Raw genomic sequence first — 115,343 nt, forward strand, 5'->3', positions numbered from 1 at the left:
ATCCGGGCTATGGACTGATTACTTATACCAGAGAAGAATTCATCAAGTTATGGATCGGTGAAAATGCCAATGAAAAAACAGAAGAAGGCATTGTTCTTATTTTAGAAACAACTCCTGCTTTTTTTCAGACAGAATTTGATGATCAGGAAAGTAAAGCCAGTTTTTCTTTTCTTTCAAAATATGTATTAAAGTATAAATCGCTGGTTATCCAGCTCGCAGTAGGTCTTTTGGCAGGAAGTTTACTTTCTCTGATTTTCCCTTTCCTTACCCAGAGTATTGTCGATGTTGGTATTCAGAATCAGGATCTTAATTTCATTTATCTTGTTCTTTTAGCACAGGTGATGCTTTTTATGGGAAGAATGGGAATTGAAATGATTCGAAGCTGGATTTTGCTTCATCTTTCAGCAAGGATTAATATTTCTATTATTTCCGATTTCTTTATCAAACTCATGAAGCTTCCGATCAGTTTCTTCGATACAAGAATGACGGGAGATATCATGCAGAGAATTAATGACCATCACAGAATCGAGCAGCTTCTCACAAGTTCTTCGCTGAACACTCTGTTTTCATTAGTCAATCTTATTATTTTCAGTATTGTACTGTTATTTTATGATTATAGGCTGTTTATCGTTTATCTTATCGGAGCAGCGGCTTACATCGGATGGATCAGTTTTTTCCTGAGCAAAAGAAAAGAACTCGATTACAAAAGATTTTCACAGGTTTCTCAGGAACAGAGTAAAGTGATTGAGCTGATCAACGGGATGCAGGAAATTAAAATGCATAATGCCGAGAAACAGAAAAGATGGGACTGGGAATTTCTTCAGGTTAAATTATTCAAGCTGAGAATAAAGTCTTTGTCTTTAGAACAATGGCAGTCCGTAGGAGGAAACTTCATTAATCAGATGAAAGATATTTTTGTGAGTTTCCTTTCTGCAAAATTAGTGCTTGACGGAAATCTTACCTTAGGTATGATGCTTTCTGTTCAGTATATCATCGGGCAGTTAAACAGTCCATTGCTTCAGCTGATCGATTTCATTAAACAATTTCAGGATGCTAAAATTTCTTTGGAAAGATTGGGTGAAATTCATGATAAGGATGATGAGGAGAATAAGGAAGAGCAATATTCCCACGAAATTCCGGAGAAAGACATTCTGGTGGAAAATGTTTCATTCAGATACACAGGTTCAGATGTTCCCGTGTTTGAAAATCTTACACTCAGCATTCCCTTTCAGAAAACGACGGCCATTGTTGGAGCCAGCGGAAGTGGAAAAACAACGCTTTTAAAACTTTTAATGAAATTCTACGAACCTTCTCAGGGAGAAATTCGATTGGGGAATACAAAACTTAACAATATTTCTCCGAGATTCTGGAGAGACCATTGCGGAGTGGTGATGCAGGAAGGCTATGTTTTTAATGATACTATTGCCAATAATATTGCTGTTGGGGAAGATTATGTAGATAAGCAAAAATTGAGGAGATCCGTAGAAATTGCCAACATTAAAGAATTCATAGAAGAGTTACCTTTAAGCTACAACACAAAAATCGGAAATGAAGGTTTGGGAGTAAGTGGCGGACAAAAGCAGAGACTTTTCATTGCAAGAGCGGTTTATAAATCTCCTGATTATATTTTATTCGATGAAGCAACTTCGGCTTTGGATGCAAACAATGAAAAAGTAATCATGGAAAATCTCGAACAGTTCTTCAAAGGAAAAACAGCTGTTGTTATCGCCCATAGACTTTCCACCGTAAAACATGCCGATAAAATCATTGTTTTAGATAAAGGAAAAGTGGTGGAAGAAGGAAACCATGCAGAATTGGTTGCTCTGAGAGGAGAATATTACCGATTAGTGAAGAATCAGTTAGAACTTGGAAATTAAATTTTAGGTATACAGCGAAATCCGAAAAGCTTACAGAGTAGGAGTAAATAACAAAAATCAATTTATTTTATGAAAAACATGAAGAAGTTAACAAGAGAGCATCTTAAAAATGTAAAAGGAGCTGGTGGTCCCACATATCCGGACGACTCTATTTATTATTGCCACTGTGGCGGAACCGGATGGTATATTGTAGAGGAAAAATCATGTATGGATATTAACGGGAATTATTATCCGCCGATTTGCCAATAATTCAATTTAAATCACATTCAAAATTACTATGAAAAATCTAAAAAAATTAACACGTAAAGATCTAAAAAATCTGAAAGGAAGCGGAGGTGGATTTTCGGGTGAAGGTTTAGGCGGTAGAGATTGTGGAGATTATTTCCCACAAGATCCTCCGATGCCGGGAGAGCCTTATAACTGCGGATGCAATTATCTTGCGTGGTGCGAAAAAATGTCTGCCTGTGTACACATGAACTTTTATAGTGCAGAAAATTGTCATCTTTAATACAAATTAAAACAAATTTTATTATGAAAAATCTGAAAAAATTAACAAGAAAAGATTTAAAAGATCTAAAAGGTGGAGGATTAAATGATTGCGGAGCATATTTCCCGCCAGAACCACCACTTCCGGGAGAACCGTATGATTGTGGCTGCAACCTTATGTGGTGCGCAAAAAGAAGTGCATGTATTCATCAGAATATGTACTCTCCGCAAATCTGCGAATAATTTGAAAATTTTAGATTTCAACTTAAATCTAATGTATAACAATAGCAATCTTCTTAACGGAAGATTGCTTATATTAAAGTATGGAAAAAGACATTTTAGATAATATTGAGCTTCGTTCTGAAAGTGTTCAGGATATTCTTACCCAGCCTCCTCATTGGATGATCCGATGGGGAAATACCATTATATTTTTAATATTGGTACTGATACTAATCATGAGTTATATTATAAAATATCCGGAATTCATTCCTGCGCCAATTATTGTGACTTCACAAAATCCACCTGAAAAATTAGAAGCCAGAACCAATTCTAAAATCGAAAAAATATTCATCAAAGATCATCAGGAAGTTAAAAAAGATCAGGTATTGATGGTCATGCAGTCTTCTGCAAACTACAAAGATGTTCTTGCATTAAAAAAAATAATCGATTCTTTATCTCCGGATCAACTATCATCGTTTCCACTAACCGAAACCTCCCATTTCAAACTGGGAGAACTTCAGGGAGATTATAATGGTTTTGCAAAAGCATTTCAGGATGAAGCCTTATTTACAAGATTGCAGCCATATGCGCCGGAAAATCTAGCCGCCAATCAAAGCCTATCCGAATACAGGGTAAGAATTGCTACTACCAAACAGCAAAAAAATCTTGAGCAGGCTAAATATGAGCTAACCAAAAAAAACTACATCCGTTCTCAGGAATTATTCAACCAGGGAGTTATCTCTTCCATGGAACTTGAAAATGAAAAAATAAAATACATACAGGCGCAACAGAATTTAGAAAACATCAATATTTCTCTTTCACAGATGGAAGAAGGAATTTCTAATTTAAATAAAACAAAAAGCGGAACTGCCATTAATACAGAGAAAGACAAGATCACCTACTCTACCCAGACTTTACAGTTGTTTGAACAGTTGAGAAAATCCCTGAAACAATGGGAACAAAACTATCTTCTTATTTCGAATACAGACGGTATTGCAAGTTTTCAGCAGTTTTTCGGCGAAAACCAGTTTATTAAAGCCGGAGATGCCGTTCTCTCCATTCTTCCTAAAAACAGGGAAAGATTAGTCGGCAGAATGTCTGTTCCGGCTACCAACTCAGGTAAGATTGCTTCGGGTGAAAAGGTTTTAATTAAGCTCGATAATTACCGTTATCAGGAATATGGAATCGTGGAAGGAAAAGTGCAGAATATCTCTCTTTCTCCCGATAAAGAAGGAAATTATTATGTAGATGTACTTCTCCCGAAAGGATTAAAGACCAGTTATAACAAAAATTTAGTTTTTGATAAAGAGTTAAAAGGAAATGCCGAGATTGTCACTCAGGATTTGAGGTTAATCGAACGCTTTTTCTATCAAATGAGAAAATTGCTAGGATATCAAAGCTAATACAGAATATAGAAACCGAAACGTAGTTGTTTCGGTTTATTTTTGCAGTCAGTTATATACAACTGGCTTTTTTTTATAGATAAAAAAGTTCGACAATCATAAAATAAAAAGGTTTCAGAAATATCATGAAACCTTTTATTCATCTGTAGCGAAGACGGGAATTGAACCCGTGACCTCAGGGTTATGAATCCTGCGCTCTAACCAACTGAGCTACCTCGCCGTTTTGGTGGTGCAAATATACAAAAATATTCACTACCTCCAAATTTATTTTAACTTAAAATATTCCAAAACATCACCAACATGCTCTGGTTTACTGATTATCTTATTGTTAGCATCTAAAATAAAATATGTCGGAGTTGCATGAACATTATATGTATCTACATAACTGCTGTTCCATCCTTTCAATTCGGAGTCATTTATCCATGGAAATGCTGCAATCTTTTTAGAATAAGAATCTTTATCTACATCCAGAGACAAACCTACAACCTGAACGTTTTTAGTCTTTAAATCGTTATATTTAGCCAATAATTGAGGAAGTTCACTCTCACAGTGAGAACATGTGGAAGACCAGAAAATAACGACCTTTTTATCAGCCTTTACATCCTGTAAAGATTTAGCGGTAGTATTTACGGGTGAATTGAACTTATAATTAGGGAAAACTGCTCCCATCTCAACATTTGCGTTAGATTTCAAAGTTGAAGCCAGTCTGTCTGTTATGGTGCATTTAAGATTTTTAGCCAGATTGAGATATTTATCCTTGAAATCCTGCATATCATACACATCAAAAATATCAATTAACTCAGAAAGCACGGTCTGCCCGCGAGGAGTTTCTACTTTTAATCTGTCTAAAAGTTTATCTACAGATGCAGTAACATTGGTATTTCCACCTGAATTCAGATAACTTACTAAAACCGGTCTAAGTAATGAGGAAGTTTCCAGCATATCATTAGACTTATCTAAAAAATTAATGATTTCGTCCTGAGCAACTTTTTTAGATGCATCATTAGACAAAAATTTGCTGTAATTTGTATTATAGTAATAAATGAATGGATGCTGTGTCTGATCTATTCCCGAAGAATTTCCCGAAAGTCTGTTTATTTCAGTCTTTAATGCCTTTCCAAACTCTGTATTGTCTTTATAATATTCTTTGATCTGAGCTAAAGCAGGCAGAATAAGTTCCTTTTTTTGTGAACCTTCCTGAAGTTTACTCATAAGATCATTCGCTTCATCAAGATAAACAATATCTTTTATTTTATTAGCCTGCGTTTCAAGCTTAACACTTACATTTTTATTTTCTGAAATGAAATTGAAAGTATTATTGGAGTTGGGAAAATAAACTTTCATCATTCCCATATAATTTTTGGGATATTTAAAAGTCCATACATTATTTTTACTTTGTTCTTTGGTTACAATAATATCCTTAGAACCATTTAAAGTATATAAAATTGCGTCTTGATCTTTAAAATCGGCAGGAGCCTGAATGGAGACAGTAAACTGAGCCTGTAATGAAAATGCAGCTGCTAAAGCTGATATTGTAAAAATTTTTTTCATAACGTAAAAATAAAAAAACTCTCTGAGTAATCAGAGAGTTTAATATTATTTTAATAAAATTTTATGCTTTCTTAGCTGTATATCTTCTAGTAAAAAATGCTATAAATAAAACAGCAATAATTCCTAATGCATACACATACATGTCTATTGGCGAAGCAGTAGCACCCGGTCCTACTGTACCACTACCTCCTGTTGGATTAGGAGGCTGCGCCATGACAAACATTGCAGCAAACAGAAAAAAGATAGACACTAGTTTATTAATAGTTTTCATATTCAATTATTTTAAGATTTTCGTGTTAACAATATCTCCTTTATCCGAAACAATTTTAACCACGTAAGAATTTTTGATTTGCTGATCTAATTCAATCACAAAATCTCTGGTTGTTTCCACCGCCTTTTTAGAGATTACTAATTTACCACTCATATCATAAACTTCGATATCTGCTTTTTTCCAGTTTGGATCGAATCTAACAATGTAGTTCGTGATTGCAGGATTGTAAATAACAACAGTTCTGGATGGAGATTTCGTTTCGGTTGTTGCTAAAACTACATTTGGTTCTCCATAGTAAAGGTCATACTCTGCGTTTGTAGCGCTAGTAACGCCTCCTTGTATTGCTTGTTGTAAAGTACCATTAGCAGCTTTATAGTAGAAACCAATTCCGGTAGATAAGGCATGAGTTCCATCAGCTACTAGCTGTGCATTTTCTCTAATTTCAAACTTATAAGACTTAATCGTATTAAGGTCGTAATTTACTAACTTAATATTCTTGCCTTTGAAATTAAATTCGTTTGCCTCGTTTATATAAAGCCAGTACTGACCTGTATAGTTATTATCATATCCTCCGTTAACATCTTCTTCAAATGTTCCTAAAATAGCACCGGAAGACAAAGTAACCTGAGTTAATGCATTGGTAGAATGCCCAGTTGTACCGTTAGGATAAACCACGTAGTAAGTACGTGCTACCTCATTTCCATTTGCATCAAGACCAATCACACCTAATTGTTTTACTGTTCCGCTGCTGTTCTTGTTGGCTGCAACGCTATAGTTTGTACTTGCAGCTCTCGAATAGTAATTAAACCTTCTAAGATTAGCAAAATTGAAAGTATCTGCGCTAGTATTGTCCAATAGCTTAATTACAAATGTTCCCATAGGTCTTACCACAGTGTAATCTACATCACCTGTAGGAACTCCTGATGGATATGTAATAAATTTATATGAACTGGAACCTGTACCACCTGAACCACCTGTAGAACTCGCAGTCTGTACTCCCGACACTTCTAGTCTTACCCCCTGAATTTTTGTAAGATTTATTCCGTCTCCCACTGTAGCACCTTCGTTAACTGCAATTTGAGACAAATCTATATTAGTAAGGAACGGATTGGAAAACTGATAAATATTTCTTCCGTAGTTACCCTGCCAAGCAGTACCACCGCTCCCAATATGGAAACCATCCTGAAGATATGTATAATATTTTTCGTTATACATATTCGTAGCACTTCCTCCGGTACCAAAATTAATACCGTTACCCGCGTTTTGTAAAGTAACCGTAGTTCCAATATCCGTTAAAGGTCTACCTTTAAGTGTTCTTGTCGTATTGCTTACATCCAATCCCAATCCGCCAAGCATATAATATGCTGTTCCCGGATTCGCAACACCAAGTTTTGTAGTTATATCTACATTCATTGAAACTACTGTTGGATTGCTGTATGCAAGAATCTCGTTTTTAGAATATCGAGCATTGGTAAATGTTTTACCTAATTCTGCGCTAAGAGTAGAAGCAGTTTTGTCATAAAACGGTAAACCGATCTGTTGATAAGTTCCATGATTTACGGCTCTATATTCCTGATCCACAATACCCGTAATATTGGTTTGAGGAATACCGGAAATAAAAAGCTGTCCGTAAGTATAGGCCGGTGTAGCAGAAGAACTGTTCGTATTATAAGTTGCATAAGCGGTAGGCTCATTAAGCTTATTAACAAAATTACCGCCACCATTTGCCTCAGTTTTATTTACATTTGAAGCATCAATAGTTTTAAAAGAATCAGTAGATGTCCCGTCAACCATAAAGTTACCGTGATTTTCTACAATTCCAGATCCCTTCATCTGTAGGCCACCGCCACTGTAAACAAGTGTACCTTTACTTACATACGTAGTAGCAGCATCATCTACGTGTACTAGAACATTCTGCGCCTGAACAGAATTAATAGCTGCTAATAAACCAATAGCAAATAAACTTTTTCTCATTGTATATAAATATTTGTGTGTTAATACAATATCTCAAATGCAAAGTTATGTTTTTTTTACTAAAAAACAAAAATATTTTATGTATTAACAAAAATATTATCTTCCGTTAATATTATTTCTTTTTCTTCCCCTATAGAAAACATATAATCCTCAAGCACTTTTTCCGTAGTTCCTCTCAGCCCTCTTGCTCCTAAACCTTTTTCAATAGTTTCTTCAACAATTTTTTCAATGGCTCCGTCTGTAAATTTCAGATCTGTTCCGTCCATTTTAAAAAGCTCAATAAACTGGTTCACAATAGAATTTTTAGGTTCTTTCATAATTCTTACCATGGTTTCTTTCGTAAGTTTATCCAGGTAAGTAATGATCGGGAATCTTCCCAAAAGCTCAGGAATTAATCCGAAAGACCGAAGGTCAATGGCATTAATATTCGTTAATATATACTCGTCTTCATCCGTTTTATTGATTTTTTCTGAACTGAAACCAATTGCCTGTTTGTTCATTCTTCTTTCGATGATCTCTTTGATCCCGTCGAAGGCTCCACCCGCGATAAACAAAATATTCTGTGTATTTACCTGAATATATTTCTGATCGGGATGTTTTCTTCCTCCCTGTGGCGGAACATTTACGATACTTCCTTCCAGTAATTTAAGTAATCCCTGTTGAACTCCTTCTCCGGAAACGTCTCTTGTAATACTCGGATTATCAGATTTTCTGGCGATTTTATCAATTTCATCAATAAAAACAATTCCTTTTTCCGCTTTTTCCACATCATAATCGGCAACCATTAAAAGCCTTGAAAGGATACTTTCCACATCTTCGCCTACATAACCGGCTTCCGTTAAAATCGTAGCATCCACGATACAGAAAGGAACATTCAGTTCTCTGGCAATAGTTTTTGCCAGTAATGTTTTTCCGGTTCCAGTTTCACCAATCATGATGATGTTCGATTTTTCCAGCTCTACTTCTCTGTTTTCGTCCTGAGCGTGAAGTAATCTTTTGTAGTGATTGTACACGGCAATCGACAATTGCTTTTTTGCCTGATCCTGCCCGATTACGTACTGATCGAGAAATTCTTTAATCTCTTTCGGTTTCTTAAGTTCGTTTATATTTTCTGCCGGAGCATATCCTGATTTTGAACTGCTGTCCTTCACGATTGCATGAGCCTGCTCGATACAATTCTCGCAAATAAAGCCGTTTTGACCTGAAATCAGCATCTGCACTTCATTTCTCTTTCTTCCGCAGAAAGAACATTGGTTTGAATTCATTTTTTAGATCTAAATATATAAGGTATAGATTAAAGAAACTCGTAAAAATCTGCTTTACGAGTTCCTTTATTTTTAAGAATTAATTATTGAGTTCTGAATTTCGGTATATTCTTCACCCGTAAGTTTTAATCGCTCATTTTTAAAATTCATATCTTCCACAGTATTGAGCGGGATAAGATGAATATGTGCATGAGGAACTTCTAATCCTACAACAGCCACCCCAACTCTCACACAAGGTATTGCTTTTTTAATTTTTTTGGCAACTTCCTGAGAAAAACCCCAAAGGTTTTTGTATTCTTCGCTGTCCAGATCAAAAATTAAATCAACTTCTTTCTTGGGAACAACCAATGTGTGTCCTTTTACTAAAGGCATTGCATCCAGAAACGCAATAAAGTTTTCATCTTCGGCAATTTTATAAGAGGGAATATCGCCATTGATGATTTTTGTGAATATTGTGCTCATTTTAATTTAAAAATGTTAAAGATTAGAAAATTAAACAACAGTTATTTACAGGGTAATATCCAATACTTCAAAAGAAAGTTTGTTTCCGTTTGGTAACGTGATATCTGCGGTTTCTCCTACCGCTTTTCCAAGCAGTCCTTTTGCAATCGGCGTGTTTACTGAGATCTTTCCGGATTTCAGGTCGCTTTCGTTATCCGGAACCAAAGTAAATACCTGCTCCTGATTGGTTGCATTATTTTTAAGTCTTACCGTTGTAAGAATTGAAACTTTTGAAGTATCCAGCTGACTTTCGTCTATGATTTTTGAAGTGGAGATCACATCTTTCAGCTTAGAAATCCTCATTTCAAGCATTCCCTGAGCTTCTTTTGCCGCATCATATTCTGCATTTTCCGACAAATCTCCTTTGTCTCTTGCTTCTGCGATCTGCTGAGTAATTTTTGGTCTCTCTACAGTTTCCAACTGTTCCAGCTCAGCTTTCATTTTCTCTAATCCCTCCTTTGTAACATAGCTTGCCATAATTTTCAAAATTTAGTTTTAGTATAAAAAAATAATCCGACATTTGCCGGACAATGTTTTCGTGTAATAATCGTTTAATTTTTACAAATATATAAAAATTTAAATTGAAATGAAAAAAACTTTTTCAATATTATCTATCATCACATTATTGATTTTCAGTAATTTATCTATACATTCCTGCGGAAGCCGTGAAGACACCGTAAGTTGCTTTCCAAGTAATCCGATCAATGTTACACTAAATCTGAACCTTCCTGCTTACTACGCACTGAATCAGGTTGGTGGCTGGGTTTACATCAATGAGCAGCAATCCGGAACGAAGGGGCTAATCGTAGTAAGAGCATCCGACAATTCTTTTAAAGCCTACGACAGAAACGCGCCTCACATCTGTCCCGACAGCAATACCACTCTGGAAGTTCAGGACAACATCAGAATTGTCTGCCCTAAAGACAATGCCCAATGGATATTGTTAACCGGACAACCCACTGCGGTAGCCAATGTACAGCCGAAAACGTATCTTTACAATTATGATCCTTCAGGGAAAATTTTAAATATTTATTATTAAAAATGAAAGTTGTCATACAAAGAGTTTCAGAATCCAGCGTAAAAGTGGATGGAAAAGTGGTCGGGGAAATAGGACACGGTTTAATGCTTCTGGTAGGAATTGATGAAAATGATGAAAAAAGCGATGCAGACTGGCTTGTACAGAAAATTTTAAACCTCAGAATTTTCGGGGATGAAGAAGGGAAACTCAATCTTTCTGTTCAGGATATTCAGGGAGAGATATTATGCATCAGTCAGTTTACCCTTATTGCCGATTACAAAAAAGGAAACCGTCCTTCTTTCATTAAAGCCGCAAAACCGGATAAAGCGATTCCCTTATTTGATTATTTTAAAGAAGAAATTTCAAAATCCGGACTGAAAACCGAAAGCGGAATCTTCGGAGCAGACATGAAAGTTTCGTTAATTAATGACGGACCGGTAACTATTGTGATGGATTCCGTTACAAAAGCTTAAATTCGCAGAAAATATATTTACAATCAACAATGAAAAAAACGTTATTTACCTTAGTTCTTTTAACAGGAGTAAATTTTGCATTCGCTCAGAAATCTTATACAGACGAGCAGAAAGCGTCTTATTACATCGGTCTTGATATTGCTGAAAACATGAAGAAGCAGGGCTTTCCGGCAGATCCTGAATTATTGACACAAGGTTTTAAAGATGCTTTCGGAGATAAGCCAAGTTTATTCCCGAAAGAAGAAATGGGAGCCTTTTTGCAGGGCTTTATGCAGAAGCAGAACGAAAAAAAGCAGGCTGAAGCAAAAGTAAAAGCAGATGAAAACAAAAAGAAAGGAGCCGAGTTTTTAGCTAAAAATAAACTGAACAAAAACATTAAAACCACGGCAAGCGGTTTACAGTATGAAGTTCTTAAAGAGGGGGATGGTAAAGCAAAGCCTACAGCTTCAAGCACAGCTAATGTAAAATACACCGGGAAATTAATGGACGGAACGGTTTTCGATTCTACAGATAAAAACGGAGGACAGCCTATTGAATTAAATATTTCCAGCGTTATCAAAGGATGGACAGAAGGAATTCAACTGATGTCGAAAGGTGCAAAATACAGATTTTATATTCCGTCTGATCTTGCATACGGAGACAACGGAGCGGGCGGCGTAATTGCTCCGGGAGCAACCCTTATTTTTGATGTTGAACTGATAGATTTTAAATAATCTTTTCTATAAAAAAAAGCAAAAACGTCTTTCAGAAATCTGAAAGACGTTTTTTAAAATAAACTTTTATAAAAAAACTAATTCGCAGGAACGCTGCTGAAATTTAGTGCAATTCTAAGGTTCATGTCCGAACTTGTCTGGTTCTTCAGTTCATAAACCGTTCTTACGGTAACCCCCGTACTTTTTACCACCTCATCCAAAAATCCTGAGGTTGCAAGATCAAGATTTAAACTTGAAGCATCTGTAGAAATATTGGTTCTTGAAGCAACCAGTCTTTCTCCTGTTCCGCTCGATGAAATGTATACTTTTATCGATTTAAAAGCATTCAGGCTTCCTCCTGCCGGAGAAACTACGGAAACTTTGGCATCCGATATTCTTACGTCTTTAATCTTCGCATTGTTATTCCCTCCAAACCACGTCTGAACATTAGACGCAGTAGAAGTAGAAGAAACTTCTTTATCGGCGGGAACTCCTGTGGAAACTAACACATTGGCTGTATAAGGAAATGTATTCTGAACCAACGACTGCACCGTTTCACAACTTACAAGAGCTACTGAAGCTACTGCCGCCGTCAAAAATATATTTTTCATAATGATAAATTTTAAAGTTTTGCTTGCATAAACTGTACCAAAATGATGAAAATTATTCTACGCTTACGGTAAAACTGCCTTTTGTATTACCGGAAGCCATATTGCTTTTCCCGATGATCAGCCAGATTTCACCTTTATCTTTTACATCATAGGTAATTTCTCTTCCGAAAGGTCCGTCGAAATCTCCATTGGGAAGTTTAATCTGATTGAATCTGATATTGAAATCCTTTTCATTTGTTGAAATTTTAGCCTGTATTTTGGATTTATTGAAATTGATGATTTTCAGAATAAATTCCTGTCCGTCTTTCGTAAATTCTTCTCCTAAAGTAATCGGAAACTGCTCTGCATCTACAGTTCTGGTAATTTTACCATCTTTTACCGTTCTCATCACTCCTGTTTTAAGAACTTCTTTGGTTTTCGGTGCATTGTTGATTACAGAATCCTTCATCTTTACGGCTGCGGAATCCATTTTCGGAGCAGTATCGGGTTGCTCGCTCATGATTACTGAATCTTTATCCTGAGTTTCAACATAAGCAGATTCTTTTTTACACGAAACTATGAGTAACGGGATCAATACTAAGAACTTTTTCATAACAATTATTTTTTGAATACGATCTAAAACCGTCTTGATTTTTAAAGTTTATGGAGATGCCAAAATTGTTCCATTGACTGAGATTTTTCAATAAACAATAACCCTTTTTAATTTTTTATAACAATAACTTCCCTGTTAAGATTATTTACAGACTTCATCATAAAGTACATAAAATTGAGCATTACTCCCATCAAAACAGTTACTCCCCATGTTTTTGTATAGTCCATCGGATAATTCTTACAGCAATATCATTGAAAAGCCCAAAAGGATTGCTGAGAATATCCCAACTGTTCCACCGTAAAAATCTTCCCAGATAAACACCAAAACTCGCTATGAATAAAAACGAAAACGTAAGGAAGTTGATGATTCTTGGTTTAAAATAATCTGACAATAGTTTTTCAATGTCAAGCAAACTAACGAATCCACAAAATAATCCTGTCCATGCATACGAAAGAATGACCACCAAATCATACCAGATCGGAATTGCATTTCTACTTTTCAGATGAAAAAGGTCAGTAAGAATATATGGTGAATTGGGAAAAAATACAATCCAAACAGCGATTGCTACAGCAAGTGATAATTTACTTCTGATTTTAAAAATTACTAAAAAACTGCTGATAAAAAAAGGAATCCAGGCAAGAAACAAATTCCAGTTAAGAAATAAAAACACTTTCGTTTCACTGATGTAATATCTGGAAATTGAAAGACTGAAACAAAAAAGTGTCATTAATACCAACAATAAAGTGATTTCAAATCTTTTGCTATTTTTTAATTTTCTGATCATTTTTAAATTGATTATAGTTAAGTTTTTATTGACAATAAAAACCTCACAGGTTTTTGAAACCTGTGAGGTTTGACCGAAGATCTTCTTACTTTAAATTCTGATAATAAAGAACCTGAGAAAGAAATTTTTCATTTTTCTGGAATTTCACTCTTTCTAAATTCAGAATTTCGGATTTTAAGGCATTATCCTGATGTTCTTCGGCATAATTCAGCAATTGCTTCTCACTGAAATTAATTTGAGTTTTATGGTAGTTTAAAGCAAAATCTTTCCGTTTCATATTTTCAAAAGTGATGATGCCGCCCCAATTGATGTAGCTGCAAACAAGGATGACTCCGTAAATATACCATGCCATCGTATTGAAAAGGAAAACGTTTCTCCTCTGCTTTTGAATTTTAATAAAAGTGGTGACCAAGCCAATTAAAGCCAATATCAAAAATGCATAAACACCCAGTCTTTTGTAGGTAAAACCATAATTGATGATGTATTCTGAGTTTTTCACCATGGCAGAAATAACGAGAACAGCATTCAGAAAAATCCAGACTTTGGCTAATATTTTCATTAGTCCGGCTTTCGGATCAAAATTGAAATTCGATTTAAAGTAAAACATAATCACCAGAATCGACATGATGATTGAAAGAATGACTGCATTTACTCTTTCATGCGTTTCTTCGGAAAGTTTAACAGGACTTTTTATCGACTCATAGAACTGTTCATAATTATAGGTAATGATAAAAAAGACAAGCAGAACATTCAGCGCCAGTAAAGAAATTAGACCGCTCATTCTTTCAGCATCGAGATCAAGAAAAGAATAGGTGGCTTTCTGAATTTTATCTTTCTCCCCGAAATTGTTATCCAGCAATCGGTTGCTTTTGTAAATAAACCGTTCAACGGCGAAATTCCAGTAATTGAATGCGATAAAAAAGCCTAAAAAGATCATTGCCAACAATTGCCAGAAATTAATATCCAGCTCTACATTCGTGAATAAATTGGCAAAATGATCGCTTCCCGCGGAATAAATTCCGAAGAAAACGGAGATCAGAATTAAAGGAATTATTACAAAAGCCAGTGTTTTCTGCCACAAACCGGAAACGTTTCTTTTGGGAAGCCATGCATCGAAATTCAGGATTCTGAAAAACTCTGTAAAACAGTTTGTCACAAAAACCGGAACCAGCAAAAGGATTTTCATTCTTCGGTTTCGGGATCGGTATCCTAACAATAATAATGAAGTGATAACCGCCAGAAAGGACGGAAAATCTCCGTACCACGCAAACGCAGCACTCGAAATAATGCTCGTTACGAAAAGAAAAATAAACGTTTTGGTCCGGTTTCGTTCAGGCGTTCTGAAGAAAGTAAGCACGGCATAAATAATTCCGATAATTCCGAGATTGAGACCTACATTCTGATCATAAAATACAATGACAAAAAGCAGGGTCGTAAGAAATATATAGTGATGTGTTTTCATAGGTTAGTTTAAATGTTGGTGAAAATAAAAAAGTAAAAGGCGGCAATCGGAATATTCAACAAAATCAGCAAAGCTGAGTTTCCGTGAGATTTTTTATCTGAAACATCTGTTAAAAAAGTCAGCAATTCGGAGCAGAAAACAATCATGTTGATAACAACGGCAATAACGACATAATAAAATCCGAGCCAGACAAAAAACCAAGATTCGGAGATCCAGAATGCCAATAAGATGATGGTTCCAAGCAGCCACGAAATCAGAAACAGACCTTTTCCGACGGGACTAAATTTTACCCTTTCCATAATTAATATAAAACAGCGGTATTCTTCTGTTGAATGAAATCTTTCAGATGCTCAAAATTCTGCCAGAGCAAAGCTTCAAAATCCCACTGGTAAAACGGACGCATATTTTGTCCTTTTTTGTAGGCTTTGATGTAGAGTCTGTAATATTCCGGTAAAATGATGCTGCCCAAAACAATCGCTGCCAAAAGATGGGCGTTGAGTTTCCCGTTTCCTAACAGGAGAAACTGCATGGCGATTTCGTCCTCGAAATTGGTTCCACATCCTGTAATAAGATGATGAACATCGTGATTTTCCATTTTGGGAATCATCGTGAAACCATGTTTTTTATAAAATTCTCCCAGTTTTCTGCCCAGAGAATCTTCCTGAAATTCCAGCAGTTGTTTTTCGGTAAACTGCCACTGCCTTTTCTTTTTCTTGAAATAGGTTCTGTACAGTTTCTGGGTTTTATTATAGACGAACAGAAGAAATTTAACACGTATTTTTTTCATAGTTTATGAGTTTAAAAAATTAATTGAAACAAGCTGAACTCCAATAATGATATAAATTATTGCTACGGGAATATTAATCAGCATAATTCCTGAAGATTTAAGACAGGCATTGAGTTTACTCTTATGAACAATTCCGTAGATTAATAGAGTAACAAGAACAATCATATTAACTACAAATCCATATTCCAAAACCAAAATTCCACCTTCAACAAGTAAATCATTTTTAGTGAGAGCATACCCGAACAAAGAGATGCTTCCTAAAATAAATGAAAGCCAAAACAGAGTTTTCCCAATATTTATAATTGTTTTTTCATTCATAGTTTATAATTTTAATCGCTTTTAGTATAGACATGATTCATATCTGCGTTCAGAATAATTTTTGGCTTTTCAAAAAGTTTATTCGAAAAATAAGTATTACCTAATGCTGGTTCTCCATCACTTATATAATGCAATATAATTCTGGAAACAAGCCCGTTACTAACCTCAAACCGACCTTTCCCATAAAATCCGCTTTCAAAATGTCCGTCACGGAATAAGATCAAAGTATCCGGTTCATGAGGAGCTTCAACACAGCAAATCGGATTTTCGTAATTTGTATTGACGTATTTACCATACAGTGCCTTTTCTCTTAAAGGAAAATCTATGGTAAAAATTATGATCACCAATATTCCCAATGCAAAAATTTTAAGTCCCAGTTTCATCATTTATCCTTGTCTTAAAGTAAAAACCGTAATTTCCGGACGCACCATAAAGCGAACCTGAAAAGAATGTCCCAACGCACGGTTGATGTAAAGCCTTCTTCCATCTTCAAGATCAATTTCTCCGGAAATATATTTTCTGTTTTTCACGGGAAGCAGAGGCGTAATGACTCCGGGAATTCTGCACTGTCCTCCATGCGTATGTCCGCTCAGAATCCAACCCTGATAACCATTCCAGATATCTTTATCACAAGCATCAGGATTATGACAGAGAATAATATTTGCCTTGGAAGGATCATAATCTTTCATCACTTTATGCGGTGCAAAATTGGGTGACCATAAATCTTCAAAACCGATAAAATTGAGTCCGCTGCTTTCCTGTTGCGCATTATTCAGCATTGTGATTCCGAAGCCTTCCAGAATATTGCAGATATTGTCGGACGACTGAAGATCCTGCCAGTCTTTTCCGTAATCGTGATTTCCCAGAATTCCGAATGTTGCCAGATTTCCCAACACAGCGTGTTGCATCACTTTTTTAAGGTCTTCTGTTTCTTTAGCTCCTCCCCGATTAACAAAATCTCCTGTGTACACTACAAAATCAGGATTGTACTTTTTAGCTTTCTGAAAAGAATCGATAATGAAATTCCAGTCGAAGCGGGTTCCAACGTGGAGATCAGAAATCTGCATCAGGATTTTTCCTTCAAGATTTGGGGATAAATTTTTAACCGGAAGTTTCCGTTCTACAAACTCAAGCCAAAACGGTTCAATCTGCCATGAATAGAAAAGAGGAAATGCTCCTATTACAGAAAGCTGAAAGATCTTTTTTAAAAATGTTTTCCTGTTCATTTATGTTTTAGTTTTTTTACAACATTAGCTTCCCGCGAAAGGAGTTCCGAAAAGTCCGACTGCCAGCTCGATCCACACCAAAGCCAGAACTAATAAAATCACAAAGCAGATCAGCAGTTTATAAGGTAAAGCTTTTTTCGATCGGATGACCAGATTGATAAAGAATGCGGTTCCGAAAAGCAGTCCGCCCGCAACAGCAAAATCAGCAGGTGACCAATTCCAGCCTTCTGCAAAAAGATTGGCAAAAAATGCCGTAAGCATCAATAATGTAGGAACTGCGAAAATGATGGTTGTTTTTTGTTTTTCTAAAGTCATAATTTTTGTTTTAAATTATTAAAAGTACTTTGTATTTCAAAGTTTAAAAATAAAAAAATTAATCTCTATTTTCCGAGTAATTTTTCCAAAGCATTAAGATGTTCCGTAAAGGCTTCTCTTCCATTTTGGGTTACCCGATACGATGTTTTGGGTTTCTTGCCCACAAATTCTTTCTTCACTTCTATATATGCAGCTTTTTCCAGCGCATTGCTGTGACTGGCAAGATTTCCGTCCGTAATTTCCAGCAGGCTTTTCATTTCTGAGAAATCAACCCAGTCATTTACCATGAGAACAGACATAATGCCCAATCTTACACGGCTTTCGAATTCTTTATTGAGTTGATTTATATTTATCATTTTAATTTTATCCTTTCTATTCTGAAATAATCATACACTGTTGCATCAACGCCGATTGTTTCCTTTGTTTTTACATTTTCAACGGTTACAAAATCATGATCTTTAAAAAAACCGGAATTGAAATGTCTGTTGATATTTTCATTCACTAAATAAATTTCTCCGACGTTATGATGAACTTTCCATTCGTTTTCCAACCCGCTTTGCTTCAATTTGAATTGAATAACAGAAGCTAAAAATGCCGAATAACCGATACAGTTTGCTTTTTTGGTTTCTACTAATTTATCTGTTTCATGATCACATTTATAAAATGAAAAACTAAGGGTAGAAGCAGTTTCCTTCAAAGAATTCTGAATGAGATCTTCTACAGACGTATTGTTTTCCGTTTCCTTTAACCGATTTTTAAGTTTTTCGTTAGTAATATCTAAAACCTTTCTTTCTTTAATTGTATCATAAGAGAAAAATATCCGGAATAAATAAGTTCTGCAGATAACCATTGCAAAAATAATGATTAAAAATATCCCCCACTTTTTCACAATTCTATTTGTATTTCTTATGCATTATCAATCCATAAACAATATGCAACGCACCAAATCCTATTGTCCAGAAAACCAGTCCCCATCCTAAAAAGAATAAGGAAATTAGCCCTAAAACAATCTGACAATAGCCTAAATATTTTATATCCGTTAAGGTGTATCGTTCTGCACTTACCAGAGCCAGTCCGTAGAACAGCAATGTTGCCGGAGCAATAAACACAAAAAGATGATGATAAAGAAGTGCCAGACAAAAGAAACCTCCCGTTATCAAAGGAACTGCAAAGGTAACCAAAAGTCTTTTAGTTGTCGCATCCCAGATCTTCAAACCTTTCTTTCTGCTTTTATTGGCTGTAAAAATATAACCACTGAGCAATGCCACACCTAGAATAACAACCCCAATGATGACAAGTTCTTTTACCAATGATGGTCTGAAAATATTTCTTTCCCCGTCAAAATAATCAATCCCCTCTCTCTGAAAAACAAAATAAACATATACCGCTCCGATAATTGCTGCTAAACCGGCAACAACTCCGGACAATCCGCTCAAAGAAATAAATCTGGAAGAACGCTCCATCATGGAGCGAATATGTGATAGGTCTTCGTGATAGTTTTTTGATTCCATAAAAAGAACTTTGAATTACAAAGTTAATATTTATTTTGAATCTGCAAAATATTTTTTTGAAAAAAGAATGTATAAAAAAGCCGCTGATTTCTCAACGGCTTTATGATTATTATTTTGCTCTTAATCTCTCTTTAATGGCTCCGATGTTTTTCTTAGCCGAGTCTTCCAGTATTAAACTGGCACTCATGTGAATTCTTGCAGGCATTAATTCATTGAAATGATCCGTTCCTTCCCATGAAACCTTTTTAATTAAAGCTAATGCATCGCTGCTTCTTGAAGCCAGAGTCTGAAGGAATTTTTCCAGCTTGGCATCCATTTCTTCAATGGTTTCTGATACCGAATGATAGATATTGTGCTGTTCTGCCCATTCTGCCGATCTGAAATCTGCATCAATTGCCATTGCCGAAAACTGAGACTTTCCGATTTTTCTTTCCACATACGGTCCGATCACGAATGGTCCGATTCCGAGATTAATTTCCGTTAAGGCTAATGCAGAGTCTTTGGTTGCAAAACAGTAGTCTGCTCCACACGCAATTCCAACTCCACCACCTGTAGTTTTTCCCTGAACTCTCACAACAACTATTTTTCCGCAGTTTCTCATTGCATTCAGAACTTTGGCAAAACCTCCGAAAAATTTTGTGGATTTTTCGAGTTCCTCAATTTCCAGAAGTTCATCGAAACTTGCTCCCGCACAGAAAGCTTTTTCACCTTCACTTTTTACAAGAATGGCTTTTACTTCTTCTTTCGCACCTTCATCCAGAATGGTCTGTGCTAATTTTTCAAGAATGGCTCCCGGAAGCGAGTTGCTTTTCGGAGTTCCGAATGTAATTTCGGCAATGTTGTTTTTTAGTTCTGATACTACAAATTCGTTCATTTTTAGTTTTAATTGGATTTACACAAAAATACTAAATAGAACGCGTTCTGAGAGAATAAACTTTAATAAATAAAACACCTAAATCCTGACATTATTTTCTTTCACACAAAAGAAACATGAAAAATACCGAAATTACAATATAAAAACCAATAAACAAATATCAAGATTAATAATTCAAACATAACCAATTTACACAACTATATATTTGTTAAATAAGACAAATAATTATTATATTTACAACAAATCCGTAAAAATACGTAATCTGCAATTTGGTATTTTCTACTCTATGGCAAATATTTCTATTGTTGTTACTTTGACATGTCAATAAGACATAAGTTTTTAAAGATTTTCTGGCGGTATCCGAAAAGCCATAAACAGAGTAGGAATTTTAAAAAAACTGAAAATTTATATTATCATGGATGACGAATTAATGGGCGTAATCAAGACGTTCGCAGGAAATTTTCCGCCGGTAGGTTATATGTTCTGCAACGGAGCTCTTCTAAGCATTTCGCAGTACTCTGCTCTTTTCTCGATCTTAGGAACCACTTACGGTGGTGATGGTGTCAGAACTTTTGCTCTACCCAATCTAAACGGACGTGTTCCAATTAGTGCAGGACAATCTACAACAGGGCAGTATTATGAATTGGGAGAAGCAAGCGGCACTCCTACAAATACACTTCTTGCCTCTAATCTACCAAGCTTCGCAAGTCAGTTAAAAGTATCTTCGGCTAATGCGACAACAGCTGTACCAACGTCTACAACATCTCTTGCAGTAAGCGGGACACAGGCAGGAAGAGACTTTTTGGCCGTTCCGAGCTTTATAAATGCAGCTCCGGATACTATGCTATACCCTCAGTCTGTTTTTTTTATCGGTCAGAATTTACCGGTTAACAATATGTCTCCGTATTTAGGAGTCAACTACATTATATGTGTGGAGGGAATTTATCCTTCAAGACCTTAATTTAACACTAGTACTAATAATATAAATACAATAATCATGGACGAAGAATTAATTGGAACCATCAAGCTTTTTGCAGGAAATTTTGCACCAAGAGGATATATGCTATGCAACGGTGCAATACTAAATATCAGCCAAAATCAGGCACTTTTCTCTATCTTGGGATCAGTTTATGGCGGAGATGGAAAAACAACATTCGCTTTGCCTAACCTCAACGGGCGTATGCCAGTTGGCGCAGGAACTTCAAACACAGGTAAAAGTGTTGTATTAGGAGAAGCTTCAGGTACTGTTACCAACACTCTGCTAAGCTCAAATCTTCCATCAATAGTAAGCCAGCTAAGAGTTTCAAAATCTAACGCAACAACTTCAACGCCATCATCATCGGCATCAATTGCTGTATCAGGAACTCAGGCAGGAAGAGATTTCACGGCTGTTCCGAGCTTTATAAATGCAGCACCGGATACGCCTATCAATTCAGCTTCAGTAACCTTTGCAGGTCAGAACCTGCCTGTTAACAATATGCCACCTTACCTTGGTCTTAATTATATTATCTGCGTAAATGGTATATATCCATCAAGACAATAATTAATAACCTAAAAATTTAAAATCATGAAAAGTACTATACTTTTTACCTTATCTGTTCTTTTTATTTCAGTCTTTTCTTTCGGACAGACCAGTACAGAACAGTTTGAGACGGAATCCAACGGAAGCGCAAGTTTTACTGATAACGGAGTAATTTTCAATATTCTGTCGCATGTTAACACATATGACATTCAGGCTTCTTATCCCGGTACAGGATGGAGCGGTACCGCAATTGACAATAACTATATCGACAACTCCGGAGCAGGTAACCAATCTTCCGGGACGTCTTTTAGTATCAAAACAACATCCAACCTATTTAAAGTAAACAGATTCTGGGTTTATTTAGGAGCAGCAAATACTTCACAGTCTGTAACGGGGACATTAACTATTACAGGTAAATTATCCGGAGTTACAAAATTTACTCAGACAAAAACTACAGGTTTTGTTAATTCTATTGCTGTTACAAACGGATATACTTTAATTGATATGACCAACCTGAACGGACAGAACTACAGCAATATTATAATCGACCAGCTGCAGATTACTGCGGGAGGAGGTTATCAATATATAGGGCTGGATTCTTTCACATGGGTAAAAGATACAGGAATTGTATTGTCTGCCAATGACGTAAAAGCTTCGAAAAAAGATTCAGGATTTTACCCTAACCCGACTAACGGTCCGCTAACGATCAAAACTAATGAAAATACTAAGTTTGAGGTGTACAGTCAGGCAGGGCAACTGGTAAAAACAATTGAAACTCAAAAAGGAGTAAATGAAACAGACATTTCAGAACTGCCAAAAGGTGTTTACACCGTAAAGTCTTCTAAAGAATCTTACAAAATTATTAAAAAGTAATACAGGCTATTATTAAAGTGAAACTAATAACCATGAGATTCAATAAAAGCATCTAATTGTACCTTGAAAGATTTTAAAGCATAATATTGTGATGATGTCCCCTGAGCAATCGGGGGATTATCATATTTTCCCTCGTTCCGGCGATATTGAATAATATCATCGTCCCGAAAACTCTTTGAGAAATTCAAAGAGTTTTATTTTTTTAGAGCAAGAATATACTTGTCAATGTATAATTGTTTGTCTTTGGATTTGTACTGCTGTATATATCTGGGATGTTCCAAAACCGTCATCTTACCAAATAAATTAGCTTCCCGATTTAATTTTAAAATGAAATCTGCATTCTTCTTACCTAAAACAAAGACTTCCGAAGTGTCGAGATTTAGAGATATATGTTTTCTTAAGGAATCAATCATAAATTCTTTTACGTCCCTGAAAAGCTCTTTATCGTCATAATAATTAGCATTGATCCAGCTGCCTTTCGATTTTCTGACGATCGCTAAAGGAAACGGTGAGTTTATATAAAAATCCTTATAAAATTCTTCTGCTCCGCCATACTGCTCAATCATATCATACATAAAAACCGAAGAAATTTCATGAGTATAAGCAGATTTCATCTTAATTCCGCAAACGATTTCCAGACGTTTGGTATCGGTAAATGGAACTCCTGTAACGCCTGCTCCGTGACGACTGGGGTTAATTCCTATCAGAAATTTTCTTTTGTTGGAATCATTGTAATATTTCTGATAAAACTTTTCCATGACAATCATGGTTTCAGGATTGTCTAAATAAGGATTAAGCACCTGAAAATCTTCGGGAAGTATTCCGGAATATTTTAAGTTTCGGTTAAATTCTACTACTTCCTCAGCAAAATTTTTCGTCATATTTGGTTTTTAAAAAAAATTATATGGCTGATCTTTTTAATCTACATCATCTTCGTCTCCATCTTCGCTTAAGGCTAATTCAATATCAATAAACTGGATGTATAATCCGCAAATACTGTCATTATTATCATAAGCAAAATATACCGGATAAGTACCGTCTCCAAAACCACTTGCAAACATAGGAATATGATAATTGGTATTCGGAACTTTCCAGTTGATCCAGTCTCCGGCATCTCTTTGATTTTCCGGATGGTATTTATAGCTTTGCTCGAAAAGTGCAGCGAAATAATCATCGTAAAAATTGTCGACATTAGTTTCATCCACAAATTTATCCACAAAAGGAAGCACTTCTTTATCCGTAATACAGCCTAAACCTGCATCCACACCAAAACCGAAATAATCATCTTCAGTAACGCCTTCCAATTCTTCAATTCCAACCAAGGCTTCCCTGTAAACAATTGGTTTTTCTTTCGTAAATTCTACTTTAACAACAGCATATCTATCACCCCAGTCTTCTGATTTTACCACAGCAATGGTTACAGGAAAATCACCTTTCGGAGCCTGAATAAAATAGGGCGATTGATTTCCGTTCAGATCAACAAGCGGATCTCTCACCACTATCTTACCGGAAGGAAGAGAAACATTTCCGATTTCCATCGTTTCCAATGGCTGCCCTGCAATTTCATCAGACGTAAAATAGGTTTCCAAATCCGTCGGACATATGAGAACATCTTTTACTTCTTCATATTTCCGTAGCCAGTTTTCGTTCATTTCTTTTGTTTTATGATATAATTAAGCCTGAAAATAAGGAATAAAAACAAGCGTATCAAATATCATTAAGTTTTTAACATAAGATTATAAAAATCCCTTTCAATATAGACTGAAAGGGAGTATTGAATTATTTAACTGAATCAGACTCATCAAAATGATACATGAAATATTGATTTTGTATCATTAAGAATCTGCACATATAACACATGCTCTTGGAGTAGTCGGCCAGATTCCGGGAATGCAGCAGCTTCCTTTAGGACAAGAAGTGGGCGTACAAGACCAATTAGGACCAGAACCTTCTATAGATCTTAACTGTGGTCTTGACAATTTTTTCAAATTTTTCATAATAATTTAGTTTTAATGGTTATTTCCTACTCTATATGCTTTTCGGATTTCGCATTCTAAAGTTAGCAATAAAATTATTTAAAAACAATTTAATCAAATAGTTATATAATTAAAAAGCAGCAATTCATTAAAGAATGCTGCTTTTTATAATCTTCTGAATTTAAATCAATCCAAACTGCTCAAAATGATGCGTAAAATGTTTCTTATGCATCAGTTCCCACATTTCCTTATTCAGTTTTCCGAATACGAAATTCATGTGTTCTGCCTGTGGATTTTCTTTGTAATAAATCACAAATCTTTTTAAATTATCAATGAAAGACTGTTTTGCTGCTTCAAAATTTTTATGTCTTAACTCTAATAGTTTTTCATCATCCGCTAAAAACGGCGCAGGGAAATCTTTCGGCATTTTTCTGTGGTTATACAGAGAATCCTGCCATTTTTCCAACTGTTCTTCAGGAGTGAAGCATTTATCAGCTTCCGGTTCGCCAAGACTTACCAAAACCCCGTGCTCCAGATGTTCAATCATTTGCTGAGGAGACATTTTACCCCAGCTTGGCTGAGTAGATTCTGTTAATCCATTCAGTATTTTCTGAATATTTTTTAAGTTTAAATCGATAAAAGGAGACTGTTTTGCCACTAATGTTAAAATAGTTGCCACACAAACGATCTCATCTCTCTGATTTACGACTTCAACTAACCATTTTACAACTCCGGAAGGAATATTTCTTCCTTTTACCCCTCTGTTGATTTTTTCTTTCGCCGTTAAATACACCGTAATCGTATCTCCTGCATAAACAGGTTTAAAGAATGAACAGTTTTCCAGTCCGTAATTTGCGATAACCGGCCCTTTTTTCCCTGAAACAAACAATCCTGCCGCTGCGGAAAGGATAAAATAGCCGTGAGCAACCGTTTTATCGAAAATAGTTCCTGTTAAACTTGTAGCATCCGTGTGTGCGTAGAAATGATCCCATGAAACATTAGAGAAATTTACGATATCTGCATCGGTAACCGTTCTTCCTGCCGTTTCCAGAGAATCTCCCACTTCAACTTCTTCAAAATATTTCTGGAAAGGATGTTTATCCGAATATTTTTTCTCAGCACCCTGCTGATAAATTTTAGTAATGGCAGTTAAGACATCCGGAGAACCCTGAATTGCCGTTTTCTGAAGGAAGAAATGAAGACCGTTTAATCCGCCCATTTCTTCACCGCCTCCTGCTCTTCCGGGACCGCCATGCATCAAAGTCGGAAGCGGAGAACCGTGACCTGTGCTTTCTTTCGCACTGTCTCTGTTCAGTACAAAAATTCTTCCGTGCTGCGAAGCCATTTTCCAGGATGTTTCGGCAACGAAATTATTATCATGGGAAACAATAGAACCTACCAAACTTCCTTTTCCTCTTTTTGCCAACGCCGCCGCTTCTTCAGCATCTTTGTAAGGCATTAATGTAGAAACCGGACCGAAAGCTTCGACATCGTGAGAGATATTTTTTTCAAATGGTTTATCATTTAAGAACAATTTCGGACTCATGAAAGCTCCGTTTTCGTAATCGGCATCTACCAATTCGTGCTTTCCGTCGTAAATTAACTCGGTTTCAGCTTTAAGCAAATCAACTTTTCTTAAAACCTCATCATACTGTTGTTTTCCAACCAAAGATCCCATTCTGGTTTCTCTACTCAACGGATTTCCGATTTTTGTCTGATCTAAAGCTTTAGATAAAGCATTCTGAACGTCACCAATTAAGTTTTCGGGAACAATAATTCTACGGATTGCTGTACATTTTTGTCCGGCTTTCGTCGTCATTTCGTTACGTACTTCTTTGATGAATAAATCAAACTCCGGAGTTCCCGGTTTTGCATCCAATCCAAGAATTGAACAGTTCAGAGAATCTGCTTCCATATTGAAACGAACGGCATTTCCTGCAACAGATGGTAAAGATTTTAATTTTCTTCCTGTATTGGCAGAGCCTGTGAACAAAACAGAATCTCCATCCTGCACATAATCCAGAATATTTCCCGGTTCACCGCATACTAATTGAACCGCCCCTTCAGGAAGAATTCCGCTTTCAATCATATCCTGAAAAACAGCGTTCGTTAAATAAGAACCGAAAGGAGAAGGTTTTACGATCGAAGGAACACCTGCTAACAATGATGTGGATAATTTTTCCAGCATTCCCCAAACCGGAAAGTTGTAAGCATTAATTTGTACTGAAACTCCTTCACTCGGCGTTAATATGTGGGTTCCCAAAAAAGTTCCGTTTGCCGAAATTTTCTGAGTATCTCCATCTACCCAAAACGGTGTATTCGGAAGCATTCTTTTTGCCAATCCTGAATACGTGAAGAATGTACCAAAACCTCCTTCAATATCTACCCAGGAATCAACGTGAGTAGCTCCTGTTTTATACGATAGTTCGTAATATTTTTTCTTTCTTTCAAGGAGATAAAGTGCTACTTTTTTCAACATTTCTCCACGATCGTAGAACGTCATGGATGAAAGGTTTTTATACCCTACTGTTCTTCCGTAATCCAAAGCCTGCTCAAAATTCAGACCTTCCGTGTCGGAAATGGCAACCTGTTCTCCATTAACAGCATTATATAAAGGAATTCCATTTCCGTTTCCTTCGATCCATTCGCCGTAGATATAGTTTTTTAACTTTTCCATATAGTTTTTAATTTAACAATGTATCAATCTTTGTTACACTGACACATTTTTATATTGTTACATTTTTAATTTTTCGGTTCCTGATACGGAAACAATTTCAATAAACCTTCATACAAACTTCTGTGTAGGATTGTTGCATGATTGTCTGTTTCCATCATTTTATATTCTATTGTCCAGTTTTTCTTGTTAGATTTTTTTAAAACATCAAATAAATCTTCTGCATCTTTTACCATTACAGGATGTTCCCCTTTTCCAACGGAAATGTAAATAAATTTTTTAATATCCTTAATTTTGGATAATAATTGAGGAGCCTGTTTTAGAAGACTTTCATCATCCCACCACAAACTCGGACTGATGATAAAGTAATTATTGAACAATTCAGGTTTTTTCAATAAAATTTCAGTTGCTAAAAGTCCGCCAAGCGATTGTCCGAAAAGATAATTATCTGTTGTTTTAAAATGACTTTCAATATAAGGCTTCAATTCTTTATCTAAAAAATTAATAAACTTATCTGAATGTCCCGTTGTAGGGTAATCTTTCTGTAAATCTTTCAAATCTGTATGAAAAGTGAAATCTTTCTTTCTGTCAATGTTTGCAATTCCAACCACAATGGTTTCCGGCATAGAATACATTTGATTAAAGAACTGAACCAAGCCTGTCACATGAATAAAATCTTCATTCATACTCCCATCCAAAAGATAAATGATTGGGTAAGATTTTGTTTTGTCAAATTTTTGTGGAAGATAGATATTCAAAGTTCTTTCTTCGTTTAAAATTTTAGATTTTATTGTTCTGATTTCTCCAATAGTCAGTGGTTTTACATTTTCAGTCTGGGCGAAAACAAGAGACTGAAAAGCAAACAGAATACTGCAGAAAATGAGAAGTTTTTTGATCATACTTTTCTTTGTTAATTGCTTTTTTAAAACCTCATAGGTTTTAGAAACCTATGAGGTTTGAGTTTTACTATAATTTATTCAATTGATAGAAAATCATATTCTATATTTGATTTATGATATTCTATAAAATCATTTACTGTTTCAAAATATTGCATCATTTCAGCTCTTTCAATTTTACTTTCTTTAGCCAAATTAATATAAGAATGATACGATGAATATTTCCACTTACCAATATCTTCAACAAATCCATGATTGACAGGATTATTATGAATATAATGAAGTAATTTCATAAAATATTTTTCATCGTTTATTCTTTTTCTCTTCAGATAATCCAGAAACAGAGAACCTTTTCGGTTATATCTTTTATTATAAGCTTTTGCGTAAGCATTCAACAGATTGCTAAACTGCTTCATTAAGTATTTATGTTCATCTTCATTTAAAATATCACCCAGTTTTTTAAATCTTACTAATAAATGAAAGTGATTTGGCATTAGACAGTATACATATATTTCAGCTATCGGAACAATATACTTTGCAAGCTTATCTAAAAAATATTTATAATTTTCTTCTTCTCTAAAAATTAAATCTTTTCCATTGGCATGAGTGTAGATATGGTATACATATTCACATTCAAAATTTTCTGTGTTTGACATTTATTTTTCTTCATTTGTGTGTTTTTATATTCAAACCTCATAGGTTTTAAAAACCTATGAGGTTTAGTAAGGGACGATAATTATTTCACATCATCCCAAATACTGTAATCCACCACTTTTGTAGGGATCTGCTGAACATATTCTGTGAAAGGTTCACAAGGCAAAATAGCATCTTTTCCTTCTCTTGCCAATTCCTGATACAGTTTTGTTCCTTCTGTTTTCCATTTAATCATTTCATCGGAAACATCGCGGATGATTTTTGCGGGACTTCCGACAATTAATTTTCTTGCATCACATCTGAAGTTTGCCGGAACAAAAGCTAAAGCACCGATGATACATTCATCTCCGATAAACGCTTTGTCCATGACGACAGAATTCATTCCGACCAGACAATTTTTTCCAATATGTCCGGAGTGAATAATCGCTCCATGACCGATATGTGCAGACTCTTCAAGTATAGTTTCAATTCCCGGAAAAACGTGTAGGGTACAGTTTTCCTGAACATTGGCACCGTCTTTCACTATAATTTTTCCCCAGTCGCCACGAATCACCGCATTGGGACCAACATAAACTTCTTCGCCGATTTCTACATTTCCGATGATCACCGCTTGCGGGTGAACATACGCGGAAGATTTTATTATCGGTCGAATTCCGTGATATGAGTAGATATTCATAATTTTAATTTGAAAATTTGAGAATTAGTTAATTTGAAAATTATTTTTAACGCAAGATCCACAAAGTTTTTTTGAAAATTTTTATGCATATTTTTCGTTCGCAAAGGCTTTTGACTCCGTCGAATCGTCGATTTCACTCAGCAAAGGCTAAACGTTAATTTAAATTAGCTAACTAGAAAAGTTGATGACGGTTTTAAGCATTTTCGAATTCTCAAATTTGTACATTTTCAAATTAAACTCGTTCAATAACCATCGCATACCCTTGTCCTACGCCAATACAAAGTGTACACAATGCATATTTCTTATCCTGCTTTTGAAGTTCCATTGCCGCAGAACCAACGATTCTGGCTCCGGAAACTCCAAGTGGATGACCGATTGCAATAGCACCTCCATTTGGATTTACTCTTGAATCATCATCTTTTAAACCCAAGCTTCTTGTTACGGCTAAAGCCTGAGCAGCAAAAGCTTCATTTAATTCAATGATGTCCATGTCGTCTAATGAAAGATTCAGTCTTTTTAATAGTTTTTGAGTGGCTTCTACAGGTCCGATTCCCATAATTCTCGGTTCAACGCCCGCAACAGATGATCCTAAGATTTTTGCTTTTGGCTTCAATCCATATTTTTTTACAGCTTCTTCGCTTGCTAAAATTAAAGATGCTGCTCCGTCATTCATTCCGGATGCATTTCCTGCGGTTACCGTTCCTTCTTTTCTGAAAGCCGGACGAAGTTTTCCTAGTCCTTCCATTGAAGAAGTCGGTTTGATAAATTCGTCGGTATCAAATATTTTAGGTTCGCCTTTTTTCTGTGGAATTTCAACTTTTACAATTTCTTCTGCCAGTCTTCCACTTTCCTGAGCTTTAGTGGCTTTCTGCTGAGACCAAAGGGCAAATTTATCCTGATCTTCACGGCTGATGTTGTGGATATCCGCTAAATTTTCAGCAGTTTCGCCCATTCCGTCAACGCCGTACATTTCTTTCATTTTCGGGTTGATGAATCTCCATCCGAAAGTGGTGTCAAACATCTGGCTGTCTCTTCCGAAAGCTGTACTTGGTTTTGACATTACATAAGGAGAACGTGTCATATGCTCTACTCCACCTGCAATATAAATTTCACCTTCCCCTGCAGCAATTGAACGGAAAGCATTTGCCACCGCAGACATTCCTGAAGCACACAATCTATTCACCGTTTCTCCTCCGATTTTATACGGAAGTCCTGCCAATAAAAGCCCCATTCTGGCAACGTTTCTATTATCTTCTCCTGCCTGATTGGCACACCCGAAAATAACGTCTTCAATTTCCTCAACAGGAACTTCAGGGTTTCTTGCTACAATTTCTTTAATAACAATGGCAGCTAAATCGTCGGCTCTTACTTCAGAAAGTCCTCCGCTTAATTTTGAAATGGGAGTTCTTATGTAATCTATGATGTATACGTTGTTCATTTTATTTAATTTGAAAATGTGTTAATTTGATAATTTGAAAATGAAAAAAGCATTAAAAAATAATTTTCAAATTGCTTCATTCTCAAATTTCCAAATTTTATAATTCTATTACTTTTTTTCCGATTTTATACACTGTTCCGACAAATTTTGCAATCAATTCTTCGTTTTGATTGGTAATTTTAATATCGTAAACAGCGGTTTTTCTGGTTTCATTGACCAAAATACTTTCTGCTCTGAAAGTATCCCCTTCTTTTCCGGCTTTGGTAAAATTGATGATGCAGTTTAATGCAACAGCAGCATCACCGGAATTGTTGGACGAAAAAGCCAGTGCAGAATCTGCAAAAGCAAATGTAACGCCTCCGTGAACCGTTTTCAGCCCATTAATCATTTCTTTTTTAATGGGCATTTCTATTAAACAATAATTTTCTCTGACTTCAATCAGTTTAATATTCATCCATTGGGAAAAATAATCCTGATCAAACATATATTTTGCAACCTGTCTCGGATTCATTTTAATTTTTGCTAGTTATTTTTTCAAATAATTCATCAGCCAACTTGTCGTAAACCGACATGGTCTTTCCAAGAATAATCTGATGGGACGAAAGATTTTCGGAATTTGAAGGATCTTCTGTTTGAAAATGTTCATTTAAATCAATTCCAAATTCATTTGCTAATCTTTTAATCAGTTCTTTATATTTTTCATTGAATTTGCCTAATAATTCAAGTTTTTCCTGATAATCTTCAATCGAGGAAAGCTCCTGATTTATATATTCTTTTTCAATGGTAAGCCTTGTTTCAAGTTCAGCTCTGAATGATTCTATATCCATCCTAAATAATATTATTTCATCAAATCTTTTCTGTCGGGATGTTTTAAATATTGTTTACCATCTTTATCAAAACACCAGACATCTGATATTTCTCTTAGCTGAAAAAATTCAAAATCTCCCTTATGAATTTTCATTCTATTCAATCTTCTGAGCTTTCTATTGGCTTCTAGTTTATTTTCCTTTTCTGATTCAGCAGTTGTTATTCCGATAATCGGAGTTTTTCTTTTTGACCTACTCATAAAAATCAATTTTATTGATTGATTATTCTTTTCAAATCTTTAATCCCATTTTCATAAGATTTTTTAAAAAGAAAATTAATTATAAAATATAAAAATCCAAATATCATCAGAAGTGGTATAAATAGGGAAAAAGCCTTTACTCCAAGTTCTAAAAAATTTATAATAATCAGAAAAAAGGGAAGCAAACTCCATATATAAATCAATATTTTAAATGTATTATGAAATTTTGTATCCAACCTTATTATTGTCTCACTTTCTTTCCGAACGAATCTTCCTTCATAAACACAGAAAATTCCTAAGGGCTTTTCTGAACTGATTATTTTGAAATAATTCTTATCTATATTTCCCTTGAAATATTTATCAGACCTTCTCATTGTCAAAGAACTGATCTCAGTATTATTTTTGATATTTAATAATACTTCTTCAATTATTTTTGAAGATTTTAATTCTTCAGATTTTTCCGGAAAAAACTTCATCCTATAATTTTCTCAGCAACGGACTTTGTCTGTATCTCTCTTCCTGATATTCTTCGTAAAGATCCTGCAAAGTTTCGGAGATTTTAGAATATCCTATTTCTTTTCCCCATGCCAATAAACCTTTGGGATAATTTACGCCTTTCTGCATTGCGAGTTCCAGATCTTCGTCATTTGCTACGCCTAACCTTTTTGCTTCTACGGCTTCATTAATCAGCATAGAAATAATTCTCATGAATATTTGCTGATAAAGCGCCTCATCTTTCACAGGTTCTGCTTTAACAGCTCCTTCCGAATAATCGTAAAATCCTTTTCCTATTTTTCTGCCGTGAAGTTTAGCTTCCGACATTCTTTGCTGAAGAAGAGACGGTTTGTATTTCGGATCGTAGAAATATTCGTTGTACACAGTTTTAGTTACCGAGAAATTCACATCAACTCCAATTAAATCCATTAACTCAAAAGGTCCCATTTTAAAGTTACCTAAAGTTTTCATGGCATCATCAACCTGTTCTACTGTTGCGATGCTTTCCTCAACAATTCTCAACCCTTCACCATAGTAAGGACGGGCAATTCTGTTGACGATAAATCCGGGGATATCTTTGGCAACAACAGGAGTTTTACCCCAATCTTTCATGAGACTGTAGATTTTTTCCGCTAAAGATTTTTCGGTTAACAAGGATGGAATAACCTCCACTAAAGGCATCAGCGGAGCCGGATTGAAGAAGTGAATTCCGATGAAACGCTCCGGTTTCTGTAATTCCGCACCAAGAGAAGTGATGGAAATGGAAGAAGTATTGGAACCAATAACACAGCTTTCTGAAACGTATTTCTCTAATTCTGTGAAAACTTTGGTTTTTATTTCTTTATTTTCGATGATGGCTTCAATGATCAGTTCACAATCTTTGAAGTCTTTTAATTCGGTGGCAATGGAAATATTGGCTAAAATTTCAGTCATTTTCTCCGCCGAAATTTTCTGTTTGTCGACCAGTTTAGTCAATGTTTTTTCCAAACCTACGGTTGCCGTTTCTACTTGTTTTGCATTAGCGTCATAAATCCAGACTTTGCATCCATTCGTTGCGGCTACCTGTGCAATGCCGATTCCCATGGTTCCGGCACCGATAATTCCTACATTCATATTTTTAATTTGAAAATTTGGAAATGAGTTAATTTGAAAATTATTTAAGTTTTGAACTTGAAATGATTTTAGATAGAATTAATAAAATTTCTTTTAAATCTGAAATTAATTTTTCACTGGGCGATTGTAAATGTGGAGACTTTAAACACAGTAAAAGCCAATATTCTGTTTCATCAGCTTCTTTAGCTGCAATTTTCAATTTATGGATAAAATCTGCTTTGCTTTCTGCATTTTGAGCTTCTCTAACATTAGCTCCAATCGAAGTTCCAGATTTGAAAATCTGATTTGCTAATGGAAATCTTTTAGATTCATACAAACCTTCTGAAAATTCAATGATGTCTAAAGCAAAATCAAAAGTCTTATTTACAATAATATTCTCTTTATCATTTCTCATTTTCAAATTCTCAAATTAACCCATTTTCAAATTAATTATTTCCCTTTATATTCAGGTTTTCTTTTCTGTAAAAAGGCACTTACTCCTTCTTTAAAATCTTCTGTTTCTGCAGCTTTCTGCTGCAGATCACCTTCTAATTCCAACTGCTGCTTCAGCGTATTGTCATAAGAATGTGCAAATGCTTTCTTGGTTAATTTCAAGCCAACAGTCGGCATATTGGAAACTCTTTCTAAAATTTCCATTGATTTTGAATTGAATTCTTCTTCAGTGAAAACTTCAGCAACCAAACCGTATGATTTAGATTCTTCCGCGGATAATTTTTTTCCGGTAAATGCTAAATAATTAGCCAATTGTCTTCCCAATAATTTTGGTAAAAAGTAAGTTCCGCCCGTATCAGGAATCAGACCGATATTGGAAAATGCCTGAGCAAAATAAGCTTTTTCAGTTGCCAGAACAAAATCGCAGATCAACGCCAACATTGCTCCGGCTCCAACTGCAGGACCGTTTACCAATGCAACAACCGGTTTTTTACAATGGGTAATTTCCATCACTAACGGATTGTAATAATCTGTTACAATTTTTCTGATGATATCGTTGTCATGATGTTCATTGCCCTGAACAAATGCATCATCAAGATTCTGACCGGAACAGAATGCTCTTCCCCTTCCTGAAATGGCAACACATCTTACCGCAGGATCTTCACTGCATTCTTTTACGAAATCTTTCAGATCTGATAAAGACGGCTTTGTAAGCGCGTTCATTGTTTCAGGCTGATTGAGATAAGCAATTTTTAATTTTCCGTCGAAATGCGACTCAATATCGAGTTGTGTATACATAGTTTTAATTTTTTATGATTAATGCACTAATTTAACAATAAAAATGCACCAATATATCAGTTTATAAGTATAACAATATTTAAAGCATTCAAAATTGTTATATTGCTACATTTTCAGATTGTTACACTCATTTAGTGACATTTAAAATAGTCAAATGGTTCCAGACAATCTAAACACTGATACGAAGCCTTGCATAGCGTAGACCCGAATCTGCTGATCTGTTTTGAGTTCATAGAACCGCAACGCGGACATTTTTTCGGTTTCCCGATATGATGTTCGTCGGCTCCTTTTTCGGGAGGAGTGATTCCGTACACCCGAAGTTTTTCTCTCGCTTCATCCGTTAACCAGTCCGTCGTCCAGATCGGAAACATTTTGGTCACTACTTTTGCCTCCCATCCGTTTTCCTTCATGATTTTGATGATGTCTTCCTCAATGGTAAACATGGCGGGACAGGCAGAATAAGTAGGCGTAATCGTTACTTCGCAGGAATTTTCGCTGGTAATTTTCGCTTCTCTTACAATACCCAATTCCACGATATTAATCACCGGAATTTCCGGATCGGGAACCATTTCTAATATTTCTAAAGGATTTTTCAATCTTCTTTTTATCTTAATTTTTACGTAAAATGTGCTAAGTTTTTTTGACTACCATTTTTTTTAATTCACAAAGGCGTTCTACTTAGCAAAGCCGTAAACTGCAAAATTGTTATGGTCGTTTGTTATTTTTAAACCTCACAGGTTTTTAAAACCTGTGAGGTTTGTGTTTCTACCACGTACAACCCGGATATGCTCTCTGCATATACTGCAATTCACAAAGGATATATCCAAAATATTCTGTGTGATATCCTGTTCTGGATTTTGGCTGCATGAAAGGATTTGTAGGATATTCTAACTGGAAATCTGCAAAATCTTTTTGAGTGATCGTTATAAATTCTTCATAAAGAGCATCGGTATTCGGAGCAATATTTAAAGCGACCAAATCATCTTCTCCTTCTGTTTTTGCAAATAGACCTTTGGTGTATTCCCAGATGTTTTCAATGGCTTTTACCAGACGGCTCTTACTTTCTTCTGTTCCCTGAGCAAAAATTTTCATCCAGGAAGCAGCGTGTGTGTAATGGTATTTTACCTCTTTTAATGATTTTTGAGCAATCGCCGCCAATTCTTCATTGGCTGAATTGGACAATGCTTCGTACATCAGTTTCTGATAGACTGCAAAAACATACACTTTTAAAATGGTCTGGGCATAATCTTCGTTCGGAAGTTCAGTCCAGTGTGCATTCACATATTCGTGTTCATATCTTAAAAAGGCGATATCATCTTCAGATTTTCCGTCGTCTAAAAGTCTTGAGGCGTAAACGTAAAAGTTGTTCGCCTGACCAAGTTCATCCAGCGCAATATTCGTTAATGCAATATCTTCCTCCAGATAAGGACCTTCACCGCACCACGCAGACAAACGCTGTCCCATAATGAAACTGTCATCTGCCAATTTTAATAAATAATTATATAATGGGTTCATTGTTTTAGCTTTGGGCTTTTGGCGTCTAGCTTTGGGCAAATTGCAAGCAGCTAACAGCCAATCGCTGTTTTACATATTCTTTACATCGTTCGGGATCTCGTAGAAGGTTGGGTGACGGTACAATTTATCATCAGCCGGATCGAAGAATGCTTCTTTATCCACTCCTTCCGAAGTTACGATGTATTTACTTGGAACTACCCAAACAGAAGTTCCTTCTTTTCTTCTTGTATAAACGTCTCTTGCGTTTTGTAAAGCCATTTCTGCTGTTGGCGCCTGTACAATTCCAACGTGTTTGTGAGATAACCCCGGTTTAGTCTGAATAAACACTTCCCACATATCTAAATTTGCCATAGTCAAATTTTAATTTTTATCTAGATTAGATTTTGAATAATTTTTACTTTAATTTGAACCATTAAGGACAATTAAGTTGTTAAGAATATTAAGTTTAGCTTGGCTTTAGATTTTGAATCAAAATGATTTTTCTTAATTCAACTAAACTTCTAAATAAAATCTTAATGGTTTAAATTAAGAAATTAGTTTACCTTTTCGTTCTGCTTCTCAGCGAAAGCTGCTGCCGCTTCTTTTACCCAAGAATTCTCTCTTTGAGCTTTTCTCTTCGTTTCGATACGCTTTTTGTTGGCAGGACCATTTCCTTTTAAGACCTCCATGAATTCATCCCAAGGAAGCTCTCCGAAATCGTAATGTTGCCTTTCTTCGTTCCACTTAAGATCTTTATCCGGAATGGTTAATCCCAAAAACTCAGCCTGAGCAACGGTAACATCGATGAATCTCTGACGAAGACTGTCGTTGCTTTCTCTTTTCACTCTGTAATTCATCGAAATTTTAGAGTTTGGCGAACTGTCATCGTTTGGACCAAACATCATTAAAGCCGGCCACCAGAAACGGTCTAACGAAGCCTGAGCCATTTCTTTCTGCTGTTTTGTACCACGGCAAAGAGCCATCAAAATCTCGTATCCTTGTCTTTGGTGAAAAGATTCTTCTTTACAGATTTTCACCATCGCCCTTGAGTAAGGACCGTAAGAATTCCCCATCAACATCACCTGATTCATGATTGCAGCACCATCAACCAACCACCCGATCGCTCCGATATCTGCCCAGCTTAAAGTAGGATAGTTGAAGATACTTGAATATTTCGCTTTTCCTGAAAGCATATCTTCATACGTTGCATCTCTGTCGGCTCTGATCGTTCCGTCCCCTAATGTTTCGGTTGCAGAATAAAGGTATAAACCGTGACCTGCTTCATCCTGAACTTTAGCCAACAACGCCATTTTTCTTCTCAATGAAGGGGCTCTGGAAATCCAGTTGGCTTCCGGCAGCATTCCTACGATTTCAGAATGCGCGTGCTGTGAAATCTGACGAACCAATAGTTTTCTGTAATCATCGGGCATTACATCTTTGGGTTCTACTTTATTTTCGTCGTGTACATACTGTACAAACTTTTCAATATCTATTTCCATCTTGTAATATTTAAAATGAAGGTAAATTTTAACGCAAAGTTCGCTAAGATTTCTTTTACTACTAACTGTTTTTAAAGTTCACAAAGGCGTTCATTTAGCCAAGTCCACAAAGTTTTAGAGTGAAATCTTATTATTTTTACATTGGTAAATTATTACATTGTTACATTAATTATACGTCATAATTAAGCATCACCACATTGGTTGTCGGGTGACACTGGCAGGTAAGAACGTAACCTCGGGCTACTTCTTCTTCGGTAAGTGCGTAGTTTTTTTCCATGAAGACTTCACCTTCCAAAACTTCGGCTTTACACGTACAGCACACTCCCCCTTTACATGCAAAAGGTACAGGAAGATTGTCTTTCAATGCTTTATCTAAGATACTTTCTTTTTTTGAATTCAGGTGGAACGAATATTCATCATCGTCAATGATTACAGTAACCATACTTTCAATATTGGCAATGGCTTTGAACTCATCACTCATTTCCTCCGTATTTTCTTCGTCAGGAGCAGTGAAATATTCAAATAGAACCTGAATTGCCGGTACTTTTTTATCTTTCTTTAAATAATCTGCAATTCCTTTGATCATTTCAGAAGGTCCGCAAATGAAATACGTGGCTTCTTTTACATCAATATCTGCATATCTTTCAAATAAATGTTCCAGTTTTTCAGGGGAAATTCTTCCTTCGAAAATCGGATCTTCATGCTTTTCACGGCTTACGAGATAAACTACTTTCAATCTTCCGTTGAACTGCTCCACCAATTTATCGATCTCAGCCTTTTTCATCACGTGATTCATGCTTCTGTTGCTGTAGAACAGATACGCGTTGGAATTCGGCTCCTGATAAAGACTTTCTTTAATATTCGATAAAACCGGAGAAATTCCGCTTCCTGCCGCCAAACCAATGTAAGTTTTTACGTTTGTCGGATGATAAGAAGTGTTGAAACCGCCCATCGGAGGCATTACTTCAAGAATTTCATCCATGTGAAGATGCTCATTGAAATAACCGGAAACTTTTCCGCCTTCCAATAATTTCACTAAAACTTCCAGCGTGTTGCTTTTTTCACTCGGCGCATTACAGATGGAGTAAGAACGTCTTTCTTCATTTCCGTTGATCATCATCCGGAAATTAAGATACTGCCCCTGTTTGAATCTGAATTTATCTTTCAGTTCTTCAGGGATTTCAACCGCTACATTTACTGCATCGTTGGTATCTTTCTGAACTTTTACCGTTTTAAGTTTATAAAATGAATTCATTTATTTTTTAGTATTCTGTTAATTTTTCCACCTTCGCATTTCGGAAGACTGTCCTGAGCATGAATTTTCACTTTTGTGGTAATTCCTACCCTCTTTTTTATTTCGTTTTCTATACTTTTTCCAAAGCTTCCGACAAAAATAGCATAATCATCGGTATTTTGATTTAAATTTTTCGAGGCAATCAATTCATCACCAATCTCAACATCAATATCCAGTGCAACACACATTTGCTCCTTTTCAACAGGAGTTAAATAATAGTTCGGAACGACTCCTTCTACATGAGAAAACGCTTCTTCAATCTGACTTGGATAAACATTTACCCCTCTTACAATCAGCATATCATCGGCTCTTCCCAGAATCGGACGCATCTTTACCATCGTTCTTTTTCCGTTTTCGTCATAGTAAAGACTTGTGATATCATTTGTCCAGTAACGCAGAAGCGGCATTGCTTTCTTCGTTAAAGTGGTAATCACCAAAACGCCTTCTTCACCAAACGGAACGGGCTCTTTTGTAACCGGATCGAGAATTTCGGGATAAAAATGGTCTTCCCAAATGTAAGAACCTCCTTTTTCCTCAAAATCTTCCATCGAAACTCCGGGTCCGATAATTTCGCTTAATCCGTAAATATTGGTTGCATGAACGCCTAATCTTTCTTCAATATGCTGTCTGATTAATTCCGTCCAAGGCTCTGAACCTAAAACGGCATATTTTAAACTGATTTCTTCTGCGGGGATTCCTCTTTTAGCAAATTCATCAGCAATGGTCAAAGCGTAAGATGGCGAACAACAGATTACTTCCGGCTGAAAATCCATGATGAGATCAACCTGTCTCGCCGTCATTCCTCCCGAAATAGGAAGAACGCTCATTCCCAGTTTTTCTGCTCCGTAGTGCAGTCCCAGTCCGCCCGTGAAAATCCCGTAACCATATGCATTATGCAACTGCATTCCCGGTTTCGCGCCTGCTGCATTTAAAGATCTCGCCACGACTTCGCTGAATAAATCAACATCTTCTTTTGTATATCCCACTACCGTTGGTTTTCCCGTTGTTCCGCTTGAACAGTGAATTCTCTGCAGTTCATTTTTCGGAACGGTAAATAAACCAAACGGATAATTGTCTCTCAAATCCTGTTTGTATGTTATCGGAAGTTTGGTAATATCTTCAATCGACCTTATTTCCTGTGGAGATATTCCTGATTCTTTAAATTTTCTTTTATAAAACTCCGACTTCTCCCCAAGATAGCTTACCAAATTTGCCAACCGCTCAGACTGAAGCTGTCTCAACTGATCGAGCTTAAGATATTCAACACCAAAATCCATAACTAACTAACATTTGTTAGGTGTAAATTTAATAAGATTTTGGAACGTGACAAAATTTTTATGATTTTCGTCAGATTTTTATTGATTCTAAATAATTAAGGCTAAGATTGAGGTTTAGTTTAAGCATGATTTTAATATGATTTTGTCATTCAGAACATAGACAGAAAGTTTACGAATACAGTTCGGAAGTGAAGTGAAGAATCTTTTTAAAGCAATAAATAATAGATTTCTCCTTCACAGAAATGAAAGCTTACTGCATGAAATATTGTTATTCAGAACGGAACAAAGTAAAGTGTGGAATATAAGCGAAGTTTTCATTATAGCTGTCGAAATTTCTACGGAATGACAATAACAATTTTAAATAATCTTAAAATAATTGTTGAGATTCTTCCTTCGTCAGAATGACAGTTAAACGGTTTATTTCTTTTGATTTCCCAGCAAACCAAAAAGAATTTTGTTCCTTATTTCATCGGTGATATCCGAACCGGATTCTATATTTCTTTTGAACCAGAAGTAGGAATTGTTTAAAGTATGAAGAATAAATCTCGTGGTAAAAGCGGGTGATCTTAATTCCCAGTTTTCAGCGGTATAAATTTCAGAAATCAACTGTTCAACTTCCTGCTGATAATTTTTTCTTAATTCGATGAATTCAGGTAATCTCTCTTCAAGGTGCTTCCATTCATTGGAATAAATGTGCGTGACATCACGGTTTTTAAGAACAACCGACAAATGTTTTTCAATGAAAAGATTGAGCTTTTCCTTTGGTGGAATATTGGTATTTTTTACTTGCTGAAGTTCATCAAAAAACTCCTGCGCAATGCCGAAACAGATCCATTCCAGAATTTCTTCCTTTGAGCGGATGTGCGCATATAAAGAAGCCGCTTTGATATTCAGTCTAGTTGCCAAATCACGAACAGAACTTCCCATGTAGCCTTTCTCCTTGAAAAGTTCCACGGCAACATCTAAAATTTTCTTCTGTTTTTCTTTAAGCTCCATTTGTAAAAACGCAAAAGTAATTATTTTGATTTTAATATTTGATTTTGAGAAGATGATTTTTAAACTAAGAATTAAAAGTAAAACACTGCATAATGTTTTTTCAAAATGATGAAATGAAAAATTATTTAAACCATTAAGAAGATTTAAGATGTTAAGTTCAATTAAGAAAAAATCAATAGATTTTTAATAAGCATTATTTTGGAAAGCGAAGCAGCTCTTAAATATTCTAAACTTCTTAATTAAAATCTTAATGGTTCAATCAAAAAATAAGGTTAGACGTATTTTGAGATTCAACCCAATCTGACGGTTCTTCCGATAATTTTCACTTAAATTCTTCGAATCGGAAATTTTGTCTTTCCAAAGCAGATTAAAAATAAAGATTTCGGAAATTTTGTCCAATATTTTTAAAAATTCAACAATAGAATACTTTTTGCGATAATGTACCCGAATTAAATGATTAAATAAAGATTAAGGGCATCAGAAATTAGAAAATCTGATTAAAAAATTAACATTTATTTGACTCTTATGGTCTGAAATCTGATGTCTAAAATCTAAAATTGGAAACTAAAAATTAAAGAATCAAAAATATACAAAATATGAATTTAAATCAATATACCGTAAAATCTCAGGAAGCGATTCAGGCTGCCCAACAGGTGGCAATGGAATTTGGCAACCAACAGATCGAACCTCAACATTTACTGGAAGGAATTTTTCAGGTAGATGAAAATATATCGCCTTTCTTATTAAAAAAATCTGAAGCAGATGCAGCTTTGGTAAGAGAGCGAAACCGCGAAAATCTTGAAAAACTTCCTAAAGTACAGGGAGGCAACATTTACCTATCACAATCAGCAAATAAAGTTTTGCTTGATGCGCCCAACATTGCTAAAAAAATGGGCGACGAATATGTAACCATTGAGCATTTATGGCTTTCATTATTGGAAACAAATTCAGAAGTTTCAAAAATGCTGAAAGATATGGGCGTTACCAAAAGTCTTCTGGAAGGCGGAATTAAAGAATTAAGAAAAGGCTCGAAAGCAACTTCTGCAAGTTCAGAAGAAACGTATCAGTCTTTAAATAAATACGCTAAAAACTTCAACGAATTAGCGGCGGAAGGAAAATTAGATCCTGTAATCGGGCGTGATGAAGAAATCCGAAGAGTGTTGCAGATTCTTTCGAGAAGAACAAAAAACAACCCGATTCTGATTGGTGAACCCGGCGTTGGTAAAACCGCCATTGCGGAAGGAATTGCCCACAGAATTATCAGCGGTGACGTTCCTGAAAATCTAATGGATAAAACCTTATATTCTCTGGATATGGGTGCTTTGATTGCCGGTGCAAAATACAAAGGTGAGTTTGAAGAGCGTCTGAAATCCGTAGTGAATGAAGTTATTAAATCGGAAGGACAGATTATTCTTTTCATCGACGAAATCCACACTTTGGTGGGAGCCGGAGGCGGTGAAGGCGCAATGGACGCTGCAAATATTCTGAAACCAGCTTTAGCGAGAGGAGAATTAAGAGCGATTGGAGCAACGACTTTAAATGAATATCAGAAGTATTTTGAAAAAGATAAAGCCTTAGAAAGACGTTTTCAGAAAGTAATGGTAGAAGAACCGGATACAGAATCCGCAATCTCTATTCTTCGTGGAATTAAAGATAAATATGAAGCGCACCACAAAGTAAGAATCAAAGATGAGGCGATTATTGCAGCGGTGGAAATGTCTCAACGATATATTTCAGACCGATTTTTACCGGATAAAGCGATTGATTTAATTGATGAAGCTTCGGCAAAATTGAGAATGGAGATTAATTCGAAACCGGAAGAGCTGGATGTTCTCGACAGAAAATTAATGCAGATGGAAATTGAACTGGCTGCGATTTCAAGAGAAGGCAACCAGACGAAAATCGATCATTTAAAAGAAGATATTGCGAAGATTTCTGAACAGAGAAATGAAATTAACGCCAAATGGCTGAAGGAAAAGCAAAAATCTGAAGATTTAACGCAGATTAAAAAAGATATAGAATCTCTGAAATTAGAGGCAGAAAGAGCTTCAAGAGCAGGAGATTACGCAAAAGTAGCGGAAATCCAATACGGAAAACTGCGTGAAAAAGAAGAAGAGCTGAAAAAGCTTGAACTTGAAATGCAAAATCATCAGAATGAATTGATTAAAGAAGAGGTAACTTCTGAAAACATTTCTGAAGTGATTGCCAAATGGACCGGAATTCCTGTAACGAAACTGCTTCAGTCTGAAAGAGAAAAGTTATTGAATCTGGAGACCGAACTTCATCACAGAGTAGTTGGGCAGGACGAAGCCATTACCGCCGTTGCGGATGCGATCCGAAGAAACAGAGCGGGATTGAGTGATGATAAAAAACCAATCGGGTCATTCTTATTCCTGGGAACCACCGGAGTCGGAAAAACCGAGCTGGCAAAAGCTTTAGCGGAGTTTTTATTTGATGATGAAAACAATATGACGAGAATTGATATGAGTGAATATCAGGAGCGTCACAGTGTTTCGAGATTGGTGGGTGCGCCTCCGGGATATGTGGGTTATGATGAAGGCGGACAATTGACGGAAGCCGTGAGAAGAAGACCGTATTCTGTGGTTCTTTTAGATGAAATTGAAAAAGCACATCCTGATGTTTTCAATACTTTGTTACAGGTTTTGGATGACGGAAGATTAACCGATAACAAAGGAAGAGTGGTGAATTTCAAAAATTCGATTATCATTATGACATCGAATTTAGGTTCACATTTAATTCAGGAGCGCTTCGACTCCGCTCTGCGTGACAAGGATGATAACATTAGTCCGGAAACACTGGAAGAGGCAAAAGATGAGGTCTTTGATTTATTGAAACAGACGTTACGTCCGGAATTCTTAAACAGAATTGATGAGGTTGTATTATTCCAGCCTTTAAGAAAAAAAGAAATCGGAAAAATCGTTACCTACCAACTGAGAGGATTTAATGAAATGCTTTCGAAAAGAAATATCATTATGACGGCTACTCAGGATGCTGTAGATTATCTGATGAATAAAGGATATGATCCTGCATTCGGAGCAAGACCTCTGAAAAGAGTGATTCAGCAGGAGGTTCTTAACCGGTTATCGAAAGAAATCCTTGCCGGAAAAGTGAACGATGGCGACAGAATAACACTGGATTATTTCGAAGAGACAGGTCTGGTTTTCAGACCGACCGATTTATAAGTAGTTTTTTTCATATATATTATTTTTGAAGAATTTCCGCAGACCAAAAAATCTGCGGAAATTTTATTTGTAATATATCAGATGTGAAATAGGCAAATCTCATTGTTGCCGAAGTTACAATCTATTTTATATCCACCAATTCTACATCAAAAGTAATAGTAGCGCCTGCAGGAATTGGCCCGGCTCCATTATCTCCGTAAGCTAGTTCTGAAGGAATATAAAATCTGTATTTAGATCCTTTGCTCATCAACTGGATACCTTCTGTCCATCCTTTGATTACACCGCCCAGATTAATATCCATTGGTGCGCCTCCGTTTTTGTCGGTAGAGTCGAAAACAGTTCCATCCAGAAGTTTTCCGGTATATTTTACCTGTACAACATCAGACGCTTTTGGTTTTGTTTTACCGTCACCTTCCTGCAGGACTTCATACTGTAAACCGGAAGCCGTGGTCTTCACTTTAGGATTGCTTTTATTTTTAGCAAGAAATTCCAGACCTTTTTTCTTATTTTCATCTGCCTGTACGCCCGCTGCAGCTTGCTTTTTTTCATGCTGTTTTTGCATAAACTCCTGCATAAAAGAATCCATTTCTTCAGCCGGCATCAGCTTTTTTCCTCCATCCATTTCTTCTTTAATAGCCTGAGCCAAAAGATCTGCATCTACTTTGAAGCCTTCCTGTTTCATGTTTTTAGCAATACTCAGACCTATATAGTAGGAAGCTTTTTGATCATCCGTGTATTTGCCATCCGCTGCAGTTTCGTCTTTCTTAGCGCATGAAACACTAAATATTGCTATGCAAAGTAATGCGATAGTCTGTCTTTTCATTTGATAATTTATTGTTTATGATTAATGAATTTAATAATCGCTGCAAATCTATCCAAAATCTTTATAATTTTAATTAAAATTTACAATCCGTAAAAACCCCATAAATAATCAGGAAAAAACCGTGTCGTATTCCCCTGAAATTTTACGAGATTTGCAATAACCAACTAACCTTTCACCTTTTTTAAAACTAGCTTTATGGAAACAAAACCAAATTTAGACAACTTAGAATTTGAATCAGCCGAATCAATTTCTAATCCCAACACGCTTCACTGCGATTTAATCAGAACTCTTGTAGAGAACTACAGAAAAAATCAGTTAGCGTGTGTAAACCAAAATTTAGGATTTGATGATGCCCACTCCATTCATTTTGATCTGGCAACGCTGAAAAAATTTATTTCAGACATTGAAAATGAAGCATTGAAAAACGATTCCCGAGTTACAGATCAGGATTTGGGAATACGATTTTATTATGCGGCTTATCCTAAAGAGCAGGACTGGAATATTATGTCGGGAACTCCGATCGGAACAGAATATGCGCAGAGACATACTTTAGTTTTGGTTCCTACGATGAAACAGGAAGACGAAAACGGAGAAAAACTCTGCTATGATTTCAATCCTTTAAGCACAAGCGGAAGCGGAGAGTTTTTAGCGATGGCTTCAGCAAGAAATTCCAGTTTGCAGGGAGATATTATTTGCCAGAATCATGGTTTGCTGAATCCTCCAAATGCTCTTAAAGTTGAAACATTTTAATAAATAAAAAGTTATTGACAATAATTTAAACACGATGACTGAACTGGAAACAATCTTACAAGATTCAATGATATGGGTAGAAGGTATTGCTGCTTTGATTTCAATATTATATTATTCCCGAATAAAAAACCAATACTGGAAATACTTTTCGTATTATTTAATTTTAATGTTTCTATGTGAAGCCATCGGAAAATGGGGCGAAAATTTCATTGATTACAGCAAACCAAATTTTTATAATTATTTTGTAATCCCTGTAGAATTTATATTTTTTTACTGGATTTATGCAGCAAAATCTTTTGGCAAGCCTAAATTATTTTATGTAATTTCTGCTTTGTATTTAATTTCTCTGATATTTGGAGACATTTTTTCTACCAAGAAAATAATTATGTCATTCAGCTATACATTTGGCTGCCTGATTCTTATGGGCTTAGTAATAATGGAATATTACAAACAGATTAATTCTTCGAATATTCTCAATTTCAGTAGAAATCCAATGTTCTATATTAATCTGGGGGTTACATTATTTTATATTGGAACTTTACCTTTTTGGACGTTTTTTGCTTATATCATAGTTTATAGAGAGATATACCATATTTATTTTTCCTACTTTTTACTTTCAGGAATCGTCATGTATCTTTTATTTTCAATTTCATTCATATGGGGAAAACAGAACTCTTAGTAACGTTAATTCTATTCAATATCTTTTTTGTATTGTTTGTGGCTGCGGTAATGGTTTATATCCGCAAATACAAACAGCGCAAAAAAGAATATCTGAATGAGATTGAAATAAAAAACGAAATTCACCAGAAAGAATTGTTAGCGACACAGCTAGAAATTCAGCAGGCAACGATGCAGCAGATCGGGCGTGAACTTCATGATAATATCGGTCAGAAATTAACATTAGTGAGCCTTTATACGCAACAGCTTTTGTATGAAAATAAAGTTCCGGAAGTAAGCGAAAGAATCGAGCAGGTTTCGCAGATTATTAATCAGTCGCTTCATGATCTCAGGAGCCTTTCAAAAACATTAACTGACGACAATATTAATCAAAAGGAAATCGTAACTTTAATTCAGGAAGAAGTAGACAACACCAATGCGTTTAAAAAATGCCATGTCGATTTTCAGCATAATTTTAATCAGCTGGATCTCAGCTTTGTGCATAAAAATGTATTGCTGAGAATTACTCAGGAATTTATTCAGAACAGCATCAAACATTCGGGCTGTAAAAATATTTTCATTAATCTGAACACTTCTCAGGAGTTACTTTGGGAACTGAATATTAAAGATGACGGCATCGGTTTCGATCAGTCCAGCATCAAATCCAACGGAATCGGGCTTACCAACATGAAAAACAGAGCCGAAATTATCGGGGCAGATTTTTGCCTTGAAAGTCAGAAAAATTTGGGAACTACGCTCAACATTATTTTAAAAAGACAGCCATGAAAAAAACGATAGTGATTGTAGACGATCATGTACTTATCGCAAAAGCTTTAGAAGGAATTATTGATAATTTTCCGGAGTTTGAAGTAATCTACGTTGCCGAAAACGGAAAAGACCTCATCCAGAAATTCGAAAACAACAGCAAAATTCCGGATATCATTCTTCTGGACATTAGTATGCCGATTATGGATGGTTTCGAAACGGTACTCTGGCTCAAGGAACATCATCCGAACATTAAAGTAATGGCTCTAAGCATGCAGGGTGACGATAAAAGTGTCATTAAAATGATCAAAAACGGAGCAAAAGGATATTTATTAAAAAACACACATCCTAAAGATCTTGAAAATGCCTTAACCAAACTCAATAACGACGGTTTTTTTTATCCGGAATGGGCTTCCAAGATCATTTTTTCCAATATGAATAATGAAGATGCTGCCAATAACGTGAAAATTTCCGACCGCGAAAAAGAGTTTTTAAAATACACCGTTACAGAACTCAGCTATAAAGAAATTGCGGATAAAATGTGCTGCAGCCCGAGAACGGTAGAAAGCTACAGAGATCAGCTTTGCGATAAATTAGATCTTAAAACCAGAGTTGGCCTTGCTGTTTTTGCTATTAAAAACGGCTTCGCAGAATCTTAAATTCAGAATAAACATTCACTCATATTTTTTAACTTAAATCTGAATCCTTTCTCCAGTGGAAAGGATTTTTTGTGCTGTAAATAACTTTTTTCACTTGCTAAAAAATCAATAAAAACATCATTTAAATACAAATAATACAGCATATTTTAAAAAATACTATTTATTGAATAATAAAATAACTCAACTAAAGGGTGAAATACTTGCATATATACTTCAAATAATATAATTTCATTGCCGAACAAAATATTATATTTTTTATGAAAAAACTATTATTCGGAGCTCTTATGCTGAGTTTCCTTTCTGCCTGTAACAGCGACAATGTTTCTAACCAAACCGAAGGATCTGAAAACACACCTGCTATTTCCGGAACCGCACTTCAAAGAGGCTGTGCTTCTGAAGAAATCCGACAAGCAGCGTTGAAAAACAGTTCGGAACTGAGACAGAAATATTCTGAAATAGAAGCCAGAACCGAAAGATTTGAAAACGATATGAAACTGGGAAAAGTATTATCCGATGGTACCGTTGAAATTCCGGTAGTGGTAAATGTCTTATACAGAACAACTGCTGAAAATGTTTCTGACGCCCGTATTGCAGAACAAATTGCAGTTCTTAATGCGGATTATGCAGGAACTAACAGTGATGTTTCAAAAATTCCTTCCGAATTTCAGGGGGTAAAAGCGGGTGATGTAAAAGTAAGATTCAGACTGGCGAATGTGGTGAGAAAATCTACTACCAAAACAAGCTGGAGTACCAATGATGCGATGAAGAAAGCATCTACCGGAGGGATTGATGCAACAAGCCCTTCTAATTATTTAAACATCTGGACGGTAGGAAATATGGGACAGATTCTTGGCTATGCAACTTTCCCTGAATCTTCCGGATTATGGAACGACGGAGTGGTAATTGCGTCTCCATATTTTGGTAAGACCGGTGCTTCTTCTCCTTTCAATCTGGGAAGAACAGCTACACACGAAGTAGGACATTATCTGAACCTGAGACACATCTGGGGAGATGCTAACTGTGGAAACGATCTTGTGGCGGATACTCCGACTCAAACTACTTCTAATGCTGGAAAACCAAGCTATCCTCTTTACAATACCTGCAGCGGCGTACAGAGATCTGTAATGTTTATGAATTACATGGATTATGTGGATGATGCAGCCATGTTTATGTTCTCTGCAGGACAGAAAACAAGAATGCAGTCTGTGGTAGCTTCTTCCGGAGCAAGATCAGGATTAAGAATTAACTAAACTTTATTGCTAATTTTAATATCAAAAATTCCGGCTGTTTCAGAGAAACAGCCGGAATTTATTTATCGTATTGTGTGATTACAGCTTTTCAAAATTTTATCACAATCCTTTTAATTTTGCCCCTATTTTTCAATAAGATTTAAATCATAACCTTATAAAAAAATAGAATGTTTCCTCTTTTTTTTAAACGTTCAATTCTATATGATCTATTTTTAAAGCTCCATTATACAGTATAATTGGTAAATTTTCCGAAACTGACAACTGTGACAAATTCGCAACAAATAAACCCAATAAACTAACAAAACAACAATAAAATATTGAAAAAATTAACACATACTCAATGATTTTAAATAAAAAATATTGCACAGGAATTTTAAATATTATAAATTCATCATCTTAAATTAAAAAAATTGATTATGAAAAAATTATTCATTGGTATTCTTGCCTTAGGATTTCTATCATCCTGTAACAGTGACAATGTTTCGAATCAGTCTGAAGAAGAAGCGGCACCTTCAACAGTCTCAAATTTAGTAAAAAGAGGATGTCCTTCAGAAGAAATCCGACAGGCAGCATTAAACAGCAACCCTGAGCTGAGACAGAGATTTGCCAAAATTGAAGCCAATACAGAAAGATTTTCCGAAGATCTTAAACTGGGAAAAGTTCTGGCTGATGGAACAGTGGAAATACCTGTAATTGTAAATGTTTTATACAGAACCGCTGCCGAAAATATTTCAGATGCACAAATCCAGTCTCAAATTAATACTCTAAATGCTGATTACTCTGCAACCAACAGCGACATCAATAATATTCCTGCCGAATTTACTTCTGTAGCAGCAGGCAATACAGGGGTTAAGTTCCGTTTGGTAACCGTTAATAGAAAATCAACTACTGTAAGAAGCTGGAGAACCAATGATGCAATGAAAAAAACATCTTCTAAAGGAATAGACGCCACAAACCCTACAAATTATCTAAACATCTGGGTAGTTGGAGATATGGGAGGCATACTTGGCTACGCAACATTCCCTGAATCTGCAGGACTTTGGAATGACGGTGTGGTAATTGCTGCCAAATATTTTGGAAACACATCCAATGCTCCGTATAATTTAGGAAGAACAGCCACTCATGAAGTGGGACATTATCTTAATTTAAGACACATCTGGGGAGATGCTAACTGCGGAAACGATTTGGTTGCAGATACTCCTACACAAACCGGCGCAAACTACGGAAAACCGACATATCCTTTGTATAATACCTGTACAGGAGTTCAGAGATCTGTAATGTTTATGAATTACATGGATTATGTGGATGATGCAGCTATGTTTATGTTCTCTGCAGGACAAAAAACAAGAATGCAGTCTGTGGTAGCTTCTTCCGGAGCAAGATCAGGATTAAGAGTTTACTAAACTTTCAATATACACAAAAAAAAAAGACTGTCTTTCGGGACAGTCTCTTCTTTATTAGGTAATGTACTGAAAAATAGTTGGTGAAATTCAGGATATATTTTAATAAATTATGGATGTTAATCCGAAGAGGACAAAAGCACTGGTGGAGATCAACTTTTCAGCAATAGGATTAATGTTCAAAACGATAGTTTTAAGGTGAGGTTTCCCTCACCTTTTCGTTTATTATCGGATGAACCTTATGGCTAAAAAAACTCTATTTTTCGTTAGAAAAATAAATATACCATTTGATGAAATTGATTCGGTTTTTCAATGTGAGACCTCTGTGCAGGTCGAGATGATTTTTTAAATGGCTGAAATATCCCTCAATACCATTGGTTGTTTTAGGAATATTGGGATTTTCCAGATAATGAAACATATTGGGCAATGCCCGTTTTATAGTAAAATACGATCGTCTGAGAAGCTTGTGGGTATACCAGTATCTTTCGGTTTCAAGATTAATTGTTTTTTCATTAATATAATCCTGATGTCTCAAATACCAGTCGTTGAGTTCATTTTTCCACCAGATTTTATCGTTTTGTGTTTTAATTTTCAGTAATAATAAAACGTGTTTTCGAAGTTCCTGACCGGCAATGTGTTTAGGAAACTTTGTGAGCCAGATCAGGCACATTCTCTGAATATGAACCAGACATCTCTGAGTAATGATGTCTCCATCAGATTTATTTATGGCTTTCAAAACGCTTTTATGTCCATCTGTAGTAATGCTTTCCAGCTTTACGCCCAGCCGTAAAAGATTGTTTAAATCTTCCCTGATTTCTTCATAATGTTCTCCATCGGTAAAACGGATAAGCTGTGTATATCCATCAAAATCATCCTGATAAGCAATTAAACAGAACTGAGCAAAATAAGTTGCATCCATTCTTAAATTCACCTTTTCCCGTTTGATGATCTTTAAGGTAGGAGACTGCTCTAAAATGGTATAAAATGTTTTCTGCAAAGTATCTTTCGAATAACCGCTGTCTCTGCAAAGCGTTTTGTAGGTCTGCCTTTCCAATACCCATTTTTTGAACCAGATAAAACGATTTTTAATTCTCTGCTCCGTTCTGTTTTGAGTAAATAAAATCCCGCAATTTTTACATTTAAATCTTTGCTTTCCCCCTTGTTTTCCCCAACGAATTACCTCCAGGCTTGAACAAGACCAACAACGTTTTTTTGCCATTTTTCAGACAAAGAAAAAGTTTTATGAAACACGTTTCATAAAACTTCCTCCAAGCAGCCTAACAATGAGGTTTTGATAGGATTCTACCAACTATTTTTCAGTATTATGCCCTTTATTATAAATTTTTCGAATTATCTTTTGGTGTGTAATCCATAAAAATACCTCCGTCAAGATTTACCGATTTTACTTTTTTGGTAATCGGAACTGTAAGCATTGTTTTTTTCTGATCCTTTTCCCAAACCGATGGCGAAAAATGAAGCTTCTCTACACTTCCGTCTTCATATCCGATCTCTGCATCAAAAGGGATGGCAAAACCGCCCACATTATCCACATTTACCGTTAGAAGATCATTCATCTGAGATGCTGAAGACACTTTCAGGTCAATATAATTATTCGTGTAAAACCAGTTATTAAAGAACCAGTTCAGATTTTTTCCCGAACCCGTATTCATAGAATTAAAATAATCCCACGGAATCGGATGCTTTCCGTTCCAGTTGTTCATATAATGATGCAGTGCTTTTTTAAACAGATCATCTCCCAGATAATCTTTTAAAGCCAGATAAGACAAGGATGCTTTTACATAAGAATTGTTTCCGTACCCCGCTCCGCTTACCTGAGTACTCATCGTAATAATCGGCTGATCCTGTTCCGCAGAAGGATCATTGATCCATCTTTTTACCCTGAAATTTTTATAAAATTCTTTGGCTTTTGCTTCACCGTTTTCATCAATTCCGATTAAATATTCCAAAGTTGTTGCCCAGCCTTCATCCATAAAAGCATAACGCGTTTCATTGATGCCCATGTAAAAAGGAAAATAGGTATGTGCAATTTCGTGATCCGCCGTTAATCTCGCATCCTGAAAATCATCCGGAATACTGGTATCGTTAATCATCATCGGATATTCCATGTCTGCAAACCCCTGAATTGCCGTCATAGCATTGTAAGGATATTCCACTCCGGGCCAGTTTTTAGAAAACCAGTCGAGATTATACTGCATCCATTCCACATAATGTTCAAAATCCTTTGCATCTGCTTTGTAACCCGCCTGAACACTTGCTCTTTTCGTTTTAAGCTGTACACTTGCCGCATCCCAAACGTAATGACTGCTTAATGCAAAACAGAAATCGGTGATATGACTGGCTTTAAATTTCCACGTATTCCATTTATTCTGCTTTGTCACTTTTCCGGACTTCATTTCGTGTTCTGTCGCAACGTGAATAACTTTGTCGCTTTTTAACGAAGACTTATATCTTTTCAGATATTCTGGCTGAAGAACGGCATCGGGATTCAGGAAATCTCCGGTTGCCCAGACAACATAATTTTTGGGAGCAGTAATCGCAAAACTGTAATCGTTGAAATCATTATAAAACTCCTGTCTGTCGGAGTGCGGAAGCATATCCCATCCATTATAATCATCGTAAACAGAAACTCTTGGGAAAGAGTAGGCTACATAAAAAGTTTCAGGATCAATCTGCCCTTCTCTTCCGCTTTCTACAGATAAAGGATATTCCCATTCTATTTTAATTTCAGCTTTTGCTTTGGATTTTAAGGCTGAATTCAGCTTTACTTTTTCAACTGTTCCCCAATTTTCGCTGTTCACATTATATTTTTCACCGTTTACGATAAATGATTTAATATGCAGACCGGAAGAAAGAAAATCTTTGGAAACAACACCCGATCGCGGAGCCTGTGGTTTATGAAGATTATTAACAAATCTTATGGCAAGATCATTCAGATCATTTGGGCTGTTGTTGGTATAGACGATGGTTTCCTTTCCCGAAACCACCTTAGAATTGGCATCTACCTTTACCTCAACATTATAAATCCCTTTATTCTGCCAGTAATTTTTACCCGGAGCGCCCGACAGATCACGGGTTCCGTTTTCGTATGCTTTTTTAATATTTCTCGGCATATACAATTCCTGCGCGGAAAATTGCCATGAAACTAAAAACAATACACCCAAAACAAGCTTTTTCATTAAAATCTTTTTATAATAAGTATTTTATTTAACATAAAAGTAACAAAAAACGGCAATATAATTATTACCGTTTGTATTATTTTTTGATCGCTTACAATTAAGCAGAAATCATTTATTATCTTAAATATTTGACTGAAGCCATTTTAAAACATTAAATCTACCAAAACCGGAAAGTGATCCGATGGATACAGCAGATTTTCTCTTCTGTCGTTGATGTGTCTGTGAGATTTGATCTTAAATCCTTTGACGAAAATATAATCAATTCTGTCCTGCGGAATTTCATTTACATTGAAACCGGTAAAAGTTCCTTTCGGGCCGTAATGTTTTGTTTCTGAATGATAAAAACTGTCTTTCATATTCTGCGACATAATTTTTATCGGCTCCGAATCTTCCGTTAAATTAAAATCTCCGCTCACAGTTACCGGCAGATTTTTAGGATTGATTTCTTTGATCTTCTTTAAAATTAATTCTGAAGATTTCACTCTTGCTATATTTCCGATGTGATCGAAATGAAGATTCAGTGCCATGAATTCTTTTTTAGATTTTTTATCCCTGAAAACAGCGTAGGTACAGATTCTGTTCAACGCTGCGTCCCACCCTTTTGATGGTTTTTCAGGAGTTTCCGAAAGCCAGAAGGTATCCGATTTTAAAACCTGCAATCTGTCTGTATCATAAAAAATAGCCGAAAATTCGCCTTTCTCTTTTCCGTCGTCTCTTCCCACTCCTACATAATCATAGTTTTTCAATCCGTTTTTTATATCTTTCATCTGCTCCGGCAATGCTTCCTGAACGCCGAAATAATCGGGATGATAATACGTAAGGAGATCTGCAACATCCTGTTTCCTGTTCGTCCACGAATTTTCTTTATCCGAATCTACATTCAGTCTGATATTAAAACTCATCACCTTAAGATTCTGCGAAAATCCCAATGCAAAAACCATCAGGAATACGATTGAAAATCTGTAATTCATAATCATCTATTTTAAGTAACAAAAGTAAGGCTTATTCCTTAGAACTGCCTCTAGAATTAGGCATTTTAATATTAAATTCAATTTAAAAACAAAAAACTCCGGAGTATTTTCCGAAGTTTTGATTTATTATTTATTGATTATCCGTTATTAATCAAACTGCTTTTTTTAACGCAAAGACTCGCAAAGATTCTTTATATACTAACTGTTTTTAAGTTCGCAAAGGCGTTTCACTCAGCGAAGAACCCAAAGATTTTCCAATTATGGCAAATTACGGACAATCATATATTATTTAAATTGAACCATTAAGATGGAGTTAAGGAGTTAAGAATATCTAAGTTTCTAATTTTTAAGATTTAAAAAAATGATTTTTCTTGATAAAGCTTATTCTCTCAATTTAAACTTAATGGCTCAAAAGATTAAAATTATTCTTTATTAAATTTAAATTCTTTTCCGCCCCGCTTCAAGGTAAATGATTTTTTATCCTGACTGAAGGTTAAAGAAATCTGTGCCATTTCCAGACTGAACGTATTGTTCCCGGTATATTCCAGAGGAAATTCCGGTTGTCCTGTTGCCTGAGCAAAAAGCTGGTCGTTTTTCTCTGTAAATACAATTTTCATCGGAAGATCCTTGCTTCCGAAAGTTCCTGTAAATTCTTTAAAATTTACTTTTTCCATAGGTTTTGCATCAGCAGAACTCCATGTATTATTTTTAGAATCTACATCCGGAATTTCTGAATTCGGATCCAGTTTCACCTGATCGATTTCTTTGGTAGAATTAATTCTGAATGTCCATTCCGTATTTCTTTTCCAGACCTCGATCGGCAGTTTTACCATCTGCTGTGTTCCGTCTTTAAATTTAACCTGAACGTTGGTCGGCATTGGTAACTGTCCGATATTTTCAACCGTGATCTGGGCTCCGTTTTTAAAGTCTCCGTTAACGTATTTTACATTTTTAATGCCCTGATCGATCTTCCATTTGTTGATGAACCAGCCTCTCCAGAACCAGTTCAGCTCTTCACCTGAAACGTTTTCCATCGTGTGGAAAAAATCCCAAGGGGTAGGATGTTTGAAAGCCCATCTTTCAACATAGGTTCTGAATGCTTTATCGAATTTTTCAGGTCCTAAAATAGATTCTCGTAAGATTTGAAGTCCCATTCCCGGTTTGAAATACGCCAAAGATCCGATGCTGTTTTCTTTCATATTGTCCGGACCTACCATGATGGGTTCTAAACCGTCATTCATAATATATCCGCTCATCTGCGCAATATTTTTCTTCTGGAAATACTCTCCTTTGTTGAAAGCTTCCGTAGAAAGTTCGTTGATGAATGTATTGAATCCTTCATCCATCCATGCAAACAATCTTTCGTTGGAACCCACAATCATCGGGAACCAGTTGTGTCCGAATTCGTGATCGGTAACACCCCAAAGATCGCCGCCTTTGGAATCCATATGGCAGAAAACAATTCCCGGATATTCCATTCCGCCTTCGTTTCCTGCTACGTTCGTTGCAGCCGGATACGTGTATTCGTACCATTTTGCAGAGTAATGCTCAATCGCCGCTTTTGTGTATTCTGTAGATCTGCTCCATGCCTCTTTCCCTACACTTTCCACAGGATAAGCAGAAATTGCTAAAGATTTTTTTCCGCTCGGAAGGTTAATTTTGGCCGCATCCAGAATAAATGCCGGAGACGAAGCCCATGCAAAATCTCTTGCCTGATTGATTTTAAATTTCCATGTTTTTGTTCCTGTTGAATTGTTTTTTCCTAATTCAGATTCAGAACGGATCATCACTGTTTTATCGCTGTTCTTTGCCTGATCCCATCGGCTGATTTCTTCTTTGGAATAGACTTCTTTCGAATTCAGCAATTCTCCTGAAGCCACCACATAATGATTGGCAGGAACGGTAATGTTTGCGGTAATATCTCCATATTCCAGATAAAATTCCGAAGCACCAAGATAAGGCAGTGTATTCCATCCCATGACATCATCATACACACACATTCTCGGATACCATTGCGCAATCGTAAAGATCTTTCCGTTTTTCGTATCCTGAATTCCCATTCTGTCGGAACCGTATTTTGGAGAAAGGAAAGAATATTCAATCTTAATTTTTGCGACTCCTCCCAGAGCTTTCAGTTCGGCAGGAAGATCGATCTGCATTCTGGTATCGGTAATCGTATATTTTACATCCTTTCCGTCCAGTTTTACGGATTTTATTTTGTAACCGCCGTCAAATTCCTCACCGTGCGCTCCGTTTCGGCTTCCCGAAGTCGGTACGACGGCATTTCCTCTTGAATCTTTTGCAAATAAATTCTGGTCGAGCTGCAGCCATAAAAAACCTAATTTATCAGGACTGTTGTTTGTATAAGTGATTTCCGCAGTTCCTGTAAGTTCGTTTTTGGCTTCATTAAGGCTTACATCGAGATTGTAACTTGCCGAATTTTGCCAGTACGCGTGTCCCGGCTGTCCGCTTGCGGATCTTGTAGGCGTACCTGTCTGTGTATAGAAAAATGGTTTAAAAGCTTCTACGTAGCTGTATTTCGGGGCTTCCTGAGCCAAAGCAGACTGTGAAAAGAACATCACGGCAAGCGCAGAAACAAGAGTTGGAATTTTGAAGTTCATATTACTATTTTTAATTTAACAAAGTAAACAAAAATAAGACTTCTCCGGACAGAAAAGTCTGATGTCTTCATTTATCTTGTTAAATTTCTTTGTCTTCTTCCACAGAAAGAAAATACTGCTCAAAATCTTTATCTGAAACTGGCTTTTCGCTTTCGAGTTTTACAACTCCTATGGTTTTATAGTGAGCAGACAATTTTACATTTTTTTTTTCAGTTCTTTTTCAAGCTGTCTGATATCTGTATCTTGTTTGAGAACGGCTAAATAGGTTTTCATCATTATATCTGTATAAGTCCGTTTCCGATGTCTCTGTATTTCAAACCTTCGATGGGTTTTGCCTTCATTTCTACGAGTTCCCAGATTTCTTTTGCCGATTTTTCGGGAAACTGTTCCATATATAAAGCAATAAGCCCTGAAACATGCGGGGTTGCCATGCTTGTTCCGCTCATTGCGTAATAATTGCTGTTTTTATTCTTAGAATTTTTGGGATAAGAACTGATGATATCGACTCCGGGAGCGCAGATATTGACGTTTCCTCCGGTTGAAGGATTTAAGCCTGCATTGGAAAATTTAGCTACTTTCATTTGTCCATCAATTGCTCCGACTGCCATTACCGACATGGAGTTTGCAGGCATGGAAACAGGTTTGGGAACAGCGGGTCTGTTACTGTCGTTTCCTGCGGCTGCAATAATGATGCAGTTGTTTTCCAAAGCTCTTGCTCCTATGGTTTCAAAAAGCGGAGAAGGCGCTTCATTCAGCAGAACGGGAGAAGCGAGTGAAAGGGACAGAATTCTGAATTTCTTTGTAATTGCCCAGTCTATGGCATCAATAACGCTGCTTGTGGTTCCTTTTCCTGCATCGGAAAGCACTTTTGCAATTTTTAAATTAGCCTCTTTTGCGATTCCGTATCTTTTTCCGTTATCCAGCCGAATGTTTCCTGTCGCAACTCCTGCACAGTGGGTTCCATGACCGTTGGGATCACGGCTCCAGTCTTCTCCGGCAATGAAGGATTTGCCTTCTATGTTTCTTCCGAAAAAATCGGGATGAGAAAGTTCGAGACCTGTATCCAGAATACAGATATCAACACCTTTTCCCGTGTATAATGAATTTCCGAGACCCAAAGCTTTGAGTCCCCATTCCATTTCCACTAAAGGTTTCTGCGGTAACGGTTTATTTATAATGTATTTTTCCAGCTCGGTGATTTTGTCGGCAATCTCTGCGGACTGTTTTTTCAGTTCACTGATGATCGACAGTTCATCCGCCGAAAAAAAATCTCTTTCTTTTTCAAAATAAACGATCGGGTTAGAATCGTTTTTCACAGCGCTTTTCAACTGTGCTTCATCCATATTTTCAACCACAAGAACCCCCAGATTTTTGTAGAGAACTCCGTTATCTTCATCAATAACATCATAGGCTCGGTTTTCTGCGGAAAGAAATTCTGATGAGGTAATGTTTACATCAAATTCATTTTCAATTTTTTTGAGGGAGTTTTTATGCTGATCTTCGAGAACAACAATGTATCTTTCATTTTCCATGGGTTTTGTTTTTAAATCTATTATTCGCCTTTTAATTTTAATACAAAGGGCACTAAGTTTTTTTTACAACTAATTGCTTTTAAGGCTCACAAAGGTGTTTGGCTACGTTGAATCTTCGATTTCACTTAAATTAAGAAACACAGAGATTTTAAATTATTACAGATTAGTTTAATTTTAAAAGAACTTTTTCAAGAAGCAGGTAAATGTCTTCCGAAATCATCTGTAATCTGAGTTTTTTATTAATTCCGGCAATCTGAGTGTTTTGTTTGATTAAAGAATTCCAGAAGTCTTCAATTTTAGGAACATTGGCGAGACTTTTCACGATTTCGTCGTTCAGTATTCCGTTTTGATAGAGAGAAACAATTAATCCTGATAAAATTTCTTCTGCTTCATCCAGTTTTTTATGCTCTTTGGTGTACATTTCCATTAAAAATTTGTGGACACTTTCCATTGCGCTGAATGAAAATCCCCAAGTCAGCTCACGTTTTCCCGAAGCTATTTTTTCCATCTGAACAGGATTAAATCCTCTTTTTACAGTGGAAATCATGTTCATAACCTTTAAAACTTCGGATTCGTACGTAGTATTTCCTTTTGTTTTCAGGTAATCTAAAAATTCATAGAGAAATTCTTCAAACTGTGCATCAAAATCGAAAGACTTCGACAGATAAAACTCCTGAACTTTATTAAAATGCTCAAGCAATCCCTGAATTTTCTGTATCGTATGATGAACGAGTTCCTGCATTACTCAAAAATTATCTGTTCGACTTCTTTGCCGTCTTTGTCTTTAAAAGAGACGATTCTGATTCCTTCGTCTTCCATTTCCACATGAAGATTGACGAAAAGCTTGTCTTTATCTTCCGCAGAGTTGGTATTGGGATCGATGTAGATGTTATTGATTTTAGAATTCACGAGGCTGAATCTGTTCAGCAAAGCATTACTAAAAATTTCTTTCAGCTCATTCACTTCCTCTTCGCCGTTTCCCTCCTGCACGCGGAAAATTCCGGAATTTAAACTTTTAACATTCTGTCTGAGATCAACTTTAAGCAATTCCACAGAAGGTTTTTTACCAAATTTCTGGTCTCCGGTTTCAAGTGTTTTAAAAAGACTGGTAAATTCTTTGGTCTGAAGCTGTTTTTTGCTAATCTCCGTCATGTTGAGGTTTTTCTCTTTATTGACAAGGCGGATTTTTTTGTTAACATCTTCCACAAGCTGATCTTCGCTGTACTTGAAATTGTACTTCGAATCTGCATCAATATCTGTAATCTTGATGGGAATATCCATCTTTACACTCGGAAGCGAATATCTTGGAACTTTAAAAAACTTTAAATACTCGTGTTTAGCATATTCTTTTGCGATCATTACCGCATTTTCGTCTGCTTTTTTACGAGCCTGAATTATCTCATTGTTGAGATAATCCAGGTAATCTGATAATTTAATCATTTCTCGTAAAGGGTTTTTATTGTGCAAGTAATCCTAAAACTTTTTCCAATCCTGCAGGCATTTCGTCGTTGGTTGCTCTTACTTTTACGCCCAGAGAATATTCTTTTTCCACTTTAATTCCTGTGGCTGAAGTTCTTTTGTAAGAAACATCCACTTTAAACTTCACCGGTCCGAAACCTCCTGAAGCTCCTGCGCTGATCCCGAATTCATCGCTTACATCTTTGGTGTAAGTAGAATTTAATTTTACATTGAAATCCACTTCGCAGGTCTCAATTCTGAAGCTCGGAACATTTAGTAATGCAATGAAAGGAACTGAAATTTCAACATCGTTCATAGTTTCTTTCGGGTTGGTAGAACTTTCGGGTTCTGCCGGATCAAAATCAGGGTTTGGCCCCATTTTTTTGTACTTGAATTCCGCCATACGAAGTTTACTGTCACTTCCATCCTGTTCGAATCCTACTTCTTTGATGAAATTTACTGTGCTGATTGATGCATTCGACTGTGCTTTTACACACGCATCCAACGGACCTCCGATGATGGTTGCAAAATCAATGCTTCCCAATTCTGCTGCAAAATCTGCACTTTCAGCTCCTGAAGTTTTGAAAACCTGATCATCTGCCGCCATTCTTCCTGCCATCATTTTCATGATTTCTGAAGAAACGGCTGCGAAAGATTTTTCCCACTTCTCATCGTAATTTTTCTTGAAGTCTTCAATAATGCTTACCAATTCTTTGTTGGAAAGAGAAGAAAGCTCGGAAGTTTCAATACCCGATACTTTTTCGTAGACTGCGGGACTTAAAGATTTTTCCAGTCCTGTTAATAAATCAATTAATTCACTTTTTGTTTTCTTGGTGTGGTTCGCTTCCAACACCGACTTTAATGTTTCCATGTTTGGTTGTTTAGGTTATTAAAAATTGATACTGCAAATTTATAGTCGTGTGTGATGAGATATCTCAGTAATTCACCTAAATTTCAACCGTAAAATCACCCAAATAAAAAAAGTAGATTCCCCATTGAGAATCTACTTTTTTGCTTTGTTTAAAGGGGTTTGAAAATTTTAAACAACAAAAGATATTAACAATTTAGTTATCTTGAGTTGATTGTATTTATGCAAAAAAACCACGTAAGTTTTTAAAAATCTTCGATTGTACTATATCTGATTTTTAAATATTTTAAACTTTATGTAGAATTTTTAACGCAAAGTCTTATTTTAATACATTATATATAAGTGAGCAAAGATTAATCAACGAGCTGATTTACCGAAGCTCTGTTTTTCAAGCTTCGTGAAGCAAATTTTATTTGCCTTTGCCTTCTAAAAATAATATGCTTTCAAAAAAAATCTTTGCGTTACATTAAAATCAATTTGATTTTTTAGCTTTAATCATAGCTTCCAGCGCATCCCACATTTCCTGCGGAATATCTTCCAACATGTTAAATTCGCCTGCTCCCTGCAACCATTCTCCGCCGTCGATGGTTACGACTTCACCATTCATATAAGCGGAATAATCTGAAACTAAGTAAGCCGCAAGATTTGCCAGTTCCTGATGTTCTCCTACTCTTCTTAAAGGAACTTTCTTTCTCATATCAAATTTTTCCTGCAGATTTCCCGGAAGCAATCTGTCCCATGCTCCTTTTGTAGGAAAAGGTCCCGGAGCAATGGCATTGAAACGGATTCCGTATTTTGCCCATTCCACCGCCAAAGATCTCGTCATTGCCAAAACACCCGCTTTTGCGCAAGCCGAAGGAACGACATAAGCAGAACCTGTCCATGCATAAGTCGTTACGATATTCAACACCGTTCCCGAAGTTTTGGAATCGATCCAGTGTTTTCCAACGGAAAGGGTACAGTTTTTTGTTCCTTTTAATACAATATCCAGAATAGAGTCAAAAGCAGAATGGGTGAGTCTTTCTGTAGGAGAAATGAAGTTTCCGGCAGCATTATTAAGAAGGATATCAATTTTCCCGAATTCTTTTAGTGTTGCTTCTTTCATGGCTTCTACCTCATCCCAGTTTCTTACGTCACATGCAACACAAAGAACTTTTCCGCCTGTTTCTTCTTCCAGTTCTTTTGCAGTTCCCTGTAATTTTTCGAGATTTCTGGACGTGATGACTACTTTTGCGCCTAACTCGAGAAAATATCTGGTCATTGCTTTTCCGAGACCGCTCCCTCCTCCTGTTACAATGGCTACTTTATCTTTTAAAGCTCCTTCACGAAGCATCGGCTGTGTATAAAGACTCATAATTTAGTTATTTAATAGATGAGTAAATTTAATATAAATATTTATTTCCGCAGCGTAAAAAGCTATGCAGGATATAGAATGCAGAAAAAAGCAGATTCAGCCTACCACAAAATCAATAACGAAACATTTTCAATGTTTACTAAATTTAATCTCTATAATTTTATTAAAACATTATATTTAATTCATTAAAATTGTACATTTGTTCAAAATAAAGCATAATTATGCCAAGTCTTACTCCTAAAACTACTGTGCTGGGATTTTCGAATGCTTATCATCTTCTCAGACGCACTACTTACAACATTACGAAAGCAAAGATTCTGGATTTTGCGACCAAAACTCCGCAACAGGCACTGACAGAATTATTTACTTTCAGCAATCCGGTTCCGCCTTCTCCGCTTAATAACGTGGGTGAAACGATTGTTCCCACGGCTGCAAATCCTACGATTACCGATACACAAAGTACGGCAAACAGTGTGAGGAATGATCTTTACTGGTGGCTTTACAGTGCTTTGAAGGATTCTTCTGCACAACATAAAATTGCTTATTTTCTTCATATCCTTTTTGTAACGGATGATAACGCTTCTTTCTGGACGAATTACGATTATAAGGAACTTCTAAGATTTCACGCTGGCGGAAGTCTTAAAGAACTGGCATTCAGAATAACACAAAATCCGAGAATGCTTATTTTCCTGAACAACAATGTGAATCTGAGCACAAGTCCCAATCAAAATTACGCTAGAGAATTTCTGGAATTGTTTACGATTTTAAAAGGACCGCAGATTGCTACGGGAAACTATACCAATTATACGGAAACAGATGTACAACAGGCAGCAAGAGTTTTAACAGGATTCTCCCTTACTTCATCGGTACATCTGGATAAAACAGCAAGACTTAATTCTCTGGATCCGGTAACGAATATTCCGACAGGTCAGGTAAAAGTTAACACGCACGATACTGGAACCAAAACTTTTTCGTCCGCGTTTGGAAATCAGGCAATTTCCGGAGGAAATACAGACGCAACGATTAAAGCTGAGCTTCAGAATTTCATCAACATGATTTTTAATCAGGATGAAACGGCAAAAGCATACTGCAGAAGAATGTATCGCTATTTTGTAGGAAGATTAATTACTCCTGAAATAGAAAACGGCATCATTGTTCCTCTGGCAGCATCTCTTAAAGCAGACAATTACAACATTATCCCTGCGCTTACCACTCTTCTGAAAAGTAAACATTTTTATGATGAAGAAGACAGCATCACAGGAGATCAGACCATTGGAAACATGGTAAGAAATCCGGTAGAGCTGTATCTTCATATGTTTTCGCTTCTCAGCCTTCAGGTTCCAATGTATGAAGTAAATCCTTCTGCAATACACAGCCTCATGGGCGTAGTTGGTAATTTCTCTTCCAATATGGGAATGCCAGTCTTCAATCCGCAATCGGTAAACGGATATGCAGGATATTACAGCAGCCCGAATTATGATAAAAACTGGATTACCACTTCATCCCTGAGAATTCGTTATAACAATACAATAGATTATTTCATCAACGGTCTTACTTACAACGGCTTTACATTTAAACTGAATAATGCATCCTTCGTAAAAGACAGCGGCTATTTTTCAAACCCGGGAAATGCAAATACGCTGATAACAGAATTTCTCCAGATGATGTTTGTGGAAGTTCCGGACGGCACACGCTACGATTATTTTAAAAGTGTTTTCCTAAGCAATCTAAGTCCTATAAACTGGCAGAACGAATGGAATAATTACATTAATACAGGAAATTCCAATAATGTAAAAATCCCGATAGACAGGCTGGTAAAAGCCATCATTAAATCTCCTGAATTCCAAACAATTTAAGACCATGAACAGAAAAGATTTTTTAAAATTAATATCTCTTGCAGGTGTGGGAGCACCATTTTATCTCAACGGAATGCCTTCGAGGTTTATGAATCAGTTTTTGGATTTTCAGCTTAACTGTGATACGGTTAATGACCGTTCTCTGGTTATTTTAAGACTTGCAGGAGCAAATGACGGCCTTAATACAGTAATCCCGATCAGCCAGTACAGTACGTATGCAGCTCTGCGTCCCAACATAAAAATTGCCAGTTCAGGAACCGGAAGCTATATTCCGTTAGACAGTACGGTATCTTCCGGCAAACTTGTAGGACTTAATCCTTCCATGACGGGTTTCAAAAGTTTATATGATTCAGGCAAATTGCTTTTAATGAACGGAGTTGGCTATCCGAACCCGAATTATTCGCATTTCCGGTCAGAAAATCTTATGTTTGCGGGAAAAGACGGTACAGCAAGTAATGATCTGCTCGACGGTATTTTCGGAAGATATCTCGGCGCATTGTATCCGGGACTTGCCGGAAATCCTACGACCCTGAATCCTGATCCGCTCGCCATACAAATGGGAAACCTCAACCCATGTCTGTTTTATGAACATACGACTGAGAAAAATATCGAATACAACGTGACCGGATTTCAATCGAGTGTTTTCAGCAATTTAAACTTAATGAATTCTGAGTATAATGATCTTCTCAACTATATAAAAGGAGTCGCCACGAGTATGGATGCGTATTATGACCGCGTGATGCAGGTTTTCAACGCCGGAAACAATTCCACGACTACTTATCCTAATTCGTCTTTGGGAAAACAACTGAAAACAGTGGCAAGAATGATTAAAGGAGGCAGCAAGACCAAGATTTTCCAGGTGAATTTAAGCGGATTCGATACCCATGTGAGTCAGGTACAAACCGGAAGTACGCATTTGGGAACCCACGCGAATCTATTAGCAGATATTTCCAATTCTGTTGCCGCTTTTCAGGCAGATATTCAGCAGTTGGGCATTGCAGATAAAATAATGACGGTGACTTTCAGTGAATTTGGAAGACAGGTTCGCGAAAACGGAAGTGTGGGAACCGATCATGGAGATCTTGCTCCGTTTTTTGTGGTAGGAAACGCTGCTGCCGCAGGAATTTTGGGAGATCATCCTGTGTTTACCAACCAGACAAGTTATTACTACAACCAAAATCAAAGAAGATATGATTACCGGCAGATTTTCGCTTCTCTTCTTCAGGATTGGCTTGGCGCAAGTACGAGTCTGATGATTACTTCGGAACTGGATTATTACGTTACAGGAAATCAGAAAGTGGATGTGATTAAAAATTCTCAAAAAGCGAATGCAGTATGCTCAACTTTGGGAGCATCGAATGTTGTTTCCGATAAAGGAATTAAGATTTATCCGATTCCGGCAAGCCAGTTTGTGTATGTGGAATTTGACAACAGAACATCCGGAAATATAAAATATCAGTTAATGGATATGAGCGGAAGAGTGATTTACAGTTCGTCAGAAAAACCAATATCCAACCGTATTGAAATTAATGTTTCGGGAATTCCTGAAGGAAATTATTTGTTGAAAATTAATACAGATTCTGAAGAAATGAGCAGAAAAATTATTGTTTCGCACCGTTAGAAGTTGAGCCTGTTCAAACTTTTTATTTAACCACAAAAGGTACAAAAGATGACTAAACTTTTATTTAAAGCTGATCATTATAAATGAAAAAGTTCACAATAGTTTTTAAAAATCTTTGATTTTTATTCTTTTGAGCGCTTTGAATATTATTGAAATTAGCTTTAACGCTTTAACATTGTCTTTTGCGACTTTTGTGGTTAATTCTGAAATTAGTTTAAACAGATTTTAAATCAAAAACAGCCCGACAATTTCTGTCGGGCTGTTTTTATATTGAACAAGATTAAATTTATTCAGATTAAGAAGCAACAACTGTACCTTTAAAAGAAAGGGTCTTTGGAGTTTTGCTGTCGCTTGTGGTAACGTTCACTGTTTTCATGAAAGGACCCGCTGCAGCAGCGTTGTAGCTAGCTTCTACAAATCCTTTTTTACCCGGAAGAATAGGCGTTTTTGTATAATCCGCTGTTGTACATCCGCAAGAAGGCGCTACATTTTCGATAATGATAGGCTTCTTCGAAGTATTTGTAAATTCGAATCTGATGGTTTTTGGTTTTCCCTGAGGAATATTTCCAACATCAATAGATTCTGATTTCCATGTAACGTCTGCAAGAATTCTTACAACCGGATTATTATCTGTCGGAAGTGTATTTGCAAAAAACGGAGAAAATGCCAAAACTGCTAATAATGCTGAAATTTTTAAATTTTTCATGAGTATAAATTTTAATAATTAAAAAGAACCGATTTATTTTTGTTTTCACAAATGTAAGATGAATATTTATATTAATCCTGTTAACCGGTCTCAAACATTTGTTAATAAGTTGTTAATGATCAGAAATTAATAGATATTTTTGGATATTATTGTTCCTGTAAAATGGAAATAAAGAAACTCAATATTATTATAACGCTTGGTTTTGTTGCTATTATCGGAATTCTGATAGCACAGCTTTTATGGACACGACAGGCTTATAATCTTGAAGACAAGAAATTCAATCAGACCGTAAACATTGCTTTACTGGAAGTGGTTGAAAAACTTTCCGGCGGAAAAACGTCCTTTACTGAAAGTCCGGTTCAGAACATTTCCAATGATTATTATGTGGTAAACATTAACAATGAATTTCATCCTGAAGTTCTGGAACATTACCTGAAAACTGAATTTACACGTTTTCAAATTAATACCGATTATGTTTACGCATTGTACAATTGCCACAGCGATCAGATGATCTACGGAAAATTCGTATCCAAACATCAGGAAAGCCCGAATGAAAAAGTGATTAAATTTCCGAAGCATAAAAATCTGGTGTATTATTTTTCCATCCGTTTTCCGGATAAAACCACGTATCTCATCAGTTCGTTACGTTTCTGGTATCTTCTCACTTTTGCCCTGATTATCATTCTTCTGGTATATGTGTATTCTATTTATACCATTATTCAGCAGAAAAAATTCTCAGAACTGCAAAGGGATTTCATCAATAATATGACGCATGAATTCAAAACGCCTCTTTCGTCGATATTGCTGGCTTCAGAAGCTTTAACCAAGCAGGAACAGATCAAGGAAAATCCTAAATTACAAACGTATACTTCCATCATCACGGATCAGAGCCATAAACTGAATAGTCATATTGAAAAAATTCTGAATATTGCCAAAAATGATGCTTCAGGATTGTCTCTGAAACCGCAAAGAATTATTTTAAAGCCTTTCATTCAGGAAATTGCAGAAACCGTGAAACAGAAGAATGAAAATATTTCAATTGAATTATCTATTGATGAAAGTGCTTCCGTTGTAGCCGATGAATTTCATTTCAGCAATATCATTTACAATATTCTGGACAATTCCATAAAATACTGTGAAACCCAGCCACACATTATTATTTCTTCTTTAAATGACACAAAAGGTTTATATTTAAAGTTCAAAGACAACGGAATCGGGATTCCTGCGAAAAATCTTCCTCATATTTTTGATAAATTTTACAGGGTAAACACTTCAAAAAGCGATGAGGTAAATGGTTTCGGACTGGGACTTTTTTATGTAAAAAAGGTTGTACAACAGCATAACTGGAAGATTTCTGTTGAAAATAATAATGATAAAGGAATTACCACTACCCTGTTTTTGCCATTGTAAAGAATATGTGTAATCATGGAAAAATCTAAAATTCTCTACGCCGAAGACGACAAAACCATTGCTTTCCTCATTCAGGACAGTCTGGAAAATCATTATGATATTTCCTGCTATTCTGACGGAAAATCGGCTTTGGATGCTTTTAACAGAGAATGTTTCGACATCTGTCTTTTAGATATTATGATGCCGGAAATGAACGGTTTTGAGGTCGCACAAAATATCAGAGAAAAAGATGCTGAAATTCCTATTATTTTTATTTCTGCCAAAGCACTAAAAGAAGACAGAATTAAAGGATTGAAAATAGGAGCCGATGATTATCTGGTAAAACCTTTCAGCATTGAAGAGCTTATTCTTAAAATTGAAGTCTTCCTGAGAAGATCTAAGAAAAAAGAATCTTCGCCACAAAAATACAGAGTCGGAAACTATGATTTTGATCCGAACAATTACACCTTACACAATTCTGACAATAAAGTAACACTTACTCAGAGAGAATCTGAACTGTTGTTATTTTTTATCCGTAATAAAAATACCGTTCTCAAAAGACAGGATATTCTGAAGGCGGTTTGGGGCGATGATGATTATTTTATGGGAAGAAGCCTTGATGTTTTTATTTCAAGACTGCGAAAAGTTTTTTCCGATGAAGAAAATATTTCCATTGAGAATCTTCATGGGATTGGTTTTCGCTTTTCTGAGAAATGATTTTTTTGTCTTTTGTTAATCGTAAAGGCACAAATTTTAATTTAAAATAAACGTTTTATTTAAAATTTAAAATCTTCTTTAATTTTTCGTTTATGCGTCTTTCCCCACTGCGAAAGTGCAATAATAACGGGTTTCAGGGTTCTGCTGTAATCTGTTGAGATATATTCTACGATAACCGGAGTCTGCTCTGCGTGCACTACTCTCTTTACAAAACCATTCAGTTCGAGATCTTTTAATTCGTTTGAAAGAACCCTTGCCGAAATTCCGGGGATATTTCTCTGCAGATCGTTGAATCTTATATTCCCTTTATCCTGCAAGACAATAATGATTTTCAGTTTCCATTTTCCGCCGATTACATAGATTGCGTCTTCAACGGCGGAAAGATTTTCTGAACAGGCCTGCGCTGTAGCAGGACCTTCAAATTCGAGTGTATTTTCCATAAAACAGATGGTAACTAACCCAAAAGTTACCGCTAACCTTTTGTATACTGCTAACTTTTGATAAGCAAATGTACATAATTTTGCTAAAGAAATTTTAACATTTTAATAATGAAAAATATACTTCATATCATCTCAAGTCCGAGAGCTGAACTGTCGGCAAGCAGAAAACTGGGAAATGCCGTTGTAGAGAAAATTAAGGCAAAATACACAGATGCTGTTATAAAAGAACGCGATCTTGCTAAAGACCATGTTCCGTTTCTGGAAGAAAAACACATTAATACATTTTTTTCTCCGGCAGAAAACTATTCTGAAGAGCAATCTGAAATGAGCAGATATTCAGAAGGACTGATTGCGGAGTTACAGGAAGCAGACATCATTGTTGTTGATTCCCCTATGTATAATCTTTCTGTTCCGGCAACTTTAAGAGCTTATTTTGATTTCACTTCGCGGGCAGGATATACTTTTAAATACAGTGAAAATGGACCTCAGGGTTTACTGCAAAACAAAAAACTGTACATTGCTTTTACATCCGGAAATATTTATTCCGAAGGTCCATATCAGATTTTTGACTCTAATGTTCCTTATGTAAAGAATATTTTTAGTTTTTACGGAGTTTCGGACGTGAGTGTAGTGCGTGCTGAAGGCTTATCTATTCCCGAAATTATGGAAACTTCTTTGGAAAAAGCAATTGAGGGTATTCGTATTGACTAATTTTTAACGACTGTTAGTAAATTGATCCTTGTTGAGGTTTTGAGCTTTAACAAGGATTTTTTTTGTTATCAAGTTTCGGCTAAAGCCATTTTCCGTTTTAAAATGGAAAAAGCGGACTAAAGTCCGCTCCTATTGATATCGTTCTATTTTATATTTATCACTCAACTTCAAAAAGCAAACGCTCCCCGAATTTCTGTTCATTGATTTTTCCGTTTTCGTAAACCAGATTTCCATTGACAAAAGTGTGGGTGACTTTAGAATGGAAATTCATCCCTTCCAACGGGCTCCAGCCGCATTTGTAAAGAATATTGTCTTTTTCCACCGTCCAGTTTTCGTTTAAATCAACCAAAACAAGATCTGCTTTATACCCTTCTCTTATGAAACCTCTTTTTTCAATTCTGAATAAAATGGCAGGGTTATGAGCCATTTTCTCAACAATTCTTTCTAAAGAAATTTTTCCGTTTTTGTAATTTTCCAACATTACAACCAAAGAATGCTGTACCAAAGGTGCTCCGGAAGGACATTTTGTATACACATTCTGTTTTTCTTCCCAAGTGTGAGGTGCATGATCCGTTGCAATCACATCAATTCTGTCATCCAGTAACGCTTCCCAGAGTCCGTCTTTGTCTTTTTGCGTTTTTACAGCAGGATTCCATTTGATCAGTCCACCTTTGGTTTCATAATCTTCATTGGTGAATGTTAAATGATGAACACAAACTTCCGCCGTGATTTTTTTATCTTTTAGAGGAATATCATTTCTGAAAAGTTCTGTTTCCTTCGCAGTCGATAAATGGAAAACATGAAGCCTTGCTCCTGTTTTCTTTGCTAATTCGATTGCTTTGGATGAAGATTTATAACAGGCTTCCTCACTTCTGATTAAATGATGAAATTTCACAGGAATATCTTCTCCATATTCATCCAGATATTTCTGAGTATTTGCTTTAATTGTTGCTTCATCTTCACAATGAACGGCAATCAGCATTTTTGTATTGCTAAAGATTTTTTCTAAAGTTTCAGGATTGTCAACCAGCATATTTCCGGTGGAGGAACCTAAAAACAATTTAATTCCGGGAACATTTCTTGGATTGGTTTTTAAAACTTCTTCCAGATTATCATTGGTTCCGCCCATCATAAAACCGTAATTGGCGTAAGATTTCTGAGAGGCAATTTCATATTTATCAGCCAACAACTCCTGTGTTACCGCATTCGGAACGGTATTGGGCTGTTCGATAAAACTGGTTGTTCCTCCTGCAATGGCTGCTCTGGATTCTGTTTCAATATCGCCTTTATGCGTTAATCCCGGTTCACGAAAATGCACCTGATCATCAATGACTCCCGGTAAAAGATATTTTCCCTCCCCATCAATAATCCGGTCTGCTTCTTCGGAAATTTGTGAATCTATTTTAGAAATTAAATCGTTATCCATTAAAACATCACCTTCAACGATCTTTCCTTCGTTAACGATTTTTACATTTTTGATTAAGGTTTTCATTTTTACTTTTTTTACAAATTAGAGATGGAGCTAAGCTGCCCACTTTGTCAAAGTTTAAAACTTTGACAAAGTTCTTCAAAATTAAGGTTTATGAATGAATTTTAATGCGGCTGATAAAAAATCAATTTCTAAATATTTACATTTGCATAAAAATTTCAGATTTTGAAAAAACTTCTTAACGAAACTATTATCTATGGAATCGGGGCGATTATGCCTAGGATAATTGTCGTACTGCTTAATTATCTGTTTATTAAAAATATCGACAATAGTGCTTTTGCCATTTTCACGAATCTTTATGCGCTGATTTCTTTCGTCAATATAGTCCTTTCGTTTGGTTTTGAAACCGCTTATTTCAGATTTTCCTCTGATAAAGATAATGAACAGAAGGTTTTCAACACCTCTTTTTGGTTTTTGACAGGTTTATCCTCTGTTTTTTTAATCTTGGTTTTATTATTTAATCAACCTATTGCAGATCTTTTTGATTATTCAAATACTCCGGAATTCATCAGATGGTTTGCATGGATTGCATTTTTCGACAACATTCTAGTTATTCCTCTGGCTTGGTTCAGATTTCATAACAGACCCATAAAATATACTGCAATCCGAGTAATTCAGGCTGTTTTTCAAAGTGCATTTGCAATTGCACTATTTCTTTATATACCTCAGGAATTTTCTTTGAAATTAGGCTTAAAAGAAAAAGTTTCTTATCCTTTTTACAGTAACCTTGCTGCAAGCTTTTTAGGGGTTCTGCTGGTTTTACCTGTAATTTTAAAAGTTAAATTTCAATTTTCAAAAGAGCTTTTTCTTCAGATGATCAAATATTCATGGCCGATTATGATTGCCGGTTTGGCGTTCATGGTAAATGAAAATTTTGATAAATTCATACAAAGATTTTTAATTGAAGATGGTGACGCAGGAGCTTATGGAGGATGCTACAAAATGGCTGTTTTAATGACGCTTTTCGTTACCGCTTACCGAATGGGAATTGAGCCGTTTTTCTTTAAACAAATGCAGAATGAAAACGCTAAACTTACATATGCAAAAGTGACGGAATATTTTTCTTTTTTTGCATCTGTCGTTGCTTTGGGAATCATCGCAAATGTTTCATGGATAAAACTTTTGCTGGTTCCGAACAGTTCTTACTGGATTGCCATAAATATTATTCCTATTATCGTTATTGCTAACTTATTTTTCGGAATTTATTATAATCTTTCGACTTGGTATAAAGTAACCGACCGGACAAGAGTCGGAACTTACATTTCATGGACAGGAGCAATTATTACCATTATTTTAAATTTTGCTTTTCTAAAAATCTATGGTTTCATGGTTTCAGCATGGGTAACTTTGGCAGCCTATTTTTCAATGATGGTTCTTTCGTATTGGTTAGGTCAAAAATACTATCCGATTCCTTACAGAATGAAGAAAATATCTTTTTTCATTGTGCTTTTGGCTTTATTTAGCTACATAATTGTTGAATTTTTTGACTACAATTTATGGATCGGAAATTTTTTATTCATCATTTACACCGGCATTTTAATCTATTCCGAAAAAGAAATGCTATTATCAAAAATCAAAAAATAACGGGCTCCGGATTTGCTTATAGCAGTTTCTGCATAACATCATACAAAAACATTGAAACTATTGGCAACAATACCACACTCAACGGTTTTATTGCTATCTTTATAAAAAATTAGAAATAACAAAAAAAACATATTTATATCATTTATGAAAATCATTGTTCCTATGGCTGGACGCGGTTCCAGATTACGTCCACATACACTGACTGTACCAAAACCTCTTATTCCGATCGCAGGAAAACCGATCGTACAGAGATTGGTGGAAGATATTGCTAAAGTTGCGGGAGAAACCATTGAAGAAGTAGCTTTTATCATCGGAGATTTTGGTCCTGAGATTGAAAAATCTCTTATTCAGATTGCCGAAAAACTGGGAGCAAAAGGAAGTATTTACTATCAGAATGATCCGCTTGGAACGGCTCATGCCATTAAATGTGCAGAACAGTCGATGACAGGAGATGTAGTAATTGCTTTCGCAGATACATTATTCCGAGCAGATTTTGTTTTAGATAAAAATTCAGATGGAGTGATCTGGGTAAAAAGTGTAGAAGATCCTTCTGCTTTCGGAGTGGTAAAACTGGATAACTACGGCTTCATTACAGATTTTGTGGAAAAACCTCAGACTTTCGTTTCGGATCTTGCGATTATCGGTATTTATTATTTCAACAGTGCCGAAAAACTGATGGATGAAATTAATTATATCATGAACAATGATATTAAAAACGGAGGTGAATATCAACTAACCACAGCATTGGAAAACCTAAGAACAAAAGGCGCAAAATTCACGCTTGGAAAAGTAAACGACTGGATGGATTGCGGAAACAAAAATGCGACCGTAGAAACCAACAGTAAAATTCTGGAATACGAAAGAGATGCAATGTCTCATTTTCCTGCTTCTGCTCAAATCGAAAACTCTTTAATTATTCAGCCTTGTTTTATCGGGGAAAATGTGAAAATTTCAAACTCAAAAGTGGGTCCCGGAGTTTCTTTAGGAAACAACACCATCATCGTTAATTCAAATATAGAAAATTCTCTGATTCAGGAAAATACAAGAATTAACCACGGAAATCTTTCCAATTCCATGATTGGTAATTCTGCACAGTATTTCGGTGTTGCAAGGGAAATTTCTTTAGGAGACTATTCGGTTCTGGATTTTTTATCTAAATAATTTTCCGAAAATATAAAATATTACCATAAATAAATTATCTTCAAGCCACACAAAATGTTTTGTGTGGTTTGGCGTTAATATTGCAACAATTTATCAAATTTTCCGGCATGAAAAAGTGGCTTCCATTACTTATTTTAACATTATTTCTTTTCAACTGTAAATCCAGAAAAACAGCCATGCAGCAAAATCAGAATATTGATAGTCTTGCTGTAAATGATGTACAGGATCCGGATAAGAAGGAAAATCATGTCGGAGACAGGATGGATTTTTACCAGAAAATCTATCTTCACCCGCAGTTCGATTATCTTAAAATAACCAGTAAAATAACTGCAGACAATATTAAAGTAAGTCCGCTGGATGCCATTATTTATATTGAAACCGATAAAAAAATCTGGTCAAGAATAGACTTCCTGTTTTTCAATGCGGCAAGAGCTTTAATTACTCCGGAAGGAATTAAGGCGATGGACAAATACAACAAAAATTACATCGATTCGGATTTTGAGTATTTAAATAATCTCCTTAACGTTAACTTTATTGATTATAAAAATCTTGAAAAACTTTTAGAAGGGAGAACGTTTTTCACTTTAAGCGACAGAAATGCCAAAATTGTAAAGAACAACGACGGCTACTTGTTAGAATCCATTTCCAATCTCAAAATTTCTACAGAAAATATTGAAAGGGAGTATAAAATTATGATGCAATATTCGAATGATTTTGATCTTACCACGGTAAATTTAAGGGATGCTAAATCCAATGATGCCATGCAGATCGTATATAGTGATTGGGAGCTTCAGCCGAATAATGTAAAGTTGCCAAAAAATGTTAAAATAATTATAAAAGGAAGTAAAAACAGCCAGATTTTAATAGAAAATACGAAATTTGACTTTTCGAGGATGGAAACACCTTATTCTGTACCATCTAGTTATAAGAAAATCGAGATTCAATGATTAAAAAATTTAGCTTTTTAATAGGTATGTTACTGTTCGGATTCCACCATGGGCAGAATCTGAAAAAAGAGCAGCTGCAGAAGCAAAATGCCGAACTTAAAAAACAAATTGCACAAATAAATACAGATCTGGCAAAGACAAGAACAGAATCTAAGCTTTCTGTCGCTTATCTTGATAATGTGAACAAAAAACTGGCTTTAAGAGAAAAAGTTTATACCAATACCCAAAAGGAAAAAAGATTTATTGAAGACGATATCTATCTTCGTCAGTTAGAAATTAACCGTCAGAATAAAGAGCTAAAAGTCTTAAGAGACAACTATGCTAAAGTTTTGGTAAATGCCTACAAAAATAAAGGAGTGCAGAACAAGGTTACGTTCATCCTTTCAGCTAAAAATCTGGGAGAAGCAATCCGAAGAGTACAGTATTTAAAACAATACTCTGATTATCAGGATAAAAAAGCGGCTGAAATTACAAATGCCGCAGAAAAAATAAAGCAGACGATTGCCAGAAGACAAAATTCTGTAAAAGAAAAAGCCAATTTATTGGTAAGCCAGCAGAAAGATTTAACAACGATTAATGCAGAAAGGGCGCAAAAAGAACAGCTGGTTGCAGAATTCAAGAAAAATGAATCTAAACTTACTGCTGAACTAAGACAAAAGCAGACTCAGTCGAAAGCTCTGGAAGGACAGATCAGAAGCATTATCGCCGAAGAAATCCGAATTGCCAAAGCTGAGGAGGAGGCAAGAAAAAAAGCTGAAGCTGAGAAAATCCGCTTGGCAAAAATAGCTGCGGAAAGAGAAAAAGCAAGAATCGAAGCGGAAGCAAAAGCAAGAGCAGAAGCGCTGGAGAAAGAAAGATTAGCTGCTGAAGTTGAAGCGAGAAAAGCAAGGGAGTTAGCCGAAAAAAGGGCGGAAGAAGAGAGAAAACGTAATGAAGAAGCAGCCCGTTCTGAAGCTACAGCAAGAGATGAAGCCAGAAAAATAGCTGCAAAAAAAGCATCTGACGAGGCCGCAGCGAAGGCGAAAGAAGCATCCGACAAATTAACAGCAGCAAGGGCTGCGGAAGCCGCTTTAGCAAAGAAAAAAGAAGATGATAAAAAAGCTGCGGAAAGCAAGGCTATGACAAGCTATGGCGTTACAACTGTAGCAGGAAGTAATTTCGCAGACAGTAAAGGACGATTGGGATATCCTGCTGACAGAGTCGGACAGATTACCCACCGTTTCGGAAGACATCCGCATCCGGTATTTAAAAATATTGATGAAGAAAATAACGGAATTAAAATTTCCGTTCCATCCGGAACCAGAGCAAAATCTGTATTCCCGGGAACCGTTTCTTCGGTATTGGCAAACAGCGACGGAACAAAAACCGTTATGTTAAGACACGGAAATTATTTTACCATCTATTCCAACCTTTCCGCTGTAAGTGTTTCCAAAGGACAACAGGTTTCCGCAGGAACACCGGTGGGCGTTGTAGGACAGGATTTTGACGGAACCTATACCCTTGATTTTCAGGTATGGAACGGAAGTACTCCGGTAGATCCATTAGGTTGGGTTTCTTATTAAAAAAAGACTAACTTTGTAAAAATTTTAGAAATGAATACATTAACAATACTGTCATTATCTTGGCAACATATTTTGATCGTAGCGATCATCCTGCTTCTTCTTTTCGGAGGTAAAAAAATCCCTGAATTGATGAGAGGTGTAGGTTCTGGTATCAAAGAATTTAAAGATGCTGTAAAAGAAGAGGACAAACCCGGTTCTGAAAACAAAACAACAAACAACAACTCTTCGAGCAACTAAAAATTCTTTACATTCAATGAATTTTACTGAGACTGCATGGAAAGTCTTCAATCAGGCTATTGAAGACTATCACGTGTCTGATGACGTTAACACTCTAATTAACAACCCGTTCGAAAAGGATACTTTGGAACGGATTTTGTATGCTAAAAACTGGATTGACACCGTTCAATGGCATTTGGAAGATATAATTAGAGATGAAAATATAGATCCCGCTGAAGCTCTTCAATTGAAAAGAACTATTGACGCTTCCAATCAGAAAAGAACTGATCTGGTAGAATTTATAGACAGCTGGTTTCTTAAAAAGTTTGAAAATATTACTCCTAAACCTGATGCAAAAATTAATACTGAAACAATCGCCTGGGCGGTAGACAGATTATCAATTCTGGCATTAAAGGTTTATCATATGTCGCAGGAAGCATACAGAGAATCGGCTTCTGAAGAGCACAGAGCAGCCTGCAAGGCTAAACTGGATGTTCTTCTTACGCAGCATGAAGATCTTTCTACTTCCATTAATCAGTTGCTTGCTGATATAGAGAACGGAAATGTTAAGATGAAAGTGTACAAACAGATGAAAATGTACAATGATGAAAGTCTTAACCCAATCCTTTATCAAAAGGGGCAGCAAAAATGAAACGACTAATTTTTTTTGGAGTATTACTAATTATAACGTCTTCCTGTGCAACGGAAAAACAGAATTTTTCTCCGTTGTCTAACAGTTTTTATAGCGAAACAAAAGGTTCAGATTCCGATAAAGGAGACAAAAACAGCATCGAAATTAATGTTCGTGATAATGTAAATGCTTCCGAAATATCCAATCTTATTGCTACTTTTCCACAGTTTAAGATTACCGCTTTAAATACAGAGATTACTACGTTGAAATACAGTCTTCAGAATTATCTGTATGCAATAGACGCCGGAAATCTTCAGGGAAAGAACAGAGCGATAAAAGACTTTGAAAAATCCTATAAAAAAATTCAGAAGCTCAGACAAAATCTTAAAGAGGACGATAACGAAGTTCTCAACAGATATTTGGTAAGATTAAAAACCAACATTTCTGCAATAGAAGATTCTGTAAAAAGAAATTAAAAAACTAATTGGGAATTAATGATTAAAATTCAGGCGGAATCTAACGTTCCAACGGAATACGGAACGTTCCGAATGATCGCGCTCTCTGAAAACGAAAACGACTGGATGCCTCATATGGCAATTGTTGCGGAAAATACGGATTTTTCCAAACCTGTAAACGTTCGTTTTCACTCAGAATGCATTACCGGAGAAGTTTTCCATTCCAAAAAATGTGAATGCGGCCAGCAATTAGATGCTGCCATGAAATACATCCATGAAAATGGAGGAATTATTATTTATCTTCGACAGGAAGGTAGAAATATCGGGATCATCAATAAATTAAAAGCATACTCTTTACAGGAAAAAGGTTTTGATACCGTAGAAGCGAATTTAAAACTTGGGCTTCCTGCAGACGACAGAAACTTTGGTGTGGCTATTGAAATCCTGAATTTATTGGGGGTAAAAGATATCAATCTGCTCACCAATAATCCTGAAAAGGTAAAATATGTAACAGAAAGTAATATCCGTCTCAACTCAAGGATTCCTTTGCAGATTCCTGCAAACGAGATCAGTAAAGGATATTTGCAGACAAAAAAAGATTATTTCGGTCATCTTCTTGATGATAATGACAAGTAAAATAATTATATAAAAAAGCAAAACTCCGGAATTTCTTCCGGAGCTTTTTTGTAATTATAAAAAACTGAAAAGATATATTCTTATTTTGTAACCACGGTGTTGATTACTTTAGAGTCATCAAGATTATAATATTTAACTACACTGTTATAGTCTTCATAATTAACACCTGAATTTTTTGAACCGCTTGCAGGAACTAAAACAATTCTGAATTTTTGATTGTTTAAATACTGATTGGCTTCCGCAGTGGTTAAACCTGTTGCAAGATTGAAGTTCTCATCATCAATTCTGATTTGTACATTTTGACTGTCAAAAACAAAATTGTACTGAAACTCTCTGTTGGTAGGCATTCCCGTTGAATTAGGAATATATTCCATTTTAGGAATTAACTGCCATGCAGCACCTAAATTTCTGTAAACTAAAACTACATCTGTGCTTTGTATATTGATACCCTGTGTGAAGGCATAACTGTTTGCGGAAGTAAAACTGCCGGTAACATCACGCATCTTAGAATACGTATCATTATCCTGAGTAACAGTATCATTACTATTATCGCAGCTGAATATAAATAAGCTTACAAAAGCCATTATTAAGATTGGAAGAATTTTTTTCATTTTATAAAAGTTTAGTTGTTTATTATTTATAATCCGTATTCAAATCATATACCAAAAATTACAAAAACATTGTTTTCATGATTTTTTTAATTGTATTTTTGTTCTTATTCAAAAATTATGAAGAAACTTATTTACAGTTCACTTTTCATTTTCATATTCTCAAGCTCAAAAATATCAGCTCAATATCAGCCTAAAAACATTTCCAAAGACGATCTGAAAAAGGCAAACCAATGGGTTGACAAAACCTATAAGAACCTTTCTCAGGACGAAAAACTCGGCCAGCTTTTCATTGTGGCACTTTACACCAACAGAGGAGAAAGTGAAATTGAAAAAGTAAGAAATATCGTCACCAATGATAAAATCGGGGGACTGATCCTGATGCAGGACGATGCAGCAAGAGAAATTACGCTGGTAAATGAATTTCAGCAGAAATCTAAAGTTCCTCTAATGATCGGGATGGATGCGGAATGGGGACTGTACCAGAGAATTGCAGCCGCGCACAAATTTCCGTGGGCAATGACTTTGGGAGCTATTCAGGATAAGAGTTTAATTGAAAAAATGTCGGCTAAAATTGCGGAAGACTGTCACCGAATGGGCATCAACTGGGATTTTGCGCCGGTTGTGGATGTAAATACCAATCCGAACAACCCTATTATCGGAAACAGAAGCTTCGGTTCGGAAGTAAGTAATGTGGTGAATTCTGCATCAGCTTACGCAAACGGACTTCAGAATAATAATATTTTAGCGGCAATTAAGCATTTTCCAGGACACGGAGATACAAGTACAGATTCGCACACCGATCTTCCGGTAGTAGCCCATAATCCGGAAAGACTGAACAATGTAGAGCTTGCTCCTTTCAAAGCGTTGATGAATAAAGGAATCGGAGGTGTAATGGTAGCGCATTTATACGTTCCGGCTTTAGAACCCAATAAAGGAATTCCTGCTTCTGTTTCTAAAAACATCATTACCGGTATTCTAAAAAATAAATTTGGCTATAAAGGCTTAATTATTACAGATGCTTTAAATATGGGTGCGGTAGCCAACAAATATAAACCTGGAGAACTGGATGCAATGGCTTTTAAAGCCGGAAACGATATTATGCTGTTTTCACAGGGAGTTGCAGAAGGAAAAAAACTAATTCAGAAAGCTATTGAAAGCGGCGAAATTTCACAATCCAGAGTGGAGGAAAGTGTGAAAAAGATCCTTTTAACCAAATATTTTTTAGGACTTGATAAATACACGCCTAAAAATCCTGAAAACATCAATTCAGATTTAAATAATGATTCTCACAAAACTTTAGTTCAGAATCTCTATTCAAATGCACTCACTTTGCTGAAGGATGAAAAAAAACTGCTTCCTCTGAACAGGAAACAGATATATTATGTTCCATTGGAAGAAGCTCCCTATCAGACATTTGCCAATCGATTAGGTTCAAATATAATCATTAAAAAAGCTGATGAAATTGCTACGATCCCGGCAAATTCAACAGTGATTGTCGGTTTCCATAAAGATAATTCCACGGCTTACAAACCGTATAAAATTTCAGACGTTTCAAAAAAAGTATTATCCGACCTTACGAAAAATCAAAATGTGATTCTTAACGTTTTCGGAAGTGCATACGCCTTGAAAGATGTTGATATTTCAAAGGTTTCTACCGTTCTGGTTTCATATGAAAACAATGAAGACTCGATGAACGCAACAGCCGATGCATTCAACGGAAAAACAAAAATCCAAGGCAGGCTTCCTGTTTTGGTGAATGATACTTTGAAGGCAGGGATGGGAATGGATCTCATTCCAGCAATTGTAAAATAAAGGTGTAAATTCTAAAATTTACAACATCAAAACCCCAAAAATAAATGAAAATAGGCATACTTTGCTATCCCACCTACGGAGGAAGCGGAATTGTAGCAACAGAACTCGGAATGTCGCTTGCCAACAAAGGCTATGAAGTCCACTTCATCAGCAGTGCATTACCTGCGAGATTAGATATTACCAATCCGAATATTTTCTTCCACAGGGTAAATGTTCAGACTTATCCGCTTTTCCAGTATCAGCCGTATGATATTGCGCTGAGCTCGATGATTTACCGAGTGGTGAATCTCTACAAACTGGATCTGCTTCATGCACACTACGCGATTCCTTATGCTTATGCTGCGTTTACAGCCAAACAGATGCTGAAGGAAGATGATAATGATATTCCTTTGGTAACAACACTTCACGGGACAGACATTACATTGGTAGGACAGCATCCAAGTTACAAACACGCCGTGGAATTTTCCATCAACCAGTCAGATGCCATCACTTCGGTGTCGGAAAGTCTGAAAAGAGATACACTCCAGTTTTTTAAGATTAAAAAAGAAATTCAGGTGATTACAAATTTTATCGATAATTCTGAGTTTGATGAATGCAACGAATGCCAGAGAACACAGTTTGCCAATCCGGACGAAAAAATCCTGATCCACGTATCGAACCTGCGTCCTGTAAAACGTGTGGAAGAAGTATTGCAGATCTTCAAGAATGTTCAGAAAAAGGTAAAATCCAAGCTTATCATCATCGGAGAAGGTCCCGATATGGAGAAAGTAAACCAGTTTCTGGAAGAAAATCCGGATCTGATTTCGAAAATCCGTCTTTTGGGTAAAGTAAATGATCTTTACCGAATTTTACAGCTTTCGGATGTGTTTTTACTGCCTTCCGAACAGGAAAGTTTCGGTCTTGCCGCACTGGAAGCAATGGCAGCCAATACTCCGGTTATCAGCTCGAATGCAGGAGGAATTCCGGAAGTAAACATTCAGGGAGAAACAGGTTTTCTTGCAGAGATCGGAAATGTGGAAGCGATGAGCAATTACACGATTAAACTACTGAGCAACGATGAGCTTCTGGCGAAAATGAAAGTCAATGCAAAGGAACAGGCGATAAAATTCGACCTTAAAAATATTCTTCCGATCTACGAAGAAATGTACAGAACCACCATCGAAAATTTCAAAAGTGAACTTACCAAAGCATAGTTTTATATTGAAAAAATTTGGAATTGGAATTACAAAACCTCACAGGTTTTAAAAACCTGTGAGGTTTATACCATAAAAAAACAGTGGCTGCATTCATTTGGATGCAGCTTTTTCTGTATATCGAGTTTCGGAAGATTAACATTTTTCATGCAAACAATTATTTTCCATGAAAGAATTTATAAGTTTTGAATTACTTGTAAAATAATTTTTATTATTTATCTGATTTTTAAACACTTAATATTATTCAAATTATTTTTATTCTATATTTGCAGTAAACACTCATGACCGAAAAACTACTGCAATATCTCTGGAACTATAAAGTGTTCAAGCATTTCGACTTCAAAGATCTTGAAGGCAATCCTGTTGAAATATTAGACTTCGGAAAGTGGAATACAGATTCCGGTCCGGATTTTCTGGCGGCGAGGGTGAAGATCAATGAAATTACTTTTGTAGGAAATATTGAACTTCACGTAAAATCTTCCGACTGGATCTTTCACAGCCATTCACACGATCCCAACTATCAGAATATAATTCTTCATGTCGTTTTTCAGAATGACTGCGAGATTGAGGAACTGAAAAACAGAAACATTCCTACCATAGAATTAAAAGATCATATTGAAGAAAATATCCTGTGGAAATATGAAAAACTGATCGGCGGAACGCAGTTTATTCCCTGCGAAAATATTTTTGATCCCGGTAAAATTCCGGTTTATTTTCATGAAGAAAATGTTTTGAAAAAGCTGGCTGAGAAATCTTTAGAATTTGAGATGAACTTGGCACAGTTTAAAAATAATTTTGAAGCCGTTTTGTTTCATTCTTTAGCCTATTCTTTCGGATTAAAAGTGAATGCATTTATTTTCAGGCAAATTGCGGAAAGCATAGATTTTACCATCATTAATAAGATCCGGCAAAATGAAATTCAACTGGAAGCTTTATTTTTCGGTGTTTCCGGCTGGCTGGAAAATCCTGAGGATGAAACGATGAAAATCTGGAAGCGGGAATTTGATTTTATTAAGGCTAAATTCAACATTTCCAATCTTAAATTTCATCCTAAATTTCTGAGATTACGACCTCCCAATTTTCCTACGCTCCGTTTGTCGCAGTTGGCGAATCTCTATTTCACACATCAGAACTTATTTTCAAAAATCATTCATGTTAAAAATACAGGGGAGCTTTTCGAAATTTTTAAGGATGTAAAAGCTTCGGAATACTGGAATAATCATTATAATTTCGGAAAAATATCATCGGTAAATCATACCAAATTTGTATCGCGGGATTTTATAGAATTAATTATTTTAAACACCATTTTGCCTTTAAAATATACCTATCATCAATATCACAACGAAGAAATTGCAGACGAAATTCTACTTTTTTATAAAAACCGTCCGTCCGAAAAAAATTCAGTTATTACGGATTGGAAAAAGCTGGGCATGAAATGTAAGACAGCACTGGAATCGCAAAGCCTGATTTATCATTTTAAAAATTCCTGTGAAGAAAAAAATTGCTTAAATTGCGGTATTGGATTTAAAATTTTAAAAGAATCTTCAAATGCTTGACAATATCCGCCATAAAATGGAAAGAGAATGGTTTGGCGTTCTTACAAGAACGGGCGCAAAACTCGGAATTCCTGTTTCTAAACTGAGAGTTTTTTTCATCTACTCTACTTTTGCCACGGCAGGATTTTTCTTTTTAATTTATCTGGGACTGGCATTCACACTTTGGGTGAAAGATATTTTCATTACCAGAAGACCCAATGTTTTTGATTTATAATATGGAATTTTTACAAATTACTTCTACAGAAGATTACAGGGTTAAAGAGATTTTTGAGGCATACTGCAAAACGTTTCCGGAAGATGAAAGAAGAGACTGGAACAAATTGTCTCCGCTGTTCTCACACCCTAAAGTGAAAATAATTTCTGTGCTTCACGAAGCTAAAAATATTGGCTACCTCATCATCTGGGAACTCAGCCATTTTGCTTTTGTGGAACATTTTGAAGTGTTTGAAGAATTCAGAAGTCAGAAACTGGGATCACATATTACCAACTATCTTTTTGAAAATTATCCCAGAATTGTTCTGGAGATAGAACACGGGCATTTAACAGAAGATACGAAAAGACGCTATTCTTTTTATCAGAAAAACGGGTTCAGCCTGATTGATGAAATGTACGTTCAGCCAAGTTACGGCGAAGGAAAAAACCCTTTGAATTTATGGCTTCTTGCTAATTATCAGCCCGAAAATCTAAAGGAAGTAAAAGACGAAATCTACGATATTGTTTATCATTAAAATATAAAATCCGAAGTTTCAAATGCTTCGGATTTTTTTCCAGTTAAAAACTAATTTACCTGATATTCCAGCTTTATGGTAATACTTGCTTCCTTATCTTTTGAAGCGGTATTAAAGGTTCCTCCATAAGAATAATCTTCATTGGAATTCGGAGCCGTGATCTGGATAACGCCCATGGTTGCTTTTTTCAGATTTCCCAGGCTGCTTCCTGAATTTTCAGCAATTTTTTCCGCACGTTCTTTAGCATCTTTTGTGGCAGAGGCAATCATTTCCTGTTTCACCGTTGCTAATTTGGTATAAAAATAATTTGGCGAAGACGATGTAAATTCTATTCCTCTGTTGATAATTTCCGTAATATTTCTCGAAAGATTTTCGATTTTCGCAACTTCTTTACTTTCAATCGATACAGTCTGCGTAAGGTTGTATCCGGTAAATTCATTCTGAACGTTATTCCCGTTATTATCTGTATAATTTTTGAACTGTTTCTGGATATCAACAGAAGAAAAAACGATCTCATTTTGCTTTACTCCTTTTGATAATAAATAATCGTTGATGGTTTTTCGGTCTAAAGCCAGTTCATCATAAGCCGATTTCAGGTCAAAATTATTCTTAGAAAAACTTCCCGACCACGTAATAAGATCAGAAGTAAATTGCTTGGTTCCCAAACCCGTTACAGAAATGGTATTTTCAGATTTGTTTCTGTTTTTAATGGCGTTTCCTAAAAGTCCGAGACCGATAACGAAACCCAATGCTGCAATAGCAATCGAAAGAATGTTTTTATTCATAAAAATTTGTGAATTTGTTTGTTACAATAATTTTAATGTCTGTTTACTGAAACTATTGCATCAATTCTTATTCCAAATTTTAAGATTTTCTTAACATTTATTAATGATTTTTACTCTCTTTGATTCTGTTGACAAAAACAGGTATTGCATCGTCCATTCTGGATAAAGCTCCGGATAAATTTTTAGCTCTTACGAAAGTTCGCGTTTGCGGTTTATTCACAAATGCAAATTCTATAAATTCTGAAATTCTTTCGGCAGGAATGCCTTCTTTTGTAAAATATTCGTCTTCTACCCTGTTTCTTATCCACGCAATGTCTTCCTGAAGATCATCATACCTGTATTGACGCTTCATTCTTCTTGCGTCGCCACTGATAAGATCATACAATCCCTGAACATTCAGGCTTCCTAAAAGAATCGGAATTAAAACCTGCTTTACTTCTGCCGGTTTTTCTCGCATTTTCCCGACAGGCTGAGGTAATCCGACCGCATCTTCCACTATTTGTCCTTGATCGGTTTTTGCAACAGCCTTTGAATCTTTATCAAGATCTCCGGTAATTTTAGCCACTTTTACTTCTTCAATTTGTTCTGCAATTCTCGTAAGCTTAATATTCAGTTCTTTGTTTAAACCATACATTGCTTTTATGGAAGATCTTTCGAAACCGTTTCTTACAAACCGGATTTCGTCATCCGGCGAAAGAATATCTATGGAAAAGGTTCCGTCATCCGCGGTATACGTTTTTTTATCCGCAGAAATATTCATTATGGTAACGGATGGCAGACTTACTCCGTCTTCATCGGTAATCTTTCCCGAAATTTTTTGCTGTGAAAAACCATTCACAAACAGAAAAAGCAGAATAATAATTAACCTGATATTCATAAGATTATTTATTTTTGAGGCTGCGGCGATTTGTAGGCTGAAATTCTGCCCAACACTGCATTTTTAAACCGATTCATATCTGCTTCTGTACAATAGCCGTATTTCAGAATGTTTTTCCTTTCAAAACCTGTTCTTAAAATATAGAGAATAAAATGCTGAATCTGCGGTTTGGAAATCTGAAGCTCCTCAAAGAAGGTATTTCCTAAAGAATTTTGCAGATAATTCATCAGATCCACATCGTCCCATTTGTTTTTAACTTTCCCGAAACTGTAAATTCCTTTGGTTACCGGCTGTACAAATTCTCCCGGTCTGGCTGCCAAAACTCCCGGAGCCGACTTTTGGGACATATATTTTGCCAGATCGTTCTTCAGTTTTTCAACTTTTCTTGGCGGATTAAGATTTTTAGCATCGATCTTAATATCTCCGGTGATATTTTTCTTAATTTCAACTTCTGCAATAAGTTCCGCCGCTCTTATCATTGTTACATTCACCGGAGCCGTAATATTTTCCTGTGTAATTTTACGGTTTGTACGCTCGTAGCCGGCTTTTATAAAACGAAGTTCGTCTCCCGCTCTTCCCGAAATCATGAAATGACCATCACGATTCGTAAGAACCCTTTCATCTGTCCGGATGTTAATTACCGTTACTTCCGGCATCTCATTATTATCTTCGGAAGTTACTTTCCCGAAAATATAATTCTGAGCGTGGCTGTTGATGAAAAAAAGAGAAGCTAATACAAAGAATAGTTTTATTTTCACAGGTTATTTTTTATAAAGCAAAACTAAAGTTATTTTTAAATTAAACCATAAGTTTAACCACAGTTAACGTGTTTTAGGATTTCTTTTAGAATTTTATTTTTAAAACTGTTAAATAGCAGCAGAAAATTGTTAAAATTTCACTTAAAAATTAGCTAACTTGCACTTTGAATTCCACTAAAAATGCAAAATTCTTACACGGTAATTAATGCTTCGGCAGGTTCTGGGAAAACCTATGTTCTGGTGCAGAGGCTTTTAATGATCTGTCTTCGGTATCCTAATCAGCAGCAGTCGATCAGGAATATTCTTGCGTTGACATTTACCAACAAGGCAGCCAATGAGATGAAGGAAAGAATTCTGACGTGGCTCGGAAATTTTTCCAACGATAATTTTGCAGAAAATCCGGATTTAAAAAATATTCAGAAGGCATTTGAGGAAGAAGGTCTGAAAATAACGATCGATGAACTGCATCACCGCGCAAAAAAAATGCTGGATTATGTGCTTCATAATTATTCTACTCTGAATATCGGAACGATTGACCGTTTTAATTCCCGTCTGGTAAGAAGTTTTTCTTATGAACTGGGACTCGCCAAAAACTTCAATCTGGAAATTGAAGCGGAACCTTTTCTGATTGAAGCGGTTGATAAAATGCTCGATCAGATTGGCGAAAACGAAGTGATCTCCAACTCTTTCATGGATTATGTGGATTACAGTCTCGAAAATAATGAAAGAATAAACCTGAACAAAAGTCTTTACGGTTCGGCAAAAGAGTTCGTGAAAGATATTCATTACGAGCATCTTAAAAGCAATAAAGATTTCGACAGTACGAATTACGAAAACATCAAAGACACGCTCCGAAAAGAAATTGCCCAAAACAAAAAACAGGCGGTTGAACTCGCTACACGATCCATCGAATTATTCAGATCAAGGAATATTGAAATCGAAGATTTTGCACAGGGAAAAAACGGAATCGGAGGCTTTTTTACGAAAGTATTAGACTTTTATCATCAGAAAAGACCTGGTTTTCCTTTTCCTACGACTGCAGAAGAATCTGTTGTGAATAACTACCGGAAAGGAGCTTCGGCAAAATCAAAAAACAAGGAATCTGAAATTCTTGAAATTCTTGATCAATTACTGGATTACAGAATGCAGCTTATTCGGCTGTACATAGAAACCCAGAAAAAAGAGAAAATTTTATCCGCACTTTTACCTTTGAAGGTAAATAAAGACATTCAGGATGAGCTGAAGAAAATTGAGGAAGAAAACGACCTTGTTTTGCTTTCTAAATTTAATATTTTAATTAACGAAAACCTTCGGAATGAGCCTTCGGCATTTATTTATGAAAAAGTAGGTTCGCAGTTTCAGCATTATTTCTTTGATGAATTTCAGGATACTTCAGAATTGCAGTGGCAAAATTTTATTCCTTTGAGAGATCATGCCATTTCATCAGAAAATACTTCTTTTACGTTGGTTGGAGATCCGAAACAGAGTATTTACCGTTTTCGTGGAGGGGAAAGTAAACTGATGCTCGATATCATCAACAAAAAAGAATTTTCTCCTAAACAGGCAGATTTGCTGGTTTTAAAAGACAATTGGCGAAGTGCAAAAAATATTGTCCACTTTAATAATGAATTATACAAATTTCATTCTGAATCTTTAGCAGAAGAGCATAAAAATATTTTCGGAACTGATGCCGAACAAAACCCGAAATCTTCCATCGAAGGCCGTGTAAAAGTAAATCTGATTGAAAATCTCACCAATGAAGATTTTTACAACGATACGTCCGAAAGCATGAGGAAAGATATTCAGGAAATTCTGGATAACGGCTTTAAATTCTCGGACATTACGATTCTCTGCCGCGGAAATTTTGATATTTTCAGCTATTCTCAAAAACTGGGAAATCTGAAGGTAAATTACAAAGGGGAAGAAACAAATATTAAAACGATTTCCGATAAAGGTCTTACCTTAGAATTATCCAACACGCTTAAAGCCGTCGTTGAATTCCTGCGATGGGAAAGTAATCCGAAGAACAAGCCCAACCTCATCATGATGATGTATTATCTGAATAAACTGGGAAGAATTCAGATGAAAGATTTCACTTTGGAGATGAAGGAAATTTTAGGATTTGAAACGCATGAAGAGACCGTCCATTTTATTCAGGAAAAATATGCTCTGAAGATTAAACAGGACAATTTTCCGAGATTCAATCTGTACAACTTTGTTGAATATTACATTAATGAGTTTTCTGTTGAAAATAAAGAGACTGATTTCCTGCTGAACTTTCTTGAAATGCTTTTCAATTTCACACAAAATGCAGGAGCGAGTACGAAAGAATTTCTGAAATATTGGGATGAGGAAGCTTCGGCGTATACTATTCAGGCTTCGGAAAATATTGATGCAATTCAGATTATGACGATCCACAAAGCAAAAGGTTTGGAATTCCCGATTGTTTTTATCCCGATGATTAATAAAAACCGTGATGCCGAGTTCACCAATTGGTTTGAAACGAGCAATGACAGTGCTTTAAAGTCTGTGAATATTAATCAGTTCAGTAAAAATCTTGAGGTGTATGATGAGGAAATCCAATATTTCAATCTTCAGAATTCTTATAAAAACTTTGTAGACAGGCTGTGTCTGCAATATGTTGCGACAACACGACCTGTAGAACAATTGTACTTTTATATCCAAAAAGCGAATAAAACGTCTAACAATCTGGAATTGTTGGAGTTTTTACAATCTAAAAATCCGGAAAATCTGGAAGAATTTGATTTGTATGAAGTGAATCCGGAAATGCTGAAAAAACATTCAAGAGATAAAACCTCGCATTTTGAAACAAAGGATATTCAGAATTTAAAAAATATCAACGAAAAAAATACATCGATTAAAATTGCCACTCCGTCAAAAAATTATCAGGTACGGGTTGAAAAAGTAAGAATCGGGCTTTTCGTCCATGAATTACTCTCGCAGATTAATACAGCGAAAGACATCAGAAAAGTTCTGGAATGCTACGTTCTCGATGGTCATATAACCCTTAAAGAAAGTGCCGAAATCGAGAAAAATTTAAAAGAAATCATAGAAAATAACGCTGAATTTTTTGATGAAAAATGGCAGGTTATCAACGAAAAAGACATCATGATTTCCGAAAACGGTGAAAGCAGTGTGTATCGTCCGGACAGAATTTTAAAAAACGCTGAAGGTTACGTAATTGTAGATTTTAAAACCGGTGAAGAATCTGAGAAAAATGACAGACAAATTGCCCATTATAAAGATATTCTGGAAAAACTGGGAAAAAAGGTTTTGAAAACGCAGCTTATTTATTTGTAATGATAAATTGGATCAGAAAATATCATGTTTATTTTTGGATTATTCTTATTGAAATTTCGGTCAACTGGAAGATAAAAATGTCCTTCTCAAAAAGCCCGGAGTAGAAAATATACTGGAGAAAATTCCTTCTTCTGGCTGGTTTTGGGAAAATTACTTTTAAAACAAGTTTCGGCGGCACCAAAGGTGCCGCCGAAACTTATTATTATTTAAATACAGAATTAAGCTGTTGTATCCGGTGCGAAAACTCTCTGCGCCAATTCCTGATCAAAAAGATATAAAGCGGATGGATTATCGCTTACCATTTTGATTTTGGTAACCAACTGAGATGCACTTGCTTCTTCTTCTACCTGCTCGTTGATGAACCACTGCAGGAAAGAAGTCGTAGCAAAATCGCCCTCGTCATTTGCATTTTTCACAATATTGAAGATGCTTCTTGTTACTTTTTTCTCATGTTCCAGTGCTTTTTCAAAAATGTCGATTGCGCCTGCAAATTCGTGGGGTGGCTTTGCGATTTCTCCGATAATAATTTCTCCACCTACGTCATTTAAATAATCGAACATTTTGTCGGCATGCATTAACTCTTCTTTGCTCTGTACACGGAAATAATTGGCAATCCCGTCAAGATCCTTACCGGAAAACCATGCAGACATAGAAAGATAATATTGTGCAGCGTACTGTTCGTGAGCTATTTGTTCGTTAATTAATTTTGCAATTTTTTCGCTAACCATAAGTCCTAAATTTTCAGTCAAAATTAGGGAATAAAACCCCGAAATCAAAAGTTTTAGCAGAAATTAATAAAAAGGACGGAATAAATCCCGTCCTCCTACACATTAAAAAATCAAAATTATAAACTACTTAATTCGCATCCGGAGCAGCCGTGTTCATTGGCTTGTGCATCCTTCCGCCCTTCATTCCTCTTTCTTTCATTGCCACTTTTCTCTCTTCCATTTTTGCTTTTCTGTCCGCCTGCCATTTATCATATTGCTGAGGAGTAAGAATCTGTTTCATGTCGGCATCCATCTGTGCTCTTTTTGCCTTCATTTCTTCCATTTTAGCCTGTCTCTGATCTTTATTTTTTTCAAAATCAGCTTTCATTTCGGCTTTTCTTTTTTCGTGAAGTGCTTTAATTTTATCTACCTGAGCCTGATTTAAGTTTAAATCTTTCTGCATCTGCGCCATATGTTCCTGCTCTCTCTGCTGAAATCTTTCTTTCATTTCAGCTCTTTTAGCCTGTCTGTCCTGTGGTTCAGGAGTTACCTGTTGTGCCATTGCAAAACTTCCCATTCCGATAAATGCTATTGCTAAAACTAACTTTTTCATTTTTTTAAATCTTTAATTAATTGTTATACATCTTTTTGATTATTAGTTAAAATGAAAGTTAAAACACAAATCACATAAAAAAATGTTAAATTTTAACATTAATTTTTTAATGATAAAAATAAAAAAGAGCAGATCATAAAAATCTGCCCTCACACCACTTAAATATAATATATGAAAATTAATTTCTTGCAAATCCGGTTCGGAATCCGCCGTTTCCTCTGCTTTCTCCTCCCCCTCTGTTCTGTTCTCTGGGAGCTGAATTTTCGTTTCCTCTGAATCCTCCGTTGTTTCTGAAACCGCCTCCATTATTTTCAATTCTCGGAGCTTCTTCTCTTCTTACTTCTCCGCCTCTGAAACCTCCACCTCTGGTTCCGCTGTTTTCAGTTCGCTCGTTTCTGAAACCGCCATTGCCCCTAGTAGAACCTATTTCATTCCCTCCACGGAAACTGCCATTATTCCGTACTTCATTATCGTTTCTGAAAAACGGACTATTGTTTCTGTTTTCTGTTTGATTGCGGAAACCTCCGTTATTTCCATTTTCATCTCTTACACCGCCACGGAAACCATTATTAGGTCTGTCGCTTCCTCTTACAATATTAAAAGTAGGGTTATCATAGCTACGGAATCTAGTTCGGTCTACTCTGTAGATATTGATGTTTACATTTCTGTAGCGCGGCATCGGTCTGCAAATCCCTGCATAATGCGTTCTTCGGTAATTCTGGAAATAAACTACAGGGCTGTATCCTCTGTAATAATTATTCTGGAATACAACGAAAACTCTCGGTCCCATAATTCTTTCCAATGCATAGAATCTGTCATAATACCATCTGTCCGGATTGTATCTGTAGAAATTGTTCCATGTGGAAAAACTTACATACAGATTATTCAGTCTCAGGATCTGGTCTATCTGCCAACGATTAAGCCTGTTTTGGGCGAAAAAGCCATTCCAGTTGATGCTTATAATGCTGTTCCTGTAATCATTGTAATTGGTCTGGTAATAATCCTGTGGATAATAATCCTGCGGATAATTGTAGTAATAATCATCAGGGAAATAATTCTGATCGTCTTCATCGCTGTAATAGCCTCCGTCATTCTGATAATAGCCGTCATCTCCCCAGCCATTATTCGGATACTGCTGAGCAAACGATAAAGTCGCCATACCCAAAGCAAAACTGATTAATATTTTTTTCATTTCTATAGTCGTTAATTGGTTAATATAGTCGAATTTTCTCTTCTATCTTTTGGATATAAATAAAAAAAAGAAGTTAAATCTTCCGATCCAACTTCTTTTAATTTATCATTAACTAACTGATAATCAAATGTTAAATTTATATTCTCCCGCTATCTTTAATCCAGTAGGCTATTTTTTGATTGAAATCTTTCTGCTCCTTCAGATCTTCCAGATTAAGATGCATTCTGTATCTCCAGTAATGTGGAAAAACCGCAGGATTGTTGATTCTTTCATTATCCATTTTAGGATTGCGAAGATTTTTATCCGTTGCTAAAAACTCCTGAATCGGGAAAATTGCCAGCATCGAATCATTATAAAGATGCTGTTTCATTATAATTTCAGCTAAATGAGGATCCAGTTCTTCCGGAGCTTTTCCATACTGTACCAACTGCTGATTGAAATACTTTTGTGTAAGCGCAGGATCTTCTTTCCACCATTGTCTCAACGTCGAACTGTCATGTGAGGAAGCCGTAACAACATTCAGATAACCTGCATCTTTTGGATTATAAAAAGGAATATTATCCGAAGGCATTCTCTGAACTTTTAAAGCAATAATCGCGAGTTCATCCATTACAACAGGAACACAGTCCGGAACAAGGCCTAAATCTTCTCCGCAGATCAGCATTTCTGTAGCATTAAGAATCATCGGAAGTTTTTCCATCGCTTTTTCAAACCAGAGATGATCCTGTCTTTTGAAGAAATAATCGTGATAAAGGTCATAGATGGATTTTTTCTCCCAATCCGAAAGATATTTATAAGATTCTGTGTTGTACACATTAAATCTCGGATGATAAACAACCTGCCCGTTTCGTTCTTCAATTAAAAATAAAACATTGGCACAAAGAGAAATCAACTGATCTTCAATCGGACCTCGTGGATTTTTCTTAAAAAAGTCAGCTAATTTGCGCTGTGTATTAAATTCTTCTTTAAATGAATAGGTTCCGTTCTGGTTATTATTGATGAACTCAAGCGCTTTTCCACTGTTTTCGCCTAAATATTTCCAGAGAATCTGATCATTAATAAAAGGTTTGCAGTATCTGTCGAAATTAAAAGGAATATGTCTTGCACTGAATTCTTCCAGCGTAATAGGAACGGCAGGATAAAAATATCCTAAAATTCCCTGAGTTGCAGAGACCGGCATTCTCCATATTCTGAAAAATCCTAAAATATGGTCGATTCTCATCGCATCAAAATACTGTTCCAGTGCTTTGAATCTGTTTTTCCACCACTTGTAATCATCAGCTTTCATGGCTTCCCAATTATACGTAGGAAACTCCCAGTTCTGCCCCAATTCTGTGAACTGATCCGGCGGTGCTCCAGCCTGAAAATCCATTCCGAAAAGTTCAGGTTCCGTCCAAGCTTCCACAGAATGTCTGTAGATTCCGATCGGAAGATCTCCTTTCACGGAAATTCCAAGGTTATGCGTATAATCAATCGCATCCTTTAATTGCTTATGAAGCTGATACTGAACCCATGCATGAAGCATAGAAGCATCATAATCTTTACTTTTTGCAGAGAAAAATGCAGAAACCTTTCCTGCAATGTATTTTTTATGCGTTTTCCATTCGTTGAAATTCGGAGTTTTGTATTTATCTCTCAATACACAGAACGCGGCATAAGGAAGAAGCCAGCTTTCGTTATCTTTTATGAATTTCTTAAAGTTTCTGTCTTTGTAGATTTTTTCTTTATCTTCATTGAAAACGGCGGTCAGATATTTCCATTTTCCGGAAATCATCTTTTCGTAATCGATTAATTCTAATGAATTTAGTTCTGACTTTTCAGCCTGATAATCTTCAATTAAATCTTTCGGTAACGCAAAATCGAGATTCTCAATGGAAATATACTGCGGATGAAGCGCGTACACAGAAACTGCCGCATAAGGATAAGAATCTGTCCATGAATAATTTGCCGTTGTATCGTTAATCGGCAGAATCTGGATAATTCCGAGATTAGTTTCCTTTGCCCAGTCTGCCAGTTTTTTCATGTCAGAAAATTCACCAACACCGAAACCGTCTTCTGTTCTCAAAGAGAAAACAGGAACCGCAACTCCTGCATCGTGATACATCTGATACAGTTTAAACTTAAAATAATGATCTGAAACAATCTGTAAAACGTCTTTCGAATGATTTGGTAATGCAAATCTGTTTTCGCCGGTTTCCACATCGATCACTTTATCTTTAGCTGTATCGTAAAGACAATACTTATATTGAATAACTTCGTTTTCGGGAATTTCCAGAGAAGTTTCCCAAATTCCGAAATCAGTCTGAGACAAATGAATTACTTTTTCGTAATTCCAGTTTCCTAATGAAGCCGTACTTCCGAATACAACAATCTTCCAGTCCGGATTATAAATCGGAGCCTCTATTCTGAATACATGCGTATGCTTTTTCAGCACAGAAACTTTTTCCGGCTTGAAGGTGTTCAGTTTGTTGTAGAGAATTTTATTATTGAGATAATTTTCAGGGAAATTTTTATTATTCCATTCATCAAAAATTACAAATTCCTTGTAATTGTGCGGAAAAGTAAGATGATGCGGAACAAATTCCTCGCGAAGAATATTTCCTCTTTCATCAACAAGCTGATAGTAGTATGATATGGTTTTGGAAAAGTAATCTACCTCACACTTCCACAATCCGTTTTCTCCGTAAAACATAGCATGAGTCTGATGTACAGAGCCTTCGTCTTTGATCATCAATTGCAGATTTTCTCCAACTTTTGTACTGTAACCTACATTAAAGTATAGCTTCATTTATATTTTTTTATAAAAATACATTATAATCCTGAAAAATAAAACTTATTGAATATCAAATATTCATTAAAAAAACCTTTTCAAAATGTCTGAAAAGGTTTCTAAGCTTTATACAAAGTTAAAGATTATTCTGTAACTAAGATTTTCTTGTTTAATAATACTTTTCCGGATTCGTCGGTAATGTTTACCAGATAAGCTCCGCTGATTAGATTTTTAAGATAAACCTGTTGATTTAATAAACCGTCTTTTACAGATAAATTCTGCTTCATTACATTTTTTCCTGAGAGATCGAAAACATTCAGTTTAATATTTCCTTTTACAGCTTTATCATTTACATTGATGTTAATGTACTTTTCATCCACTCTTGTCGGATAAATATCCAGACTGGCAAAAGCATTATTGGAAATGGCTTTATCGTTCGCAAAATATTTACTTGCCAAATCATAAATATGCAGATTCTGCTCTCCTCCAAGCGGTTTTGCCTGTAAAGTAGCTAGATCCACTTCGTAGAGAGGAGCTCCTTTTGCACTTGCAATCACCACTTTCCCTTTTGAATTTACAGCAGATCCGTTTACCGAATAATTTTCAGGAATTCCTGCAATTTTACCCATGAATTTTGCTTTCATTTCTTTAGGTGAAACCTTGAAAACATTTCCCGAAGCTGAAAAAACATAGAAATTATTTTCTGCATCGGCAATTATATCTCCACCGAAACCCGTTTCAATGGTGGTAAAAGAATTTTTTCCGTTGGAACCGTCATCTTTGATGATTCCCAAGTCGTTAACCACATATTGATTTCCTTTTCTGCTGATCTGCAAAAATTGTGTCCCGGAATTGTTGATCGCGTAAATATTTCCGTCGTAGCCTGTCGTCATTCTCGTTACATGAGAATTGATGTCACATGAAGTAACTCTTGCCACACTGTTTTCCACCAATGTAATTTCCTTTGTTTTGGCATTTAAAACATAAATATTGGAAGAAAACATTGGCATATAGATCAGATTATTGTTGTAAGAATCATAAGCCAGCGTTGCCATATTTACAGCCTGTGCGTTATTGTAGGTATTTTTATCCTCGGTTACAGCGCCGTTTCTACTTTGTGAAAAAACTCTTGCAGAAGAATCTGCATTAAAAATCTGTTCTCCGGAAGTTCCGCTAGTTCCGTCGATGGCACGGAAATCATTGAAAACAATACTCTGAGTATCTTTCCCGACCAAAGCAAAAAAATCCTGCTGCGCCGAAGCGTTTGCGCCCATCAACAACAGGAATAAAGGGAATAAATGTTTTTTCATAGTCTATTCATTTAAATTTTTAATCATTTTATTATGACTAAGTTACGTAATTTTTGGATTGGATTATAATTTTTTTAGGTTGAGATTAAGGTTTAGGCTAAGCTTTGAAGATAGATTTCTCCTTCATCAAAATTCATAATTTTTAGATTCACAATGTATTTGTCATTCCGACGAAGGAAGAATCTTAAGCAGAATTATACATTAGAGATTCTTGATTACGCTTCGCTTCATTCAGAATGACAGCAGCGCACAAAAAAACTCTCGCAGATTTTGCGGATTTGGCAGATGAATGTGTTTAAAAATCTGCGTAATCTGTAAAATCTGCGAGAGATATATTAAAAGCTCTAAATTTTATTTTAATTCAAAACATAAGAAGTTCCGTCTCTTCCGTCTTTCAGTTCGATACCTTCTGCAAGAAGCTTATCACGAATCTGATCGGAAAGTTCGAAATTTTTTGATTTTCTTGCCTGATTTCTCAATTCAATTAAAACTTTCAGGGTCTGATCCAGTTTTTCATTATTATTTTCCTCAATCGTCTGAAGTCCCAAAACGTCGAAAACCAAAGCATTTAAAGTGGATTTTAGATCATCTAAATCTTTCGTTGAAACAGTTTCCTTCCCGTCATTTAAAGCAAAGATATATTTTACCGCTTCAAATAAATGTGCAATTAAAACCGGAGAATTGAAATCGTCCGTTAATGCATCATAGACCTTATTTTTCCACTCTTCAAGACTGAAACCGGATTGTTTTTCGTCATTCGGAGTAATGCTGTTCAACACTTTAATGGCTTCCATCAATCTCGCGTATCCTTTTTCACTCGCAATCATGGCATCATTTGAAATGTCTAAAACACTTCTGTAATGTGCCTGCAAAAAGCAGAAACGAACGATGGAAGGATGGAAAGGCTTTTCGAAGAAATCGTTTTCTCCTGTCACCAACTGCATCGGTAAAATATAATTTCCGGTGGATTTGCTCATACGCTGAGAATTCATCGTCAACATATTGGCGTGCATCCAGTAATTTACAGGAGAAGCATCATTGCACGCTTTTCCCTGTGCAATTTCACATTCATGGTGCGGAAATTTAAGATCCATTCCGCCTCCGTGAATATCGAAAGTTTCTCCCAAATATTTTGTACTCATCGCAGTACATTCCAGATGCCATCCCGGAAAACCTTCTCCCCAAGGCGAATTCCATCTCATGATGTGTGCCGGAGAAGCTTTTTTCCACAATGCGAAATCCTGCGGATTTTTCTTTTCGCCCTGTCCGTCGAGATCTCGGGTATTGGCAAAAAGCTCTTCTATATTTCTTTTTGAAAGTTCACCATAATTCAAGCCTCTACTGTTGTATTCCAAGACATCGAAATACACAGAACCGTTGCTTTCGTAAGCGAATCCTCTTTCAATTAATTTCTGAGTAAGTTCGATCTGTTCCACGATATGACCGGTCGCAGTCGGTTCAATATTCGGAGGCAGTAAATTAAACATATCCAACACTTTATGAAAATCGACTGTGTATTTCTGCACGATTTCCATTGGTTCAAGCTTTTCAAGACGAGTCTGTTTAACGAATCTGTCGTTATTCACGTCTCCGTCGTCGGTAAGGTGACCTGCATCAGTAATGTTTCTTACGTAACGAACTTTATAGCCCAAATGCATCAAACTTCTGTAGATAAAATCGAAAGAAAGGAAGGTTCTTACATTTCCCAAGTGTACATTGCTGTAAACGGTCGGTCCGCAGACGTACATTCCTACATTTCCTTCTAAAATCGGCTTGAATATTTCTTTTTCTCCCGCAAGCGAGTTGTATATTTTTAGTTGCATGTTTTTAATTTGATTTAATGATTTTAAATTTAGTTTAAAGTTTTATTGATTAAAAGATTTTCATCTTTTAAAAGCAGCAGGTACAGCAACAACAAATAATGGTTGTTACAAATATCTTGTATGAAACTTTTTTAAATTTTATCATTATAATTTACTTCCAGAAAATTTCAGGTTTAATATAAAAAACGGTATCAATAAAATATAACACTCCTTTTTGTGTAATGACATTTTCGTCATGGAGATCTTCCAGAATAATTCCTAAGAAAGAGTTATAGTAATCATTGTTTCTTATATTTTCAAATCCATTATTACCAAGAAAACTTTTAACTTCTCTGAGATCAGTTAACTGATCTAATTTAACAAATCTTTGTTTAACAACTGCATATAAACTGTCTGAATTCAAATAAAAACCAATTAATTCATATGCGTATCCGGAAAAAAATAATTATTTAAAAAAAGATTATGAAAGTAATCCAGCCATGATTCATAGTAAATAGAATCATTCAGCTTTAAAACAAAACTATCATCTTTCAAATATACTTTTTGTTCCGCTCCTTCTGATACAAACAGATTAAAATCTATCGTATTATACCAAAAGTTATTAGAATTAATCCAATCGATTAACTCTAATGTTTCTTTTCTTTTGAAATACTTTTCTTTTGAAGCCAGCCTGCCTGTTTCTTGGCTTCTTCTAAGGTAACCGGCGATTGTTTGGATAGTATTTCCATACTTAACTTCGCTCTTTCCTGAAAGGATATATTGGAGTTCATATTTAATATCGTTTAACATTGTTAAAAATAGTACAATTTTTCATTTAATCCAATTTAGCATGGCTTCCTACATAATGAAGAAATTCCTGTCTTGTGATAGGATTGGTTCTGAAAATTCCGCTTAATTCTGCGGTAATGGTAGAACTTGCGGTATCTTTTATTCCTCTGCAATTAACGCAAAGGTGTTTTGCATCAATAATACAGGCAACGTCTTTTGTTCCTAAAGCTTCTTTTAAAGCATTCACAATCTGCATGGTAAGCCTTTCCTGAACCTGCGGTCTTTTTGCGTAATAATCCACAATCCTGTTGATTTTTGAAAGACCGATTACTTCACCATTCGAAATGTAAGCAACATGCGCTCTCCCGATAATCGGCAGGAAATGATGTTCACAAAATGAATAAACGGTGATATCTTTTTCCACCAACATCTGGCGGTATTTGTATTTATTTGAAAATGTGGAAATTCCCGGTTTGTTTTCAGGAAGAAGCCCCCCGAAAATTTCATTCACATACATTTTGGCAACACGTTTCGGAGAGTCTTTTAAAGAATCATCGGTCATATCTAAACCCAGTGTTTCCATGATCTCCCCAAAAAGTTCTGTAATTTTTTCTATCTTTTCTTCCGGTGATTTATCAAAAGCATCTTCCCTTATAGGCGTATGTTCTTTTCCTGTGAAAATATCATCGTCGTTATCCGTAAAATCAACCATTTTTATTTAATTTGCACAAAAATACGGATAAAATCTGTTCGTCATATTTAATTTGGGCGAAAAACATTATCTTTCGCGCCCACTATCATTTTACATCATGATTATTGCTGAAGAAGTACAAAACCAATCTCATAGAAAGGAATTTTTAGAATTTCCGGCAAGGCTTTATCGAAAAGACAAAAACTATATAAGACCCAGAAATATTGATATTGAAGATGTTTTTAATCCTCAGAAAAACAGGTTTTTTAAAAACGGGGAATGCGCAAGATTTTTGTTTAAAAATAAAGAAAATAAAACCGTAGGCAAAGTTGCGGTTTTTATCAACGAAAGCTATGAGCAAAAACAGCCTACCGGCGGAATCGGATTTTTCGACTGTGTAAACGATCAGGAAACTGCAAATTTTATTTTTGATCACTGCAAAAACTGGCTTCAGCAAAGAGGAATGGAAGCAATGGACGGACCGATTAATTTCGGGGAGCGTGACAAATTCTGGGGATTGGTAATTGAAGGTTTTATCGAACCTTTGTACGGAATGAATTATAATTTCCCTTATTACAAAGAGCTTTTTGAAAACTACGGATTTAAAATTTATTTTGAGCAGCTTTGTTTTTCAAGACCTATTTTTGCCGAAGTTTCGAGACTTTTTACGGTTATGCACGCCAAACACAGTAAAAATTCCGATCTTTCCGCAAAACCCATGACGAAAAATAATCTGGAGAAATTCGCCAAAGATTTTACAGAAATTTATAATAAAGCGTGGGCTGCACACGGCGAAGGAAAATGCATGGAGGAATCTAAAGTTCTGAAAATGTTTAAAACGATGAAACCGATCATCAATGAGCATATCTCATGGTTTGTTTACGAAAACGAAAAACCGATTGCAATGTGGATGAATCTTCCGGATACGAATCAGTGGTTTAAATATCTGAACGGAAAATTCGGGATTTGGGAAAAGCTGAAGTTTCTCTGGATCAAACAGTTTAAAAAGAACGAAAAAATGGTTGGTCTCGTTTTCGGTGTTGTTCCGGAATGGCAAAGAAAAGGTCTTGAAGGCTACATGATCTGGGAAGGAACACAGCATTTGAGAAAACATACGGATTTTAAAATCATAGAAATGCAGTGGATCGGGGATTTTAACCCTAAAATGATTAAGATTGCCGAAAATCTTGACACCACGATCACCCGAAAATTAGCGACATACCGTTATCTTTTTGACAGAAATAAGGAGTTTGAGAGACATCCTGTTTTATGATTTATAGGGTTTTCGGCGGCTTCGCCGCCGAAAACCCTATAAAAAAAGTTCTGCATTTCTGCAGAACTCTCAAATATTCATTTTTCACTTTATTAGAATAGCGCTCCGGCTACTTTTTTAATATTATCACTTTTCCCCATCGAATAAAAATGCAGAACAGGAACTCCGAATTCCAGCAATTCTCTGCATTGCGCGATCGCCCATTCAATTCCGATTTGTTTTACGGCTTCGTTGTTTTTGGCATTTTCCACTTCATTAATTAAATCTTCCGGAAGATCAATTTTAAAAATCTGAGGTAAAACCTTTAAATGCTTTTTCGTAGCAATTGGTTTAATTCCCGGGATAATAGGAACCGTGATTCCCATTTCTCTGGCTTTCTGAACGAATTCAATGAATTTTTTATTATCGAAAAACATTTGGGTCACGATATAATCTGCTCCTGCATCCACTTTTTGTTTCAGCCATTTCAGATCATAATTCATGGATGGTGCTTCCATGTGCTTTTCGGGATAACCGGCAACACCGATGCAGAATTTATTATGCTCATCACAAATTTCATCCTGATTATGCAGATATTTTCCTCTTCCCAGATCGTTAATCTGGTGAACCAGTTCCATTGCACTTCCATGACCTCCCTGAGTTGGCTCAAAATACTGATGTCCTTTCATCGCATCGCCTCTGAGAGCCATTACGTTATCAATTCCGAGATACATACAATCCACCAGAAGATATTCTGTTTCTTCTTTTGTAAAACCTCCGCAAAGCAAATGCGGAACGGTATCTACATTGTATTTATGCTGAATCGAAGCACAGATTCCCAACGTTCCGGGACGCATTCTGGTGATTCTGCGTTCCATTAATCCGTTTCCTTTGTCGATGTAAATATATTCTTCTCGTGAAGTCGTAACGTCGATGAATGGTGGCTTAAATTCCATTAAGGGATCAATATTTTTATACAGATCTTCAATCCCGATTCCTTTTTGTGGCGGAACCACTTCGAGGGAGAATAACGTTTTTCCGTTTGCGTTTTTTATATGGTCTGTGATTTTCATTATCTGACTTTTAGAAATTTTAAAGTTTTTTCATGTTTTTCTAAAATTTTAAGAAAGTATTCCCCTTCTTTTAGATTAGAGATATCTATTTCAGATTTCATTTTTAGGTTATTCATTATTTTTTTTCCTGAAATATCATAAATATCAATATTATAATCTGAAATACCATCCGGAGATTTAATTTTAAGGATATTATTTTTTATAGGATTTTCAATAATACGAAACTCATTTTCACTCCTTTTGTTATCATTAATCGCTAAAGTCTGTAAATTTTTCAGGTCATTCCAATTCATACAAATTTTAGGCTGAGATATATAAGCCTTAAATCCATTATAAGTTGCATTATTTTGTGTTAAATAAATTTTGTTTATTGCTAATGAAGAATTAACATCACTTCCTGAGTAATTTGTATAATGAGGAAGCGGTTCATTTAAGCTTACATCCGGATTAATAAACAATGAAATATTATCATCTGATAAACTTGCGGAATTTTGTGAGTATTTAAAAACCAATAAATAGGTTTGATTAAAATTAAGAACCGTAGGAGCCACTTCTGTATCCATTTTTCCAAATCTTATTTGATATCCGTTTCCAGTTCCGGAAGTCATTATTCTAAATACAAGATTATTTCCTGAATGTAATTGAACAAAATCCAATGATGTAATTTGATCTGTTATAATTGCACTTTGCACGTTTAATAAGAAGGCAAAATAGTAGTTTGCTTCTGTAGTAGTTGTGTTATTTGCAAATATTTGTAATGGCGTATTTAGATTAGGAACATAATGTAATGCCTTATTTGTAGTCCCATAATTCAAATAACTCATTGGAAAGTTTTCCACCTGCATATGATTATTGTATGTACTTAAATACGGTACTTCACTCCATCCATATTGTCCTAACAAACTTTGTCCGGCTTGGTAATTTGAAATATCTGCTGAATAAATAATTTGTGCTCTAACAAGATTAGTAAGCATCATTAGAAATAATATTTTTTTCATCTTTTTTTTATCAATTTATGTATTATCATTTTTTTGTCTTTAATTATATGATAGAAAAATTAATCTGCTAAATTAGGATTCAACCACTTTCTCGCTTCCTGCAAAGAAATTCCTTTTCTTACGGAGTAATCTTTCAGCTGATCTTCTGCGATTTTCCCCAATCCGAAATATTTGGCGTGCGGACTTCCGAAATAATATCCGGAAACTGAAGCAGTCGGGAACATTGCTAAACTTTCCGTCAGGTAAACACCGATATTTTCTTCCACTTTTAGTAAATCCCAGATTGCGTGTTTTTCCAAGTGATCCGGACACGCAGGATAACCCGGAGCGGGACGAATTCCTTTATACTTTTCAGCAATCAATTCTTCATTGGTTAAATTTTCCTGATTGGCATAGCCCCAATATTCTGTTCTCACTTTTTTATGTAAAAATTCTGCGTAGGCTTCTGCAAAACGGTCTGCCAAAGCTTTTACCATGATGGCGTTGTAGTCGTCATTTGCTTTTTCGTATTCCTGTGCCAGTTCATCTGTTCCGAAACCAGTTGTTACACAGAAAGCTCCCATATAATCGGTTTTTCCTGAACTTTCAGGGGCAATAAAATCGCTTAACGCCAGATAATCTTTCCCTTTTGAACGTTGAGCCTGCTGTCTCAAAGTAATGAACTTCGTTTTCTGATTGTTGTTTTCATCAAAAATTAAAATATCATCCGTTTCGTTGGAATTGGCTTTGAAAATTCCGAAAATAGCTTTTGCCGTTAATAACTTTTCATCCAAAATTCTTTTTAAGATCACCTGAGCATCTTTGAACAATTCTTTTGCCTGAGCTCCTACAATCTCATCTTCTAAAATTTGCGGATATTTGCCATGAAGATCCCAGCTTCTGAAAAACGGCGACCAGTCGATGAAAGGCAATAATTCTCTCAGATCCTGATTTTCAACAACGGTAATTCCTAACTGATTGGGTGTAAAAATTTCTTCATTTTCCCAGTCGATTTTAAACTTATTCTCTCTGGCTTCTTCAATAGAAACGTAGTCTTTTTCCACCTGTCTGTTCAGGAACTTTTCACGGAATTCAGAATATTCACTTTTCAGATCATCAACATATTCTTTATTTCGGTCGCCCAATAATGAACTTACCACGTTTACCGCTCTGGAAGCATCATTGACGTGAACTACTGCGTTTTTATATTTTAAATCGATTTTTACAGCAGTATGCGCTTTTGATGTCGTTGCACCACCGATCAGCAAAGGGAAATTTAAATTCTGTCTTTCCAGTTCCTGTGCGATGTATACCATTTCATCCAGACTTGGTGTAATTAACCCACTAAGTCCGATCACATCGACTTTCTCTTCAATCGCGGTCTGAATAATTTTTTCAGCCGGAACCATTACGCCAAGATCTACAATTTCGTAGTTGTTACAGCCTAACACAACGCTTACTATATTTTTTCCGATATCATGAACATCTCCTTTTACCGTTGCCATCAAAATTTTTCCATTGGCTGGTTTTGTTCCGTCTTTTTCTGCTTCGATGAACGGCTGTAAATAAGCCACCGCTTTTTTCATCACTCTCGCCGATTTTACAACCTGTGGCAAGAACATTTTTCCGCTTCCGAACAGATCTCCGACAACGCCCATTCCGGTCATTAAATTAATTTCAATCACATGAAGCGGTTTTTCTGCCTGTAATCTTGCTTCTTCCACATCTTCCTCGATAAAACGGTCGATTCCTTTTACCAAAGCATGGGTGATTCTTTCCTGCAAAGGATGATTTCTCCATTCTAAATCTTCAAACTTTTCTTTCTTAACGGATTTATGTTTTTCAGAATAATCAAGAAGTCTTTCTGTAGCATCTTCTCTTTTATCGAGAATCACATCTTCAACAAGCTCCAGAAGTTCTTTATTGATTTCATCATAAACTTCCAGCATCGCAGGATTTACAATTCCCATGTTCATTCCTGCCTGAATCGCATGATACAGGAAAACCGAGTGCATCGCTTCTCTTACCGTATCATTTCCACGGAACGAGAACGAAACATTGGAAACTCCTCCACTTACGGATGCATACGGAAGATTCTGACGAACCCATCTTGTTGCTTCAATAAAATCGATGGCATTTCTGCGGTGTTCATCCATTCCTGTTGCCACAGGGAAAATATTTAAGTCGAAAATAATATCTTCGGCAGGGAAATTTAAACGATTCACTAAAATATCATAGGAACGTTTTGATATTTCGATTCTGCGTTCGTAGGTATCGGCTTGTCCCACCTCATCAAAAGCCATGACGATCACAGCGGCTCCGTATCTTTTGATGGCTTTTGCCTGTTTGATGAATTCTTCTTCACCTCCTTTTAAGCTGATGGAATTAACCACACATTTTCCCTGTGCAACCTGCAATCCTGCTTCCAGAATTTCCCATTTTGAAGAATCGATCATCAGAGGAATTCTTGCGATGTCCGGTTCTGAGGCAATCAGGTTTAAAAATTTAATCATGGAAGCCTTTCCGTCGATCAGTCCATCGTCAAAATTAACGTCGAGAATCTGCGCACCGCCTTCAACCTGATGCCGTGCAATATCGAGCGCTTCCCCGAACTTTTCTTCTTTTATTAATCTTAAAAATTTCTTTGAACCGGCAACATTGGTTCTTTCTCCAACGTTGATAAAGTTGCTTTCCGGTGTAATAATCAAAGGCTCAAGCCCCGATAATCTTAAATATTTCATCAATTTATTCTTCTAAAATAAAATATGCATTATTGGCATTTTGCTTCAGCAAATCGATATGTTTGCCCAAAGCGGTAAAAATCGGAAACCGTTTATAACCCAGATTGTGTTCTTTGGCAAACTGTTCGATTTCTTCTGTAATTTCATTATAATAAGCATAACTGTAATTCGGAAAAAGATGGTGGGCAACGTGAAAGTTGAAATTCCCCAAAATATTCCGCACAAACCAGTTATTTTCTTTTAAATCGTTGGTGACTTCAAACTGATGATGAAGCCAACTGTAAGGAAGTCCGTTTTTCTCATCCAGTTTCGGGAAGGCATTATCGGGAAGCGGATGTAATGGCAACAGGACAAAAAGGGCAAAAATACTCGCCGCAATTACCTGTAAAAACCATGCTTCCAAAGCCAAGCCTAAAGAGACTTTAAAAAACAGAACGGGAACGGCAATCTGATAGAAAAAATAAAACAGTTTATACGCCACCATTTTAATTTTTTCTTTTACCGGAATCGCTCCCTGCGTTTTCAGGATCACTCTTTCATTATCGAAAAAATCTCTGAAATCGCGGATAAACATCCAGTTGAACAGATATAAAGGATAAACCAGAAAGAAAAAGCGGTGCTGGTATTTCTGAATTCCTTTTGCTTTGATCCATGGAATAATTAGTAAAAGTCCGCTCTGCTCAATGTCTGTGTCCCAACCGTCTACATTCGGATATGCGTGATGGCTTGAGATGTGTCTTTTCTTCCAGATGTAGGAATTGGCTCCCACAAAATCGAAAATCTGTAAAACCAGACTGTTCAGTCTTTTACTTTTAAAAATATTATTGTGAGCAGCTTCGTGAATTAAATTCAGATAAATTAAAACCAGAGAAAGCCCCATCAGAATGAAACTCAGGATATAAACTCCAGACTGATCTGCATTTAAAAGTGCAAAGACATATAAACCAAAATAGACCAAAGGCAGAATAACCGCTTTGATCTGAATGTAAATGTCCCTGTTTTCGGGAATGGCTTCTACTCTTTGGTTCACTTTTTTTCTGAGTTCATTAAATAATCTGGCATCCTGCGGATCTTTAAAGTAAGTAGGTTTTTCCATTATATTTAATTTTGTGTGATAATTAAAGATAATATTAAAAACTGTTCCTTTTTTTCCTGATTTAATTAAAAAATTCTATTATTTCAGACCAATTCTTTCAATTTTCTTGGCGGATATTGCGAAACCAGATCTGCAATTGCCTTGATATGTTCCGGCGTTGTTCCGCAGCAGCCTCCGATAATATTGATTAATCCTTTTTCCACGTATTCTTTAATCTGTCCTGCCATATCTTCTGGAGTTTCATCATACTTCCCGAAAGCATTTGGTAAACCCGCATTCGGATAAGCTGAGACAGCAAATTCTGAATTATGAGCCAGTGTTTCCAGATAAGGCGTTAATTGGTTTGCTCCCAAAGCGCAGTTAAATCCTACACTTAAAAGATTTAAATGGGATACTGAGATCAAAAATGCTTCCGCAGTCTGTCCGCTCAATGTTCTTCCTGAAGCATCAGTAATGGTTCCTGAAACCATGATCGGAATTTTGATATTTCTTTCGTCCTGAAGTTCATCAATAGCGAAAAGGGCTGCTTTTGCATTCAATGTATCGAAAATGGTTTCTACCAAAAGAATATCTGATCCTCCGTCTAATAAGGCTTCGCACTGTTGTTTGTAAGCAACTCTTAATTCTTCAAATGTGATTGCTCTATAACCCGGATCGTTTACATCCGGACTTAAACTCGCCGTTCTGTTCGTTGGTCCGATAGAACCTGCCACAAATCTTGGTTTATCCGGATTTTTCGCGGTGTACTCGTCGCAGGCTTTTCTTGCAATTTTTGCAGATTCGTAATTCAGTTCGTAAACGAGATCTTCCATGTGATAATCTGCCATGGCAATGGTTGTTCCTGAAAATGTATTGGTCTCGATAATGTCTGCTCCCGCTTCAAGATATTTTTTGTGAACTTCTTCTATTGCTTGAGGCTGCGTTAAAGACAACAAATCATTGTTTCCTTTTACCGGATGTTCCCAGTTTTTGAAACGTTCGCCACGGTAATCTTCTTCTTCGAATTTATACCGCTGAAGCATGGTTCCCATCGCTCCGTCGAGAATTAAAATTCTTTCGGATAATGCTTTGTATAGTTGTTCTGAATTTTTCATTTATTATTTATTTCGTCGTGAATCAATTCGCTGATATTTTCCCATAGGTTTTACCTACGGCTATTGTTATTGAACCCTTCGGGTTCGTTGTTAATCCAACGCCTGTTTTAAATCTGCAACGATATCTTCCACATTTTCCAGACCTACCGAACAACGAACCAGACCGGCTGTAATTCCGACTTCGTTTCTTTCTTCATCGGATAGTTTAGAGTGTGTTGTAGAAGCAGGATGCGTTACAATGGTTCTGGTATCTCCCAAATTAGCGGAAAGGGAACACATTTTTATTTTATCTAAAAAGTTTCTTCCGCCTTCAATTCCGCCTTTGATTTCGAAGGCAACGATGTTTCCGCCTAATTTCATCTGCTTTTTCGCAATTTCGTAGCTTGGATGAGATTTTAAGAACGGATATTTTACCAGTTCTACATTTGGATGATTTTCAAGAAACTCAGCTACTTTTAAAGCGTTCTCGCAATGTTTTTCTACACGAATGGCTAAAGTTTCCAAACTTTTTGACAAAACCCAAGCGTTGAAAGGCGACATTGCAGGTCCTGTATTTCTGGCGAAAAGATAGATTTCACGAATTAAATCTTCTCTTCCGACTGCAACTCCGCCCAAAACACGACCTTGCCCGTCAATTAATTTGGTTGCGGAATGCACCACGATGTCTGCTCCGTATTTTATTGGCTGTTGCAGATAAGGTGTTGCAAAGCAATTATCCACAATGAAAATTAAGTTGTATTTCTTCGCAATCTGTCCGAAAAATTCTAAATCCAAAACTTCAATCGCAGGATTGGTCGGTGTTTCCAGATATAAAATTTTTGTATTGGGCTGAATATATTTTTCTACATTTTCTGCATCTTCTGCTTTGAAATAGGTTGTTTCGATATTCCATTTCGGGAAATATTTTGTGAACAAAGTATGCGTTGATCCGAAAACTGACTGACAGCTTACAATATGATCTCCGGCATTTAACAAAGTCGCAAATGTGGAGTAAATCGCTGCCATTCCTGTGGCAAAAGCATATCCTGCTTCTGCGCCTTCCATTTTGGCAATTTTATCGGTAAATTCTGTTACGTTCGGATTGGAAAAACGGCTGTATAAATTTTTTGGTTTTTCTTCCGCAAAGCTCGCTCTCATGTCTTCCGCATCCTGAAAAATAAAACTGGATGTGAGATACAAAGGGGTTGAATGCTCATCAAACTGGGTTCTTTCAGTCTGGGTTCTTATGGCAAAGGTTTCAAAATTTTCGTTTTCCATTTCTATATTTTCCGTAGGTTTTATTTACGGTTATTTTTATTATTTCATTCCATAGGTTTTACCTACGGCTATTAATATTGAACCCTTCGGGTTTAAACGTTGTTTTATTTTGTTCCATAGGTTTTTACCTGCGGCTACTAATATTGGAACTGTTTTATTTCGTTCCATAGGTTCTACCTACGGCTATTAATATTGAACCCTTCGGGTTCCTAGGTTCTTTTATTTTGTTTCACTTACTCTTAAAATGTCTCCGAAAACGCCTCTCGCTGTGACAATTGCGCCGGCGCCAGCTCCCATGATGACGATTGGGTTTTCACCGTAACTTTCGGTGTAGATTTCGAAGATTGAGTCTGAGCCTTTTAACTGTCCTAACGCGGAAGTTGCCGGAACGGAAATTAATTTCACATCGAGTTCTCCTTTTTCTTTCTGCAAATCTCCGTGAAGATCTCCCACATATCTTAAAACGTGTCCTTCTTCCTGATTTTCTTTGATTTTCTGATATTCCGCATCTAATTCGTCCAGTCTTGAAAGGAATTCTGACTTAGAAACAGAAAGCAGACTTTCCGGAACCAGATTCTGAATTTTGATATCTTCAAATTCGTTGATTAAGTCTAATTCTCTAGCTAAAATCAATAACTTTCTTGCCACATCGTTTCCTGACAGGTCTTCTCTCGGATCGGGTTCTGTATATCCTTTTTCCAACGCTTCATTGATGATGGTGGAAAACTTGTCGTCTCTCAAAGAAAAATTATTGAAAACATAGCTTAATGTTCCCGAGAAAACGCCTTTAATTCTGGTAATATTTTCTCCTGAAAGGTGTAGAAGCTTAATGGTATCGATCAATGGTAAACCCGCTCCCACATTGGTTTCATAGAGATAGCGTCTGTTGTTCTTGTTCAACGTATATCTTAGTTGACGGTATTCTGAAATGGGAAGGGTGTTGAAAATTTTGTTGGAAGAAACGAGATCGAAGCCGTTTTCTGCCAATGTGTGGTAATTTTTTACGAAGTCTTTGCTTGCTGTGTTATCCACAACGATTAAATTTTCCAACTGATTTTCTTTGGAGAAATTAATGAGTTCCTGAACATTTGAAGGTTTTTCTGCCGTTAAAACCTCATCATTCCAATTGCTGTCGAATCCTTTTTTGTTGAAGGCTATTTTTCTAGAATTGGCAACTGCAACTACTTTCAGATCTATTTTTTTTCGTCTTTTAATTTCTTCTGAAGATTCTAAAACCTGCTGTATTAAGGTTTTCCCTACGTTTCCGTGACCGATAATTGCCAGATGAACGGTTTTCGGTTTTTTAGAAATTTCAGATTCGATGATATTTTTTGCTTTTTCGTCCTGTGAAGATGTCACAACGACATTCACACGTTTTTCGGCTGCAATTTGGTTTAAAAGCAACGGGAAAACATTATTTCTTGCGAGTTCCGCTAAAACTTTGTTGAAGTCTTCTGCAACAAATCCTAAAACCGACACATTATTGATGCTGTAAATCTGGGAAACTTTCCCTGATTTTCTTTCTGATTCAAATTCGTCAATCAGACAATTGACTGCTTTTTCGGAATCATTTTCATGAACTAAAATAGAGATTCCGTTTTCAATTGCCTGTTGGGAAATTACTCCTACGCTGATTCGCGCCAAAGTCAACGCTTTAAAAATTCGTCCGTCGATCCCGATTTCACCTAAGAAATCTTCTCCTTCAAATTTGATGATGGATCTGTTTTTTAAAAATTTTATTTCTTTAGCATTAATCTTACTCATTTTTCAAAATATTTTTAATGATCGTATTTAATTGTTTATATTCCATTAAGAAGGCATCGTGCCCATGAACTGAGGTGATCTCGTGATAGAAGACATCTTTGTTTTTCTCTTTCAGTTTTTCAAAGCACTTTCGGATTTCTGAGGCTGGGAAAAATAAATCTGTATCTACAGAGATCATGTGCATTCGCGCCTGAATTTTTTCCAAATGTTCTTCATTGGTATTGATGTTCATCAGCAAATGATTCATGAGCTTGTATGATTTTAAACTAAATCTTTCGTTTAAAGCTTTTCCGTGATAAACAAGCCAGTCTTCCGACTCTAGTCTCTGCTTTTCTTCACTGTATCTGTTTTGAAATCTGTTATTTAATGATTCAGGAGTTCTGTAACACAACATCGCATGAATTCTTGCTTTTTGCAATGGTTCATCGTTTTGGTTTAATAAAAATTTCTGAACCAGACATTGTGCATACAGCCAGTCGTGGGTTTTAAAATCGCAGGCTACAGGGATGAAAATTTCGGTAAGATGAGGCTGTTTTATCAACATTTCCCAGCCGATTCCGCCTCCCAAAGAACCTCCTATAATGGCGTGTAAACTTTTAATATTTAAAATTTCAAGACCTTTCAAAAATATGTTTGCTATATCTGAAGGCGTGAAATCTTCATATTCATCAATAAAAAAATCATCAAATCCGTTTCCGGGAATATTGAAGCACAGAACTGTATATTGGTCGGTATCGATTACCTGATGTTCTCCAATCAGTTGTTTCCACCATCCTTTTTCTCCTGAAACATTTGAATTTCCGGTTAAAGCATGATTCACTAAAATGATTGGGGCAGAAAACAGGTCTTTCCCGAAAAGCTGGTAGCTCAAAGGGATATTGTATTCCTTCCTGGAATCTGTACGGTACGAAAAGTTAATATGTCTTAGTTCTGTTTTCAATTCTATTATTTAATACAATTGAAAATGCCACAGGAAATGGCTGAAAGAACTTCAGTGAGTTATCTGTCCAAAATAATTCTGGTAGAACGTAGCACCTTCATTGCCTGCGCAAAGGGTTGCTAAGGTTTCACAGGGTCTAATCCCTCAACCTTTCTTGATAACATTTTCAATATTTGAATGATCGAATGGTGCAAAGATAAAACTTTTCTTTTAAATATTTATAAAAATTTAACTTAATATGATAAACCCCGATAAACAGAAGGCTTTCAGGGAAATATTAATAATAATTCAAATTTAATGAGTTGGAATTTTTTCGTAAAAAAGCTAACTTCGTAATGAAAAATGATGAAATATGATTGCTGAAAAACAAAGATTACAAGACACAAACTGGAAAAACTGGGGACCTTACGTGAGTAATCGGCAATGGGGAAATGTACGTGAAGACTACAGCCCGAACGGCGACGCATGGAATTTCGCCAACCACAATACTGCAGAAAGCTATGCCTACCGCTGGGGAGAAGAAGGAATAGCCGGAATTTCTGATGCAAAGCAACTCTTCTGTTTTGCGCTCTCCTTTTGGAACAAGAAGGATAAAATGGTGAAAGAACGCTTCTTTGGTTTGAGCAATCCGCAGGGAAATCATGGAGAAGACATTAAAGAACTCTTTTACTATCTGGATAATACACCTACGCACAGTTATATGAAAATGGTGTACAAATATCCGATTAATGAATTTCCTTATAATGATCTTCTTTCCGAGAATGCGAAAAGAAGTAAGAAGGAACCCGAATACGAGATTTTCGATACCGGTATTTTCGATAAGGATGAATATTTTGATATTTTCATTGAATATGCAAAGGCTGAACATAATGATATTTTAGTGAGGGTAACTGTCTGCAACAGGAGTAATAAAGATGCTCCGATTATAGTTGCTCCCATGGTATGGTTCAGAAATAACTGGAAATGGGGCTATAATACCTATAAAGGGCAAATCAATGCTTCTCACGAAGGCTGCATCAATGTAAATCATGACAGTATTTCGGTTAAAAAGTTTTATTCAAGAAATATTCTGGCGGAAAGTGTTTTCTGTGATAATGAAACCAACAGTCCGAAATTATACGGAACGCCTTATCCGGGAAATTCTTTTTACAAAGACGGAATCAACGATTACATTACATACGGGAGCAATACCGTAAATCCTGAAAAGAGAGGAACCAAAGCCTCTTTTTTAATTGATGAAGTTATTGAGGCAGGACAATCGAAAACATTTGATTTCAGATTATCTCCTAATGAACTGGATAATCCGTTTTATGATTTTGATGAGATCTTTAGAAACAGAATTTCTGAAGCGGATGAATTTTATGATGAAATACAGAATGATGTAACCAGTGATGATGAAAAAAATGTGCAAAGACAGGCTTTTGCCGGACTATTGTGGAACAAGCAGTTTTATCACTATAATGTCGGCAAATGGCTGAAAGGCGATCCGAATTTTGAAGCTCCGAGAAACTTCAACCATTATGTCCGAAATACAGAGTGGAATCATATGCACAATAAAGACATCATTTCGATGCCTGATAAATGGGAATATCCTTGGTATGCGACATGGGATCTTGCCTTCCATTGTGTTCCGTTTGCCATTATTGATGCTGAATTTGCGAAAGGACAGCTTCTTTTATTAACTAAAGAATGGTATATGCATCCGAACGGACAGCTTCCTGCTTATGAATGGAACCTGAGTGATGTAAACCCGCCCGTTCATGCGTGGTCATGTTTCCGTGTATTTAAAATTGATGAAAAACAAAACGGAAAACCGGATCTTTTATTTTTGGAAAAGGTTTTTCAGAAATTACTATTGAATTTCACATGGTGGGTAAACCGAAAAGATAAAAATGGAAAAAATATTTTCGGAGGCGGTTTTCTAGGGCTTGATAACATCGGGGCTTTTGACCGGAATATGGTGTTAAAAGACGGACAGCATCTGGAGCAGGCGGACGGAACTAGCTGGATGGCAATGTACGCTCTGAATATGATGCGAATTGCCATGGAACTCGCACAATATTATCAGGTGTATGAAGATATGGCGATTAAATTCTTTGAGCATTATCTCTATATTGCCGAAGCCATGGAAAATCTGGGGGAAGGAACAAAAGGGCTATGGAATGAAGAAGACGGCTTTTTCTATGATGTGCTTCAGCTTGGGAACGGCGACAGTGTTTCCCTGAAACTGAGAAGTATTGTGGGATTGATTCCTATGTTTGCTGTGGAAATTATCGATCATCATCTGTTGGATAAAATGCCCAACTTTACCACAAGAATGGATTGGATTCTGAAAAACAAACCTGAACTTACGAAACTTGTTTCGCACTGGGAAGAAGAAGGCCATGGGAGAAAGCACCTGATGAGTATTCTGAGGAAAAACCGTCTGACAAAAGTTTTGACCAGAATGCTTGATGAGAAAGAATTTTTAAGCCAATACGGAATCCGTGCAATGTCGAAAGTATATGAGGATAATCCTTTTAAATTTTCTGTTCATGGCACCGAAAATATTGTGTATTATACTCCTGCAGAAAGCGACAGCAGAATGTTCGGGGGAAACAGCAACTGGCGTGGTCCGATCTG

General features: G+C 36.1%; 113 protein-coding genes, 1 tRNA gene, 1 pseudogene and 1 riboswitch (2 of these 116 only partly in view). Of the genes and pseudogenes, 39 read left to right on the top strand and 76 right to left on the bottom strand.

Features of this window, described 5'->3' with window-relative positions:
• From AC52CF_RS18045 to AC52CF_RS18065, 5 genes are all read left to right on the top strand, one after another.
• A protein-coding gene (locus AC52CF_RS18045; protein WP_214588487.1) for a peptidase domain-containing ABC transporter crosses the window boundary here: on the top strand, window positions 1-1,877 show its 3' portion. The gene continues 316 nt to the left of window position 1, outside the view; 1,877 of the gene's 2,193 nt are visible here — the last part of the coding sequence; the start codon falls outside the window, past its left edge; its stop codon occupies window positions 1,875-1,877.
• Window positions 1,878-1,955: 78 nt separating this feature from the next.
• The gene (locus tag AC52CF_RS18050) at window positions 1,956-2,126 is read left to right on the top strand and encodes a hypothetical protein (protein ID WP_214588486.1); all 171 of its coding nucleotides are present in this window, start codon (window positions 1,956-1,958) and stop codon (window positions 2,124-2,126) included.
• Window positions 2,127-2,154: 28 nt separating this feature from the next.
• Complete coding sequence (locus tag AC52CF_RS18055) at window positions 2,155-2,385, top strand: bacteriocin-like protein (RefSeq protein ID WP_214588485.1); 231 nt, start codon at window positions 2,155-2,157, stop codon at window positions 2,383-2,385.
• 23 nt (window positions 2,386-2,408) lie between these two features.
• Window positions 2,409-2,606, top strand: coding sequence for a bacteriocin-like protein (locus AC52CF_RS18060; RefSeq protein WP_214588484.1), 198 nt, complete (start codon window positions 2,409-2,411; stop codon window positions 2,604-2,606).
• 80 nt (window positions 2,607-2,686) lie between these two features.
• Window positions 2,687-3,985, top strand: coding sequence for an HlyD family secretion protein (locus tag AC52CF_RS18065; protein WP_214588483.1), 1,299 nt, complete (start codon window positions 2,687-2,689; stop codon window positions 3,983-3,985).
• A gap of 146 nt (window positions 3,986-4,131) precedes the next feature.
• Here AC52CF_RS18065 and AC52CF_RS18070 read toward each other — a convergent pair.
• The 7 genes from AC52CF_RS18070 to greA all read right to left on the bottom strand — a co-directional run bounded on the left by AC52CF_RS18070 (window position 4,132) and on the right by greA (window position 10,024).
• Window positions 4,132-4,205, bottom strand: a tRNA-Met gene (locus tag AC52CF_RS18070).
• A gap of 44 nt (window positions 4,206-4,249) precedes the next feature.
• Window positions 4,250-5,536: a TlpA family protein disulfide reductase gene (locus tag AC52CF_RS18075; RefSeq protein WP_214588482.1), complete on the bottom strand. Its 1,287-nt coding sequence runs from the start codon at window positions 5,534-5,536 to the stop codon at window positions 4,250-4,252.
• Between the two features lie 61 nt (window positions 5,537-5,597).
• The gene (locus AC52CF_RS18080) at window positions 5,598-5,807 is read right to left on the bottom strand and encodes a signal peptidase (protein WP_214588481.1); all 210 of its coding nucleotides are present in this window, start codon (window positions 5,805-5,807) and stop codon (window positions 5,598-5,600) included.
• A gap of 6 nt (window positions 5,808-5,813) precedes the next feature.
• Window positions 5,814-7,781, bottom strand: coding sequence for a T9SS type A sorting domain-containing protein (locus AC52CF_RS18085; RefSeq protein ID WP_214588480.1), 1,968 nt, complete (start codon window positions 7,779-7,781; stop codon window positions 5,814-5,816).
• Window positions 7,782-7,858: 77 nt separating this feature from the next.
• Window positions 7,859-9,046: an ATP-dependent Clp protease ATP-binding subunit ClpX gene (clpX, locus tag AC52CF_RS18090; protein ID WP_214588479.1), complete on the bottom strand. Its 1,188-nt coding sequence runs from the start codon at window positions 9,044-9,046 to the stop codon at window positions 7,859-7,861.
• Window positions 9,047-9,118: 72 nt separating this feature from the next.
• Complete coding sequence (locus AC52CF_RS18095; RefSeq protein ID WP_214588478.1) at window positions 9,119-9,508, bottom strand: HIT family protein; 390 nt, start codon at window positions 9,506-9,508, stop codon at window positions 9,119-9,121.
• Between the two features lie 45 nt (window positions 9,509-9,553).
• A complete protein-coding gene (gene greA, locus AC52CF_RS18100; protein WP_076395207.1) occupies window positions 9,554-10,024 on the bottom strand; it encodes a transcription elongation factor GreA in 471 nt (156 codons plus the stop codon).
• A gap of 109 nt (window positions 10,025-10,133) precedes the next feature.
• Between greA and AC52CF_RS18105 the strand changes: the two genes are divergently transcribed.
• Genes AC52CF_RS18105 through bamJ (AC52CF_RS18115) form a run of 3 tightly spaced genes read left to right on the top strand, consistent with a single transcriptional unit; the run spans window position 10,134 to window position 11,751 of the window.
• Window positions 10,134-10,586 carry a hypothetical protein gene (locus tag AC52CF_RS18105; protein ID WP_214588477.1) on the top strand — a complete coding sequence of 151 codons (453 nt, stop codon included), beginning with the start codon at window positions 10,134-10,136 and terminating at the stop codon, window positions 10,584-10,586.
• Window positions 10,587-10,588: 2 nt separating this feature from the next.
• Window positions 10,589-11,038 carry a D-aminoacyl-tRNA deacylase gene (gene dtd / locus AC52CF_RS18110; protein ID WP_214588476.1) on the top strand — a complete coding sequence of 150 codons (450 nt, stop codon included), beginning with the start codon at window positions 10,589-10,591 and terminating at the stop codon, window positions 11,036-11,038.
• 29 nt (window positions 11,039-11,067) lie between these two features.
• Window positions 11,068-11,751 carry a BamJ family beta-barrel-assembly machinery protein gene (gene bamJ / locus AC52CF_RS18115; protein WP_214588475.1) on the top strand — a complete coding sequence of 228 codons (684 nt, stop codon included), beginning with the start codon at window positions 11,068-11,070 and terminating at the stop codon, window positions 11,749-11,751.
• A 77-nt stretch (window positions 11,752-11,828) separates the two neighbouring features.
• Here the strand turns inward: bamJ (AC52CF_RS18115) and AC52CF_RS18120 are convergent, their stop codons facing one another.
• From AC52CF_RS18120 to AC52CF_RS18185, 14 genes are all read right to left on the bottom strand, one after another.
• Window positions 11,829-12,341: a hypothetical protein gene (locus tag AC52CF_RS18120; RefSeq protein ID WP_214588474.1), complete on the bottom strand. Its 513-nt coding sequence runs from the start codon at window positions 12,339-12,341 to the stop codon at window positions 11,829-11,831.
• A gap of 52 nt (window positions 12,342-12,393) precedes the next feature.
• The gene (locus AC52CF_RS18125; protein WP_214588473.1) at window positions 12,394-12,933 is read right to left on the bottom strand and encodes a hypothetical protein; all 540 of its coding nucleotides are present in this window, start codon (window positions 12,931-12,933) and stop codon (window positions 12,394-12,396) included.
• 199 nt (window positions 12,934-13,132) lie between these two features.
• Window positions 13,133-13,717, bottom strand: coding sequence for a DUF1361 domain-containing protein (locus tag AC52CF_RS18130; protein WP_214588472.1), 585 nt, complete (start codon window positions 13,715-13,717; stop codon window positions 13,133-13,135).
• Between the two features lie 85 nt (window positions 13,718-13,802).
• A complete protein-coding gene (locus AC52CF_RS18135) occupies window positions 13,803-15,179 on the bottom strand; it encodes a DUF4153 domain-containing protein (protein ID WP_214588471.1) in 1,377 nt (458 codons plus the stop codon).
• A gap of 8 nt (window positions 15,180-15,187) precedes the next feature.
• Window positions 15,188-15,478 carry a hypothetical protein gene (locus tag AC52CF_RS18140; protein WP_214588470.1) on the bottom strand — a complete coding sequence of 97 codons (291 nt, stop codon included), beginning with the start codon at window positions 15,476-15,478 and terminating at the stop codon, window positions 15,188-15,190.
• 2 nt (window positions 15,479-15,480) lie between these two features.
• Window positions 15,481-15,966 carry a Coq4 family protein gene (locus AC52CF_RS18145; RefSeq protein WP_214588469.1) on the bottom strand — a complete coding sequence of 162 codons (486 nt, stop codon included), beginning with the start codon at window positions 15,964-15,966 and terminating at the stop codon, window positions 15,481-15,483.
• A 3-nt stretch (window positions 15,967-15,969) separates the two neighbouring features.
• Window positions 15,970-16,284, bottom strand: a complete 315-nt coding sequence (locus AC52CF_RS18150) for a hypothetical protein (protein ID WP_214588468.1) — start codon at window positions 16,282-16,284, stop codon at window positions 15,970-15,972.
• Between the two features lie 11 nt (window positions 16,285-16,295).
• Window positions 16,296-16,670, bottom strand: a complete 375-nt coding sequence (locus AC52CF_RS18155) for a hypothetical protein (RefSeq protein WP_214588467.1) — start codon at window positions 16,668-16,670, stop codon at window positions 16,296-16,298.
• Entirely contained in the window at window positions 16,671-17,510 is an 840-nt protein-coding gene (locus AC52CF_RS18160; protein ID WP_214588466.1) for a metallophosphoesterase, read from the bottom strand.
• 24 nt (window positions 17,511-17,534) lie between these two features.
• Entirely contained in the window at window positions 17,535-17,825 is a 291-nt protein-coding gene (locus AC52CF_RS18165; RefSeq protein ID WP_214588465.1) for a hypothetical protein, read from the bottom strand.
• A gap of 65 nt (window positions 17,826-17,890) precedes the next feature.
• On the bottom strand, window positions 17,891-18,181 hold the full coding sequence (locus AC52CF_RS18170) for a winged helix-turn-helix domain-containing protein (protein WP_214588464.1): 291 nt from the start codon (window positions 18,179-18,181) through the stop codon (window positions 17,891-17,893).
• Complete coding sequence (locus tag AC52CF_RS18175; RefSeq protein ID WP_290266156.1) at window positions 18,178-18,714, bottom strand: hypothetical protein; 537 nt, start codon at window positions 18,712-18,714, stop codon at window positions 18,178-18,180. The genes AC52CF_RS18170 and AC52CF_RS18175 overlap by 4 nt, the downstream gene beginning before the upstream one ends.
• Window positions 18,715-18,718: 4 nt before the next feature.
• Window positions 18,719-19,336, bottom strand: coding sequence for a hypothetical protein (locus AC52CF_RS18180; protein ID WP_214588462.1), 618 nt, complete (start codon window positions 19,334-19,336; stop codon window positions 18,719-18,721).
• Between the two features lie 109 nt (window positions 19,337-19,445).
• Window positions 19,446-20,210 carry an enoyl-CoA hydratase/isomerase family protein gene (locus AC52CF_RS18185; protein WP_214588461.1) on the bottom strand — a complete coding sequence of 255 codons (765 nt, stop codon included), beginning with the start codon at window positions 20,208-20,210 and terminating at the stop codon, window positions 19,446-19,448.
• Between the two features lie 415 nt (window positions 20,211-20,625).
• On the opposite strand from AC52CF_RS18185, the gene AC52CF_RS18190 reads away from it, so the two are divergent.
• The 3 genes from AC52CF_RS18190 to AC52CF_RS18200 are packed head-to-tail and all read left to right on the top strand — an operon-like array spanning window position 20,626 to window position 22,605.
• Window positions 20,626-21,171, top strand: coding sequence for a phage tail protein (locus AC52CF_RS18190; RefSeq protein ID WP_214588460.1), 546 nt, complete (start codon window positions 20,626-20,628; stop codon window positions 21,169-21,171).
• Window positions 21,172-21,207: 36 nt separating this feature from the next.
• Window positions 21,208-21,753, top strand: a complete 546-nt coding sequence (locus AC52CF_RS18195; RefSeq protein ID WP_214588459.1) for a phage tail protein — start codon at window positions 21,208-21,210, stop codon at window positions 21,751-21,753.
• Between the two features lie 24 nt (window positions 21,754-21,777).
• A complete protein-coding gene (locus AC52CF_RS18200) occupies window positions 21,778-22,605 on the top strand; it encodes a T9SS type A sorting domain-containing protein (RefSeq protein WP_496517535.1) in 828 nt (275 codons plus the stop codon).
• 194 nt (window positions 22,606-22,799) lie between these two features.
• On the opposite strand, the gene AC52CF_RS18205 is transcribed toward AC52CF_RS18200, so the two are convergent.
• The 22 genes from AC52CF_RS18205 to AC52CF_RS18310 form a co-directional block, all read right to left on the bottom strand.
• Window positions 22,800-23,486 carry an SMUG2 DNA glycosylase family protein gene (locus AC52CF_RS18205; RefSeq protein ID WP_214588457.1) on the bottom strand — a complete coding sequence of 229 codons (687 nt, stop codon included), beginning with the start codon at window positions 23,484-23,486 and terminating at the stop codon, window positions 22,800-22,802.
• Window positions 23,487-23,522: 36 nt separating this feature from the next.
• Window positions 23,523-24,257 (bottom strand): DUF4241 domain-containing protein, encoded by a 735-nt coding sequence (locus tag AC52CF_RS18210; protein ID WP_214588456.1) that lies wholly within the window; start codon window positions 24,255-24,257, stop codon window positions 23,523-23,525.
• A 183-nt stretch (window positions 24,258-24,440) separates the two neighbouring features.
• Window positions 24,441-24,602 carry a bacteriocin-like protein gene (locus AC52CF_RS18215; RefSeq protein ID WP_214588455.1) on the bottom strand — a complete coding sequence of 54 codons (162 nt, stop codon included), beginning with the start codon at window positions 24,600-24,602 and terminating at the stop codon, window positions 24,441-24,443.
• Window positions 24,603-24,762: 160 nt separating this feature from the next.
• Window positions 24,763-27,258 (bottom strand): phenylacetic acid degradation bifunctional protein PaaZ, encoded by a 2,496-nt coding sequence (paaZ, locus tag AC52CF_RS18220; RefSeq protein ID WP_214588454.1) that lies wholly within the window; start codon window positions 27,256-27,258, stop codon window positions 24,763-24,765.
• 65 nt (window positions 27,259-27,323) lie between these two features.
• On the bottom strand, window positions 27,324-28,154 hold the full coding sequence (locus tag AC52CF_RS18225; protein ID WP_214588453.1) for an alpha/beta hydrolase: 831 nt from the start codon (window positions 28,152-28,154) through the stop codon (window positions 27,324-27,326).
• 74 nt (window positions 28,155-28,228) lie between these two features.
• On the bottom strand, window positions 28,229-28,807 hold the full coding sequence (locus AC52CF_RS18230) for a transposase (protein WP_214588452.1): 579 nt from the start codon (window positions 28,805-28,807) through the stop codon (window positions 28,229-28,231).
• An 80-nt stretch (window positions 28,808-28,887) separates the two neighbouring features.
• On the bottom strand, window positions 28,888-29,481 hold the full coding sequence (locus tag AC52CF_RS18235; protein ID WP_214588451.1) for an acyltransferase: 594 nt from the start codon (window positions 29,479-29,481) through the stop codon (window positions 28,888-28,890).
• A 232-nt stretch (window positions 29,482-29,713) separates the two neighbouring features.
• Window positions 29,714-30,919, bottom strand: coding sequence for a 3-oxoadipyl-CoA thiolase (gene pcaF, locus AC52CF_RS18240; protein WP_214588450.1), 1,206 nt, complete (start codon window positions 30,917-30,919; stop codon window positions 29,714-29,716).
• Between the two features lie 97 nt (window positions 30,920-31,016).
• Window positions 31,017-31,430, bottom strand: coding sequence for a PaaI family thioesterase (locus AC52CF_RS18245; RefSeq protein WP_214588449.1), 414 nt, complete (start codon window positions 31,428-31,430; stop codon window positions 31,017-31,019).
• 1 nt (window position 31,431) lies between these two features.
• Entirely contained in the window at window positions 31,432-31,746 is a 315-nt protein-coding gene (locus AC52CF_RS18250) for a hypothetical protein (protein ID WP_290343649.1), read from the bottom strand.
• A gap of 11 nt (window positions 31,747-31,757) precedes the next feature.
• A complete protein-coding gene (locus tag AC52CF_RS18255; RefSeq protein ID WP_214588447.1) occupies window positions 31,758-31,985 on the bottom strand; it encodes a hypothetical protein in 228 nt (75 codons plus the stop codon).
• 11 nt (window positions 31,986-31,996) lie between these two features.
• Window positions 31,997-32,461 carry a hypothetical protein gene (locus AC52CF_RS18260; protein ID WP_214588446.1) on the bottom strand — a complete coding sequence of 155 codons (465 nt, stop codon included), beginning with the start codon at window positions 32,459-32,461 and terminating at the stop codon, window positions 31,997-31,999.
• 1 nt (window position 32,462) lies between these two features.
• The gene (locus AC52CF_RS18265) at window positions 32,463-33,593 is read right to left on the bottom strand and encodes a 3-hydroxyacyl-CoA dehydrogenase NAD-binding domain-containing protein (protein WP_214588445.1); all 1,131 of its coding nucleotides are present in this window, start codon (window positions 33,591-33,593) and stop codon (window positions 32,463-32,465) included.
• Window positions 33,594-33,633: 40 nt separating this feature from the next.
• Entirely contained in the window at window positions 33,634-33,987 is a 354-nt protein-coding gene (locus AC52CF_RS18270) for a four helix bundle protein (RefSeq protein WP_214588444.1), read from the bottom strand.
• Window positions 33,988-34,022: 35 nt separating this feature from the next.
• A complete protein-coding gene (locus AC52CF_RS18275; RefSeq protein WP_214588443.1) occupies window positions 34,023-34,823 on the bottom strand; it encodes an enoyl-CoA hydratase/isomerase family protein in 801 nt (266 codons plus the stop codon).
• Window positions 34,824-34,954: 131 nt separating this feature from the next.
• On the bottom strand, window positions 34,955-35,392 hold the full coding sequence (gene paaD / locus AC52CF_RS18280; protein ID WP_375180798.1) for a 1,2-phenylacetyl-CoA epoxidase subunit PaaD: 438 nt from the start codon (window positions 35,390-35,392) through the stop codon (window positions 34,955-34,957).
• A gap of 196 nt (window positions 35,393-35,588) precedes the next feature.
• Window positions 35,589-36,338, bottom strand: coding sequence for a 1,2-phenylacetyl-CoA epoxidase subunit PaaC (paaC, locus tag AC52CF_RS18285; protein ID WP_250902086.1), 750 nt, complete (start codon window positions 36,336-36,338; stop codon window positions 35,589-35,591).
• 69 nt (window positions 36,339-36,407) lie between these two features.
• The gene (gene paaB, locus AC52CF_RS18290) at window positions 36,408-36,689 is read right to left on the bottom strand and encodes a 1,2-phenylacetyl-CoA epoxidase subunit PaaB (RefSeq protein WP_002981782.1); all 282 of its coding nucleotides are present in this window, start codon (window positions 36,687-36,689) and stop codon (window positions 36,408-36,410) included.
• Between the two features lie 182 nt (window positions 36,690-36,871).
• A complete protein-coding gene (gene paaA / locus AC52CF_RS18295; RefSeq protein WP_496518223.1) occupies window positions 36,872-37,810 on the bottom strand; it encodes a 1,2-phenylacetyl-CoA epoxidase subunit PaaA in 939 nt (312 codons plus the stop codon).
• Between the two features lie 175 nt (window positions 37,811-37,985).
• Window positions 37,986-39,071 carry a 2Fe-2S iron-sulfur cluster-binding protein gene (locus AC52CF_RS18300; protein ID WP_087707822.1) on the bottom strand — a complete coding sequence of 362 codons (1,086 nt, stop codon included), beginning with the start codon at window positions 39,069-39,071 and terminating at the stop codon, window positions 37,986-37,988.
• Window positions 39,068-40,387 carry a phenylacetate--CoA ligase family protein gene (locus AC52CF_RS18305; protein WP_290266133.1) on the bottom strand — a complete coding sequence of 440 codons (1,320 nt, stop codon included), beginning with the start codon at window positions 40,385-40,387 and terminating at the stop codon, window positions 39,068-39,070. Before AC52CF_RS18305 ends, AC52CF_RS18300 begins: the two co-directional genes overlap by 4 nt.
• Before the next feature lie 417 nt (window positions 40,388-40,804).
• Window positions 40,805-41,383, bottom strand: coding sequence for a TetR/AcrR family transcriptional regulator (locus tag AC52CF_RS18310; protein ID WP_214588439.1), 579 nt, complete (start codon window positions 41,381-41,383; stop codon window positions 40,805-40,807).
• A 596-nt stretch (window positions 41,384-41,979) separates the two neighbouring features.
• Between AC52CF_RS18310 and clpB the strand changes: the two genes are divergently transcribed.
• Window positions 41,980-44,586, top strand: coding sequence for an ATP-dependent chaperone ClpB (gene clpB / locus AC52CF_RS18315; RefSeq protein ID WP_375180795.1), 2,607 nt, complete (start codon window positions 41,980-41,982; stop codon window positions 44,584-44,586).
• 121 nt (window positions 44,587-44,707) lie between these two features.
• On the opposite strand, the gene bamJ (AC52CF_RS18320) is transcribed toward clpB, so the two are convergent.
• On the bottom strand, window positions 44,708-45,409 hold the full coding sequence (bamJ, locus tag AC52CF_RS18320) for a BamJ family beta-barrel-assembly machinery protein (RefSeq protein ID WP_375180796.1): 702 nt from the start codon (window positions 45,407-45,409) through the stop codon (window positions 44,708-44,710).
• A gap of 195 nt (window positions 45,410-45,604) precedes the next feature.
• Here bamJ (AC52CF_RS18320) and AC52CF_RS18325 point away from each other — a divergent pair, with 195 nt between their 5' ends.
• From AC52CF_RS18325 to AC52CF_RS18350, 6 genes are all read left to right on the top strand, one after another.
• Complete coding sequence (locus AC52CF_RS18325; protein ID WP_214588436.1) at window positions 45,605-46,159, top strand: hypothetical protein; 555 nt, start codon at window positions 45,605-45,607, stop codon at window positions 46,157-46,159.
• 34 nt (window positions 46,160-46,193) lie between these two features.
• A complete protein-coding gene (locus tag AC52CF_RS18330) occupies window positions 46,194-46,838 on the top strand; it encodes a hypothetical protein (RefSeq protein WP_214588435.1) in 645 nt (214 codons plus the stop codon).
• The gene (locus AC52CF_RS18335) at window positions 46,817-47,602 is read left to right on the top strand and encodes a sensor histidine kinase (protein ID WP_214588434.1); all 786 of its coding nucleotides are present in this window, start codon (window positions 46,817-46,819) and stop codon (window positions 47,600-47,602) included. The genes AC52CF_RS18330 and AC52CF_RS18335 overlap by 22 nt, the downstream gene beginning before the upstream one ends.
• Window positions 47,599-48,240 (top strand): response regulator transcription factor, encoded by a 642-nt coding sequence (locus AC52CF_RS18340; RefSeq protein ID WP_214588433.1) that lies wholly within the window; start codon window positions 47,599-47,601, stop codon window positions 48,238-48,240. Before AC52CF_RS18335 ends, AC52CF_RS18340 begins: the two co-directional genes overlap by 4 nt.
• Before the next feature lie 257 nt (window positions 48,241-48,497).
• The gene (locus tag AC52CF_RS18345) at window positions 48,498-49,490 is read left to right on the top strand and encodes a zinc metalloprotease (protein ID WP_214588432.1); all 993 of its coding nucleotides are present in this window, start codon (window positions 48,498-48,500) and stop codon (window positions 49,488-49,490) included.
• A gap of 416 nt (window positions 49,491-49,906) precedes the next feature.
• Window positions 49,907-50,893, top strand: coding sequence for a zinc metalloprotease (locus AC52CF_RS18350; RefSeq protein ID WP_214588431.1), 987 nt, complete (start codon window positions 49,907-49,909; stop codon window positions 50,891-50,893).
• 253 nt (window positions 50,894-51,146) lie between these two features.
• On the opposite strand, the gene AC52CF_RS18355 is transcribed toward AC52CF_RS18350, so the two are convergent.
• The 9 genes from AC52CF_RS18355 to AC52CF_RS18395 all read right to left on the bottom strand — a co-directional run bounded on the left by AC52CF_RS18355 (window position 51,147) and on the right by AC52CF_RS18395 (window position 62,891).
• Complete coding sequence (locus AC52CF_RS18355) at window positions 51,147-52,109, bottom strand: IS256 family transposase, variant Zn-binding type (RefSeq protein ID WP_496517329.1); 963 nt, start codon at window positions 52,107-52,109, stop codon at window positions 51,147-51,149.
• Window positions 52,110-52,224: 115 nt separating this feature from the next.
• Window positions 52,225-54,087 (bottom strand): M1 family metallopeptidase, encoded by a 1,863-nt coding sequence (locus AC52CF_RS18360; protein WP_214588430.1) that lies wholly within the window; start codon window positions 54,085-54,087, stop codon window positions 52,225-52,227.
• A gap of 143 nt (window positions 54,088-54,230) precedes the next feature.
• On the bottom strand, window positions 54,231-55,058 hold the full coding sequence (locus AC52CF_RS18365; protein WP_496517536.1) for an endonuclease/exonuclease/phosphatase family protein: 828 nt from the start codon (window positions 55,056-55,058) through the stop codon (window positions 54,231-54,233).
• A 422-nt stretch (window positions 55,059-55,480) separates the two neighbouring features.
• A complete protein-coding gene (locus tag AC52CF_RS18370) occupies window positions 55,481-57,679 on the bottom strand; it encodes a M1 family metallopeptidase (protein WP_496517537.1) in 2,199 nt (732 codons plus the stop codon).
• Window positions 57,680-57,954: 275 nt separating this feature from the next.
• Complete coding sequence (locus AC52CF_RS18375; protein ID WP_496517538.1) at window positions 57,955-59,211, bottom strand: S8 family peptidase; 1,257 nt, start codon at window positions 59,209-59,211, stop codon at window positions 57,955-57,957.
• A gap of 163 nt (window positions 59,212-59,374) precedes the next feature.
• Complete coding sequence (locus AC52CF_RS18380; RefSeq protein ID WP_496517539.1) at window positions 59,375-59,953, bottom strand: hypothetical protein; 579 nt, start codon at window positions 59,951-59,953, stop codon at window positions 59,375-59,377.
• On the bottom strand, window positions 59,953-60,651 hold the full coding sequence (locus AC52CF_RS18385; protein ID WP_496517540.1) for a hypothetical protein: 699 nt from the start codon (window positions 60,649-60,651) through the stop codon (window positions 59,953-59,955). Before AC52CF_RS18385 ends, AC52CF_RS18380 begins: the two co-directional genes overlap by 1 nt.
• Window positions 60,652-60,667: 16 nt before the next feature.
• Entirely contained in the window at window positions 60,668-61,540 is an 873-nt protein-coding gene (locus AC52CF_RS18390; protein ID WP_271160310.1) for a DUF2589 domain-containing protein, read from the bottom strand.
• A 469-nt stretch (window positions 61,541-62,009) separates the two neighbouring features.
• On the bottom strand, window positions 62,010-62,891 hold the full coding sequence (locus AC52CF_RS18395) for an SDR family oxidoreductase (protein ID WP_496517541.1): 882 nt from the start codon (window positions 62,889-62,891) through the stop codon (window positions 62,010-62,012).
• A gap of 221 nt (window positions 62,892-63,112) precedes the next feature.
• On the opposite strand from AC52CF_RS18395, the gene AC52CF_RS18400 reads away from it, so the two are divergent.
• Together AC52CF_RS18400 and AC52CF_RS18405 are read left to right on the top strand one after the other, a co-directional pair.
• On the top strand, window positions 63,113-64,747 hold the full coding sequence (locus tag AC52CF_RS18400) for a DUF1800 family protein (protein ID WP_496517542.1): 1,635 nt from the start codon (window positions 63,113-63,115) through the stop codon (window positions 64,745-64,747).
• Between the two features lie 4 nt (window positions 64,748-64,751).
• On the top strand, window positions 64,752-66,368 hold the full coding sequence (locus AC52CF_RS18405) for a DUF1501 domain-containing protein (RefSeq protein ID WP_496517543.1): 1,617 nt from the start codon (window positions 64,752-64,754) through the stop codon (window positions 66,366-66,368).
• A gap of 295 nt (window positions 66,369-66,663) precedes the next feature.
• On the opposite strand, the gene AC52CF_RS18410 is transcribed toward AC52CF_RS18405, so the two are convergent.
• Window positions 66,664-67,074 carry a DUF1573 domain-containing protein gene (locus AC52CF_RS18410; protein WP_076395107.1) on the bottom strand — a complete coding sequence of 137 codons (411 nt, stop codon included), beginning with the start codon at window positions 67,072-67,074 and terminating at the stop codon, window positions 66,664-66,666.
• A gap of 162 nt (window positions 67,075-67,236) precedes the next feature.
• Between AC52CF_RS18410 and AC52CF_RS18415 the strand changes: the two genes are divergently transcribed.
• Both AC52CF_RS18415 and AC52CF_RS18420 read left to right on the top strand, forming a co-directional pair.
• Complete coding sequence (locus AC52CF_RS18415; protein ID WP_496517544.1) at window positions 67,237-68,484, top strand: sensor histidine kinase; 1,248 nt, start codon at window positions 67,237-67,239, stop codon at window positions 68,482-68,484.
• Between the two features lie 15 nt (window positions 68,485-68,499).
• A complete protein-coding gene (locus AC52CF_RS18420) occupies window positions 68,500-69,180 on the top strand; it encodes a response regulator transcription factor (protein WP_496517545.1) in 681 nt (226 codons plus the stop codon).
• A 59-nt stretch (window positions 69,181-69,239) separates the two neighbouring features.
• Here AC52CF_RS18420 and AC52CF_RS18425 read toward each other — a convergent pair whose 3' ends face one another.
• Window positions 69,240-69,620 (bottom strand): winged helix-turn-helix transcriptional regulator, encoded by a 381-nt coding sequence (locus tag AC52CF_RS18425; RefSeq protein ID WP_214588416.1) that lies wholly within the window; start codon window positions 69,618-69,620, stop codon window positions 69,240-69,242.
• Window positions 69,621-69,728: 108 nt separating this feature from the next.
• Here AC52CF_RS18425 and AC52CF_RS18430 point away from each other — a divergent pair, with 108 nt between their 5' ends.
• Window positions 69,729-70,331, top strand: a complete 603-nt coding sequence (locus AC52CF_RS18430; protein WP_375181008.1) for an FMN-dependent NADH-azoreductase — start codon at window positions 69,729-69,731, stop codon at window positions 70,329-70,331.
• Window positions 70,332-70,488: 157 nt separating this feature from the next.
• Here AC52CF_RS18430 and AC52CF_RS18435 read toward each other — a convergent pair whose 3' ends face one another.
• On the bottom strand, window positions 70,489-71,823 hold the full coding sequence (locus AC52CF_RS18435) for a dihydroorotase (RefSeq protein WP_214588414.1): 1,335 nt from the start codon (window positions 71,821-71,823) through the stop codon (window positions 70,489-70,491).
• A gap of 162 nt (window positions 71,824-71,985) precedes the next feature.
• Here AC52CF_RS18435 and AC52CF_RS18440 point away from each other — a divergent pair, with 162 nt between their 5' ends.
• The 8 genes from AC52CF_RS18440 to ribA all read left to right on the top strand — a co-directional run bounded on the left by AC52CF_RS18440 (window position 71,986) and on the right by ribA (window position 79,012).
• Window positions 71,986-73,404, top strand: coding sequence for a lipopolysaccharide biosynthesis protein (locus tag AC52CF_RS18440; protein ID WP_214588413.1), 1,419 nt, complete (start codon window positions 71,986-71,988; stop codon window positions 73,402-73,404).
• 144 nt (window positions 73,405-73,548) lie between these two features.
• Window positions 73,549-74,565, top strand: coding sequence for a sugar phosphate nucleotidyltransferase (locus AC52CF_RS18445; RefSeq protein ID WP_214588412.1), 1,017 nt, complete (start codon window positions 73,549-73,551; stop codon window positions 74,563-74,565).
• Between the two features lie 107 nt (window positions 74,566-74,672).
• The gene (gene lolB1 / locus AC52CF_RS18450; RefSeq protein ID WP_214588411.1) at window positions 74,673-75,512 is read left to right on the top strand and encodes a lipoprotein insertase outer membrane protein LolB1; all 840 of its coding nucleotides are present in this window, start codon (window positions 74,673-74,675) and stop codon (window positions 75,510-75,512) included.
• Window positions 75,509-77,074, top strand: a complete 1,566-nt coding sequence (locus tag AC52CF_RS18455) for a peptidoglycan DD-metalloendopeptidase family protein (RefSeq protein WP_235132969.1) — start codon at window positions 75,509-75,511, stop codon at window positions 77,072-77,074. The genes lolB1 and AC52CF_RS18455 overlap by 4 nt, the downstream gene beginning before the upstream one ends.
• Window positions 77,075-77,104: 30 nt before the next feature.
• Window positions 77,105-77,311 carry a twin-arginine translocase TatA/TatE family subunit gene (locus AC52CF_RS18460; RefSeq protein ID WP_042721620.1) on the top strand — a complete coding sequence of 69 codons (207 nt, stop codon included), beginning with the start codon at window positions 77,105-77,107 and terminating at the stop codon, window positions 77,309-77,311.
• Window positions 77,312-77,327: 16 nt separating this feature from the next.
• A complete protein-coding gene (locus AC52CF_RS18465; protein ID WP_214588409.1) occupies window positions 77,328-77,942 on the top strand; it encodes a DUF4254 domain-containing protein in 615 nt (204 codons plus the stop codon).
• A complete protein-coding gene (locus AC52CF_RS18470; RefSeq protein ID WP_290266497.1) occupies window positions 77,939-78,397 on the top strand; it encodes a hypothetical protein in 459 nt (152 codons plus the stop codon). Before AC52CF_RS18465 ends, AC52CF_RS18470 begins: the two co-directional genes overlap by 4 nt.
• 18 nt (window positions 78,398-78,415) lie before the next feature.
• Window positions 78,416-79,012, top strand: coding sequence for a GTP cyclohydrolase II (gene ribA, locus AC52CF_RS18475; RefSeq protein WP_290266496.1), 597 nt, complete (start codon window positions 78,416-78,418; stop codon window positions 79,010-79,012).
• An 80-nt stretch (window positions 79,013-79,092) separates the two neighbouring features.
• Here the strand turns inward: ribA and AC52CF_RS18480 are convergent, their stop codons facing one another.
• The gene (locus AC52CF_RS18480) at window positions 79,093-79,623 is read right to left on the bottom strand and encodes a hypothetical protein (protein WP_214588406.1); all 531 of its coding nucleotides are present in this window, start codon (window positions 79,621-79,623) and stop codon (window positions 79,093-79,095) included.
• Window positions 79,624-79,740: 117 nt separating this feature from the next.
• On the opposite strand from AC52CF_RS18480, the gene AC52CF_RS18485 reads away from it, so the two are divergent.
• From AC52CF_RS18485 to AC52CF_RS18505, 5 genes are all read left to right on the top strand, one after another.
• A complete protein-coding gene (locus AC52CF_RS18485; RefSeq protein WP_290266495.1) occupies window positions 79,741-81,435 on the top strand; it encodes a glycoside hydrolase family 3 protein in 1,695 nt (564 codons plus the stop codon).
• A gap of 44 nt (window positions 81,436-81,479) precedes the next feature.
• Entirely contained in the window at window positions 81,480-82,628 is a 1,149-nt protein-coding gene (bshA, locus tag AC52CF_RS18490) for an N-acetyl-alpha-D-glucosaminyl L-malate synthase BshA (RefSeq protein ID WP_214588404.1), read from the top strand.
• Between the two features lie 281 nt (window positions 82,629-82,909).
• A complete protein-coding gene (locus AC52CF_RS18495) occupies window positions 82,910-84,184 on the top strand; it encodes a DUF2851 family protein (protein WP_214588403.1) in 1,275 nt (424 codons plus the stop codon).
• On the top strand, window positions 84,177-84,398 hold the full coding sequence (locus AC52CF_RS18500) for a PspC family transcriptional regulator (protein WP_029297636.1): 222 nt from the start codon (window positions 84,177-84,179) through the stop codon (window positions 84,396-84,398). The genes AC52CF_RS18495 and AC52CF_RS18500 overlap by 8 nt, the downstream gene beginning before the upstream one ends.
• Window position 84,399: 1 nt before the next feature.
• Entirely contained in the window at window positions 84,400-84,912 is a 513-nt protein-coding gene (locus AC52CF_RS18505) for a GNAT family N-acetyltransferase (RefSeq protein WP_214588402.1), read from the top strand.
• Between the two features lie 50 nt (window positions 84,913-84,962).
• Here AC52CF_RS18505 and AC52CF_RS18510 read toward each other — a convergent pair whose 3' ends face one another.
• The 3 genes from AC52CF_RS18510 to AC52CF_RS18520 form a co-directional block, all read right to left on the bottom strand.
• Window positions 84,963-85,697, bottom strand: coding sequence for an SIMPL domain-containing protein (locus AC52CF_RS18510; protein ID WP_214588401.1), 735 nt, complete (start codon window positions 85,695-85,697; stop codon window positions 84,963-84,965).
• A 100-nt stretch (window positions 85,698-85,797) separates the two neighbouring features.
• Entirely contained in the window at window positions 85,798-86,574 is a 777-nt protein-coding gene (locus AC52CF_RS18515; RefSeq protein WP_214588400.1) for a carboxypeptidase-like regulatory domain-containing protein, read from the bottom strand.
• 8 nt (window positions 86,575-86,582) lie between these two features.
• The gene (locus tag AC52CF_RS18520; RefSeq protein WP_214588399.1) at window positions 86,583-87,332 is read right to left on the bottom strand and encodes a carboxypeptidase-like regulatory domain-containing protein; all 750 of its coding nucleotides are present in this window, start codon (window positions 87,330-87,332) and stop codon (window positions 86,583-86,585) included.
• Window positions 87,333-87,512: 180 nt separating this feature from the next.
• Here AC52CF_RS18520 and AC52CF_RS18525 point away from each other — a divergent pair, with 180 nt between their 5' ends.
• Window positions 87,513-90,653 (top strand): UvrD-helicase domain-containing protein, encoded by a 3,141-nt coding sequence (locus AC52CF_RS18525; RefSeq protein ID WP_214588398.1) that lies wholly within the window; start codon window positions 87,513-87,515, stop codon window positions 90,651-90,653.
• Window positions 90,654-90,871: 218 nt separating this feature from the next.
• On the opposite strand, the gene AC52CF_RS18530 is transcribed toward AC52CF_RS18525, so the two are convergent.
• From AC52CF_RS18530 to folE, 8 genes and pseudogenes are all read right to left on the bottom strand, one after another.
• A complete protein-coding gene (locus AC52CF_RS18530) occupies window positions 90,872-91,381 on the bottom strand; it encodes a ferritin (protein ID WP_214588397.1) in 510 nt (169 codons plus the stop codon).
• Between the two features lie 127 nt (window positions 91,382-91,508).
• Window positions 91,509-91,973: a DUF4890 domain-containing protein gene (locus AC52CF_RS18535; RefSeq protein WP_214588396.1), complete on the bottom strand. Its 465-nt coding sequence runs from the start codon at window positions 91,971-91,973 to the stop codon at window positions 91,509-91,511.
• A gap of 178 nt (window positions 91,974-92,151) precedes the next feature.
• Complete coding sequence (locus tag AC52CF_RS18540; RefSeq protein ID WP_496517546.1) at window positions 92,152-93,165, bottom strand: hypothetical protein; 1,014 nt, start codon at window positions 93,163-93,165, stop codon at window positions 92,152-92,154.
• Between the two features lie 136 nt (window positions 93,166-93,301).
• The gene (locus AC52CF_RS18545; protein WP_214588394.1) at window positions 93,302-95,953 is read right to left on the bottom strand and encodes a 4-alpha-glucanotransferase; all 2,652 of its coding nucleotides are present in this window, start codon (window positions 95,951-95,953) and stop codon (window positions 93,302-93,304) included.
• Between the two features lie 125 nt (window positions 95,954-96,078).
• Entirely contained in the window at window positions 96,079-97,245 is a 1,167-nt protein-coding gene (locus AC52CF_RS18550; RefSeq protein ID WP_214588393.1) for a T9SS type A sorting domain-containing protein, read from the bottom strand.
• 356 nt (window positions 97,246-97,601) lie between these two features.
• On the bottom strand, window positions 97,602-99,068 hold the full coding sequence (gene cysS, locus AC52CF_RS18555; protein ID WP_496517547.1) for a cysteine--tRNA ligase: 1,467 nt from the start codon (window positions 99,066-99,068) through the stop codon (window positions 97,602-97,604).
• Window positions 99,069-99,219: 151 nt separating this feature from the next.
• Window positions 99,220-99,857: pseudogene (locus AC52CF_RS18560) on the bottom strand (putative polyvalent protein kinase domain-containing protein).
• Window positions 99,858-99,882: 25 nt separating this feature from the next.
• Window positions 99,883-100,548, bottom strand: a complete 666-nt coding sequence (gene folE / locus AC52CF_RS18565) for a GTP cyclohydrolase I FolE (RefSeq protein ID WP_076395046.1) — start codon at window positions 100,546-100,548, stop codon at window positions 99,883-99,885.
• A gap of 97 nt (window positions 100,549-100,645) precedes the next feature.
• On the opposite strand from folE, the gene AC52CF_RS18570 reads away from it, so the two are divergent.
• Window positions 100,646-101,800 carry a hypothetical protein gene (locus AC52CF_RS18570; RefSeq protein WP_496517548.1) on the top strand — a complete coding sequence of 385 codons (1,155 nt, stop codon included), beginning with the start codon at window positions 100,646-100,648 and terminating at the stop codon, window positions 101,798-101,800.
• 92 nt (window positions 101,801-101,892) lie between these two features.
• Here AC52CF_RS18570 and metF read toward each other — a convergent pair whose 3' ends face one another.
• The 8 genes from metF to AC52CF_RS18610 form a co-directional block, all read right to left on the bottom strand.
• Window positions 101,893-102,852 (bottom strand): methylenetetrahydrofolate reductase [NAD(P)H], encoded by a 960-nt coding sequence (gene metF / locus AC52CF_RS18575; protein WP_087707902.1) that lies wholly within the window; start codon window positions 102,850-102,852, stop codon window positions 101,893-101,895.
• Window positions 102,852-103,850, bottom strand: a complete 999-nt coding sequence (locus tag AC52CF_RS18580) for a T9SS type A sorting domain-containing protein (protein ID WP_214588390.1) — start codon at window positions 103,848-103,850, stop codon at window positions 102,852-102,854. The genes metF and AC52CF_RS18580 overlap by 1 nt, the downstream gene beginning before the upstream one ends.
• Window positions 103,851-103,909: 59 nt before the next feature.
• Window positions 103,910-106,570 (bottom strand): methionine synthase, encoded by a 2,661-nt coding sequence (metH, locus tag AC52CF_RS18585; RefSeq protein WP_214588389.1) that lies wholly within the window; start codon window positions 106,568-106,570, stop codon window positions 103,910-103,912.
• A gap of 4 nt (window positions 106,571-106,574) precedes the next feature.
• On the bottom strand, window positions 106,575-107,666 hold the full coding sequence (locus AC52CF_RS18590; RefSeq protein ID WP_214588388.1) for a fatty acid desaturase family protein: 1,092 nt from the start codon (window positions 107,664-107,666) through the stop codon (window positions 106,575-106,577).
• Window positions 107,667-107,749: 83 nt separating this feature from the next.
• Window positions 107,750-108,760: a homocysteine S-methyltransferase family protein gene (locus tag AC52CF_RS18595; RefSeq protein WP_214588387.1), complete on the bottom strand. Its 1,011-nt coding sequence runs from the start codon at window positions 108,758-108,760 to the stop codon at window positions 107,750-107,752.
• A 90-nt stretch (window positions 108,761-108,850) separates the two neighbouring features.
• Window positions 108,851-110,017 (bottom strand): O-succinylhomoserine sulfhydrylase, encoded by a 1,167-nt coding sequence (locus AC52CF_RS18600; RefSeq protein WP_375180823.1) that lies wholly within the window; start codon window positions 110,015-110,017, stop codon window positions 108,851-108,853.
• A 219-nt stretch (window positions 110,018-110,236) separates the two neighbouring features.
• Window positions 110,237-111,781, bottom strand: coding sequence for an ACT domain-containing protein (locus AC52CF_RS18605; RefSeq protein ID WP_375180822.1), 1,545 nt, complete (start codon window positions 111,779-111,781; stop codon window positions 110,237-110,239).
• A complete protein-coding gene (locus AC52CF_RS18610; RefSeq protein ID WP_375180821.1) occupies window positions 111,774-112,721 on the bottom strand; it encodes an alpha/beta fold hydrolase in 948 nt (315 codons plus the stop codon). The genes AC52CF_RS18605 and AC52CF_RS18610 overlap by 8 nt, the downstream gene beginning before the upstream one ends.
• Before the next feature lie 56 nt (window positions 112,722-112,777).
• A riboswitch (SAM riboswitch) is annotated at window positions 112,778-112,885 on the bottom strand.
• 188 nt (window positions 112,886-113,073) lie between these two features.
• Here AC52CF_RS18610 and AC52CF_RS18615 point away from each other — a divergent pair.
• Window positions 113,074-115,343, top strand: the 5' portion of a protein-coding gene (locus tag AC52CF_RS18615; RefSeq protein WP_214588383.1) for an MGH1-like glycoside hydrolase domain-containing protein. Its footprint extends 346 nt past the window's final position; the window shows 2,270 of its 2,616 coding nt (coding positions 1-2,270); the start codon lies at window positions 113,074-113,076; the stop codon falls past the right edge of the window.

It is taken from the genome of Chryseobacterium sp. 2P (genome assembly GCF_059579425.1).

Bases quoted from the DNA above. Each gene is read 5' to 3' on its own strand.
- AC52CF_RS18430 (WP_375181008.1), top strand. From the start codon at position 69,729: ATGAAAAATATACTTCATATCATCTCAAGTCCGAGAGCTGAACTGTCG.
- AC52CF_RS18065 (WP_214588483.1), top strand. From the start codon at position 2,687: ATGGAAAAAGACATTTTAGATAATATTGAGCTTCGTTCTGAAAGTGTT.
- AC52CF_RS18300 (WP_087707822.1), bottom strand. From the start codon at position 39,071: ATGAATTCATTTTATAAACTTAAAACGGTAAAAGTTCAGAAAGATACC.
- AC52CF_RS18330 (WP_214588435.1), top strand. From the start codon at position 46,194: ATGACTGAACTGGAAACAATCTTACAAGATTCAATGATATGGGTAGAA.
- AC52CF_RS18260 (WP_214588446.1), bottom strand. From the start codon at position 32,461: ATGAAGTTTTTTCCGGAAAAATCTGAAGAATTAAAATCTTCAAAAATA.
- AC52CF_RS18155 (WP_214588467.1), bottom strand. From the start codon at position 16,670: ATGATGAAACTGGGACTTAAAATTTTTGCATTGGGAATATTGGTGATC.
- AC52CF_RS18545 (WP_214588394.1), bottom strand. From the start codon at position 95,953: ATGAAGCTATACTTTAATGTAGGTTACAGTACAAAAGTTGGAGAAAAT.
- AC52CF_RS18270 (WP_214588444.1), bottom strand. From the start codon at position 33,987: ATGAGAAATGATAAAGAGAATATTATTGTAAATAAGACTTTTGATTTT.
- AC52CF_RS18340 (WP_214588433.1), top strand. From the start codon at position 47,599: ATGAAAAAAACGATAGTGATTGTAGACGATCATGTACTTATCGCAAAA.
- bamJ (WP_214588475.1), top strand. From the start codon at position 11,068: ATGAAAAAAACGTTATTTACCTTAGTTCTTTTAACAGGAGTAAATTTT.
- folE (WP_076395046.1), bottom strand. From the start codon at position 100,548: ATGGTTGATTTTACGGATAACGACGATGATATTTTCACAGGAAAAGAA.
- AC52CF_RS18165 (WP_214588465.1), bottom strand. From the start codon at position 17,825: ATGACTTTAGAAAAACAAAAAACAACCATCATTTTCGCAGTTCCTACA.
- AC52CF_RS18375 (WP_496517538.1), bottom strand. From the start codon at position 59,211: ATGGAAAATGAAAGATACATTGTTGTTCTCGAAGATCAGCATAAAAAC.
- AC52CF_RS18525 (WP_214588398.1), top strand. From the start codon at position 87,513: ATGCAAAATTCTTACACGGTAATTAATGCTTCGGCAGGTTCTGGGAAA.
- AC52CF_RS18275 (WP_214588443.1), bottom strand. From the start codon at position 34,823: ATGTATACACAACTCGATATTGAGTCGCATTTCGACGGAAAATTAAAA.
- AC52CF_RS18205 (WP_214588457.1), bottom strand. From the start codon at position 23,486: ATGACGAAAAATTTTGCTGAGGAAGTAGTAGAATTTAACCGAAACTTA.
- AC52CF_RS18425 (WP_214588416.1), bottom strand. From the start codon at position 69,620: ATGGAAAATACACTCGAATTTGAAGGTCCTGCTACAGCGCAGGCCTGT.
- AC52CF_RS18505 (WP_214588402.1), top strand. From the start codon at position 84,400: ATGGAATTTTTACAAATTACTTCTACAGAAGATTACAGGGTTAAAGAG.
- AC52CF_RS18590 (WP_214588388.1), bottom strand. From the start codon at position 107,666: ATGGAAAAACCTACTTACTTTAAAGATCCGCAGGATGCCAGATTATTT.
- AC52CF_RS18595 (WP_214588387.1), bottom strand. From the start codon at position 108,760: ATGAAAAATTCAGAACAACTATACAAAGCATTATCCGAAAGAATTTTA.
- AC52CF_RS18095 (WP_214588478.1), bottom strand. From the start codon at position 9,508: ATGAGCACAATATTCACAAAAATCATCAATGGCGATATTCCCTCTTAT.
- AC52CF_RS18570 (WP_496517548.1), top strand. From the start codon at position 100,646: ATGATTATTGCTGAAGAAGTACAAAACCAATCTCATAGAAAGGAATTT.
- AC52CF_RS18050 (WP_214588486.1), top strand. From the start codon at position 1,956: ATGAAGAAGTTAACAAGAGAGCATCTTAAAAATGTAAAAGGAGCTGGT.
- AC52CF_RS18060 (WP_214588484.1), top strand. From the start codon at position 2,409: ATGAAAAATCTGAAAAAATTAACAAGAAAAGATTTAAAAGATCTAAAA.
- AC52CF_RS18470 (WP_290266497.1), top strand. From the start codon at position 77,939: ATGAAACGACTAATTTTTTTTGGAGTATTACTAATTATAACGTCTTCC.
- AC52CF_RS18530 (WP_214588397.1), bottom strand. From the start codon at position 91,381: ATGGTTAGCGAAAAAATTGCAAAATTAATTAACGAACAAATAGCTCAC.
- AC52CF_RS18480 (WP_214588406.1), bottom strand. From the start codon at position 79,623: ATGAAAAAAATTCTTCCAATCTTAATAATGGCTTTTGTAAGCTTATTT.
- AC52CF_RS18360 (WP_214588430.1), bottom strand. From the start codon at position 54,087: ATGAAAAAGCTTGTTTTGGGTGTATTGTTTTTAGTTTCATGGCAATTT.
- AC52CF_RS18200 (WP_496517535.1), top strand. From the start codon at position 21,778: ATGAAAAGTACTATACTTTTTACCTTATCTGTTCTTTTTATTTCAGTC.
- AC52CF_RS18540 (WP_496517546.1), bottom strand. From the start codon at position 93,165: ATGAAAAAAATATTAATCAGTTTTGCTTTGGGTATGGCGACTTTATCG.
- AC52CF_RS18225 (WP_214588453.1), bottom strand. From the start codon at position 28,154: ATGATCAAAAAACTTCTCATTTTCTGCAGTATTCTGTTTGCTTTTCAG.
- metH (WP_214588389.1), bottom strand. From the start codon at position 106,570: ATGAAATATTTAAGATTATCGGGGCTTGAGCCTTTGATTATTACACCG.
- AC52CF_RS18350 (WP_214588431.1), top strand. From the start codon at position 49,907: ATGAAAAAATTATTCATTGGTATTCTTGCCTTAGGATTTCTATCATCC.
- paaD (WP_375180798.1), bottom strand. From the start codon at position 35,392: ATGGTTCCCGATCCGGAAATTCCGGTGATTAATATCGTGGAATTGGGT.
- AC52CF_RS18105 (WP_214588477.1), top strand. From the start codon at position 10,134: ATGAAAAAAACTTTTTCAATATTATCTATCATCACATTATTGATTTTC.
- AC52CF_RS18080 (WP_214588481.1), bottom strand. From the start codon at position 5,807: ATGAAAACTATTAATAAACTAGTGTCTATCTTTTTTCTGTTTGCTGCA.
- AC52CF_RS18210 (WP_214588456.1), bottom strand. From the start codon at position 24,257: ATGAACGAAAACTGGCTACGGAAATATGAAGAAGTAAAAGATGTTCTC.
- AC52CF_RS18600 (WP_375180823.1), bottom strand. From the start codon at position 110,017: ATGGAAAACGAAAATTTTGAAACCTTTGCCATAAGAACCCAGACTGAA.
- bshA (WP_214588404.1), top strand. From the start codon at position 81,480: ATGAAAATAGGCATACTTTGCTATCCCACCTACGGAGGAAGCGGAATT.
- AC52CF_RS18500 (WP_029297636.1), top strand. From the start codon at position 84,177: ATGCTTGACAATATCCGCCATAAAATGGAAAGAGAATGGTTTGGCGTT.
- AC52CF_RS18140 (WP_214588470.1), bottom strand. From the start codon at position 15,478: ATGGAAAGGGTAAAATTTAGTCCCGTCGGAAAAGGTCTGTTTCTGATT.
- AC52CF_RS18510 (WP_214588401.1), bottom strand. From the start codon at position 85,697: ATGAATAAAAACATTCTTTCGATTGCTATTGCAGCATTGGGTTTCGTT.
- paaB (WP_002981782.1), bottom strand. From the start codon at position 36,689: ATGGCAAATTTAGATATGTGGGAAGTGTTTATTCAGACTAAACCGGGG.
- AC52CF_RS18230 (WP_214588452.1), bottom strand. From the start codon at position 28,807: ATGTCAAACACAGAAAATTTTGAATGTGAATATGTATACCATATCTAC.
- AC52CF_RS18370 (WP_496517537.1), bottom strand. From the start codon at position 57,679: ATGAACTTCAAAATTCCAACTCTTGTTTCTGCGCTTGCCGTGATGTTC.
- AC52CF_RS18435 (WP_214588414.1), bottom strand. From the start codon at position 71,823: ATGAAAACCTTAATCAAAAATGTAAAAATCGTTAACGAAGGAAAGATC.
- AC52CF_RS18550 (WP_214588393.1), bottom strand. From the start codon at position 97,245: ATGAAAAAACATTTATTCCCTTTATTCCTGTTGTTGATGGGCGCAAAC.
- AC52CF_RS18465 (WP_214588409.1), top strand. From the start codon at position 77,328: ATGAATTTTACTGAGACTGCATGGAAAGTCTTCAATCAGGCTATTGAA.
- cysS (WP_496517547.1), bottom strand. From the start codon at position 99,068: ATGCAACTAAAAATATACAACTCGCTTGCGGGAGAAAAAGAAATATTC.
- AC52CF_RS18410 (WP_076395107.1), bottom strand. From the start codon at position 67,074: ATGAAAAATTTAAAAATTTCAGCATTATTAGCAGTTTTGGCATTTTCT.
- AC52CF_RS18495 (WP_214588403.1), top strand. From the start codon at position 82,910: ATGACCGAAAAACTACTGCAATATCTCTGGAACTATAAAGTGTTCAAG.
- metF (WP_087707902.1), bottom strand. From the start codon at position 102,852: ATGAAAATCACAGACCATATAAAAAACGCAAACGGAAAAACGTTATTC.
- pcaF (WP_214588450.1), bottom strand. From the start codon at position 30,919: ATGAACAACGTATACATCATAGATTACATAAGAACTCCCATTTCAAAA.
- AC52CF_RS18085 (WP_214588480.1), bottom strand. From the start codon at position 7,781: ATGAGAAAAAGTTTATTTGCTATTGGTTTATTAGCAGCTATTAATTCT.
- AC52CF_RS18170 (WP_214588464.1), bottom strand. From the start codon at position 18,181: ATGATAAATATAAATCAACTCAATAAAGAATTCGAAAGCCGTGTAAGA.
- AC52CF_RS18125 (WP_214588473.1), bottom strand. From the start codon at position 12,933: ATGAAAAAGTTCTTAGTATTGATCCCGTTACTCATAGTTTCGTGTAAA.
- AC52CF_RS18135 (WP_214588471.1), bottom strand. From the start codon at position 15,179: ATGAAAACACATCACTATATATTTCTTACGACCCTGCTTTTTGTCATT.
- AC52CF_RS18415 (WP_496517544.1), top strand. From the start codon at position 67,237: ATGGAAATAAAGAAACTCAATATTATTATAACGCTTGGTTTTGTTGCT.
- AC52CF_RS18310 (WP_214588439.1), bottom strand. From the start codon at position 41,383: ATGGAGCTTAAAGAAAAACAGAAGAAAATTTTAGATGTTGCCGTGGAA.
- AC52CF_RS18605 (WP_375180822.1), bottom strand. From the start codon at position 111,781: ATGAGTAAGATTAATGCTAAAGAAATAAAATTTTTAAAAAACAGATCC.
- AC52CF_RS18075 (WP_214588482.1), bottom strand. From the start codon at position 5,536: ATGAAAAAAATTTTTACAATATCAGCTTTAGCAGCTGCATTTTCATTA.
- paaC (WP_250902086.1), bottom strand. From the start codon at position 36,338: ATGAACCCATTATATAATTATTTATTAAAATTGGCAGATGACAGTTTC.
- AC52CF_RS18405 (WP_496517543.1), top strand. From the start codon at position 64,752: ATGAACAGAAAAGATTTTTTAAAATTAATATCTCTTGCAGGTGTGGGA.
- AC52CF_RS18145 (WP_214588469.1), bottom strand. From the start codon at position 15,966: ATGAAAAAAATACGTGTTAAATTTCTTCTGTTCGTCTATAATAAAACC.
- AC52CF_RS18235 (WP_214588451.1), bottom strand. From the start codon at position 29,481: ATGAATATCTACTCATATCACGGAATTCGACCGATAATAAAATCTTCC.
- AC52CF_RS18250 (WP_290343649.1), bottom strand. From the start codon at position 31,746: ATGGATATAGAATCATTCAGAGCTGAACTTGAAACAAGGCTTACCATT.
- AC52CF_RS18305 (WP_290266133.1), bottom strand. From the start codon at position 40,387: ATGGATTTTGGTGTTGAATATCTTAAGCTCGATCAGTTGAGACAGCTT.
- AC52CF_RS18460 (WP_042721620.1), top strand. From the start codon at position 77,105: ATGAATACATTAACAATACTGTCATTATCTTGGCAACATATTTTGATC.
- AC52CF_RS18325 (WP_214588436.1), top strand. From the start codon at position 45,605: ATGGAAACAAAACCAAATTTAGACAACTTAGAATTTGAATCAGCCGAA.
- AC52CF_RS18515 (WP_214588400.1), bottom strand. From the start codon at position 86,574: ATGAATATCAGGTTAATTATTATTCTGCTTTTTCTGTTTGTGAATGGT.
- AC52CF_RS18400 (WP_496517542.1), top strand. From the start codon at position 63,113: ATGCCAAGTCTTACTCCTAAAACTACTGTGCTGGGATTTTCGAATGCT.
- clpB (WP_375180795.1), top strand. From the start codon at position 41,980: ATGAATTTAAATCAATATACCGTAAAATCTCAGGAAGCGATTCAGGCT.
- clpX (WP_214588479.1), bottom strand. From the start codon at position 9,046: ATGAATTCAAACCAATGTTCTTTCTGCGGAAGAAAGAGAAATGAAGTG.
- ribA (WP_290266496.1), top strand. From the start codon at position 78,416: ATGATTAAAATTCAGGCGGAATCTAACGTTCCAACGGAATACGGAACG.
- AC52CF_RS18580 (WP_214588390.1), bottom strand. From the start codon at position 103,850: ATGAAAAAAATATTATTTCTAATGATGCTTACTAATCTTGTTAGAGCA.
- greA (WP_076395207.1), bottom strand. From the start codon at position 10,024: ATGGCAAGCTATGTTACAAAGGAGGGATTAGAGAAAATGAAAGCTGAG.
- AC52CF_RS18265 (WP_214588445.1), bottom strand. From the start codon at position 33,593: ATGAATGTAGGAATTATCGGTGCCGGAACCATGGGAATCGGCATTGCA.
- AC52CF_RS18445 (WP_214588412.1), top strand. From the start codon at position 73,549: ATGAAAATCATTGTTCCTATGGCTGGACGCGGTTCCAGATTACGTCCA.
- AC52CF_RS18255 (WP_214588447.1), bottom strand. From the start codon at position 31,985: ATGAGTAGGTCAAAAAGAAAAACTCCGATTATCGGAATAACAACTGCT.
- AC52CF_RS18150 (WP_214588468.1), bottom strand. From the start codon at position 16,284: ATGAATGAAAAAACAATTATAAATATTGGGAAAACTCTGTTTTGGCTT.
- AC52CF_RS18390 (WP_271160310.1), bottom strand. From the start codon at position 61,540: ATGGAAACATTAAAGTCGGTGTTGGAAGCGAACCACACCAAGAAAACA.
- AC52CF_RS18130 (WP_214588472.1), bottom strand. From the start codon at position 13,717: ATGATCAGAAAATTAAAAAATAGCAAAAGATTTGAAATCACTTTATTG.
- AC52CF_RS18120 (WP_214588474.1), bottom strand. From the start codon at position 12,341: ATGAAAAATATATTTTTGACGGCGGCAGTAGCTTCAGTAGCTCTTGTA.
- AC52CF_RS18195 (WP_214588459.1), top strand. From the start codon at position 21,208: ATGGACGAAGAATTAATTGGAACCATCAAGCTTTTTGCAGGAAATTTT.
- AC52CF_RS18055 (WP_214588485.1), top strand. From the start codon at position 2,155: ATGAAAAATCTAAAAAAATTAACACGTAAAGATCTAAAAAATCTGAAA.
- AC52CF_RS18180 (WP_214588462.1), bottom strand. From the start codon at position 19,336: ATGGAATCAAAAAACTATCACGAAGACCTATCACATATTCGCTCCATG.
- AC52CF_RS18420 (WP_496517545.1), top strand. From the start codon at position 68,500: ATGGAAAAATCTAAAATTCTCTACGCCGAAGACGACAAAACCATTGCT.
- AC52CF_RS18485 (WP_290266495.1), top strand. From the start codon at position 79,741: ATGAAGAAACTTATTTACAGTTCACTTTTCATTTTCATATTCTCAAGC.
- lolB1 (WP_214588411.1), top strand. From the start codon at position 74,673: ATGAAAAAGTGGCTTCCATTACTTATTTTAACATTATTTCTTTTCAAC.
- AC52CF_RS18245 (WP_214588449.1), bottom strand. From the start codon at position 31,430: ATGAATCCGAGACAGGTTGCAAAATATATGTTTGATCAGGATTATTTT.
- AC52CF_RS18160 (WP_214588466.1), bottom strand. From the start codon at position 17,510: ATGAACAGGAAAACATTTTTAAAAAAGATCTTTCAGCTTTCTGTAATA.
- AC52CF_RS18345 (WP_214588432.1), top strand. From the start codon at position 48,498: ATGAAAAAACTATTATTCGGAGCTCTTATGCTGAGTTTCCTTTCTGCC.
- AC52CF_RS18355 (WP_496517329.1), bottom strand. From the start codon at position 52,109: ATGGCAAAAAAACGTTGTTGGTCTTGTTCAAGCCTGGAGGTAATTCGT.
- AC52CF_RS18185 (WP_214588461.1), bottom strand. From the start codon at position 20,210: ATGAACGAATTTGTAGTATCAGAACTAAAAAACAACATTGCCGAAATT.
- AC52CF_RS18380 (WP_496517539.1), bottom strand. From the start codon at position 59,953: ATGCAGGAACTCGTTCATCATACGATACAGAAAATTCAGGGATTGCTT.
- paaZ (WP_214588454.1), bottom strand. From the start codon at position 27,258: ATGGAAAAGTTAAAAAACTATATCTACGGCGAATGGATCGAAGGAAAC.
- bamJ (WP_375180796.1), bottom strand. From the start codon at position 45,409: ATGAAAAGACAGACTATCGCATTACTTTGCATAGCAATATTTAGTGTT.
- AC52CF_RS18335 (WP_214588434.1), top strand. From the start codon at position 46,817: ATGGGGAAAACAGAACTCTTAGTAACGTTAATTCTATTCAATATCTTT.
- AC52CF_RS18455 (WP_235132969.1), top strand. From the start codon at position 75,509: ATGATTAAAAAATTTAGCTTTTTAATAGGTATGTTACTGTTCGGATTC.
- dtd (WP_214588476.1), top strand. From the start codon at position 10,589: ATGAAAGTTGTCATACAAAGAGTTTCAGAATCCAGCGTAAAAGTGGAT.
- AC52CF_RS18190 (WP_214588460.1), top strand. From the start codon at position 20,626: ATGGATGACGAATTAATGGGCGTAATCAAGACGTTCGCAGGAAATTTT.
- AC52CF_RS18215 (WP_214588455.1), bottom strand. From the start codon at position 24,602: ATGAAAAATTTGAAAAAATTGTCAAGACCACAGTTAAGATCTATAGAA.
- AC52CF_RS18535 (WP_214588396.1), bottom strand. From the start codon at position 91,973: ATGAAAAAGTTAGTTTTAGCAATAGCATTTATCGGAATGGGAAGTTTT.
- AC52CF_RS18365 (WP_496517536.1), bottom strand. From the start codon at position 55,058: ATGAATTACAGATTTTCAATCGTATTCCTGATGGTTTTTGCATTGGGA.
- AC52CF_RS18395 (WP_496517541.1), bottom strand. From the start codon at position 62,891: ATGAGTCTTTATACACAGCCGATGCTTCGTGAAGGAGCTTTAAAAGAT.
- AC52CF_RS18385 (WP_496517540.1), bottom strand. From the start codon at position 60,651: ATGATTAAATTATCAGATTACCTGGATTATCTCAACAATGAGATAATT.